The sequence below is a fragment of the Nocardia citri genome (assembly GCF_054065835.1).
The window spans coordinates 230,687-345,501 of sequence record NZ_JBSUQM010000003.1; the positions used below are offsets into that span (position 1 = coordinate 230,687).

Genomic DNA, 114,815 nt, shown 5'->3' on the forward strand with positions numbered 1-114,815 from the left:
GTGGCTCGCGTCGATCAGCACTGCTGTTGGAATGGGAAGCACTGCACCACAGGTGATCGGGTCGAGGCTGGTAGCTGCGGCAGCACAGCGGGATCGGTGCTCGATTCCGGGCTGGGCTCGACGACGGCGGGTTTCGGGTGCATACCTTCGGAAACAAGTAACCAGGTCGTAGCGACTACCACCCCGATCACCACCACCGTCGCGAGCAGTTGCGGTAGACCCGCAATGAGCTTCGACCCCATGGCGACCATCGTGGCGACACAAGTGCGCGATATGGACGCCAGCCGCGGGGTCGAAGCCCTAGGCGTAGGTGGTGCGGCGGGTGCGCCGCCCGGCCGCAACGATCGCAGCGGTCGCGGCTCGATCGTCGTCGGCGGTTCCCACCCGACCGCCGAAGAATGCGGTGGCTCGGGCTCCGATACCGGCTGCGCCTCGATCGTCGCCGAAGGCTGTGTCTCGATCGTCGCTGAAGGCTGGGCCGGTGCTGTCGACAATGGCTGCGGCTCAATGTCTGACAACGACCCCGACCCGGTCGCGGTCCAATGCCGCGGCCCTTCCGCCGGTCGAGGTTCCGGCCCAGCCGGCGTCGAAGGCTGAAGCTTCGCCTTCGACAGATGTGGTGCCGCCGTTGCTACCAGAGTCGGTGGGATCGGCAGCAAGTTCCGGAGGCTCGGGGCCCGGTGCGGACGAATGCGGCGGTCGTGGTCACGGTGGGACGGAGGTACAGCCGACAATCCGTCGGACTCGATCCACGACGACCACCGGTCCGTGAATGCCGACGTCAATTGCGGAGCCGGTATCGCATCCGGATTATCCATCGGCTCCGGCGGAGCGGATACCTGGGTGTGCGGATCGATATCGGTACCGGCTTGGGTTCGGGATAGTGCCGGGCTTTCCGACGGCTCGCCGTCGATGTCGGGCGGGAGCCACAGCGGGTATCCGGCTCCCGGAGGTGGCATCTGCGACGGTGTGCGAGTGTGGTCGGAGAGTTCGGCGGCGCCGCGTGCGGACGACGCTTGGGCCTGTACCAGTATCCTCATTGCGGGACGTTCGGGTTGTCCGGTTTGCGACGGAAATCCTTCGGCCACAAGCTCTTCGATTGTGACCGCCTCCGCAAGGCCGAACTCACCGAGCAGTTCGTAGGCCTGTTGCGCGGTCCAGATCAGTTTTCGGGTCGACGTTCGCAGGAACCAAGCGCGCAACTGCGCCGACGAGCCCAGGACGACGGTACCGCCGGGCTTTCGCGATTCGATGTCCAGTGTGATGGTCGCGTCTCGGGGCGGCACGACCACGATGAGCCGGTCGATGAGGGCGTCCGGATGCTGTTTGCGCACCATCTGGCTCAGGAGATGCGCATCGTTCGTCACCTGACCGAATGGATCACTGTCGCTGCGTGGTACCGGTTCCCCATCGAATCCGGAAAGCTGCCAGTGCCCGTCGGCCCGCACCGAGAGCACTCCGCCGGTCACCTCGGCGGTGATCTCCTGGACTTCGATCACGACCACAGCGCGCGGAGTAATGACCACCACGTCCAGCTGCCGTGTCGTCCCACCTGAGTTGCCGCCGGGTATCGAATACCCCGAAACAGCAAGCCCCACAATGACGTATTGGCCGTTCCAAGTCCGCATCCAATCGAGCACGGACTGTTCGGATCGCTGCGTCTCCCGTTCGTTGACAACCAGCATCGAGGTCACCCTCCCTCTTGCCTGCACAGTCGACCCCACAACGGTATTCATCGCAGACACCGCGCGAGAATGCGAAAGGCACTCGAAGAACAGGGTTTTGGCGACAAAAGGTGACACTACATCGGTACGCCGGCAGCGGAAGTGTCGGGGCGGCGGTTGTAAACGATCATCACCGCCATTGTCGGAAACCTCAGCTCGCCCCAGGCCTCATCGCCCACCGGCGAGATCGATGGTGATACAAAGGTTTGGACTTTTCGGATCGGAGCGGTCAGGATGGCGATCCGAAGCTGTTTCGGAACTGGGGAGAGCAAACATGTCACTATCGTCCAAGGCTGCCATGGGTCTGGTGGCCGCGTCTGCAGGTGCGTTCGTCGCCGCCGGCGCCGCACAGGCGGATGAGGGCCTCTACGGCTCGCTGGCGATTTCGGTCTCGTCGCGTGGCGACGCGACCCTCGGATGGGCATACAACTACTCGAACTGGGCGGATTCGGATAGCGCCGCGGTGCAGCAGTGCGGTCTGTCCAACTGTCACGTCATCGTGCAGTTCGCCAATGCGTGTGCGGCCGTGGCCCGCAATGGCGATGATCATTTGGGCTGGGCCTGGGCGCAGACTCGGGCCGAGGCCGAACAGCGGGCGATCGCCAACGCCGGGCCGACCGCACCGCCGCTGCTGAACCTCGGCAGCTCGGTCCCGCGCGAGCCGCGCATCGTCGATTCACAGTGCACCGCGAACGCGAGCTGACCGCCAAAACCGAGTGTGCTCTCGACGCGATCGGTGTCGAGAGCACACTCGGTTGTCGCCGCGCCGAGGGATCAGCGGCGCAGCACCTTTCGGGCAATGGTATTGCCCAGGAATTGAATCCCCTGCACGCCGACGATAATGATCAACGTGGCGACCAGGCCGGAGGGCCGGGTGGTGCTCAGGAGCACCTTCGACAAGGTCGCCGCCGTCGCGGGCTTCGAACCCGAGGTGCCGAGCAATGTCTACGCCGACACGACTGGAGTCGATCCCGGTGACCAGCTCACGGTCGATCCGGAGGCGGCGGGGCGGCTCATCGCGGACTGGTTCGTGCTCGGGGATTCGACGTTGCGCTGCACCGCGCCCGATGTCATCCCGGTGCTGTGGCCCGAGCATTTCGATCTGTCCAGCACCCTCGATGAGGTCAATTATGGTGTCTCACCAGGAGATTCGGCGCATCCCGGACCTTACGCCTATGTCGGTCCATGGACGCCGCGCACCGGCGAATTCTGGAATGCCCCGTTCGGGGCGCTGCGCCCGCGCGAGCAGGTGAACAGCGCTGCCGCCCTGCTCGACTTCTTCGAAGAAGGCAAAGTGCGGGCCGCCGAGTCCTGAACCACCTGCGTCTCGGTGATCCTCGTGAGCATCATCGCACCGCCAGTCGTCGGTTTGCCAGGAGTGTGCGGGTGATCGGTTATGCGCCCTTGCGGACGGTTGTCTTCTTCGCCGCCTTCTTGGCGGGCTTAGCGGCCGCCGCCTTGGTTGTCTTCTTCGCCGCTGCCGCCTTGGCCTTGGGTTTGGCGGCCGGCTTACCGGAACTCTCCGCGGTCCGCCGCCCACTGGCCTCCAGACTGCGCTGAAGTGCGGCCACCAGATCGACGACCTCGGCATCCATCTCGGCGGGCGCCGCTTCGGGCTGGGCGAGGACCTTCCCGGTGCCGCTGGCGATGGCCTCGTCGAGCACCTTCTTCAGCTCGATCTGGTACTCGTCGGTGAATTGGTCGGGATCGAAATCGTCGGACATCGTCTCGACCAGCGTCTCGGCCATCTTGATTTCCTGCGGCTTCGGCTCGGCGACACCGTCCAGGGATTCGAAGTCGACGGAACGGACCTCATCGGGCCACAGCAGCGTCTGCAGCACCAGTACGCCGTCGCGGACCCGCAGCGCCGAGAGCCTGGTCTTCTGTCGGAGCGTGAAATGTACGAGCGCGGTCCGATCGATGCGCTCCAGCGTGGCCGCCAGCAGGACGTAGGCCTTGGGGGTGTTCGAGTCGGGTTCGAGGTAGTAACTCTTCTCGAACAGGATGGGGTCTATCTGGTCGTTGGGTACGAACTGCAGCACCGGAATCTCGTGCTTCTCGGCGGCGGGCAGCTTCGAGAAGTCCTCGTCGGTCAGGATGACCTTGTCCCCCTCGGGGGATTCGTAGGCCTTATCGATATCGGTGTATTGCACGGACTTGCCGCAGACCGTGCAGACGCGGTCGTATTTGATCCGGCCACCGTCCTTGGCATGCACCTGGTGGAACCGAATGTCGTGGTCCTCGGTGGCGGTGTACACCTTGACAGGGACATTTACCAGCCCGAACGCAATCGAGCCCTTCCAGATAGCTCGTGCCATCACTCCATCATGGACGAACCGATTCGAATCGGCGAGCGAATCGGAATCCCGAGTGTCGCGGTCGCGACGCGCCGACGCAGCGGTGCGGGCAAGGTGGCGAAGAGGGTGCGCATGGCGGCGACGGTGCCGCCGAGATCGGTGCGCCCCGACAGATAAGCCCGTTGCAGCCGCGGCGGCAGGGTGAAGAAGGCATCGAAGAAGACAGGAAGGTCGGTGGGCGGCAGTGCGAGCAGCGCGCGCAGGCCCGCCGACCGCAACGCGTGGACCGCTCGCGCCTGGGTGGGCCACGCCGACGCGCCGAGGGCGACAGTGTCCGCGGCGGCCAGCGCAGCGGTGACGCTGTAACCCGTTGCGGGATGGGTGAATGCGCCCGCCGCGCCGAACCGTCGCGGTCCGGGGCGGCCGCCCTGCACCGGGAACCGAACGCGTTCGACCGGCTCTACTCCGGTGAGTTCGATTCCGCGCGAACGCAACCGATGGTGCAGGCGGTCGCGTAGCACGGTGGTGTCCAGCGCGGGACGTCCGGCGAGGCAGGTTTCCTCCAGCAGCATCGTCTCCGCACTGAGCGGTACCGCGTACAGAAACGACCGTGGCGCACCGGGTTCCGCTCCGTTGTCGGCACGCCAGTCCATGAACATGGGGTCGATATCGGCCTCGCGTCGCACAACTATGCCGTACGCGGTTTGCTCGGCGCGCCTGGGAGAGCGCGCAATTCCTCGTGCGTCGATAACACATTCGGCGCGAAGTACCTTTTCCGAAGCCAAAGTCACTGTGTTGTATCGAATTGCGACGACTCGATCAGCAACTGTTTGTGCGCCATCGAGATTCAGTGAATCCCGCAATGCCGCGGAATCGAATACGACATAGGTTCGGTCCAGTCGATGCCGCCTCGTACCCCAGGCCGTCGGATGCGCCACTGTGGTGGCGATGACCGACGGATCCAGCCACTGCGGCAACTCGTCGTACCACCCCGCATACGTCGCTGACCAGCGTCGATCCGGCGCCGGATCGATGGCGGTGACCGACATTCCATGCGCGAGACCGCGGTGCGCGAGTGCGCGACCGGCAGGTCCGAGTCCGCAGACGATGAGGTCCGCGTTCATCGCATTTCCCATGCGGAACGCGGATGTCGGTGTGGCAGAGCGAGTTCGGTGGTGTGCAGGGCGGCCCCCTTTGCAGTCGGCGCGGGTTCGTCGGTCGTGCGGAGCTTGGTGTCGGGCCGTCGGGGCACTGTTGCGCTGTGATCGTTCACGAATATCGAACGGCGCCGTTCTTCACAATGCGATCATGTCAGATCTCGCTTTTTCAGCGCCGATGTGACTCGCCAGTAGCGCGTGTTGTCGCCGGGCTGGCCACGATGTCCGGCGCCGTATACTCGGCGCTTTCGCGACAAAGCGTTGCCGGTGGGGGCCATGTTGCTGGTCTGTCTCGTTGCGGCACACCGGGATCCGGCGCTCTCCCCGAATCCCGACAAATTCGACCCGGACTGCTGACTGCCCGCGGCAATGGAGTCCCGGCCCCAGGGTGCGTACCTGCCGTTCGGTTGGGCACCCGGCAGCGCCCAGGAAATGTATTCTCGCTCATCGAGGTCGCCCTCCAGGTTGCTACGATCGGCGGGCGCTGGCGCCTGCGCCCCGATGCCCGGTATCGCGGTGCAACAGACGGTGATCGGCGCCCTGGTCCACCCGAAGTATCTGCCGATGCGGGTGGTGGCCGGGCAGGTGCAAGCCGGGCACGTCGCGGTTCGTCAGGGAGCGAACGCGGCGCGGCTCAACGAGTGATGAGGGTGTGGCAGTGTTCGAACTGACCAAGCGGCGCGGCAAATGGATTCTCGGCATCTTTGTCGGCCTGGCGCTGCTCATGGGGATGCTCAGCTCGACGTTATTCGACAAGGTCCAGGGCGGCGGCTACAGCGATCCCGACGGCGAAGCCAGCCGGGCCACCGAGATTTTGCGCGATACCTTCGGCCAGGCGCCACCGAACTTCGTGTTGCTGGTGCACAGCGACACCTCGATCGACGATCCCGAATCGGCAACGGCCGCAGTGAAATTGGCGCTGAAGCTGAAGCAAGAGCCGGGTGTCGCGGGTGTCATGTCGTACTGGATGGATAAGTCGCCCGCACTGCGCAGCGCCGACGGCAAGTCGGGGCTGATCGTCGCGAGCATTCTCGGCGAGGAGGCTGCGGTCGACCAGAAGGTCGGCGCTCTGGCGGATCACTATGGCGGCGTGCACGGCCCGGTGCAGGTGCGTGTCGGGGGTTACGCGATGTTGTTGCACGAGACGGTGCAGCAGAGCGAGAAAGATGCCGTACTCGGCGAATCCATCGCCTTCCCGATCACCCTGATCGCCCTGCTGTTCGTATTCGGTGGTTTGGTGGCGGCCAGCCTGCCACTCGTCGTCGCCGCGGTGTCCGTGATGATCTCCATGGGCGCGCTGTGGCTGATCACCCTGGTCACCGATCTCGCCGCGACCGCGACCAATGTGGCCACGTTGCTCGGCCTGGGCCTCGCGATCGACTACAGCCTGCTGATCATCAGCCGCTACCGCGACGAATTGGCCGCGGGCGCCGCGACCGGGCCGGCCGTCGCCGCGACCATGCGTTCGGCCGGTCGCACCGTGGCCTTCTCGGCGGTCACCGTCGCGGTCGCGCTGTCGGGCCTGCTGTTCTTCCCGCTGCTCGCGGTGCGTTCCATGGGGTATGCGGGTCTGGTCGTCGCGGCGATCGCCGCGACGGTATCGCTGACGGTGCTGCCCGCGACTCTGCTACTGCTCGGCAGTCGCATCGATCGCGGCCAACTCGGCTGGTTCTTCCGTCCGCAACGTCCCGCACCAGGTGAGGGTTTCTGGCATCGGCTCGCGGTATTCGTGATGCGCAAGCCGGTGCCGATCGGGCTGGCGGTCGTGGCCTTGCTGCTGCTGCTCGGGACCCCGTTCCTCGGTGTGAAACTCGGCTTCCCGGACGAGCGGGCATTACCGGAATCGATGAATAACCGACAGGTCACCGAGACCATCCAGCGTGAGTTCGCCGCCACGGACACCAATAGCCTGTTCGTCGTACTGCCCGATGGCAAATCCGGATTGGACGCCTACGCCAGGAAACTTTCCGAAGTCGAGAATGTCCGTCGCATCGACACCGCCACCGGCAGCTACGCTCACGGCGGGCAGCTCGCCCCCGCCATGGCACAGCACGCCCGCTTCGAAACCAAGGATGCCGCATACCTTTCGGTCACACCGGATACCAGCGATCCGGTGGCGCTGGATCGGGTGGCCAAGCAGTTGCGCGCGGTGCCCGCACCCTCGCAGCGGTTGGTCGGCGGTATCGCCGCCGCGAGCGCCGATTCCCTCGACGCGGTGACCTCGGCACTGCCCGTGGCGCTGGCCTATGTCGTGATCATCATGCTGGTCGTGCTGTTCCTGCTGACCGGCAGCGTGGTGCTGCCGCTGGTCGCGATCGTGCTCAGCGCGCTGAGCCTCACGGCGACCTTCGGCGCGCTGGTCTGGATCTTCCAGGACGGGCACCTGTCCGGCCTGCTCGATTTCACCGTGACCGGCGACCTGCCGCCGACCGTGCCGGTGATGCTGTTCGGTGTCGCCTTCGGTCTGGCTATGGACTATCAGGTATTCCTGCTGTCACGGATCCTCGAAGAGTACGAACGCACCGGCAAGAACGAATCCGCCGTTGCCCATGGCCTGGAGAAGATCGGCCGGATCGTCACCGCCGCCGCCGTACTGATCTCGCTGGTGTTCTTGGGATTCCTGGCCTCGGACATCACCTTCATGAAGTCCTTCGGTATCGGCCTGCCGCTGGCGGTACTGGTCGATGCGACCCTGATCCGCGGCTTCTTGCTGCCCGCGGTGATGAAACTGCTCGGTGACTGGAACTGGTGGGCACCTGGCCCGCTCGAAAAGCTGCACGAGCGTTTCGGATTCGACGAAGGACCGTCCGCGCCGTCGGTAGCAGATCCGAACGCTGTGCGGCAGCCGGCGCGGGTGTAGGCCGAAAGCCCGAGTGGGATCGAAAGACGAATGGCCGCACGGTTTTCGCCTGGCGGCCATCGGTCCTGTCGAGATGGTCGGCTTACGCTGGTCGAGAGCGGATTGCCTTGGGATGCCTCAGATTCCGCCGGTCGAGAGCAATCCGCCGTCGACGCGGATCGTCTCACCGGTGATCCACTCGGCCTCATCCGAGACCAGGAATGCGATCAGCTGCGCCACGTCCTCGGGCGCGCCGAGGCGCTTCATCGGATACATGCTGGCGGCCCGCTCCTCATCCGCCGAGTACAGCGCATCGGCGAACTTGGTCTTGATCACGCCCGGCGCTACCGCGTTTACCCGGATATTCGGGCCGAGCTGCCACGCCAGTTCATCGGTGAGCCGGATCAGCGCGGCCTTGGAGGCGCCGTATGCCGCGATCACCCCGGTCGAGCGGAGGCCAGCGACACTGGCCACATTCACCACCGCACCGCCGTGCTCGCGCATCCACGCCTTGTAGGCCTCCTGCACGTAGCCGAGTGCGGCGACGACATTGACGTCGAAGATCTTAAGCACCGCCGCCAGATCGGCATCCATGAGCGAGCCGTAGACCGGATTGATACCGGTGTTGTTGATCAGGATGTCCAGCGAGCCGAATTCCGAGACCACCCGACCCACCGCGGCGGCCCGGCTCTCCGGATCACCCGAATTGCCCGCCAGCGCGCTGACCTCGCCCCGATGGCCGAGCGCCCGCAGCTCGGCGGCGGCCTCCGCGAGCGACTCCGGCTTGCGGGCGGTGATCAGCACATTGGCGCCCCGGCGCAGCAGTTCCGCCGCGACGGCCTTGCCGATACCGCGGCTGGCTCCGGAAACGAGTGCGCTCTTGCCCAACAGATCGGTCGTCATGTGATGGCACGCTACCGCTGTTGGAATCCGCCGAGCGGAGCCGGTCGGGTTTGTGCGAGGCCGACCAGGAGCCATTGTTCCCACAGGCGGGGACCCAATGGTCAGAGAGTGGCGCCTAGCTGCGATTAAGCTGCCGGAGAGGTATCGACGGAAGGTGAGATATGGCTGGCGACGTCGACACATCGCTGCCGCCGCGCCCGGATGCCCCTATCCTCAACGCCTTCGTCAGCCACATAGAGACGGTGCTGGCGAAGTTGGTGAAGGCGGTAGGCGACGGCTCGGCGAAGTCGATTACGGTCGAGGGTCTCAACGGCCTGGGGGAGTCGCAGCTGAAGGACGGCGATCTCGTCGCGAAATACAAGGCCAAACAGAGCGACGACACGAAATATAAAGACGATCTGAACTCGCTGGACAGCAGTATCGCCCAGATCGCGGCGAAATCGGCCGATGTGTCCAACACCGTGACCAAAGAGGTCGAGAAACTGGTGGGCGACATCAAGGACATTATGGCCGGTGTGCCGAATCTGACCGATGTGCCGCTGCCGCGCAGCATCGAGTTGCAGATAGCCGCCATCGACAAGATCGATGAGAAGGTCGGGAAAGCGGCGAAGGCAGTCTCGGAAGCGTACGACGCACTCGATGATCACGCGGGAAAGATCACCGACCCGGAATCGTCCGACAGCGGAAGTGCCCCCAATTCGATCGGTAGCGGTAACAGCTTTCCTACCTATACCGGCAGCGGTGGAAACCGCCGCAGCAGTACAGGACCAGCGGGTCTCGGCAATTACGCAAATGCCGAACCTATCAGCGGGGGTAAGAAAATGAAGGCTAGCGAGATCTATCAATACTTGCTCGAGCAGGGCTTCACGCCGGAGCAAGCGGCGGGCATCTTGGGCAATATGCAGGTCGAATCGGGTTTCGATACCGGCGCCTACAACCCCGGCGAAGGTGCGATCGGTCTCTGTCAGTGGGAAGGCGGGCGACGGGCGGCTCTCGAGGCTTTCGCCGCCAGTGACCGCCAGCACCGGCCTGTCACCGACATGACTCTCCAAGTCGATTTCATGATTCACGAACTGAAGAGCAGCGAGGCGGGCGCGTACAGTCATCTCACCTCGGCGGCCTCGGCCGGTGCCGCCGCGGCGGCGTTCGATCAGTACTACGAACGGAGCTCCGGTGAGGCCCGCGGCCAGCGCGTCGCGAATGCCAACAGCATCCATTCGAGCCTGGCCGGTATGGCCGCCTAGCGCCGATCGGAGTTAGCGCGGTCACACCTGGATCGTGGGGTGTCGGGAGCACTTCTGAAGCCGGGTAAAATCGGTGGTTCTTGTGCGTGTTCGCGTCGCACAATCGAGCAGCAACCGATCAGCACCACGTACCCGTAGGAGAAGCCTGTGATCACCGCGACCGACCTGGAGGTCCGGGCCGGCGTCCGCACCCTGCTGTCGGCCCCCGGGCCAGCGCTGCGAGTGCAGGCCGGCGACCGGATCGGACTGGTCGGACGCAATGGCGCGGGCAAGACCACCACGCTGCGCATTCTGGCGGGGGAAGGTGAGCCCTACGCCGGAAAGATTCTGCGCTCCAGCGACATCGGTTATCTCCCGCAGGACCCGCGGGAGGGCGATCTGGACGTGCTCGCCCGCGACCGCGTGCTCTCCGCCCGTGGCCTGGACACCCTGCTGCGCGATATGGAGAAGCAGCAGGCGCTGATGGCCGAGGTGGTCGATGATGCCGAACGCGAGAAGGCGGTGCGCAAATACGGTCGGCTGGAGGAGCGCTTCTCGGCGCTCGGCGGCTATGTGGCCGAGAGCGAAGCGGCGCGCATCTGCAATAGCCTCGGCCTGCCCGACCGGGTCCTCGGCCAGGCGCTGCGCACGCTGTCCGGTGGTCAACGCCGACGAATCGAGTTGGCCCGCATCCTGTTCGCCGCCTCCGACGGCAGCGGCGGACGCTCGGACACCATCCTGCTGCTCGACGAGCCGACCAACCATCTCGACGCCGACTCCATCACCTGGCTGCGCGGGTTCCTGCAGAACCACGACGGCGGCCTGATCGTGATCAGCCACGATGTCGAACTGCTCGGCGATGTGGTGAACAAGGTGTGGTTCCTGGACGCGGTGCGCGGTGAGGCCGACGTCTACAACATGGGCTGGCAGAAATACCTGGACGCGCGCGCCACCGACGAGCAGCGCCGCCGCCGCGAACGCGCCAATGCCGAGAAGAAGGCCGGCGCACTGCGCGCCCAGGCCGCCAAACTCGGCGCCAAGGCCACGAAAGCCACTGCGGCGCAGAATATGGCCAAGCGCGCGGACCGCTTGATGGCCGAGCTGGACGAGGTGCGGGTGGCCGACAAGGTCGCGCGCATCAAATTCCCCGAACCCGCCGCCTGCGGTAAGACGCCGCTGATGGCGGAGAACCTGACCAAGGTCTACGGCTCGCTGGAGATCTTCACCGGCGTCGATCTGGCCATCGACCGTGGCAGCCGCGTCGTCGTGCTCGGCCTCAACGGCGCCGGTAAGACCACGCTGCTGCGCCTGCTCGCCGGGGTGGAGACACCGACGGCGGGCGGTCTGGTGCCCGGTCACGGGCTCAAGATCGGCTATTTCGCACAGGAGCACGACACCCTCGACGATCAGGCCACGGTGTGGGAGAACATTCGCCACGCGGCACCCGATGCGGGGGAGCAGGAGCTGCGGGGTCTGCTCGGTGCGTTCATGTTCTCCGGACCACAGCTGGAGCAGCCCGCAGGTACCCTCTCCGGCGGCGAGAAGACCCGTCTCGCGCTGGCCGGGCTGGTCTCCTCGGCGGCCAATGTGCTGCTGCTGGACGAGCCGACCAATAACTTGGACCCGATCTCGCGTGAACAGGTCCTCGACGCGCTACGCACCTATGCGGGTGCGGTCGTCCTGGTCACCCACGACCCGGGCGCGGCCGAGGCGCTGTCCCCGGAACGGGTGATCCTGTTGCCGGACGGCCAGGAAGACCACTGGTCGGCGGAGTATTTGGAACTGATTCAGCTGGCCTGATCCGGGCCCATTCGGCCGGAGTTCCGTTGCGGGCGGTGGGTTTTCACTTCGCCGCGATCGGGCCGCCGGTGATATTCATCACAAACACCCGTTGATCACAGCTTCCTGAGTGTCTAGCCTGGAAAGACGCGGCTCGGCGACTCGGAGGAAGCCATGAGCGACAGGCCCACACAAGTCAAGGCCACACTGGGTAAGGGCACACGCGTCACGGGGAAATCACGAGACCGTTTGCAAACCCAGCTGAAGAAGCAGTACGAGGCAGGTGCCAGCATTCGATCGCTGGCCCGGTCCACCGGCCGCTCCTATGGCTTCATCCACAACGTGCTGGTGGAGTCGCACGTGCAACTCCGCAGTCGCGGCGGTGCGAACCGCCGCAAGAGCCAGTAGCGTTCAGCCAAAAGGGTTGGCTCAGCCGAATCCCGGTGTCGGCGAATGGATTGCGCCGACACCGAGCGGGATCGAGCGCGCTAGAAGCCAGGCACCGCGCCGTCGCCGTTGACCAGCAGGTTGGCGAGGCTGCGGAACATCGGCAGGCCGGTCTTGATCTCCAGATACGCGAACTGGCCCTGTGGGTTGACCTCGAGGAAGTAGTACTCGCCGTCGAGGCCGAGGCGCAGATCAAGCACGCCGAAGCTCAGGCCGAGAGCGCCCATCAGCGTGGCGAGCGACTTGCTGACCGAGGCGGGCAGATGCTCGGGTGCGAAGTCGACGGTGGTGTCCAGCCGGGAATCGACCCGGCCGACCCCGGACTGCGAGTCGACGCGCACCGCCCATTCGATACCGTCCATCCACACCACCCGCAGATCGCACTGCGCCTCGACGTAGTCCTGGAAGGTGGTCGGAGCCGAACGGATGCCCGCGAGGCGGCCGAAGTCGGCCTTGGTAATTATTCGGGTCTCGGCGAATTCGGCGCGTCCGGTGCCGGTTCGCTTGTAAACCACCGAGCCCGAACGTGATTCGACAAAGCTGCGCGCCTCGTCCGGATCGTTGGTGATCAGTGTTTCCGGAATCACGAAACCGGCCCGGCGTGCGGTCTCCAACTGCACGATCTTACGGCTCGCGGTGCGATCGGCGCCGGGATCGTTGACCCAGTACGCCGGTATCGACCACAGCAGTCCCTGGATGAAACCGTCGCATTCGGCTTGGCGGTAGGCATCATCCGAGGCGCGCACACCGGCCGGAACCTGCGTGGGATGCGGTCTGCGCCACCAGACCGAGCGGACATCGTCGAGTCCGATCACATGGGACAGCGATCGCGCGGTGCCGCGCCGATCGAGCCGGAAACTTCCGGATTCGCGTGGGAAGTCGCGCAGGTCGAGCTGAATCGGGCTGAGCCCGTGGTGTTCTCGCAACGTCGCCGCCATTGCGGTGCCGTGCAGATCATCGGATTCGGAGACGATGAGGACCGAACCTGTCCGGCGCGCCGCCATGCGCAGTTCCGTTCAGTCGAGACTGTCGCAGTTTATGCCGTCGTCGCTTGTCGCGAGCGATTTGGTCTGGCAGTAGGTGAAGGTCGCTCCGCTGGCGCCCGGGCAATCGGCAAGCTGCAGGCCGTCGGCCCAGGATGCGGTGAGTTGTTGCAGCGCTTCATCTCCCAGTGCCGCCGAGGGTTCCTCGGCCAGTGTCATCGGGCGGTCGACGAGATCGATGCGAAGGCGGCGAGTGAAGTCCGCGGTGGCGCCGGGACGGATATCCATCAGTACCGGACGGCCATCGCGTTCGGCCCTCACACCGTCGGTCCAGTCGAGGACCCGCAGCACATCGTCGCGACGGAAGGTCCACGTTCCTTCGGTCACTCTGACCGTGAAATCGCGTTCCGACTCGGCCACCAGCAATCCCTGCAACGCGGGGACGCGGTCACCCGCCGGTCCGGTGCCGGGGAGGTGGATTGCGTCGGTCATAGTGAGCTCTCCGATCTGCTCGCAATTTGCCAGGACCCCCGAGCGGGAACTGGATCATATCGCGCAAGGGGGCTCGCACGGTTCGGATCGGGAGATTTCACCACCGCTGGCAAACCGGATTTCGGCTCGGGATGCGCTTGCGCCAAAAGATTTTCGGTGCGGCCCTGAACAAATAATCGCAATTATTCAGCTATCTTTATGTGAGTTCGAGTCGGCCGGGACTTCGTCAACGCCGGTTCGCGTTGCGCTCGGCCCACCATTCGGGCGAATCGATTCGATGGTTGATAATTCGGTAACGAACTATATACCGGCGAATAGAATCGTGTCCATGGGTGAGATCGAACGGGATCCGGTGGATGTCATCGTCGAGCAATGGCGCCTGGAGCGACCGGACCTCGAGTTGGAGGCGATGGGGGTGATCGGACGAATGGGTCGACTGCTCATGGTCGCGCAGCGCAATATCGAGGCGGTCTTCAATGCGCACGGACTACAGCGCGGAGAGTTCGATGTGCTTGCCGCACTGCGTCGTTCGGGCACGCCGTTCGAATTGAACCCGTCGGTGCTCGCCGACACGTTGATGCTGTCGCGCGCCGGGATGACCGGACGGCTCGACCGTCTGGAGTCGGCGGGGATGGTTCGCCGCATCGCGGATGCGCAGGATCGCCGCGCCATCCGGGTCGCGCTCACCGAGGCGGGCCGCACGCTGATCGATGAGGTCGTCACGGCGCATACCGAGAACGAAACGCGGATGCTGTCGGTGCTCTCGGCGCAGGACCGCCGCGACCTGGACCGGATTGCCCGGATACTGCTCGGCAGCCTCGAGGGCGGGAGGAAATGAGGTAGCTCGCTACTCGTGTGCCGGTACGGTCGACGGTGCACCCTGAGGTGATGATCGACATCATCACCCTCCGCGGCACGGGTGAACCGCGGAATACCAATGGGACGCCCGCCGGCATGCTGCGCGATGTCACGAAATTGCTCGATACCGACCGCTTCACCGCCTTCGAGCCGGATTGGCCCGCCTCGGTCGGGCCGAGCCCGGATCTGTGGGGCCCTTCGCTGGATACCTCGATCCGGCTCGGTGTCGCTGCGGGGGTAAAGGCGATTCAGGACTCGCCGAATGTCTGCGGGCTGTTGAGTTATTCACTCGGAAGTATCTGCGCGAGTGAGATCCTGGAGGGAGTGTGGTCGGGTAAGTACAAGAACACCGACGGCTCGCCCCTGGAGATCGCCTTTGCCGTCAATATCGCCAACCCGCTGCGCAGACGCGGGGAGTCGGTCGGCAATCTCTGTCCGGCAACGACTTACGGCCTCCACGGCGAACACGGCGCCTGGCCCGCACTCGATGTGAAGGAGTACGCGAATCCGGGCGATATCATCACCGCGTCACCGGGCGACTCGCCGCTGCGGGTCATCGACATCGGCATCTCGCCGTTCTCATTCGTCGAGGGCGCCCGCATCGGCAATGTGGCCCCGCTGATCTTCGCCGAATTGCTGCGTTTCCTGATGAACGATCCGATCACCAATCTCGACCGCTATGCGACCGCGGTCAACGGTGTTATCGGCTATTTGACGCCGTGGCCGGATGGCCAGCACGTCCTCTACTCCGGACACGATATGCCCGGCACGAATGTTCTGTGGACGACCCATGCCGCCAACTATCTGAATGCCAACTATTGATCCGCCGGGGTGGTTTCGTACCTGAAGTCCGGGATTCCGGACGGGTGCGCTTATTTCGGTAGCTACCTGCATCGCCGGGCGGAGTAGCGTGCGTCACAGTCCCTAATTCGCGGGAAATATGCGGCGTACTCGGGTGGTCGCGTCGTAGAGTCTGAATTCGCTGATGCGTCATCGGGTTTCGATCGAGGGGGTCATGGAGGCGTCCGTGACTTCCACCGACGGCGTGAGGCGACAGGTCGTTCCCTTCGTCGGCCTGTACCCGCGCCGTCGGCCAGCGAGGGCGCGGTCTCGGATAGTCGGCGCCGCCGGGGACGGGTCCACCATCATCCCCACTCTCCCCGGCGGCGTCGTACTCGGGCTGAGCGGCTCAATCACCCCGTGCGGCAGCGGAAATGGGCTGTCATTCGAATATTTGGCGACGTGGTCGTCGACTGTGCTCGTAACGCGCGCCGTTCCGGCCACCTGATCGCCGCGCTCCAGTGGTTCACTCCTTGCGGCGGACCGAGGCTTCTACGAGATCCAGTACGGCGGAGAGGTTCTCGTTGGTGTGGCCGGAGGCTATGCGGGCGATGAGGCCGTCGAGGACCAAGTCGAGGTAGCCGAGGATGACGTCGGTGGGGACGTCCTCGCGGAGGGCGCCTGCGGCCTTGCGGCGTTCCAGGCGGGCCAGGGTGGCGGCGGTCAGTTCGGCCGAGCGCTGGGTCCAGCCGGCGCGGAATTCCGGATCGGTCCGCAGGCGACGCGCGATCTCCAAGCGGGTTCCGAGCCAATTGAATTGCTCCGGGTGGGCGAGCATGTCGCGCATGACCTGTACCAGACCCTGGTTGGCCGCGACATCGGCCATGCGGTCGGCATCTTCTTGGGCTAGCGCGAGGAACAGGGCGTCCTTGTCCCGGAAGTGGTGGAAGATCGCGCCGCGAGACAGGCCGATGGCCTCTTCCAGACGGCGCACGGTAGCCCCCTCGTACCCGTATTCGGCGAAACAGGCCCGCGCCCCGTCCAGAATCTGACTACGCCGGGCGGCGAGGTGATCATCACTGACTTTGGGCATTTCGGCGGGCTCCTCCGAGCGAAGCGGGCAATGCGATGTGAAGAGGTCCGCGCACCGCCGGTGATGCGGTGCGCGGACCTACTACAGCATGGTCGTTCAGGCGCGAATCATGTTGCGCAGCACGTACTGCAGGATGCCACCGTTGCGGTAGTAGTCGGCCTCACCGGGGGTGTCGATCCGGACGACCGCGTCGAATCTGACGACATCACCGTTGTCCTTGGTGGCGGTGACCTTCAGAGTCTTCGGAGTCACACCCTCGTTCAGCTTGGTGATGCCCTCGATATCGAAGGTCTCGGTGCCGTCCAGCTTCAGCGACGCGGCCGACTCACCGGCCGGGAACTGCAGCGGAATGACGCCCATACCGATGAGGTTCGAGCGGTGGATGCGCTCGAAGGACTCGGTGATCACGGCCTTCACACCCAGCAGCGAGGTGCCCTTGGCGGCCCAGTCACGCGAGGAGCCCGAACCGTACTCCTTACCACCGAGCACGACCAGCGGGATGCCCGCGGTCTGGTAGTTCTGCGAGGCGTCGTAGATGAACGCTTGCGGGCCACCGTCCTGGGTGAAGTCGCGGGTGTAGCCGCCCGACACATCGTCGAGCAGTTGGTTGCGCAGCCGGATATTGGCGAAGGTGCCACGGATCATCACCTCGTGGTTACCGCGACGCGAGCCGTAGGAGTTGTAATCCTTACGCTCGACACCGTTGGCCTCCAGGTACTGCGCGGCCGGGGTGCCCGGCTTGATATTGCCCGCGGGGGAGATGTGGTCGGTGGTGACCGAATCGCCCAGCAGCGCGAGCACGCGCGCGCCCTTGATATCGGAGACCGGCTCCGGCGTCTGCGGCATGCCCTCGAAGTACGGAGGCTTGCGGACATAGGTCGATTCCTCGGCCCACTCGAAAGTCTTGCCCTCCGGGGTCGGCAGCGAACGCCAGCGCTCATCGCCCTTGAAGACGTCCTTGTAGTCCTCGAGAAACATATCGCGGGAGATGACCCGGTCGATGGTGTCCTGGATTTCCTGCGGCGAGGGCCAGATGTCCTTCAGGAACACCTCGTTGCCGTCGGTGTCCTTGCCGAGCGCATCGTTATCGAAGTCGAAGTCCATCGTGCCAGCGAGCGCGTAGGCGATGACCAGCGGCGGCGAGGCCAGGTAGTTCATCTTCACGTCGGGGGAGATGCGGCCCTCGAAGTTGCGGTTACCGGAAAGCACCGCGGTGACGGTCAGGTCGTTGTCGTTGACCGCCTTGGAGATCTCCTCCGGCAGCGGACCGGTGTTACCGATGCAGGTGGCGCAACCGAACGCCACCAGGTTGAAGCCCAGCTTGTCCAGGTACGGCCAGAGGCCGGCCTTCTCGTAGTAGCCGTTGACTACCTGCGAGCCCGGCGCCATCGAGGTCTTCACCCACGGCTTGCGGGTCAGGCCCTTCTCCACGGCGTTGCGGGCCAGCAAGGCCGCGCCCAGCATGACCGACGGGTTGGAGGTGTTGGTGCAGGAGGTGATCGAGGCGACCACGACCGCGCCGTGATCCAGCACGAAGTCGCCGTACTCTTCGGTGGAGACCTTGACCGGCTTGGACGGGCGGCCCGCCGAGCCGTTCGCGGCGGACGGCAGCACGGCGTCGTCCTCGGCGAAGGAAAGCACCGCCGGATCGCTGGCCGGGAAGGACTCCTCGATGGCCTCGTCCAGGTGGGTGTGCGGGGTCGTGGCGGCCGGACCGGTTTCCGCGTCGTCGGTGTAGTTATGGATGTCCTTGCGGAAGGCGGTCTTGCTCTCCGACAACAAGATTCGGTCCTGCGGACGCTTCGGACCCGCGATGGACGGCACCACGGTGCTCAGGTCCAACTCCAGGTACTCCGAGTAGGCGGGCTCGTTGTCGGCATTGTGCCAGAGGCCCTGTTCCTTCGCGTAGGCCTCGACCAGCGCGACCTGCTCGTCGGTGCGGCCGGTCAGCCTCAGGTAATCGACGGTTACCTCGTCGATCGGGAAGATCGCTGCGGTGGAACCGAATTCGGGGCTCATATTGCCCAGAGTGGCGCGGTTGGCCAGCGGCACCTCGGAGACGCCCTTGCCGTAGAACTCGACGAACTTGCCGACGACACCGTGCTTGCGCAGCATATCGGTGACGGTGAGCACCACGTCGGTGGCCGTCACGCCCGGCTTGATCTCACCGGTCAGCTTGAAGCCGACAACGCGCGGGATGAGCATCGAGACCGGCTGGCCCAGCATGGCCGCCTCGGCCTCGATACCACCGACGCCCCAACCCAGTACGCCGAGGCCGTTGACCATGGTGGTGTGCGAGTCGGTGCCGACGCAGGTGTCCGGGTAGGCCTGGCCGTTGCGGACCATGACCACGCGGGCCAGGTGCTCGATGTTGACCTGGTGCACGATGCCGGTGCTCGGCGGGACGACCTTGAAATCGTCGAAAGCCGTTTGACCCCAACGCAGGAACTGGTAGCGCTCACCGTTGCGCTGGTATTCGATGTCGACGTTGCGCTCGAAGGCGTCCGCACGGCCGAATACGTCGATGATGACGGAGTGGTCGATGACCATCTCGGCGGGGGCGAGCGGGTTGACCTTGTCCGGGTCGCCGCCGAGGGTGGCGACGGCCTCACGCATGGTGGCCAGGTCGACGATGCAGGGCACACCGGTGAAGTCCTGCATGATCACGCGGGCCGGGGTGAACTGGATCTCGGTGTTCGGCTGAGCCGACGGATCCCAGCTCGCGATGGCGCGGACATGATCGGCGGTGATGTTGGCGCCGTCCTCGGTACGGAGCAGATTCTCCGCGAGGACCTTCAGTGCGTAGGGGAGTTTCTCGGTGCCGGGCACGGCCGAGAGGCGGAAGATCTCGTAGGAGTTGCTTCCGACCTCGAGGGTGCCCTTGGCGCCGAAAGTATCGATACTTGTCGTCACGTCAGCTCCACTCGTCTGTGAGGGTGGCCGCGGGCGGGGCTGTGCCTGCGGCTGGTTTTTTCGAGCGATCTGCAAGCAGTCGCTGCGGCTACGTCTTTGGAGGGGCCCAGCACTGCAACATACTGGCTCCTCGCGCCATCGAGCCTAACAGTACGCTTGTCCTGTGAAACGCGCGGGTGCCGTTGGCCGCGCCGTCCGAAGGTGTTCCGACACTCCGTCGCGTACTGTGCATTCGAGTTGTTCGGGGTGATCGGTGGGCCTGTACCGGTTCATCCCGCAGTGTTGGATGCCCGTCGCCTCGCGTACCGATGCGGCTCGACAGACCGGATGGAAGATGACCGTCTCGCACACCTCGGTGTTCACGCCCATGCGCGCCGAACTCCCCCCTGGTATCGACGACAAGACGTTGACCCAGATCAAGGAGGATGTGGTCGACAATCATGTGGCCACGCCGAAGGGTAAGGATCAGGACGCACTCGAGACGATTGTCGCCGATGCTCGAGCCCACGGCATCGAGCTCAGCATCGTGGTGATTCCCGGTAATCCAGGCCACGACTCCAATCTACGTGACCTGGCCACCGAGATCGGTAAGACCGAGCACGGAACCGTAGTGGTGCTCAGCGACGACTGGGTCGGCACCTATAGCGATTCGATCAGCCGGGTGAAGTTGGAGCGGGCCGAGGACCTTTCCAAGAGTACGCAGGGGCAATCGGCGCAGGCGGCGCAGCTTTTCGTCGATCAACTGGAGCGTCCGGAGACGTTCTCTTGGACCGCGATCACCAGTGTGTTGCTGGTCGGCACGGCGGTCGTGGTCGGTGGACTCTATTGGATCAAGTCGCGTCAGGCTGCCGGGGAGCCGGTGTCGATAGGGGTTTCGGATCGCGGCGACGACCGAGATCTCACCTTGTAGCGAGTATCCGCTCACCTACTTTTCCTGGCGGCCGGTTTGTTTTCACCCGCCGAATCCTCGCATATATCCGGCTATTTCCGGGCAACGCGAAAATTACGCGGCTGTAGTTCCGTTGCTGGAGTTTTTTTAGTGAATGATGTGGCGTACGGTTCGAATGATAACTGCTGGGGAAAGAGTGTTCAGAGAGCTATCTGTGCACCAGTGAGCGGGATGGTTCGCACGGGGCTCGTGAGGTTAAGCCTGATCGGGTCCTTTGGGAGGTGCGATGCGCAACAACGGCGTTGCCGGCTCTCGGCGTCCGCTGTGGGTCGCTCTGGGGTTGCTGGTCACTGCCACCGTGCTCATCACGGCCGGACCGGCTGCGGCGGTGCCGCCCGCCCCGCCCAATCCGAGCGATAGCCAGATCGCTGATGCCGGAGCGCAAGTCGACGCCGGAGTGAGCGAGGTCGGGGCACTCATCAACCAGGTCGCCGCGACGGATCAGAAGCTGCAGGAACTCGACGCCGCCGTCGCGCAGAAGCGCGAAGAGGTCAACAAGGCCCTGGTCGATCTACAGGACGCGCGCGATGCCGCCGACGCGGCCGCCGCGGCGGTGGTGCAGACCCAGCACGAACTGAGCGAGGCCGGAAACCAAGTCGGCCAGGCCAGGCGCAACTTCGACCAGTTCGCCGTGCAGGCCTATACCCGGCCCGCCGCGACCTCGATGGTCACCTATCTATCTTCGGCCACCCCCGATGTCGCTCTGAACCGAGCCCAGGTGTTCACGCTGGTATCGAAGAATCAGCAGTCGGTGCTCGACTCGCTGCGTCGCGCGCAGATCGCGCAGGGCAATAAGAATGCCAGTGCGCGCCAAGCGAAATCGGCCGCCGACGCGGCCGCCGCGGTGGCCGAACAGAAGAAGACCGAGGCCGAAAACGCCGTCACCGCGGTGCAGGCCGAACAGAATCAGCAGTCGGCACTGCGAGAGGGCCTACTGCGCGAGCGTTCGGTGGCGCAGGGCCGCCTCGATCAGGCCCGCGCGAATGTGGCCGGACTGCAAGGACAACGCGAGGCCTATTTGGCTTGGGACGAACAACGCAAGGCCGAGGAGGCCGCCATCCGCGCCGCCGCGGCGGCCGCCGCCGCGCGGGCGGCCCAGGACCAGGCCGCCAAGGACCGCGCGGCGCAGGCGGGCGCGGGCAAACGACCGCATGTCCAGCTGGACGATTCGGCGCCGCCGCGCCAGACCAGGCCGCGTGCCACCGGGCCGTCCATCGGCGGCTCCGATGCGATCGAAACCGTGGTCGATCGGGCCATGTCGCAGCTGGGTGTCGTCTACGCCTGGGGCGGTGGTGACGAGGACGGGCCGACCCTCGGCATCCGTGACGGCGGTGTCGCCGACAGCTTCGGCGATTACAACAAGGTCGGCTTCGACTGCTCGGGTCTGATGGTCTATGCCTTCGCCGGTATCGGTGTCTCGCTGCCGCACTACAGCGGCTATCAATACAACGCGGGCACCAGAGTGCCCGTTGCCGAGCGCAGCCGCGGCGACATGCTGTTCTGGGGGCCGAACGGCAGCGAACATGTTGCGCTCTACCTCGGAAACGGCAAGATGGTCGAGGCGCCGCAATCCGGTGAGGTGGTACGGGTGTCTCCGGTGCGCGAGGGCGGCATCATGCCGTACGCGGTGCGGATCGCCTCGTAACCCCTAGGCTGGGCCGCACGCCGCGAACCTGTTGATTTGCCATGATCTCGGGTCCGGTTGCGGCATATGCGGCCATTACCTGGAATAGTTGTGGCAGCACGCACAGGACCAAAGCGAAAGCGGGGATGTTGGTGACTTCGACGGACGGTGTGAGCGGGGCAGGTTCGGCTAAATCGGCCGTGGCTCCCGTACCCAGCACCCTGGAGCGTGACGTCCAGACCCTGGAGAAGGCGATCTACGAGGTCAAGCGCGTTATCGTGGGCCAGGATCGGCTCGTCGAACGGCTGCTCGTCGGGGTGCTCGCACGCGGCCACGTTCTACTCGAAGGCGTGCCGGGTATCGCCAAAACCCTTGCGGTGGAGACCTTCGCGAAGGTGGTCGGCGGTTCGTTCGCTCGCGTCCAGTTCACCCCCGATCTGGTGCCCACCGACCTGATCGGTACCCGTATCTACCGCCAGGGCCGCGAGGAATTCGATACCGAACTCGGCCCGGTCGTGGCGAACTTCGTCCTCGCCGACGAGATCAACCGCGCGCCGGCCAAAGTGCAGTCCGCGCTGCTCGAGGTGATGGCCGAGCGGCATGTGTCGATCGGCGGCAAGACCTACCCGATGCCCGATCCGTTCCTGGTCATGGCGACCCAGAACCCGATCGAGAGCGAGGGGGTGTACCCGCTGCCCGAGGCGCAGCGCGACCGCTTCCTGTTCAAGGTGGTCGTCGACTACCCGTCGGTGGAGGAAGAGCGCGAGATCATCTACCGGATGGGTGTCATGCCGCCGGAGGCGAAACCGATTCTCGAGCCGTCCGAGCTGATCCGCCTGCAGCAGGTGGCGGCGAATACGTTCGTGCACCACGCGCTGGTCGACTACGTGGTCCGGGTGATCGCCGCGACCCGCAAGCCCGGCGAGTTCGGTATGCAGGATGTAGCGAGCTGGATCGCCTACGGTGCCTCACCGCGCGCCAGCCTCGGCATCATCGCCGCGGCCCGCGCCGTCGCGCTGATCCGCGGCCGTGACTATGTGGTGCCACAGGATGTCGTGGAGGTGATTCCGGATGTGCTGCGCCACCGGCTGGTGCTGTCCTACGACGCGCTCGCCGATGAGATCACCCCTGACGATGTGATCAAGCGCGTGCTGCAGACGGTCGGTCTGCCGCAGGTCGCGCCGCAGGCGGTCGCTCCGGGTGGCGCACCCGCTCCGGCCGCGCCCGCCCTGGGACCGCACGGTGCGCAGCAGCCGATCCCGCAGCCGCCCGCTCCCCAGGACGCGGTGCCGCAGCCGCAGGTCGCGCAGATGTCTCCGGCCGTCGGCAATAACCAGCCGAAGTGACTTCGGCATCGGATCCGGTTCAACCAGTGCCGATGTCCCAACACGCACCACCGTCGTTCCGATCGGGCGAACTGTCCGATCCGAAGCTGACGGCGGCGCTCAAAACGCTGGAACTGACCGTCCGTCGTCGGCTCGACGGTGTGCTGCACGGTGATCACCTCGGCTTGATTCCGGGCCCCGGCTCGGAGCCGGGCGAGGCCAGGACCTATCAGCCGGGCGACGATGTGCGGCAGATGGATTGGTCGGTCACCGCCCGCACCACCCATCCGCATGTGCGGCAGATGATCGCGGACCGGGAACTCGAGACCTGGATGGTGGTCGATCTGTCGGGCAGCCTCGACTTCGGTACCGCGCTGTGCCAGAAGCGCGATCTCGCGGTCGCGGCCGCCGCGGCGATCACCCACCTCACCAGCGGCGGTGGCAATCGAATCGGCGCGGTCGTCGCGACCGGTGAACAGCTCACCCGCATTCCCGCACGCAGCGGCCGGGTGCACGCGCAAACGATGCTGCGCGAGATCGCGACGACGCCGCACGCCCGCGACGGTGTGCGCGGCGATCTGCGCGAGGCGATCGAATCGCTGCGCCGCCCACAACGCAAGCGCGGACTCGCGGTGGTCATCAGCGATTTCCTCGGCGAAATCGATTGGCAGCGCTCGCTGCGCGCCATCTCCGCTCGCCACGATCTGCTCGCGGTGGAGGTGCTGGATCCGCGCGATCTGTCGCTGCCCGCTGTGGGTGATGTGGTGCTGCACGATCCGGAGACCGGGCGCACCCGCGAATTCAGCGTGACGCCGTCGCTGCGCGCCGATTTCGCGGCCGCCGCGCAGCGTCATCGCGTTCAGGTCGAACAGGCCTTGCGTAGTTGCGGCGCACCGGTGCTCACCCTGCAGACCGATCGGGACTGGATCTCCGACGTGGTCCGGTTCGTGTCCACCCGGCGCCACGCATTCGGCGCCCCGAGCGGACGGGCGCCGCGCCAGTGAGTATTTCGCATTTCACCGCGCTGGTCTGGCTCGGCTTCCTCGCCGTGGTCGTGCTGATCGCGTTGGGCTACATCCTTGTTCAGCGCAGCCGCCACCGGCACATGCTGCAGTTCACCAATATGGAGCTGCTGGAGAAGGTCGCCCCGTCGCGGCCGAGTCCCATGCGGCATGTGCCGGTCGCGCTGCTGCTGGTCGGTCTGGTGTTCCTGACCATCGCGGCCGCGGGGCCGACGGCGGTCAAGAAGGTGCCGCGCAATCGCGCGACAGTCGTTCTGGTGATGGACGTTTCGCTGTCCATGGAGGCCACCGATGTGCCGCCGTCGCGACTGAAGGTGGCGCAGAAGGCCGGTAAGGAATTCGTCGACGGGCTGCCCTCGGGTATCAATCTCGGCTTCGTCACCTTCGCGGGCACCGCCTCGGTGATGGTGCCGCCGACGACGAACCGCGAGGCCGTCAAGGCGGCCATCGACAACATCAAACTAGCCGAGCGCACGGCCACCGGTGAGGGCATTCTCACCGCGCTGCAGTCGATCGACACCATTGCCACGGTGTTGGGTGGCGCGGACACGCCACCGCCCGCGCGCATCGTGCTGATGTCGGATGGTAAGCAGACGGTGCCCGACGATAAGGATGTCGACAATCCACGGCACGGGTTCACCGCGGCCCGCTTGGCGAAGAACAAAGGTGTTCCGGTGTCGACGATTTCGTTCGGCACGTCGTGGGGCACAGTGGAGATTCCGGACCAGGACGGTAAGGGTGCCCAGCGTGTCAAGGTGCCCGTCGACGACGATGCGTTGCGTGAGATCGCCAAACTCTCCGGCGGCGATTTCTACACCGCCTCCAGCCTCACCGAGCTGACCGCCGTCTACGACACACTCGAAGAACAGATCGGCTACGAGATGACCAGGGGCGATGCCAGCAGACCATGGCTTTTGCTCGGCATGCTCGTCGTCGCTGCCGGTGTAGTTACCGGCTTGCTCTATCGTCAACGCCTGCCGTAGTCGTCAACGCCTGCCGTCGCGACCCGCCCGGATCCAGACATAGACACAATGTGTGGCCCGGGCGTGGCGCGCGAACCCGAACAGATAGGTTGGTCCTCATGTCGAACATCACATCCCGGTCGGTCCTGGTGACCGGAGGCAACCGGGGTATCGGACTCGCCGTCGCGCAGCGTCTGCTCGCGGACGGGCACAAGGTGGCCGTAACGCATCGTGGGTCGGGGGTTCCGGACGGTCTGTTCGGTGTGAAATGCGATGTGACGGACAGTGATTCGGTTGATGCCGCCTTCACCGAGGTGGAGCAGCATCAGGGACCGGTCGAGGTGTTGGTCGCCAATGCGGGCATCACCGACGACACCCTGCTGATGCGGATGACCGAGGAGCAGTTCACCAAGGTCATCGATGCGAACCTGACCGGTGCGTTCCGTTGCGCCAAGCGCGCGAACCGAGCCATGTTGCGGGCCCGTTGGGGTCGGATGATTTTCCTCGGCTCCGTGGTCGGTCTCGCCGGTCAAGCCGGGCAGATCAATTACGCCGCATCCAAGGCCGGTGTCATCGGTCTGGCGCGCTCGGTCACCCGTGAGCTCGGTTCGCGTTCGATCACCGCGAATGTGGTCGCCCCGGGCTTCATCGAGACCGATATGACCGCTGAACTGCCCGACGATCTGCGCGATATGGCGAAGAAGTTCATTCCGCTGCAGCGTCTGGGCCAGCCGGAAGATGTCGCGGCCGTGGTCAGCTTCCTCGCGTCCGAGGATTCGCGCTACGTATCCGGTGCGGTGATTCCGGTTGACGGCGGCATGGGCATGGGTCACTGAGCCAACCGAAAAGCGCCGCGCCGCCTCGGCGGTTGCGCAACTCCACGAACTTCGACTGAGGAGAACCGAAAACCCATGGGCGGATTGCTCGAAGGCAAGACCATCCTGATCACCGGCATCATCACCGATTCGTCGATCGCGTTCCACGCGGCGGCGGTCGCGCAGGAGCAGGGCGCGAAGGTGATCATCACCGGCATTCCGGAGCGGCTGCGGTTGATCGACCGGATCGCCAAGCGGCTGCCGCACGAGGTCGCCCCGGCCATCCCGCTCGATGTCACCAATGAGGACGATCTGGCCGGGCTGGCCGATAGGGTCGGTGAGCTCGCGCCGGACGGCCTCGACGGTGTGCTGCACTCGATCGCCTTCGCGCCGCGCACGTTGATGGGCCCGGAGGCGCGTCCGTTCCTGGACGGTCCCGGACCGGATGCGGCCAAGGCATTCGAGATCTCGGCCTGGAGCTACGCCTCGCTGGCCCGTGCCGTACTGCCGGTGATGAACGAGGGCGGTTCGCTCGTCGGTATGGACTTCGATCCGCGCACCGCGATGCCGTTCTACAACTGGATGGGTGTGGCCAAGGCCGCGCTGGAGTCGGTCAACCGGTATGTGGCGCGCGAGGTCGGCACCGCGAAGCGAATTCGTTCGAATCTGATCGCCGCCGGCCCGATCAAGACCCTCGCGGCCAAGGCCATCGCGGGCACCGCGACCGACGACGCCGCCAAGCTGAACCAGCTCAACACCTACTGGGACGGCGCGTCGCCGATCGGCTGGGATGTCGACGATCCGACCGTGGTGGCGAAGTCGATCGTCACGCTGCTCTCGGACTGGCTGCCCGGCACCACCGGTTCGATCATCTACGTCGACGGCGGGGCCAGCCACAACACCTGGTTCCCAGAGAACATGTCGATCAACTGACGTAATCCGAAGGGAGACACCGTGGTTCGGGCCGCCGACGCCCTGCTGCTGCTGTCGTTCGGCGGTCCCGAGCGGCCCGAGGACGTCATGCCGTTCCTGGAGAACGTCACGCGGGGCCGAGGCGTGCCGCGCGAACGCCTGGAAGAGGTCGCCCAGCACTACCTGCACTTCGGGGGTGTCTCGCCGATCAATGCGCTCAACCGCGACATCATTGCCGCGGTACAGCGCGAATTGGCCGGTGCGGGAATCGAACTACCGGTCTATTTCGGCAACCGCAACTGGAACCCGATGGTCGAGGACACCGTCGCGCGGATGGCCGCCGACGGTGTGCGGTCGGCATTGGTGTTCCCGACCTCGGCGTGGGGCGGGTACTCCGGCTGTCTGCAGTATGACGAGGACATCAGCAGGGCGCGTGCGGCTTTCGGGCCGGATGCACCGGAACTGGTGAAGTTGCGGCAGTACTTCGATCACCCGCTGTTGATCGAGGCATTCGCCGAGGCTATTCGTGCCGCGGTGGATTCACTGCCCGCGCGGCGCCGCGACGGCGCACGACTGGTGTTCACCGCGCACTCGATTCCGGTATCGGCCGATATTTCCGCGGGCCCGCCTGCCGATGGTGGTCGTCTGTACAGCCGCCAGGTCGCCGAGGCCGCTCGATTGTGCGCCGCCGCGACGGGGTTCACCGACTATGACCTGGTGTGGCAGTCCCGTTCCGGTCCACCGCAGATCCCGTGGCTCGATCCGGATATCGTCGATCATCTCCAGGATCTGTCCGGCAAGGGGGTAGATGCGGTCGTGGTCTGCCCGGTCGGGTTCGTATCCGATCACCTCGAGGTCATCTGGGATCTGGACAACGAAGCCAAGGAGAAGGCCGAAGAACTCGGCATGGCGTTCGCCAGGGCCGCTACCCCCGGCACCGATCCGCGCTTCGCCCAGTTGGTCGTCGAACTGATCAACGAGCACCGAACCGGTATATCGCCACGGCGACTCGGCGATATACCGGGCTACGGCTGCACCGTCAACGGTGCCGCCTGCGCGATCGACTGCTGCACCCCGCCGCGCCGCCCCGCCACGGCAACCTAGCTGTCGAGGTGGACGTCCACCGTCAAATTCGCTCGCGGCGAGCACCGGTGCGCCGTGGACGCAGCTGATACAGGCGGTACCAGGCCAGCGTGAGGAAGACGGCCCCTAGCCCGGCGACGACTCCCATATCGAGCAGCCAGGTGCCGACAGTGTGTTTCCACAGCGGATCGGCCGCGCCCGAGTGTGGCGACAGGGTGTCGAGGTCGATGGTGGCTGCTCCCGCGCCGAACCCCCAACGGGCTGGCGCTACGTAGGCTAGTTGCTCCAGGACGGGTGTGCCGGGGAGCCGCACCAACCCGCCGGTCAGCACCAGTTGTGCCATCGACAGCACGATCAGCAGCGGCAGCGTCTTCTCCGAGGTGTTCACCGACACCGACACGAGCAAGCCCAATGCCAGCGATGCGATGCCCAGCAGCGCCATCACCAGGATCAGCTCCAGCTCGACCGACGTGAACAGCCCCTTGGGCGGCATATCCACACCGATGGTGCCGATCAGGACCAACACGGCCGACTGCAGGGCGGTGATCACGCCCAGGACCAGCAGTTTCGACATCAGGTAGACCCCTGCTGACAGGCCTGCCGCGCGTTCTCTTCGATAGATCGTCTGTTCCTTGACGATCTCGCGTATCGAGTTGCCGGTGCCGACGAAGCAGGCGCCGAATGCCAAAATCATCAGCTTGGTCGCGGCATCGATATTGGATCCCGGCGCCCCGGCGAATCCCGCGCCCGACGGCACCGCGGCGATCAAGCCACCGAGCAGCAGGGGCATTATGCCGAGCAGCGCCAAATAGCTGCGGTCCGAGGCGATCACCGCCAGATATCGCCGACACAGTGTGCTGAGCTGGCTGAGCCTGGACTGCTGTGCCGGCGGCGGCGCCGGTGTGTGCACTTCCGCTGGGCCGACGTCGTTGGTCAGCCCGACCGCCACGTAGTTCTCGAATCGTGGCGAAATTCGGAACTCACCGGCCCAATCGCGGTCTTCCTCGCGGTCGAATGCCTGGAACACCTCGGCCCAGCTGGGCTGTGCGAACTGCTGCAACCCCTCCGCGGGCGGCCCGTAGTACGCCAGCCGACCGCCGGGCACCAGGACCAGCAGGCGGTCGCAGGAATCGAGATTCGCCACGCTGTGCGTAACGACGATGACGGTTCGACCGTCGTGCGCCAGTTCCGACAGCATTTCCATAACCGTCTTGTCCAGGCCCGGGTCGAGGCCGGAGGTCGGTTCGTCTAGGAACAATAGGGACGGTTTGGTCAGCAACTCCAGTGCCACGCTCACCCGTTTGCGCTGCCCGCCCGAGAGCTGATCGATGCGGGTATCGGCGTGCCGCGCCAAACCGAGCTCGTCGAGGACCTCGTCGACCCGCTCTTCGCGCTCCTCGCTGCGCGTATCACCGGGGAAGCGCAGTTCGGCCGCGTAGAGCAGCGCGCGCCGGGTCGGAAGCTGATTGTGCAGAATGTCCTCCTGCGGGACCAACCCGATACGGTGCCGGAGTTCGTCGTAATCGGTGTACAGGTCGCGTCCGTCGTATCGGACCGTCCCCTCCGTCGCGGGGCGCAAACCGGTGACCGCGCCGAGCAGTGTGGACTTGCCCGCTCCACTGGGCCCGATGACACCGACAAGTGAGCGCTGCGGGATCGGGAAGCTCACCCCGTCGAGGAGCACCTTGCCCTCGGGGGTCCGCACGGTGAGGCTCTGCACCGAAACCGATACGTCACCGGTATCGATGAACTCGCGCAGCTCGTCGCCGACCAACCGGAACGTGGTGTGCCCCATGCCGATCAAATCGGATTCGGTCAGATCCACCGCATCGATCCGGTGGCCGTTGACGTAGGTGCCGTTGTGGCTGTCGAGGTCGACGATCCGATACCTGCCGTCGCCGATTGTGCGCAGCTCGGCGTGGTGGCGGGAGAGCATGAGGTCGTGCGCGACGATGTCGTTGTCGGCGGCGCGTCCGATCCGAAGCGTGGGCGAGGTTATCCGGACGACCGCGCTGGGGCGCCCTGCCGTGCGGGCCGTTCGCGAAATTCGCCGGGGCCGACCCGTGTGGAACTTCGTGACCGTTGCTTCATCCTCGAGGTTGTAGCCGGGATCGGAGACGATCATCGTGTCGCCCCCGATATCGTCATCGGGCTCCTGGCCGGGTTGTCCGTCTTGGCCCTCTATGGAACAGGCCAGTTGCTCGCCGTCCAAGGCGTGACCGAGCTGGAACGTCTCGTCATGGTCGATCAACATCCGCTCGACGCGGTGACCGTCGAAAAAGGTGCCATTGAGGCTGCCCGCGTCCTCGATTTCCCAACCGTCCGCACCCCGCTCCAGAACGGCGTGCAGCGAGGATACGCGTGGATCGCTCACAACGATATCGGCGGCCGGGTCACGACCGACGTTGTATGCGTCCCCGGCGCGTAGCCGATAGACTCGATCCCTCGTCTGCACCACAAGAACCGGTGCCACGAGGGAATCCGTGGAGGACGGTTCACCCGCCATGACGTGAGTATACGACTCGTCCGCAGTCTCGCCGGAGTGTTCGAGAAACCCCGTCCGGACCGTCAGCCCAGTTCAGGTATGGTCCGTCGAGGTGTTCCCCCGGTCTTGCACCCGGTCGACGAGATCGGTGACCGAGACGTTTCCGTAGTTCCGTGGCTGGTCAGAAGCTCACCGTGGTGACGTAGGCGTAGACACCGGGGAACCCTGGGCGGGCGCTGCCCTTGCCCCAGGAGGTGAGGCCGAGTAGGCGGCCCGAGGCGAGAACTGGGGCGCCACTGTCGTATTCGGCGGTATCGGCGGCGGTGGATCCGGCGCAGAACATTTCGGCCGGGTCGAAGGCGGAGCCATAGGCGGCGGCACACGTGGAGTTGGGGACGATGGGGACGGCGGCTGATCGCAGGTGCGTATTCGAGATGTCACTCTCACTGGTCGCGCCCCAGCCGACGATGGTGCCCGTGTTGCCGTATAGACGCGGATCACTCTGCGGCGCAGCTACTTCCAGGAAAGGCCCCGGTCTCGGCTCGTCGAGGATGAGGATCGCGAGATCATTGTGGTGCACGGTCTCGCCCTCGAAATCACTTTCCCAGAAATTCGGGTGAATGCGAATCTCCTTGACCCCCACGATGACTCCGTCGTGCGAGCGCATATCGGTGCGCCCGAAGGTGACCGTGATCGCCTGCGGCAGCGGGCGGGCCAAATCGACGCAGTGCGCCGCCGTAACCACCCGATCAGGCGCGATGAGCGCACCGCCGCAGAACTGTCCGGACGGTCGAGGGAAGAACACCGGGGAGCCGACGGCGGCGAGCCAAGGGTAGGCGCTCGCCTCGGTGGTATCACCGCCCACGATCGCCGTGGCGGGACCGGCTGGCACGCCGAGACCGATGAGGACTGCCGTGGTCAGAGCCGCGGCAATGCGACGTATGCGGACCATGCCGCCTCCCGGATGATTCAGTCGATCTGTCGGCCTATTCAACCAGAGGACGCCGGTGTTCTCGCGGCTTGCAGGACCGGTGGCTGGCTCATGCGCCGAATGCCGGTGCTTACGAATTGCCTCGGGCCGCGGCGTGCACCGCAACCAACCGCGCCGCGCGGATCGCGTCCCACAGTGGGCGTAGGAGGTCCTCCTGGGCGCCGATGGCGGTGGCGGAGGTCGGGGAGGAGGCCGGTTCGCGTTGGGCGACAGTGAGTATGGCGGCGACATGGTCGGCGCTGTCGAGGATTCGCCTGGCGCGCAACGGAATCGAATCCGGATAATCGTGACGGGAGTAGTCGGCGAGTTCGGCCTCGATGAGTTCACGGGGATCGGAGTCGACGGCCGCGCCCGCGGCCGTGGTGTGCACGCGCATCAGGGCGTCGGCAGCATCGCGCACGGCCTCGCGCATCGTGTATTCCGCCTCGCCGAGCGACATATCCGGGCCGGGCGCGGCCGGGATCGCGGTGCTGTAGACGCTCCACTGCAGGGTATCGTCATCGGCCCACTGCGGGATCAGCCCGGTGCCGTCCGCGCCGGGCACGCCGAACAGCAGTCCCTCGCCCGCTTCGATCGCGTCGGCGGCGAAGGCCGTTCCGGTGGGCAGTCCGCGCACATCGCCGGGCACCGGCAGCACCAATCGCAGTTGCGCACCGGGCTGGGCCATTGCTTCGCGAATCACCTTGAGCAGTGCCATGACTCCGGTGCCGGACAGATTGCCGCGGGAGGACCAGGGTAGGTCGTCGCGACCGCCGGTGATCGGGTCACCCGCGGCGATGGTGTGCCGCGGCGCCCAGGCGTACAACGCCTCCAGGATGTCGTCGGGCGCGCTGCGACCGGCCAGCCAGGAGCCGGCCCACACCGTCAGCGTGGCACTAGGAGAGCACATAATTATCGAGCATAAAGGAGGGTTGCGGCTCGGGGGCGGCCATGTCGGATACCCCGGTGAGCTGCGCGCATCGATCAGACGTCCGGTACCGCGAGTACCGGAACGGGGGCGTGCCGGTGCCGTGGACGTGCGGGCCGAATTCCGTGGAGTGAGACGTGATTTCAGCGATTGGACCGAGAAGTGATGATCACTCCGGTTCGGTGACGAAGTCGATGAGCCGCTCCACCGCGCCGATCAGGGGGGATTCCAGATCGCGGAAGGATTCGACCGCGTTGTACACCCGCCGCCACCCCTCCTGCGGTGTGCCCCAGCCGAGTCGACGGCAGATGCCGGTCTTCCAGTCTTCGCCGCGCGGAACCTGCGGCCACGCCGCGATACCGACCGCAGCCGGTCGCACGGCCTGCCACACGTCGATATAGGGGTGCCCGGTGACCAGCACATACTTACCGAGACCGGTGGTCAGCTGAGTCTCCTTGGAGCCGGCGACCAGATGGTCGACCAGCACACCGACCCGCCGCCCCGGTCCGGGCGCGAATTCGGTCAGCCGTTCGGCCAGATTGTCCAAACCGTCGAGATGCTCCACGACCACGCCCTCGACCCGCAGATCGTGTCCCCAGACCCGCTCCACCAGGGCGGCATCGTGGACGCCCTCCACCCAGATCCGGCTGGTTTTGGCGACCTGCGCCCGCAACCCTTCCACTCGCGTCGAGCCCGACGCCGACCGGGTTTGCTTCTCGGGTGCCGTGGCTTTGGGGCGGACCAGCGTCACCGGCGCACCGTCGATGAGAAACGCGGCTTCGCGCATTGCGAACAACCGCACCGCGCCGCGCGCGTCCTCGAGTTCGACGAATTCGCCATCGTAGCTGCGATCGAATCCGACAACGGCGCCGCAGAATCCGCTCGCCGCATCCTCCACCACGAGATCGCGGTCGGCGACGACCGTCGGCACCGTTCGTTTCTTCGATCGCGAATGTCCGGAGAAGATATCGCCGCCATATATGTCACGCCCGCTCACCCGCCCGAACCTAGCACCCGCTTTTTCGGGTTGCGGCGCAACCGAGTTGGCGTGCCGGTGACAGTCTCGGCGACAGGGCTGATCGGATTGGGCATCGGCAGGACTGATGTTGGGTTTGTCGCGCCACAGAAGTGCCACGGACAACTACAGTGAGCATGTGACCGCAATCGTTTGGCTGGTCGCGGGCCTGCTGCTCGCGGCGGCGGAGATGCTCACCGGGGACCTCACGCTGTTGATGTTGGGTGTCGCCGCACTCGGGACCGCGGGAGTCAGTGCCGTCGGTGACACTGGGCTGGTCGCCGACGCCGTGGTCTTCGCGGTGCTGGCGCTCGTGCTGCTGCTCGGGGTGCGCCCGGCTCTGCGGCGTCGCTTCGGAACCCCGCCGCCGATTCCGACGAATGTGGACGCGCTGATGGGTAAGCAGGCGTTGGTGCTCGAGCCGGTGGCCGAGCACAGCGGCCTGGTCAAAATCGGCGGTGAGGAATGGACCGCACGGCCGTTCGATACGACGGCCGAGTATCCGAAGGGAACCACGGTGTATGTCATGAAGATCGATGGTGCGACCGCGGTCGTCTGGAAGGGGCCCTGATGGGTGTACTGATCGTTGCCGCCGTTTTGGTGCTGCTGGTCGTGGTGGTGGTCTTCAAGTCGATCGCCCTTGTTCCGCAGGCGGAGGCGGCCGTCATCGAGCGACTAGGCCGATATTCGCGGACCGTCTCCGGTCAGCTGACATTTCTGGTGCCCTTCGCCGACCGGATCCGGGCCAAGGTAGATCTGCGCGAGCGGGTGGTGTCCTTCCCACCGCAGCCGGTGATCACCGAGGACAATCTGACCCTGCATATCGACACCGTCGTGTACTTCCAGGTGACGAGCCCGCAGGCGGCGGTATACGAGATCAGCAACTACATCGCGGCCGTCGAGCAACTCACCGTGACCACCCTGCGCAATGTGGTCGGTGGCATGACCCTGGAGCAGACGCTGACCTCGCGCGATCAGATCAACGGTCAGCTGCGCGGGGTGCTCGACGAGGCCACCGGCCGCTGGGGGTTGCGCGTCGCGCGAGTCGAACTCAAGAGCATCGATCCGCCGCCATCGATCCAGGAGTCGATGGAGAAGCAGATGAAGGCCGACCGCGAGAAGCGCGCCATGATCCTCACCGCGGAGGGCACCCGCGAATCGCAGATCAAGACGGCCGAGGGCGCCAAGCAGGCGCAGATCCTCTCCGCCGAGGGCGCCAAGCAGTCCTCGATCCTGGCGGCCGAAGGTGAACGGCAGAGCCGGATTCTGCGCGCCCAGGGTGAACGGGCCGCGGCCTACCTGCAGGCGCAGGGCCAGGCGAAGGCCATCGAAAAGGTTTTCGCCGCAATCAAATCCGGTAAGCCGACGCCGGAGCTACTTGCCTACCAGTACATGCAGACCCTGCCCATGGTCGCCCGTGGTGACGCGAACAAGGTGTGGCTGGTGCCGAGCGATTTCGGTAAGGCGCTCGAGGGCTTCGCCCAGAACTTCGCGACCAAGGGTGAGGACGGCGTATTCCGCTACGAGCCCGCCCCGGTCGATGATGTGGAGAGCAAACCGGAGGACGATTCCGATGTCGCGGGGTGGTTCGATACGGCCCGCGACCCGGCCATCGAACAGGCGGTGCGCGCCGCCGAGGCCGATGCCCGCGCACCGGTGGAGGGCGTGGTGACTCCGGTGACCCGAACCCAACCCTCCCCACACCAGCCGGTCGTGCCGGCACAGCAGCAGATACCACCGCACCAGCAGCCCTACCGCCCGAACTCGCCCCAGGGACAGTCCTGGCAGCCGCCGTCACAGTAGTCGGCGAAACCGCGAACACCCCGGATCTCGTCGAGGTCCGGGGTGCCTTGTTCGATGGCTAGGGCGCGAGATCGATAGTCAGCGTTGCCAATTGGAGTGCGATGGCGCAGGGGTCGGGTGTTGTCGTGTGGGAATGGTTTTGGACGCGCCAGACGATGGTGCCATTGTCCGCGGCGGCCACCGCGCAGTCACCCGGGTCGTGTGGATTACGGATGTAGAAGCCGGTCGCGGTGACGGTCGCGCCGAAGATCTGTTCGGTGATCGTCAGATGTTCGGTCTGGAAGCCGTCGTTCTCGGCCCGCTGCCACGTCTGCTGGAGGGATTCGCGTTCGGTGTAGGTGAAGGTCACATCGGATTCGCCGGCGCCGCGTTGGGCCTGCCAGACACAGACCGGGGGACGGTGGTGGATGGTGAGAGTGTCGGCTTGCGTGGCGCGGCTGATCTGCTCTTCGGTCAGCGGTGTGCAGTTCGTCAGTGAGTTGGCTGCCGGGGCGGAGGTGGGTTTGGCGTCCGGCGCGGCCTTGTCGGAGCAGCCGGTCAGTAAACCGGCGGCCGCGAACACGACCAGTCCGCTACGCATACGGAATGCGGTCATATCCGCTCTCCCTTCGTCGAAACCGAGTTCCTCGGCCACACCCGTCGAGGCTACCGGCCGGCGTGCCGGCGCGCGGTGCCCGCTAACGGCGTCCGCCGATGCATCGTGGCGAGCGCGGCCTCGTGCCCCCTCATCGCCACCGTTACGGCATGAACTTCACCTGGATGTCCGAATTGGAATGAGAGCACGGCTTTCTCGCCACCATACTGATGACCTTGCTGGCTGCGGTGATTCCGCTGGTCTACATCGAACCCGAGGGCCGGCTGCGCCGAGACCGTGATCGCGGTCTCGGTGATGGGTGTCGTGGCCGCGGTGTGAACAGCCACCGGCAACTGGCCGGTTCGGTACCGAAACATCACCGCTACCGATACGGTGCGCCCATGACGACTGTCGGAACCGCCGCCCGCCATCTGCGGCTGCGGGCCTGGATCGCCCCGATCGCCGTGGTCACCCTGCTCATGTCGCTACTGGGCACGATGTATCTGGCGTACGTGGTCAATCCGACCAAGAACCTGCACGACTTCCCGGTCGCACTGGTGGATCAGGACGATGGGGATACCCTGGGTGGCAAGCCGACCAATATCGGCAATCAGATCACCGACGCACTCGTCGCGAGTCTGCCCGCCGATAAGATCGACCTGCGGGTCGTCGGATTCGCAGAGGCGCAACGACAACTGCGCCAGGGCAAGGTCTACGGTGCGATCGTCATCCCCAGTGACTTCACCAAGCGGCTGGCCATTCTCGGCGCAGCCGGTGTCGTTCCGGGCAACGTCGAGCAGCCGATCATCACCGTGCACACGAATCCCCGGGCTGGCAGCTTCGCCACCGGAGTCATGCAGCGCATTGCCGATCAGGCGCTGACGCGCGTCGACGAGACCGTCGGCGAACAACTCACCGATACCGTGCAGAACCAATTGCGACCGGCGGGGGGCGGCCAGGCGCCGCCACTTGCCGGTGCCAGCCAATTGATGCTCGCTCATCCGATCCAGGTCGTGGTCGATCCGTATCGGCCGCTGCCCGATGGCACTGGACAGGGTTTATCCGCGTTCTTCTATACGGTCATGGTGCTGCTAGCCGGATTCACCGGTGCGATGATCATCCACTCGATGACCGATTCCGCGCTCGGTTTCGCGCCGACCGAGTACGGCCCGTGGTACGTGCACTATCCGGCCGCGGCGATCTCCCGCTTCCGCACCCTGCTGTTGAAGTGGGCGATCATGACCGTCACCGCGCCGATCGTCTCCGCGGTATTCCTCGGTATCGCAGCGGCATTGGATGTGCCGCTCGATCATCCGCTCGCCTTGTTCCTGTATTGCGCGCTCGCGATCATCGCGGTTGGGGTGACCGCGCTGTCGGTGCTGGCCGCGCTCGGCACCGCGGGGCTGCTGGTCAATCTGATCCTGTTCATCGTGCTCGGGCTGCCCTCCTCGGGCGGTAGCGTGCCCATCGAAGCGACGCCGAGGTATTTCGAGTGGCTGGCCACTTTCGAGCCCATGCACCAGGTCTTTCTCGGGGTGCGCGCCATCCTCTACTTCAATGCCGACGGTGCTGCCGGGCTCGCGCGCGGTAGTTGGATGGCGGTGCTCGGTCTGGCGATCGGCCTGGTCGTCGGTGCGGTGGTGACCCTGTATTACGACCGAAAGGGCTTGCACCGCAAACCCGTCGAGCAGGCGGTCACGACGGAATGAGCGTTGTGGGCATGCAATTGAGTGATCGAGCCATTGGAACGCTCATGATTCGTTCCTAATGTGGTGTTCATGACCTTCTATATCGGCGTGATCCTCCCGACCTCCACCCCGATCCGGTACGCCCGATCCTCGGCGATGTGCGGGCCGCCGCCCGCCTCGCCGAGCAACTCGGGCTCGAATCGGTCTGGTCCACAGACCATCTCGTGGCCAGCGCGCCCATGCTGGACAGCACCGTCACGCTCGCGACCGCAGCCGCGGTGACCGACCGGATTCGGATCGGCTACAACGTTATGCTGCTCGCACTGCGCCCGGTGGCGTGGGCGGCCAAGCAGATCAGTACCCTGCAGTACGTATCGGAGAACCGGTTGCTGCTCGGTATCGGTACGGGCAACCCAGCGCACGGCACTGTGACTATGGCGGCATCCTCCGCAATTTCAGCGCATTGTTGATCATTGCGCGGGCGGCTTCGCCGAACCTGGCCTGCCGGTGCAGTGCCGCCCAGGTCTTCTCGTAGTACGCGAGTTCCCGCGGCTGGGTGATGGTGAGACCCGCCGAGATGGTCTCGACCTCGGCGACGCGTTTGTCGAGCAATACGAAACACGTTGTGGTGTAGAGGAAATCCGCCGTCCGCGGGATGATGCCGAGTGCGAGCCGGGGCAGCGGCATCACATCGATGAGGCGTTCGAGCTGACCGGTCATCACCTTGTCGTCGCCGACCGTGGTATAGAGCGCCTGCTCCGCCAACAGAATGCAGATGCGATGGGTACCGTGATGCAGAATGCGCTGGCGCGCAATACGTGCCGCCACCGCGCGGTCGATATCGTCGATACCGCCGACGAAGTCGATGCAGGTCTCGAGTATGGCTCTGGCGTAGGGTTCGGTCTGCAACAGGCCGGGAACGACCGCGTTCTCGAAATTGCGGATGGTGGTGGCGCGCGCCTCCGATTCGATCCGGCGGCGCTGCTGCCGGGCATGTCCGGTCGCGGCGATGCGCCGCCACTCCTGCCAGAGCGCCTCGATATTCGCCAGTGCCGCACGCAGGTCCGGCATTAGCAGTTCGGCGCCGCACAGGCGACACCATTGGGCGAGATCGCCATCGGTCGGTGTTTGTCTACCGTGCTCGATGCGCGACACCTTGGCCGAATGCCAGCCCGCCGCAGCGGCGAGCTGCACGCCGGTCAGATGTGCGGTTTTGCGCAGTTCACGTAAACGTGCCCCGAAGGCTTGCCGGGACTGCTCGACACCGGTCATCCACTCCGCCCGCCGGTCATGTAGTCGTGGTGCGGAATTGCTTTGCTCCACAGTGTGTCTCGTACTGTCCGACAGCGTGCGACCAGTACCGGGTCGGTGGTTACCGCGGCTCCCGCCAGATCGCCGGTCTTGGTGAAGATCGTAAAGGCGACCGTCTCGTCGAGCAGCCACCATTCGTCGTCGGTGTAGTCCGAGGGATCGGCGAGATGCCTTGGCAGCCAGCGAATGTCCTCGCCGTAGCGCTGATTGCGATCGGTGAGTGCGTGCAGGAATCGGACGTAGTCGGTGAGCGGCTCCGAGACCACCCGCACCCGCCGGATCGGCACGCCGCGTCTGGCGACCTCGCTGGTGAGCTCCTCCCAGGCCCGCCACGATGGCGGATAGCAATCCTGCTCGAACGGCGGTAGGCCCGCGAGCACGCGACGCATCGGTTCGGTCTCGTCGGAGACCTGGGAGTGATCATCGGACACTTCGAGATGGAAAGCGTCGCCGCGCGTTTCGCGAATGAGATCGTTGGTTTCCTCGATGGTGAAGAAGAGCATTGCATTACCATTCCCACCGGCTCTGCCCGACCGGGACCGCGATCGCGATTTCGTGATCGGGAATCCGCATATGCGCCAGGGCATCCGGATCGGTGATCGGCTGCCCAGCGAGGGTGAAGGAACCGTACCCGGAATCGAGTAGTGGAACGCCGATGTAGGTGCCGGGTTGCAGCCAGCCGAGCAGCATATGCGGAATTTCGACACGGTTCGCGTCATGGGCCACCCGGTAGCCTTGCACGAGATATAGATGTCGATCCTCATCGATCCACAGCCGGGGCGAGCCGGTGTTGTTGGTGGGTCCGCCGAGCAGTTGGATACGCATCAGAGTGGCCTCGTCTCGCGTGGGCATTGCGCTGGCTACGCACAATCGTCGCCGGTCAGCGCCATAAGGGTCAACAACTTCCGCAAATCCCCGCAAAACCATGGTGCCGCGCCGTGCTGTGTTCGTACCGTACTCGTGGGTGCTGGCAGACAGGTGGGTGATATGAGCGGGTCGGAACCATGGGAGGTTGTCGGGCGGTTGCGAAGCGAAACGGGGTTACTTGGCAACGGGGTGGTGGCCAAACCGTGGGCAATCGGGTTTGTGCGCTGGGATATTTCGGGATCGATGGTGGATCACGATGTGCGGGCGACCCGCACCTGCGCGGCTCGAATGGGCTACGAACTGGTCCAGATGACGGTGGGTCCGCACGGTGATCCGGTGGCGCGGCTGCTCTCGGCCATCGCACGCTCCGGTGCGCATGCGGTGATAGTGCCGAGCCGAGAGCATATCTGGGCGGCGCGGCGCGCGGTCACCGAGATCTGCGACCTGGTCGTGGTCGTCGGCGACACGGTGTGGGAGCGCGGCCATCAATGGCCGCGCTGGTTCGCGCGCTGATACTTACCTCGCGCGTAATCGACTTCGTGATCGGCAGCGGGCAAGGTTGAGGTATCCGCCGGAACTTCCTCCGGTGGTGACCGAAATACCTTCCAGCAGAGGATGATTCGTTATGTCTCGATACGACGACGCGGTGGCCCGCTACTTCACGGCATGGAATGCCACCGATGCCGATGTGCGGGCGAAGGCGGTGGCCGCGGCCTGGCGCGAGGACGGTTTCTACACCGATCCGCTGACCGATGTCGCCGGGCATGAGCAACTGACCGCCGCCATCGGGGGTGTGCACGAGCAGTTTCCCGGCTTCGAATTCCGGCAGCTCGGTGCGGTCGACGGACACCGCGACATCGCCAGGTTCTCCTGGGAGCTGGTTGCGGCCGACGGGAGTGCGCCGGTCGCCGGGACTGATGTGATCACCCTTGCCGAGGACGGCCGGATCATCGGTGTGTACGGCTTCTTGGACCGCGTGCCCGGAGCGTAATCGAATCCGTGACCGGACCGGGACAGGTGAAGGCCGGATGAGTCCGGTTGCGCCTGTGGCGAACATCCTGCACCGGGTAGTGCGGCGGAGCATGCTGGAGAGGGCGGGCTCGATATCGGGTGCGCGCTCGATAAGCAGGATGGTGGTCAGCGTGGACGACGAGTCGATCCCGTTGTCGGGTCCGGAAGACGCCACACGGCAACACGATCTCGATGAATCGGCGATGGACGCGTATTCTCGCTCGGTCATCGCCGTCGCGGCATCGGTCACCCCGCATGTGGCGAGCGTGCGAACCCGGCGCGGGAGCGGGTCCGCGGTGGTCTTCACCGATGACGGATTTCTGCTGACCAACGCGCATGTAGTCGGCTCGGTCGGTAGCGGTGAGGTGGTGTTCGCGGACGGTGTGGAGTCACGTGTCGATGTCGTCGGCATAGATCCGCTCTCCGATCTCGCGGTATTGCGGGCCCGCGCCGGTGCGCCGGGCGCGGTGCGGCTCGGCGATGCCGACAAGCTGGTGGTCGGCCAATTGGTGGTGGCGGTCGGGAGCCCGTTGGGGTTGGCGGGCTCGGTGACCGCGGGTGTGGTGAGCGCACTCGGGCGAGCTGTCCCGGTCGCCTCCCGCCGTGCCGGTCGCGTGATCGAGGACGTGATCCAAACCGATGCCGCCCTGAATCCGGGCAATTCCGGTGGCGCGCTCGCGGATTCATCGGGCCGGGTGGTCGGTGTCAATACCGCGGTCGCGGGCGTCGGACTCGGCCTGGCCATCCCGATCAATGCCACCACTCGCCGCATCATCCGCACCCTGCTCAAAGACGGCCGCGTGCGCCGCGCCTACCTCGGCCTGGTGGGCGTTCCGGCCCCGCTGCCCGCATCCGTGGCCGCCCGCACCGGGCAACCCGCCGGTGTCCGCATTGTCGAAGTCGTCCGCGGCGGTCCCGCCGATCACGCGGGGCTGCGCCGCGGCGACCTCGTACTCAGCGTCGCCCGCTCGCAAGTGGCCGACGCCCAAGGCATCCAACGCCAACTCTTCGCCGACGCCGTCGGGGCATCGATGCCGGTGACGGTGCTGCGCAACGGCGCAATGGTGGATGTCTTCGCCATCCCGATCGAGTTGACCGTGGATTAGGTCAGGTTGTCATCGGCCCCACGGCCGGATGACATCGTCGGCTCGATCTTCGCGGGGGTCCTGATTCCAATTGTCGTGGTTATTGCCGTTCGGCCCTGGTTCGACTGCGCGTACCGCCATCGTTGGTCACCTCCTTCGAGCGGTCGTGGCTGTTCTGGGTTAGCCACCCGCCGGCAACCGCAAACCGGAATCGGCGCAAGGCGGGCATACCCGGTCTCGGCGACGCTGCGCACGCCTCGGGGTCAGTCCGTCACGGTGACCGGTGCGGTGGTCTCGTGCTCCGGTTCGTGGGTCCGCGACCAGCGCGCGTCGATGATCAAACCGATGATGCCGACGGCGATGAGCACCCCGGAAACCACGAGCATGCCGGGGTGGGTACGTCCGGTCAGGGCATCGCCAAGGATAACGGTGCCGATGGTGCCCGGAAGGATGCCGATGACGGTCGCGATCAGGTAGGGCCAGAAGCGGATCGAGGACAGGGCGCAGCAGTAATTGATCACCGAGAACGGGGCGAAGGCGATCAGACGCAGCGATCCGACCGCGAGCCAGCCGCGGCGCTCCAGGCGTTCATCGATCGAGCGGACCGCCGGATGGTTGAGGTGGACGGCCACTCGATCGCGGTCCAGCGCGCGGACGAGCAGAATGGCCAGAGCGGCGCTGACCGTGGTCGCGGAGGCGGCGAGGACTATGCCGAGCACCGGTCCGAAGAGGACGCCGGCGCTGACGGTCAGTACGGTCCGGGGGACCGGAGCCACCGTGACCAGCGCGTGGACCACGAAGAACACCAGCGGGAAGATCGGGCCGACCGAGGCAGCCCAGTCCTGCATCTGCTGCGGTGTCGGTAGTGGGACCAGCATGGCCGCCATGAACAGCGCGGCGCATCCGACGAGCAGGGCGACGACGCGTGGGTCACGGATCAGCCTGAGCACCGCGCCAGGTTACCGGTTGGTAGTGGCGGCCACGGTCAACCGGCCGCGGAGCGGCCGCTAGCATCGAAGGAAACGGGACGAATGCTCGTTAACCGATGTGCTCGCTGAGCTGGGCGAATGCAACGGTTTCGGGCGCACATGAGGTGTGCGTCGAGAGAAGAGGAACAGCAGCTATGCCGATTGCTTCAGAGCCGGTGCCCGATTACGTCGCATGGCGTCAGGGCGTGGCGGGGGTACTGGCGAAGGCCCGCAGGGTCGACGTCGCCGAACTTCCGGAGGAACCAGAAAAGCTGCTCGAGGAGCGCACCTACGACGGTCTGACCATCGCCCCGCTGTACACCCGCGGGGATGAGCGGCCCGAGCTGCCGCTGCCGGGCGAATATCCGTTTGTCCGTGGCCGGGACGCCACCCGAGATGTACATCGCGGCTGGTATGTCAGCGCATTCATCGGCGCGGCCGATGGCGCCGCGGCGAATCGCGAGATTATGGCCGCGCTGGAGAACGGGATCAGCGCGCTGTGGCTCGGTGCCGGTGCGCACGGTGTGCCAGTGGCCGAACTGCCCGCGGCGCTGTCGGGCCTGCTGTTCGAACTGGCGCCGCTGACACTCGCCGCCGGCGATGCGGTTTCCGCCGCGGCACAGCAGGTCTTCGCGTTGCTCGACGGTTACCAGGTCGCCGACCGGACCGAGATTCGAGTCGCATTGGGCGCGGCCCCGCTCACCAGTCGCTTCGCCGGAACCGCGGATATCGAACTGGCGGAGGCGATCACCCTGGCCGGTCAGGCGCTGCAGCGACCGGAGTCCGTGCGCGCAATCGCGGTGGACGGCACCGTCTTTCACAATGCGGGCGCCTCGGACGCCCAGGAACTCGGTGCGGCGGTGGCCGTCGGCCTGGCCTACCTGCGCGCGCTCGCCGCCGAGGGCCAGGACATCGCGGATGCCTTCGAGCAGTTGGAGTTCCGTTTCGCCGCGACCGACGACCAGTTCGCCACCATCGCGAAATTCCGTGCGGCCCGCCAACTCTGGGCCCGAGTCGCGCACGTGTGCGGCGCACCCGCATTCGGTGACGCGCCGCAGCATGCCGTGACCTCCGCGGCAATGATGACCCAGCGCGATCCGTGGGTGAATATGCTGCGCACCACGCTCGCGGCGTTCGGCGCGGGAGTCGGTGGTGCGGACACGGTTACCGTGCTGCCCTTCGATTCGGCTTTGCCGCCCGGTGAACTCGGCGTCTCGAAGTCGTTCGCAGATCGCATGGCTCGCAATACCCAGTTGCTGCTGCTCGAGGAGTCGCATCTGGGTCATGTGCGGGATCCGGGTGCCGGTTCCTGGTACGTCGAGGATCTCACCGCCGCACTCGCCGCCAAGGCATGGGAGTTCATGCAGGAACTCGAGGCCGCGGGGGGCTATCTCGCCGCGCTGGACTCCGGCCTGCTCGCCGAGCGGATCGCCACGACCCGATCGGCCCGGGATGCCGATGTGGCGTACCGCAAGACGGCTGTCACCGGCGTCAACGAATTCCCGAACCTGGCCGAACAGCCGCTGTCCGAGGCCGCGCGGCAGCCCGGTCAGGTGGTTCGCTACGGCGCCGCGTTCGAGGCACTGCGCGATCGCTCGGATGCCTACCTCGCGGCCAAGGGTGTGCGACCGCGGGCGCTGCTGGTGCCGCTCGGTACCGTGGCCGAACACAATGTGCGGGTCACCTTTATCGCGAACCTGCTCGCCTCGGGCGGTATCGAGTCGATCAATCCCGGTCCCCTGAATGTGACCGGAATCGGCACGGCGGCAACGGAATCCGATGCCACCATCGCCGTATTATGTGGTTCGGACAAGCGTTACGCCGAGCAGGCGGGTCCGGCGGTCGAGCAATTGCGTGCCGTCGGCGTCCAGACGGTGCTGCTGGCCGGTGCGGAAAAAGCCGTCGCCGACCTGAGCGCAGCGCAGCGCCCCGACGGTTATCTCGCGGCCCGCATCGATGCGGTGGCCGCACTGTCCGACCTGCTGGAGAAGGTGGGAGCCTGATGACATTGAGTCATATCGACCAGCCGGGCGAAATCGACGAGCCCGGCGGCATCGAGCACCGGATCGGCAGTTTCGCCGAGGTGCCGCTATCCGAACGTCCGGCCGAACCCGCCGACGTCGACTCCACACAGGTCGACGCCTTCGTCCGTGCTGCCGCCGAGGCGAATAACTATGCCGCCGAACAGCTGGTGTGGTCGACACCGGAAGGTATCGACGTGCCACCGGTTTTCACCAAGGCCGATCGCGATGCCATTGCGGCCGAAGGGTATCCGCTCGACAGCGTGCCGGGCATCGCGCCGTTCCTGCGCGGTCCATACCCGACGATGTACGTCAACCAGCCGTGGACCATCCGTCAGTACGCGGGCTTCTCCACCGCCGCGGATTCGAATGCCTTCTACCGGCGCAATCTGCAAGCGGGCCAGAAGGGGCTGTCGGTCGCCTTCGACCTGGCCACGCACCGCGGCTACGACTCCGATCACCCGCGTGTGCAGGGTGATGTCGGGATGGCCGGTGTCGCCATCGATTCCATCCTCGACATGCGTCAACTCTTCGATCACATTCCGTTGGACCAGGTCTCGGTATCGATGACCATGAACGGCGCGGTGCTGCCGATCCTCGCGCTGTACGTGGTCGCGGCCGAGGAGCAGGGCGTCGCACCAGAACAGCTGGCCGGAACCATTCAGAACGACATTCTGAAGGAGTTCATGGTCCGCAATACCTACATCTACCCGCCCAAGCCCTCGATGCGGATCATCTCCGATATCTTCGCCTACACAAGCGCGAAGATGCCGAAGTTCAACTCGATCTCCATCTCCGGCTACCACATCCAGGAAGCCGGAGCCACCGCCGATCTGGAATTGGCCTACACCCTCGCCGACGGTGTCGAGTACATTCGCGCGGGTATCGCCGCGGGTATGGAGGTCGACAAGTTCGCGCCGCGCCTGTCGTTCTTCTGGGCGATCGGCATGAACTTCTTCATGGAGGTCGCCAAACTCCGTGCGGGACGGCTGCTCTGGAGCGAGCTGGTGGCGAAGTTCGAGCCCAAGAGCGCGAAATCGCTTTCGCTGCGGACGCATTCGCAGACCTCGGGTTGGTCGCTGACCGCGCAGGACGCCTACAACAATGTGGCGCGCACCTGCATCGAGGCGATGGCCGCGACCCAGGGCCACACCCAGTCGCTGCACACCAACGCCCTCGACGAGGCGCTGGCCCTCCCGACGGACTTCTCGGCGCGCATCGCCCGCAATACCCAGCTGCTGATCCAGCAGGAGTCCAACACCACGCGGCCGATCGACCCCTGGGGGGGTTCGTATTACGTGGAATGGCTTACCCATCAGCTGGCCAACCGCGCCCGCGCGCATATCGCCGAGGTGCAGGCGCACGGCGGTATGGCGCAAGCGATCGGCGAGGGCATCCCGAAGCTGCGCATCGAGGAGGCCGCGGCCCGCACGCAGGCCCGCATCGATACCGGTCAGCAGCCGGTGATCGGCGTGAACAAGTACCGGGTCGAACAAGATCAGCAGGTCGAGGTCCTCAAGGTCGAGAACTCCCGGGTGCGGGCCGAGCAGATCGAGAAGCTGAACCGGCTTCGGGCCGACCGCGATTCGGCCGAGGTGCAGCGGGTACTGGCCGAATTGACCCGTGCCGCAGCCTCGTCGGAGGGCGGCATGGAGAACAACCTGCTCGCGCTGGCCATCAACGCGGCGCGCGCCAAGGCTACAGTCGGTGAGATCTCCGACGCCCTGGAAAAGGTGTACGGCCGGCACCAGGCCGAGATTCGTACGCTCTCCGGTGTGTACCGCGACGAGGCCGGAAAGGTGACCAATATCAGCAAGGCGATCGAACTCGTCGACGAATTCGCCGAGGCGGAGGGTCGGCGTCCGCGCATCCTGGTCGCAAAGATGGGCCAGGACGGGCACGACCGAGGTCAGAAGGTGATCGCCACGGCCTTCGCCGACCTCGGCTTCGACGTCGATGTGGGCCCGCTGTTCCAGACGCCGGAAGAGGTGGCGCAGCAGGCCGCCGATAACGATGTGCACATCGTCGGTGTGTCCTCGCTGGCGGCTGGTCACCTCACACTGGTGCCCGCCCTGCGGCAGGCACTGGCCGATGTCGGGCGTCCCGACATCATGGTCATCGTCGGCGGCGTTATTCCGCCCGGCGACTTCGAGGAGCTGTATGCGGCGGGCGCGGCGGCGATCTTCCCGCCCGGCACCGTGATCGCCGATGCGGCGATCGATCTGCTGAAGAAGTTGGCGGGTGAACTCGGTCACGAGATCGGCGGCGGCAGCGGCGAATGATTCCAGCATCGCGCGGCGATTCGAGCAGCGGTGGTGGTCGGGCGACGGCTGCGAAGCGCGTCATCGATGTCGACGCGCTCGCGCAGGCGGTCCGCTCGCAGGAGCGGGCCGCCCTTGCTCGGGCCATCACCCTGGTCGAGTCGACCAGGGCCGACCATCGGGAGCTCGCGCAGCAACTGCTGCTGCGACTGACCCCGCCGACCGATACGGTCACCTCGAATCGTGTCGGCATCACCGGTGTTCCCGGCGTCGGCAAGTCGACGTTCATCGATGCGCTCGGCATGGATCTGATCGCCAAGGGGCATCGGGTGGCGGTGCTGGCCGTCGACCCGTCCTCCACCCGCACCGGCGGCTCCATCCTCGGCGACAAGACCCGCATGGCGCGACTGTCGCTGGAGCGCAACGCCTATATCCGTCCCTCGCCGACCGCGGGCACTCTCGGTGGTGTCGCCAAGGCGACCCGCGAGACCATCGTGCTGCTCGAGGCCGCCGGCTTTGACGTGATCCTGGTGGAGACCGTCGGGGTCGGCCAGTCCGAGGTGACGGTTGCGAATATGGTCGATGTGTTCTGTTTTCTGACCTTGGCGCGCACCGGAGATCAGTTGCAGGGCATCAAGAAGGGTGTTCTGGAACTCGCCGACCTGGTCGCGGTGAACAAGGCCGACGGTAGATACGAGGTCGAAGCCAAGTCCGCGGCCCGCGAATTGGCCGGGGCACTGCGCCTCATCCATCCGCACGACGCGCTCTGGCGTCCACCCGTGCTCACCATGAGCGGCCTGCAAGGCCATGGGCTGGACAAGTTCTGGGACACCGTCCTCGAACACCGCCGGGTGCTCACCGAGGCGGGTGAATTCGCCGAGAAGCGGCGCCGCCAACAGGTCGATTGGACCTGGACCATGGTGCACGACCAACTGCTGCGCCGCCTGGCGGAGAACCCGAACGTCAAAGCCATTCGCGCACAGGTGGAGAAGCAGGTGCGCGACGGTACGTTGACCGCGGCCCTAGCCGCTGAGCAGATTCTCGACGCCTTCGACAGTTGAGGTGATGGCCATCCCGCCGATGGAATCGCCCATCCACTCCCTGAAGACGACGCATCGGCGCGCCTGACCACCCTCCCGTGCATGACAGCACGATGGTGCGCCTTGGACGCCAACTTCTCGAGCATCCGTATCGATCTGACCGACTGTAGCCGTCGCGTAGACCCGAGCCCTACGCGATCTCGAAGAGCCGTGCGGCGTTTCGATAGCAGACCTGCCGGAGCCAGGCATCGCCCAGGTCCAGCCGTTCCAGCGCGTGGATCGAATGTCCGTAGGAGTATGGGATATTCGGAAAGTCGCTACCGAACAAAATGCGGTCGCTCATGGCGCGCAGCCTGCCGTGCTCGGCGGTCGGAAAGGGGGCCGAGGCTTCGGTGAAATCGGTCCACACCATTGTCGTGTCCAGGTGCACACCCGGGTATTCCTGTGCCAAATCGAGGAATTCGGAGTACTCGGGTGTGCCCATATGCGCGATGATCAGCTGTAGCCGCGGATAGCGTTGCAGCAGACCGGCGATGGGCTCGGGGCCGGTGTATTCGCCCGGCGTGGGTCCGGAACCGCAGTGGATCAGCACCGGTATCGCGGCGTCCTCGAGCATGCCCCACACCGGATTCAGCAGCGGATCACCGGGATGGAAGTCGCCGACCTGTACATGTACCTTGAACACCCGGGCACCGCGCTCAATGGCCGCCTCCACATAACTGTCGGCGTGATGTTCGGGATAGAACGTCGCGGTGTGCAGACAATCCGGGGTGCGCGCGGCGAAGTCGGCGGCCCATTCGTTGAGCCAAGCCGCCATATCCGGCTTGTGCGGATACACCAGCGAGGTGAACGCGCGAACACCGAAGTCGCGCAATGTCTTCAGCCGGACCTGCTCATCGTCGTGATAGACGATGGGCCACTCCCGGCCGGTCAGCGGACCGGCTGAATCGAAGTACGCCCATACCTTGGCCATGACGTGATCCGGCATGAAATGGGTATGGACGTCGATGATTCCGGGCAGTTCGAGGCGGGTGCGGAACTCGGCGAGATAGGTGTTGTCGTCGCTGTCGCCGATCATCGAGCAGCCTGCGGCGGGTAGACCGACCGCGCGAAGTCACCGACCCTGGTGATCAATCGCTCGAAGAACATCTCCGGATCGGTGCCGATCACGATGTCGGCATTGGGTTCGCGGCCCCACATGCCCGCCCAGTCGGCCACCGTGGTGGCGCGGGTGATGCTGCCGACGAGTTCGACATCGACCGTGGCCGGTCGAGTGATCGCGAGCGCCGGATCCAGCGCGACGGCCGCCGCGAACGGATCGTGCATATGCGCGAGATAGCCCTGGTCGTAGAGCTTATGGAAATCGAAGTAGAACCGGACCGCATCGGTGAAATACCGCACGATCGGATTGCTCGTCGCCGACCTGGCCTCCGGTAAGTCGGTTTCTGAAACCAGCTCGATAGGCAGACTGCCCGCGCGTTCGGCGAGCTGCGCCACATGCTTAGGCCGCATCTCGATGGTCTCGGTGATATCGAGCGCGCATACGATCGGCCGCCGATCGGCTGGGGCGGCGGAGAAGGCATCGAAGACCTCCTTGGCTGCCTCCGGATCCACGTGCACATTCCATTCATTGGTCGGGGTGGTATTGCCGGGGTGATTGAAGGCTCCACCCATGATCACCAGCCGATGCAGCAGCAGGGGCAGCCGCGGTTCGAGCCGAAGTGCGAGAGCCAGATTCGTCAGAGGTCCCGTGCAGAGTCCGATGATCTCGCCCGGAGCCCCGCGCACCAGATCGACCCACATCTCGGCCGCCGACCGGTCCGAGAGCGACCGCGCGGATGGCGGCAGTTCCGCATAACCGACACCCTGCGGCCCATGCGTGTCCTCGGTCGTGCGCAGCGGGATCGCGAGCGGTTGCGCGGCCCCTAGCGCAACCTCGATGTCGGGTGCCCGGCACACATCCAGCCATGCGAGGTTGTTCGCCGCCACCTGTGGTGCGGGCACATTGCCCGCGGTGGCGGCGATCCCCACGATCTCGGCCTCCGGGGAGGCGAGCAGGTAGAGCAGCGCGAGTGAATCATCGATCCCGGTATCGACGTCCATGACGATCTTCTGCCGCACCAGTCGAGCCTAGCGAGCGGGTCAGGGTGGCTCAGTAGGTGGGCGGCGAAGGTGATGACCTCGCGGGTGATGCGCCCGGTCGTGCTGCGGATGACGGCATGCTGGCCAGTCTGGAGAATTTGGTGCGCATCGCGCGAACGCCGGAATCGCGGACATTCATGTCTGAAAGCCTCAACGGTGCCTACGAGGACATCGGTCGAGCGCTACGGGAATCCCGTCCGGATCTGGACACAGACACCGCCCAGGCGATCGCCGAGCTGTATTTCGTGCTGACCCAGGGCCTCGGCATTCTGTGGACGATCACCCGGGGCGACAATCTGCCTGACGGCGCGCGACTGGCCAAGGCCATCGCGGCCTTGGCCGACGAGTCCTGATCAGTCGATTGCCGCTGAACAGCGCGAGTGCTATCGGGTGTGCAGCGGCCACGCCGGCCGGTCCGCGCCGTACGGTGGTGCGGGCCAGGCGTAATCCGGATATTCGGCGAGCACCGGCGCGGCGGTGGTGACATTGCCATGGGTGACCGCCGCCAGCGGACTCGGCGGGGCGGCCTGCGGATGACGCGGGGTTCGGCCGGGTGCGGTGAGGAGCCACGATGCCGTGCGCGCCAATGCGACTCGGACATCGCGACCGATACCGTCCTGGGCGCGGGCGACGAGTGCGTCGATCACCCCAGCGGCGAGCAGATAGCCGGAGGCGTGGTCGAGTGCCTGCGCGGGCAGTGTCCCCGGCACCGCAGGCGCGCCCTCGACAATCGAAATACCCGCTGCGGCCTGAACGATGCTGTCGAAACCACGCCGCCGACCCCACGGGCCGGATTCGCCCCATGCCGATATCCGGCCGTGTACGAGGCCGGGACGACGGGCGGCGGTGAGTCCGGCGTTTTCCAGTGCGCCCGGTCGATACCCGGTGATCAGCACATCGGCGGCGGCGAGCAGCTCGTTGACCAGCGGCAACTGCCGGTACAGATCGAGCAGTGCGGAACGCTTGCCCTGGCAGGTGTCGTGGTACTGCCAGGGGATCTCGGACAGCTGCGGCGGATCGATCCGCAGCACCTCGGCGCCGAGCAGTGCCAGGGTTCTGGTCGCGACGGGTCCGGCGATCACGCGGGTCAGATCGAGTACCCGGACCCCGCGCAATGGCTGCAAGGGCGATGCGCCGATCGGCAGGCCCAGCTCCCCTCGGTCGATCCGGGTGTCGATCGCCACCAGCGGACCCGAGGCGGCGGCTTGGCCCTGCGGGCTCGCCGCCCACTCTTGCTCGGTACGCACCTGGACCGCGATGGCGCCGTGCGCGGCCGCGTTTTCCTCGATATCGGTGGCGCGGCTCATCGCCATTTGGGCGACCGCCAGATCGACGGGGGCGTCGTCGGGCAGTCCGAGCGAGGCGAGCAGCCGCGCGCGGTGGTGCGGGTAGTTGGCATGGGTGCGGACCCAGCCGTCGAAGGTGGGAAAGAATCCGGACAGATCGGCGAATATCTTGGCGGGCGTACCGCCGATACGCAGCAGGCGTTCACTGGCGAAGGCGGCCTCGATCCGGTCCGGATCCAGCCGGTGCAGCACCGGATTCAGGTGGTGTGCGTCGCGGATTCGGTTCGCCGCCGCGGTCACCGCGGCCACGGATCCGGCGGCCAGTGCCCAAACCGGTAGCGTCGCAGCTAAACAGCTGCCCGGATCGGCGGCGGGGATGATGCCGGAGGCCGGCACACCGATTCCGGTCTCGTAGTCGCGGACCAGCTGTTCATGCCCAATCACGAGATCGAGAGTAGTTGTTGTGCCGCAGTAGTAGGGTCGGGGCCATGACGCCGCTACAGCGTTATATCGCCGAAGAGATAGCCACCGACCATGCCGACGGATTGATCGGCCGCCGGGAAGCACTGCGCCGCCTAGGAATGCTCGGGGTCGGGGCCACCGCCGCGGTCGCCTTGCTCGCCGCCTGCTCCAGCAGCGGCGACCAGGCGAATTCCGCGTCGACGGGCGCGAAACCCGCGGCGTCGTCGGCCCCGCCGGGTACCAGCGGCGCCGTCCCGGCCACCGCGATCACTTTCGCCGGGCCGGGCGGTCGCCAGCTACAAGCCGCCTGGGCGGCCGCGCCACAGCCTCGTGGCAGCGTGCTCGTCATCCATGAGAACAAGGGGCTCACCGATCACATCCGTTCGGTGACAGGACGTTTCGCGGGTGCCGGATACTCCGCACTCGCCGTCGACTTGCTGTCCGAACTCGGCGGTACCGCCGCCTTCACGGATCCGGCGGCGGCCACCGCCGAGCTGGGCAAGATCGCGCCGGATCAGTTCATCGCCGATCTGCAGGCGGGGATTGCCGAGTTGGAGCGCCGGGTGCCGGAAAAGAAGATCGGCGCCACCGGATTCTGCTTCGGCGGCGGTCTGGTGTGGATGTTGTTGGCCGCGGGGACGCCGAAACTCGCTGCGGCGACGCCGTTTTACGGTCCCTTCCCGGAGAACGGGGATCTGTCCGGTTCGAAGGCCGCGGTACTCGGCATCTACGCCGCCAAGGACGAACGGGTGATCGCGTCGCGCCCCACCGCGGAGGCGGCGCTGGACCGGGCGGGTCTCGTCCACGAGATCTACGTCGCACCCAATGCGGACCACGCGTTCTTCAACGACACCGGACCGCGTTACAACCCGACCGCCGCCACCGAGGCGTGGCGGCGGGTCCTGAATTGGTACGGAACCCACCTCGGGTGAGACGTAGCCGTTCGCATCGCGATATCGGTGCCGGTGAAACTCTGCGACGGTGAAGGAGATCGACGTGGGTAAGGCCATCGACGCGACCGACTGGCTACGTGTGTTGCGGGCGCATCCCGCGCCGAGCCATCAACTGCTGTGTTTCCCGCCGGGTGGGGGAGCGGTCACCGCATATCGGGCATTGGCCGAACGGTTCGACGACGGCATAGCCGTCGCGGCCGTCCAGTACCCGGGTCGGCAGGACCGGCTCGGTGAGCCCACCATCGCCGATATGGACACCCTCGTCGATCGGATCGTGGCGGAGGTACTGGATCAGGGCCTGGTGCAACGACTTTCCCTGTTCGGTCACAGTAGGGGCGCTACCGTGGCCTTCGAAACCGCACGTCGTCTGGAGCGCAAGGGGCAGCCGCTCACCGCGCTGTTCGTGTCCGGCCGTCCCGCACCGACCTTCGTCGAGCAGGGCCGCCTGCATCTCGGCTCCGATGACGATCTGATCGGTGATCTGGAGCGTCTGGCAACCGATCCCATGTCCATCCGGATTCTGCGCGACGAACCGAGTCTCGCCGAACTCGTGCTGCCCGCCGTGCGTAGCGACTACCAGGCCGTCGAGACCTACCGCTATCGCGCGGGCGCCCCACTGTCCTGCGCGGTGTCGGCCCTGGTCAGCGCGGAAGATCCGACGATGACACCGGAGCAGGCCGAGCAATGGCGCGAGCACACCACCGGCTCCTTCGACCGCACGGTCTTTCCCGGCGGTCACTTCTACCTGGATGACAAGGTCTCCGAGGTCGCCGACCTCATCGCCCGAACCCTCCAGACATAGCCCACCCACGACACCACCACACATACCGCGACCAGCCCGCGCACCAACCCCAGCGCACTCTCCGGGTAGATCACCCCGGTCAAATAGTGGGCGATGAAACCGTTCGGCGGTAGTCCCGCCATCCCGGCGCGATGCCGCGCCCAATTCTCCACATACGTGAGCGGACAATCGAATCCGAAGAGTACCGTGCTGAACCCCCAGCCGAACGCGATCAGATGCAGCCAGATGGTACGCGGCCATCGCCACGCCACGAATCCGCCGACCACCACATACGCCACGAATGCGAAATGCACCAGGGCGGTGGCATCGGCCAGCAGCCGATACGCCATATGCCCAGCGTAGCCCGGTGGTCACGGGACTGGGCTGTGGGATCACCAGGGTGAGGGTTGATAGTCCTTGAGGAAACAGCCGTAGAGGTCGGTGCCGGTTTCGCCTTGGACGATGGGGTCGTAGACCCGGGCGGCGCCGTCCACCAGATCCAGGGGCGCGTGGAAACCCTCCTCGGCGAGACGGATCTTGGTGTAATGCGGCCGTTCGTCGGTGATCCAGCCGGTATCGACGGCGGTCATGAGGATGGCGTCCTGTTCGAACATTTCCCGGGCGCTGGTGCGGGTCAACATATTCAGCGCGGCCTTGGCCATATTCGTATGGGGGTGGCCCGCGCCCTTGTATGCGCGGGAGAACTGGCCCTCCATCGCGGAGACATTCACGACGTACTTGCGGCGAGCCGCGGCGGCGGCCATGGCCGGGCGCAGCCGGGAAACCAGAATGAACGGCGCCACCGAATTGCACAGCTGGACCTCGAGCAGTTCGGTCGGGTCCACCTCCGCGACGGTCTGCACCCAGCTGTTGGTATGCGCCAGATCCGGCACCAGACCACCGGCATCAATAGCGATCCCGCGCGAAATGCGTTCCGGTGTGGCCGATCCCGCGACCAAGGCCAGTTCCGCCACATCGGCCGAGGACAGCGTCGGGGTCAGGGATGCGGTGAGTGCGGTGGGATGCGCCTGCATGGTCTTGCCGAAGGTCACCACATCCGGCAGTGCACCCGCGGGTAGCGGACCGGCTTCGGCGTCGACCAGTGCGCTGTAGGCGCCGGGGGAGCGGCGCACGGTCTGGGCGGCATTGTTGATCAGGATGTCCAGTGGTCCCTGCGCCGCGACATCATCGGCGAGCGCGACGACCTGGGCCGGATCCCGCAGATCGATACCGACGATGCGCAGCCGGTGCAGCCAGCCGGCGCTGTCGTCCATGGCGGCGAAGCGGCGGATCGCATCGTTCGGGAAGCGAGTGGTGATAGTGGTGTGCGCACCGTCGCGCAGTAGCCGCAGCGCGATATACATGCCGATCTTGGCGCGACCGCCGGTCAGCAGGGCGCGCCGCCCGGTGAGATCGGTACGGGCGTCGCGCTTCGCGTGGCTACTGGCCGCGCAGTCCGGGCACAACTGGTGGTAGAACGCGTCGACCTGGGTGTAGCGCTGTTTGCAGATATAGCAGGGTCGCGGGCGGATCAGTGTGCCCGCGCTAGCCCCGGCCGCATTCGAGGTCAACGCAATGCCCGCGGTTTCGTCATCGATCCGATTCGGCGATCCGGTCGCCGTCGCCGCGACCACCGCCCGGTCCGCCTCGGCGACCGCATCTCGGGCCTCGGTTCGCCTGCGCTGCTTCAACTTCTTGAACATATGGCCGACGGCGCGCTGCACCGCGACAGAAGCCGGATCGTCCTTGTCCAGTCGCCCGGCCTGCTCCAGCACCCGCAGACAGATCGCCAGCTCATCGGGGTCGATGGCGGTGCCGCTCGGCGCTGGTGCGGTAGACGTCGACGCGGTGTTCTCGACCATCGGAATGCGGGTTAATCCTTCGTGAACTGGGAGGTTGACCCAGTCATTGTCGCATTCGCGGGTGCACCGGTCGGCGCGGGCGGTCCCGCGCCGACCGGTGGGCCACTATTTGCGCAGCTTGCTCATCGTCGAGGTGGCCGTCTTCTTCAGCAGGTCGGTGACCTCGGACGCACTGAGGATCTTGCCCGAGGACTTCGACGAACTGGAGGAATACTGCGACCAGCTGATGTGGTAGGTGGTCCAGCCGTCGCGTACGGCCACCGAGACATCGGCCGTCGGATCGTCCGACTTGTGCTTGCCGGTGATCACAAATGCCTCGTCACCGAGTCCGGAGATCTTGTCGACCTTCGCGTCCTTGCCGAACTCGCTCTGGGTCCAGGTCTCGTACGACGCGGTGAATTCCGGCCCCGGGTTGGTCTGCTTGTGCACCTGCGCGCTGGTGTAGATCGCGGCGTAGTCGTACTTCTCACTCGACCCGAACGGGGTGAAGCGGACATCGCACCCCATCGAATCCACCGCGGCGTGCTTGGAGCCTTCGTGCTTCGGGTAGGTATGGCCCGAGGAGTCGGTCTTCGACAGCGTGAAGCCAGCGCTGGTGTAGGGCGAGGTGTCGGTGATATCGCAGAGATTGTCGATGTACTGGTAGCCGCGCAGATCGGCATCCTTGCTGATATCGGCCTTGCCCACATCGAAGGCGCCGATCGCGAACATCGCGCCCGCCCATACCGCGGAGGTGACGACGACCGCGCCGAGCGCCCAAAGCCAGCCTCTACCACCGGATTTGGGTGGCTGCGGATACCCGGGTGCCGGTTGCTGGTATCCGGGCATGTGCTGGAATCCGGCGGGCTGCTGGATTCCGGGCTGTTGGAATCCGGGAGCACTTTGTTGGAATCCGGGTGCGGGCTGCTCGAATCCGGGTTGTTGAAGCCCGGGCTGCTGGTGTCCCGGCGCGGCTTGCGGTACTCCGGGCTGCGGGTATCCCGGTGCGGCTTGCGGAGCACCACCCTGCGGGAATCTCGGCTGCGGGTACCCGGGCGTGGACTGCTGATATCCCGGTTGCTGATATCCGGTCCCCGACTGATATCCGGTCCCCGACTGGTAGCCGGCGGGCGCGGCTCCCGGCTGATCGAACGACTGTCGCACCATCGTCGCATCAGCGGGTTGTTGCTCAGCGGCACCGGGTTGCGGTCCCACAGCCGCAACCGGGGGTTGCGACGGCAGCTGATGACCCGGCTGCCCGACCATCGTCGGATCCGATTGTGGATACTGCGGTCCGTGCTGCTGCGGCTGCTCCCGCGCCCACCATGCGTCGTTGGGCTGGTGCTGTTGTTCCCCCGGTCCGGTCATGCGCGCAAAGTACCACCTCGTCGAATTTTCCGGCCACCCAGCGCCTGGTGGGACCCGCGCGGTCACTGCGGGATGTTGGCGTTCGCCGCGCGCAGATCCTCAACGAAGTTCGCGATGGCCTCGCCGACGAGCACCGGTTCCGTCACCGACAGTCAGTGATCGACGGGAATCGGGCAGCGCCACAACCGATCTAGCGGGCGAGGGCTGCCGTAGTAGCGCAACGGCGACACGAGGACGTCGGTGATGTCCACGACGAGCTGCACCGCAACCGCGGCGGTGCGCTCGTGCGGGCGTGGCAGATGATGCGCAAGGTTGGTCACGGCGATCTGTACGCCCGCGGCCGGATCCGCGCGGCCTCGCTGTATCCGCCTTTCTCGGAACGGATTTCGGCCGACCGGCAGCGGTCGTCGGCAACGGTGATGATCGGCCACCTCGTCGCAACGCGGTTCAAACGAGTTCGGCCTGGTAATCGATGTTCGGGCGCGCGGCGCCCCAACAGAATCCGAGCGCTGCGCACAGTGGGATGAGCAGCAGCAGCCAGCGCGCGACTCCGCCTTGCCCGCCGAGCAGCACGTCGTAGTTGTCGACAGCCAGGAAGGCGACCACAGCGAACCCCAGGAAGGCAACCGAAGGGGCAACTTTCGTCTTCCAGATGCTGGTCTCCAGATGAGTTCGACTGAAGAAGGCGGCGATCGAGACTGTAGTAAGCGCGAGGATCGCGATCAGTGAGACCGTGCCGAGGGATAGCAACCAGCTGAAGGTGACAGTGAGCGGATCTGCCCCAGCGATCGAAAACGCGGCAAGGATAATCGTCAGCGCGATACCGACACTCAGTCCCGCCGCCGCGGGTGTGCCCGTGCCGGCGCTGGCGACGCCGAGACGGTGGGGCAAGACGTTCGCTCGTCCGAGTGCATAGATATAACGAGCGAACATGTTCTGGAAACCGATGAGCATCGCAATGAAGCTCGTGACCACGAGCACCTCCATTACCGTGGTCAGCCACGGGCCGACCTCTTTTGTGGCTATGGCGAACACGAACCCTGACGGGTCGGTCGCTGCCGCGGACTGGACAGTGTCGGAACCCACGGAGTTGCCGAGCGCCCACGTGGTGAGGGCGTAGAAGACGCCGATGAAAGTGATCGACACATATGCTGCCCGGGGAATGGTACGGCGCCGGTCCTTCGCTTCTTCGGAGAAGACGACTGTGGCTTCGAACCCGGTAAAACAGGTGCTGCAGAACAGGAATGCGATGCCGAGTCCGGGACCGGCCAGTCCGGTGGGATCGAAGGCCGCTAGCGAGTTGGCATCCTGTCCACCACCGCCGAAGATGATCGCGGCGTCCAGGACCACGAAGACGGCTATTTCGCAGATAACCAGCAGTCCGAGAACTTTCAGGCTGACGTCCACGCCGCGAACGGTGAGCGCGGTGACTACCGCCAACGTCCCGAACATCAGTATCCACGGTGGGATATCAAGGTTCACGTGTTGCACCAGCAGTTGGTTCGCGAATACCGAGAACTGGGCCCACAACGCCGCCTGTAGTGCGAGGTAGGCCAGCACAGCCATTCCGGCAGTGGCGGTGGCTGCTCGTGGTCCGATCCCCCGCGCGACGTAGGCAACGAAGCCTCCCGCGTTGGTGATGTGACGGCTCATGGCGACATAACCGACCGAGAACACGGCGAACAGTAGCGCCGCCAGCAAATATGTTGCCGGAGCCGCAACACCGTTGGCGGCGAACACGACTGGAGAGGCACCGACGACGGCGGCCATCGGCGCGACGGCCGCGATCACGAAGAACACGATCGCGGCGGTACCCAGTCGGCCTGGTCGTAGTCCGGCGCGTCCCGGCCTATCGGGTTCGTTGTCGCTTGCGGTCGGGGGAACTGGTTCCGCCGGTTGGGAAGAGGTGGTGGACATTGGTAACTCCGTGTTGATCGCGAAGACGCAAAAGGGGTGTCGGGCGTGGTCGGCGCGTCCGATGATGATTAGTTCGACGAGCCGGAGCCGACTTGTTTCGAGGTACTGGCGGGTCCGGGGCGGGCTTGGTCGACCGAAGGTGTTCGTGCGAACTCTTGGGCGTAGGCGCCCATGGTGATGTTGACGAGATTTCCGGTCTGCTGGTCGATGCCGAACTGGATTCCAACGGTGCGATGCGCGTTCAGGTCGATCAGTACCATCCCCTCGACACCGACGTTCTTCTCCAACCAGGAGAACAAGTAGGTCTTTTCGCGGAGCTTCCAATAGGTGCAACGGTCGGTGTCACCGATGCCGATCTCCGCGCCACCAAGGCACAGCCACGTGAAAAGGTTTTCGTTGAGATAGATATGGTCGTAGATGTCGTCGCTGCTGTATGCGTACCGCACGCGGCGTCCGATCAATTCGTTTGTCGGTGGGTGCGCTTCTTCTGGAACGGCGCCGCTGCCCGCGATTTGCCCCTGGAACCACCGTTGGTCGGCGAGGTGGGGCTGCGGTCCGAGGCCGAGCCACGCGATGGCGCCGGTGACCTGTCCGGAAACGATATCGATGGCGGCGCTGATCACGACCGGATGATCGTTGTTGCCGCGGCGATAGTGCAGATAGAACAAACCGTGCTGCATTTCGAACAGCTCGTAGGTTTCGGTTCCGCTGAATTCGCCGGCCGCCCCGCAAGCGGTCCAACGTACATGAGTGTCTGAGAATGATTGGGTGAGGGTAAATGTCTCGCCGGTGTCGATGAAACGAGCCTCGATGGTGATATCCTGCCCGTCCAGGGCGAGGCTATAGTCCGGCCGATACTCGTCGAAGCCGTCGGCCATCTCACTCAGCGATGCCCAGTTGTCCTTGTTCCAGCTGAATGCGGCGGGCGCGAATGCGTTCATAATGTCAGATGTCCTGTCAGCGTTTGGAAACGTCGTCGTTGTCCAGGGCGTGGCGTGGATGGGTCAGCCCAGATTGACCCAGACGCCCTTTGTTTCGGTGAATTCGTCGATCGCGTTGTCGCTCATTTCCCGACCCCATCCACTCGAGCCGAAGCCGCCCCATGGGGCAGCAGGATCCAGGAGGGGAAGCATGTTCACGAAGACGCTGCCCGCCCGGATCGAGGCGGCGAGGTTGTGCGCGAGCTCGAGATCCTTGGTCCAGATGCAGGCGGCCAGTCCGTAATCGGTGTCATTGGCGCGAGTGGCGAGTTCGTCGGGGTCATCGTAAGAGAGGATGGACAGGACCGGTCCGAAAATCTCCTCGCGAGCGATTCGCATGTCATCGCGAACCCCGGAAAACACTGTGGGGGCAAAGAAATTGCCGTCCGCCAAGTCGCCTCCGACGCGGCTGCCGCCTGTCACCAATTGCGCTCCTTCCGCGACACCGATATCGACCATTCGTTCGACATGTGCGACATGCTCCGGTGACACCAACGGACCGATTACCGTTTCCGGTGAAATGCCGGGGCCGATCGGCAGAGCGCTTGCTGCTGCGGCGATTTTTTCGGTGAATTCTTCGACTCTCTTGGAATCGACGAAGAAGCGGGTGTAGGCCGCGCAGACCTGTCCGCTGTTGAGTAGGGCGCCTTGTAGATTGCCCTGCACGGCGGCATCGATATCGGCGTCTCGCGCGATGATGCTGGGTGCCTTACCCCCGAGTTCGAGCGTGACGCGCTTGAGATTGCCCGACGCTGCGACCAGGATTTTCTTGCCGACTTCGGTGGATCCGGTGAACGACACTTTGTCCACGTCGTTGTGCTCGGTGAGGGCTTTTCCTGTCCCGGGGCCACCGGTAAGACAGTTGACGACCCCGGGCGGGAAACCGGCTTCTACACATAGCTTGGCCAGGTAGACGGTGCTGAGCGGCGTTTGCTCGGCGGGCTTGAGGATCACCGTGTTGCCGCACGCCAATGCGGGAGCCAGCTTCCATGCGGCGATCATCAGCGGGAAGTTCCACGGCGTGATCAGAGCGCACACTCCGATCGGCTCACGCCGGGTGTAATGCATCGTGTTGGGAATCGATACTGCGGAAGTCTTGCCTTCGATCTTGGTGCACCAGCCGGCGTAGTAGCGGAAAACCTCGGCGGCCATGGTCAGGCTCACGGTCGTCGCAACTTGGAGCGGTTGCCCTTGATCACGGGTTTCCAGGCGCGCGAGCTCTTCGACGTTCTGATCGATGAGGTCGGCGACCTTCCAGAGCAACCGAGCACGCGCTGCGGGCACCAGCGACCGCCACGCGGGGTCGGTCAAAGCTCGGCGTGCCGCGGCGACTGCGGCGTCTACGTCGGCTTCGCCGGCATCGGCGACCGTGCCGAGCGACTCACCTGTCGCGGGATCGTGTGTTTCGAATTCGGCATCGGACCGTGCAGACACCCAGCGGCCATCAATCAGCAACTTCTCGCGCACATCCATGTGAACTCCTCAGAAACCCGTAACCACTGTCACGTGACGTGGGTCTCACTCTGTACTCGGATCGGCAAATTCGAATTGACCAGGCCGGTACAAGGGTTGTCTATTCGTGCACGGATTCGGCGAGGGTCAGCTGTGGTTACCGGCCGCCGAGCGGTATTGACCAGGTGTAACGCCGAAATGGCTCTTGAACACCCGCGAGAAGTGGGCGGAATCGGGAAATCCCCATCGCGCGCCGATCGCGGCCACCGGGAGGTGCCGGTGTCGTCCAGCCAACAGGTCGCGACGACACTGTTCGAGGCGACGTTCCCGAATCCATCCGCCAGCTGTGGACCCGCTCGCTTCGAAGATCTTTTGCAGATGCCGAACCGAAACGTGATGCGCTCTGGCGACCATCGCCACGTCCAGGTCCGGGTCCGGCAAGTGTTCTTCGATGAATGCGCCGATGCGGAAACGAAGGGCCGAGTGGCGGGTCTCGAGCGATAGGCTGTCGGTCAGCTCGAGCTGCTCGGCGAATGCTGCGGCCAGCACGTCGAGGACCGCATCGTTGAGGTGGATCGCGGCCGTGGGGGAGGTGTCGAAGACTCGGCTGCCCAACCCGTGCACAAATGGTGAAACCAATGCACCGAGGCCTTGGCGGCCGGAAATTCGCCGACCGGTCAGCTCAGCTATACCGGTGGCGGGAACCCTGAGCAACTCACGTGGAAACATCATGACGAGCATGTGGAATCGATCGTCGAACGAGAGTTGGTAGGGCTTGGTGGTGTCGTATATGGCGAAATCGCCCGGGGTCAATGCCGCCTCGCGATCGGCCTGGGTCAGCACACAGTAGCCACGAACCTGCAGCCCTACCTTATAGAACCCAGGATCGCTGATGCGGATCGTCTTCGGCGTACGACGGACGGCGTGTGCCGAAGCCACCACTTCGGCTAGCCGCACCGAGCCGAGCGAGGTGGTGCGGATGAATCCGCGGAAGTCCGTCGCCGATCCGCCGGTGATCGTCTCCAACGGAACGAAGGTGTCGGTCACGGTTGCCCGAAACGAGTCGAGGTCCGTCGGTTGGTCCGCGCCGTCGATAATCTGACCCATCGATTTGCCTTTTTATGTTCTCCGCGTCGACTCACACATGAGACCGAAAGGCGCCTGCCGAGTCAAGGCTTGCGCGCGTGCGGTGTGCGCGGGTCTGGACGCTACATAATACAAGTCTTTACTGAGGTTGACTCGCGTCGACGACACATCGAGATATCCCGGCAAGGGTCAGGTTCATCGGTATCGCCGACACCGGTGCGTCAGAGAGTACGGCGTCGTGGGCGCGACATCCGGGAGCGGCATTATGCGAAGGGCCGGTGCGAGATCGTTGGTGATCCTGGGGATGCGCCCGGAATCCCTTGGCGGCGAAGATGAGTCCACGTGCGCAATGACCCATACAACGCCGGACGACGCCGCCCCGCTCAATTGGCTCGAAGTAACCAGCCAGGATCTCGGTCACCGCCGCGTCGCACAGGGCGCGTGTGGACGGCGCTCGTTCGATCCAGGCATGGAAGGTTCTCGGGGCCATCTTTCACCCGTGCGCGGACGGCGCACGGCAGATCGGCGCGACCTCGAACCGGGCCCCATGCTCGGCAATGAACCGGCAGATTATTTCTGTTTCGGGTCGCACTCCCGAACGACGTAAGACGTTGCCGCTGCGAGGATTTCGATTGTCTTCTCCGTCTCGGCGTTCTTACGCTTCAACTCGCGTATCTGCTCGCGGGCGGTGTAGTCACTCGTACGCAGTCGAACCTACCTTCGGTGAGAGTGATGTATTCATAGTGGCGCCAAAGTGTTCCGATCGCGAACACTCTTCGCGACGTGCGGCCAGCTAGATTTGCGACGTTCGCCGGTGTGGGGGATAGGACAGCTGGTTCGAACGAAACCCACTTCTCGATTCGGAGAGGAACAGATATGGCCGATTATGAAGAGATCATCCGCTCGTGGGCGCACGCATGGGGAAATGCCAGCCCCGAAGAATTCGCAGACCAGTACACCGAAGATGCCGTTTACATCGATCATGCCTTCCGCATCGCCAGGTCGGGGCGTGACGCGATCGCCGAGCATTGCGCCATCTGGCACAACTCGATCAAGGACTTCGAAATGACGCCCCGGCAGATTCGAGCGACCGGCGATGGCGCACTGATGACCTGGGTCGCCACCGGAAACTTCGCCCGAGACCTCGACATTATTCCGGCCACGGGGGAGAACTTCGCTATGCACGGCGCTGTGCGGCTCGAGATCAATGCCGAGGGCAAGATCACGGTGACCGAGGAGTACTACAGCGTCACGTTCGCGCAGGACACCCAGGAACGCTACCCGCTGATCGGCGCTGGGCAGCGATAGCCCACGGTCAACGACGACGGGTGCCTTCCCTGTGCATGTGATCAGAGACCTCGGCGGTCTGAATTCGCGTGAACGGAAGGCACCCTTTCCGGGCTACTGGAAGGCTCCATGCCAAGAGCGGTGTTTCGGCTTTTATTCGACGAGCAGCTTGGCGATGTCTTGAAACACTACCTGGTCGGCGCCGAGACGGATCCAGTGCAATTCGCGGCAATAAAGGGAACTTCTCTATGAACAGAGTTGTGCTCCGGCCCGGTCGACCAGCGATATTCCGAGGGCGCGCAATGAGTGGTGAGCAGTGATAGCCTTCGGTCGTGGCCTTGGATGTGCTCGAATCGGTGTAGTCGATGACCGATCTCGATCCGTTCGCGACGCAACGTGACGCGTCCGGGTCGGTTGTGGCGGAATTGGCGGCAGCCGGGTTCGATGACGCCGCGGAGATCGGTCGTGGGGGTTTCGGAGCCGTCTACCGGTGCACGCAGGCATCGCTCGACCGGATTGTCGCGGTCAAGGTTCTCACCGCCGATCTCGATGAGGAGAATCAGGCACGGTTCTTCCGAGAGCAGCGCGCGGCCGGCAGGCTGACCGGGCATCCCAACATTGTCAATGTTCTCCAGGTCGGAGCCACCGACAACGGTCGGCCCTTCATTGTCATGCCTTACTATCCACAGGGCTCTCTTGACCAACGGATCCGCCATGACGGACCGCTGACGCTGGAGGAAGTGCTCCGGCTCGGGGTGAAAATGGCCGGCGCACTGGATACCGCGCACCACTCCGGAGTGCTTCATCGTGATGTCAAGCCCGGGAATATCCTGTTCACCGACTACGGTGAGCCGGCGTTGACCGACTTCGGCATCGCCCGCATAGCGGGTGGCTTCGTCACCGCTACCGGCAGCGTGACCGGTACGCCGGCGTTTACTGCCCCTGAGGTTGTGTCTGGCAAGTCCCCGAGTCGCGCGGCAGATGTCTACAGCCTGGGCGCGACGTTATTCGCCGCCTTGACCGGTCACGCCGCCTTCGAGCGCCGCGGCGGTGAGCAGTTGGTCGCCCAGTTCGTCAGAATTACTGAGGAGCCGGTACCGGACCCGCGTGAGCACGGAATCTCCGACGATGTCAGTACCATCATCGAACAGGCCATGTCCGACGACCCGGACAGCCGTCCTTCCGCCATGCAACTGGGTGAACAGCTCCAGGCATCTCAGCTTCGCCGTGGTTTCCTGGTCGATGAGATGGCCGTGCACACGACATATGGGGCAGAGCACGCAGGCATGCCGCCCGGAGGTGGGAAGTCTTCCTGGAAAGAGCGCATGCTGCATGAGGGGTACCGATCATCGCCGATGCCATCGGGTCGAACAGGTAGGCTTCCGCTGGAGCTGACCAGTTTCGTCGACCGTCGCACAGAGCAGACCGAAGCGAAGAATAAGTTGTCGACTTCGCGGCTGGTCACGTTGACCGGGATCGGCGGGGTGGGAAAGACCCGCCTTGCCGTGCGGGTCGCCAACAACGTCCAGCGCGACTTCCCCGACGGCGTAACGTTTGTAGAACTGGGCGAACTACAAGACGAGTCGCTGTTGGCGAGCGTGGTGGCGAGCGCACTGGACCTGCAGGACCGGTCGGCAAGACTGTTGCACGAGGCGCTCGTGGAGTTTCTCGCACCTCGGAAGCAGCTACTTGTGTTGGACAACTGCGAGCACATGGTGATTGCGGTGGCACAGCTCGCTGAATCGCTGCTTCGCGTATGTCCAGAGTTGCGGATACTGGCGACAAGTCGCGAGCCGATCGGCCTCAGCGGGGAATCCGTGCTGACCATCCTTCCGCTCGCGGTCCCCGATCCGGATCGCTGGCCGCGGGGACTGGCCAGCAACGACGCAATCGTGTTATTTGCCGACCGAGCTGCCGCGGCGGTTGCGGGGTTCGAGATAACTGAGGACAACAAGGTCACCATCGCCCGTATCTGTCAGCGGCTTGACGGCTTGCCGTTACTGATCGAGCTGGCGACGGCCCGGCTACCGGTGATGTCGCCCGAGCAGATACTGCAGCGATTGAGCGATCGATACGGATTGCTGACCCGCGGCAGCAGGAACGCGCCGTCTCGTCAGCAGACATTGCGCATGTGTATCGACTGGAGCTACGACCTCTGCACATCCGTCGAGCAGCGGGTATGGGCCGGGCTGTCGGTGTTCGCCGGCAGCTTCGAGCTCGAAGCAGCGCAATACGTTTGTGGCGAGCGCCTATCGGCCGAAGACATCCTCGAGGCTACGGCGTCCTTAGTCGACAAGTCGATCCTGACACGGGAGGAGTTACAGACCACCGTACGTTTCAGGATGCTCGAGACCGTGCGCGACTACGGCCTCGAGAAGGCTGAGGAGGCAGGCGAATACCTTGAACTCCGCCGTCGCCATCGTGACTGGTATGAACGCTTGGTCCTCAGCGCGGATGCCGACTGGATCAGTCCTCGGGAGCTCGCGTGGATCACCGAGTTCAGTCAGGAACTACCGAATTTGCGCCAAGCGCTGGAACATTGCATCGCCGACAGCCCCGAGATCGGAATCCGGATCGCGACGGCCCTGTTCCCCTTCTGGCATTCTCACGGTTCGTTCAGTGAGGGCCGACGTTGGCTCGACCGATTCCTGGCATGCCAGATGGGGCAGGAAGCCGTCGCCGACCGGGCCGCGGCGCTCGGCCTCGGCGTCTATATGGCCGGAATACAGGGCGACGTCGACGCGATGGCCGGTCCGATGTGCGAGGGGCGAGCGCTGGTCCGGCAGACGACCGCTCCCATTCCCCACGCACACATCGATCTCGGCGAAGGCCTTCTCGCACTGTTCCGCGGGAATCCTTCCGCCGCACGCCCGTATCTCGAGAGAGCCGAACAAGTTTTCGCTGAATGGCGCCACATCAATCTGCTCTTGACCCTAACTTTCCTCGGGTTGACATATGCGCTGCTCGACAATGCAGAGATGTCGATCAAATGCTATGAGCGCGGGCTGGCGATCACCGAGGAGCGGGGAGAATCGTATTTTCGGTCGTACTTGCTGTGGGTGCTGGCGATCGTGGTGTGGCGGCGAGGTGAATACGCTCGAGCGACTCGACTACTCCAGCAAGCGCTACAGGTGAGCCGCAGTATTGCCGACCGCCTGAACGCGATCCTCAGTCTGCAAACACTGGCGTGGATAGCGGCCGATCAACAAGATGTCGAGCGCGCGACCGTGTTGACAGGGGCCGCAAGTCAGCTCGGCAAGTCTGTGGGCAGTCCGTTCGTGCTGTTCCCTGACCTGCTCGCTTACCAGGACGAGTGCGAACGCAAATCGAGACAGAAGATGAGCGAGAAGAGCTTCGCAGCGGCTCGTCGGAAGGGTGCCGCACTCAGCTTTGAGGCAGCCGTTGCGTACGCACTAGGCGAACGCGCCGCGCCGACGCCGATATCCGATGCTGGTTGCAATCTGACCAAACGCGAGCGTGAGGTAGCCGAGCTCATAGCCGATGGGCTGACCAACAGGGAGATCGCCGCTCGTTTGGTGATCTCGCCACGAACCGCCGAGCGCCACGTCGAACACCTTCTGACCAAGTTGCAGTTCACCTCGCGGGCCCAAATTGCGGTATGGGTCAGAGAAGCGCAAAACAAGCTTCCCGAGACATCAGCGGAAGATACCGACGGTTGATTACCGGCACCGGCTCGGATCTGCAGAACATCAAGACCCGCGCGGTCCGCGAGGGCGACGAGTACGTCATCACAGGTTCGAAGATCTTCGTTACCAACGGCTGGCTCTGCGACGGCATGCTTATCGCCGCCAAGACCGATCCGACCAAGGGCGCGGCGGGCGTCTCGCTGATCTTCGCCGAGGTCGGCGACGACACCCCGGGCTTCAGGCGCGGTCGTATGCTGAACAAGATCGGCGGCAAGGCGCAGGACACCGCGGAGCTGTTCTTCGACGGACTACGCGTGCCCGCCTCGAATCTGCTCGGTGCCCCCGAGGGGCAGGGCTGCTATCAGATGATGCAGTTGCTGGCCCAGGAGCGCCTGGTCACCGGCATTATCGCGGTCGCCATGATGGAGCAGGCGGTGCAGCTGACCATCGATTACACCAAGGGGCGGGAGGCCTTCGGCAAACCGCTGTTCGCGATGCAGAACACCACATTCGAAATGGCCGAATGCGCGACCGGCGAACATCTGCTCGGCGAACTCGATATCCCCACGGCTGCGATGTCGAAGTACTGGCTCACCGATCAACTCGGTATTGTGGTCGATCGCTGCCTGCAACTGTTCGGCGGCTACGGCTACATGACGGAGTATCCGATTTCCCAGCTCTACACCGGCGCCCGCGCGCTGCGCATCCTCGCGGGCAGCAACGAGGTTATGAAGGATCTCATTGCCAGGTCACTCTGAGGTCACCGAGGCGCAGCCGCGCAGGCGCAGGCTGGAACCGGACGAGCGACGCGCACAGATTCTGGAGTGCGCGATCGACATGTTCGGTGAGCGCCCCTATGCGGCGGTCTCTACCGCGGAACTCGCGCAGCGCGCCGGAGTAGCGCGCGGGCTGATCAACCACTACTTCGGCAATAAGCGCGACCTGTATCTGGCGGTCGTGCGCCGGATGGTCACCCTGCCGCGCCTGGACGACATGGTCGTGCCGACCGGCACCGATCGGGAACGTGTCGGCGCCAGTGTGCACTGGCTGCTGGATGTGATCTCCGAACACGGCAGCACCTGGGTCACGGTGACCAGTCATGAGGGGGTAGGCGATGATCCCGAGGTGCAGCAGATCCTGGATCAGGCCGATGACGCGGCCGCCGAGCGGATGTTGCTGATGGTCGGGCGCGCGGATTCGGCACACAGCGCGCAATTGCGTGCCATGGTCCGGGCGTTCGGAGGGTTGGTGAAAGTCGCGGGCCGGGAATGGATCACCCGTGGCACCCTCACCCGCGACCAGGTCCATGTGCTGCTGTCCGACATGTTGATGACATTGATGACCGAGACCATGCCCAAGGTGGATCCCGGGCGCTGACCTTGTGGCGCGGGCTATTTCGGCAATTCCGAGGGTCTTTCACCGGGCGCGAGCCTACGGTCGGTGGCGCTGTAGCGGACAGGGCGTACATGGCCGGGTGCGTGTCCGTTGCGGCCGTACTTCAGCTCGATCACGTGCTCGCGGCGATGCTCGACCAGCAGCGCGCCGATTCCGCTGATCCACAACGCGGCCGTCACGATCGCACCGATCTGGGTCCAGCCGATGAAGCCGTAACCGGCCGCGGTCAGCGTGCACGCCATGGCGACGATGCCGAGCGCACACAGAATGATGCCCGGCACGTTGTAGTCGTCACCGAGTAGATCGCCCGCGTGGGAATGCCACGGGCGGTCTGGTTGTCCTTTCGAACCGGATTCACCGCGCATGGATCCCTCCTGTGCCGCAATCTCCGCGTGGTCGGTCCCGAAACCAGCATGTACCTCGACAACGTGACGCGCGAGTGGTGTTTGCCGGTTCGTTACTCCGGTGCACGGACCGCACCGCGTAGTATCCGATCGCACCGATGGCGGGTAGATGCCGAGTTGACATGGCGGCTTTCGCGGTTACGGTTTGATGACGATCGATCGGGCCGTTTCGGATGATCTTGCGGCCGTCGGCCCGATCCTTTGACGGTATCGGGGCCGGTCCGGGCAGTTCGAGGTTCCTGCGCGGTTGGTGGTGTGGAAGAGGGACCTGGATGACACGGACGGATAACCGCGAGCGCGAGCGCTGGCCGGAGGAGTACGAGGCGGAGATGGGGACGATCGGCCGGTGGCCGGATCCGGATCCCAACGACCGCTGGCCCGAGGTGGAGCCGCCGACCCGGCGGGCGCCCCGGGCGGGTCGACTTCGGGTCGAGGTTCCGCCCATCGTCAACCCGTATGCGGTCGTCGCACTGGTAGCGGCCTTGCTCGGCCTGTTTCCGGTTGCGATCGTCTTCGGGTTCATCGCGTTCAGCCATCCGCGCGGTAACACCATGGCGGTGTGCGCATTGCTGCTCGGTGTGCTCGAGGTGGTCGCCATCGCCGGATATGTCGTGCTGTCCGGCAGCAATTTCTCCGACGTGCTGTCCGGGGTGAGCCGGACCCCGGTCGTCTCGAGTGCCGCGCTGCCCTCGACCGACGCCCAGACCGCCGTCGCGCAGCCGTCGGTGGCGCCGACCGTCGTCGCACCCCCGGCCACCTCGGCCGCCCCGCCGACGAGCCAGGTGCCTCCGAAAAAAGGAACGGTGTGCACCGAGCCGGGCCGCATCGGCACGGGAGCCGATGGCACCGCACTGCTGTGCCTGGCCAGCGGCGGTGTCTACCAGTGGAACGGTCCGTACACCATCGGTGGCACCGTCGCGGAGCCCGGAAGCAAATGCGACGGTTCGACCAAGAGCGCTCGCACCGCGGACGGGCGCGCGGTGACGTGTGAGAACAAGGTATGGGTGCTGTGGACCGAATAGGCCTGGGGACCGAATAGGCCTGGGGACCGAATAGGCCTGGGGACCGAATCGCATTCGGAGAACCAATAGCCTTCGGGTAGCTAGCCTTCCATTTCCGGCTTCTTGGCCCGGCTCGGTTGCACCCGAGGCGGCTCGTTCGGCATCTTGGGATATTGCGGCGGCCACGGCGCATCCATGAGCCCGGCTGCCATATCCCGCTCCGACATCTTCAGCAGCGGCTCGATGGATTGGGCCGGTCGGTCCGCCCACGGGTCGCCGGATTCGGCCAGTCGCGCGGGGACGGTGGCAATGGTCAACTCCTCGGGGACAACGGTATCCAGATCGGACCAGGCGATCGGCGTGGAGACCTGCGCGCCGACCTTCGGGCGCACACACCACGCGCCGAAAACCGTCTTGTGCGGGGCGTTCTGGTTGAAGTCGATGAATACGCGGTTGCCGCGCTCCTCCTTCCACCACTGCGCGGTGATCTCGTCCGGATGCCGCCGTTCCAGCTCCCGAGCCAGCGCGACCGCAGCCGCGCGCACCTGATAGCCGTCCCATTTCGGTTCCAGCGCAACGTAAATGTGCAATCCGCGCGAACCGGAGGTTTTGATCCGGCAGTCGACGCCGAGTTCGGTGAACAGCTCACGGGTGAGCACGGCGGCGTATTTGAGATCGTCGAAAGTGATGCCGGGCGAGGGATCCAGGTCGATGCGCAGCTCATCGGCGATATTCAGATCGTCTACATGGTTGGGCCAGACATGAAACCCGAGGCAGCCCTGGTTCACCGCCCACAGAATGTGCGCGAGATCGTGGGCGACGAGTGCGTCGCTGGTGGTGCCGTTGGGCGTGGCGACCTCGACAGTGTGCAGCCAATCCGGCGCGGATTTCGGCACCCGCTTCTGGAACCACGATTTGCCGGACGCTCCATCGGGATACCGCTCGAGCAGCACCGGCCGATTGCGTACCACCTTCAGCAACGGTTCGGCCACGGCCTGGTAGTACCGCACCAGATCGAGTTTCGTCTCACCGCGCTTGGTGAAGTAGACCTTGTTCGGATTGCTGATGGCGACGGTTCTGCCGTCCACCTCGATATCGACCAATTCGCCTGTATCGACGGTTCGCTCCCTGCGCTCGCTCATCATTTGCCCCGGGCTTCGCTGAAGATGGCACTCAATTCGGCCGGTGCGACCTCGTCGAGCTGCGCGTAGGTACACGAATGCGGGGTGCGATCGGAACGGAAGCGAACCAGTCTGCCGCCGTGCCGTAGTCGGCCGGATTGCACATGTTCGTAGCGGACCTCGGCAACCAACTCCGGACGCAGCGCCTCCCAGGACAGATCTTTACCGCCGGTCCACCGGCTCACCCCGCCCGGCATCTTGCCCTCGGCCTTCGCCTGCGCCGCCGCATCGGCCCACTCCCGCCACGGATGGTTCGCCAATGCGTTCTCCCGCAACGGTTTCAGCTCATCCACCAGCGACTTACGTTTGGCCGCGGTGAAACTGCTCGCTACCCCGACATGATGCATATTGCCCTCGTCGTCGAAGAGTCCGAGCAGCAGGGAACCGACGCCCTCGCCATCTTTGTGCCAGCGGAAACCGGCCACCACACAGTCGGCGGTGCGCTCGTGTTTGACCTTGAGCATCACCCGCTTGTCCTGCAGATACGCCAGGTCATTGGACTTGACCATGACGCCGTCGAAACCAGCACCCTCGAAGCGGGTGAACCAGTCCTCGGCCACGGCGGGATCCTGGGTGATCGGGGTCAGGTGCACCCGGGCGAGTTCGGTATCGAGAATGGTCTCCAGCAGCCGGCGGCGTTCGGCGAACGGCTCACCGGTCAGATCCTTGTCGCCGAGCGCGAGCAGATCGAAGGCGACGAAGCTGGCGGGCGTTTCCTTGGCGAGTTTGTTGACCCGCGAGGCCGCCGGATGCAATCGGTTCTGCAGCGTGTCGAAATCGAGTCCCTCATCGGTGACCACCACGATTTCACCGTCGACCACACATTTATCCGGCAGCGCCGCCATCAGCAGTTCCGCGACTTCCGGAAAATAGCGGGTGAGGGGGCGGTCGTTGCGGGAACCGAGTTCCACCTCGTCGCCGTCGCGGAATACCACGCAGCGAAAACCGTCCCATTTCGGTTCGTAACTCAGGCCCGGCTCGTGCGGCACCGACGGTGCCGTTTTCGCCAGCATCGGCCGCACGGGTGGCATGACCGGTAGGTCCACGCGATCTCCTCCTCGGATTCGGGCTGGCCCGCCTCCCCGAGCCGCTGGGCCAGACTCAGGTGCCGTGAGAGTAGCGCTGGCGTCCGACAGAGAACTCGTGGGTCCAGTCAGCCCATCCCGACGAGTTACCCATGTTCGTACGAGGTCGGTTGTCGAGTTGGCAATCCTGATGATGCCACGCTATTCCAACCAACCGTGCTGATCGGCGAAGGCGGTGAGGCGATCACGGATGGTGAGAATCTCGCCGGCGGTGAGAGCGGGGCTCGCGTCCAGTAGTAGCTCGGTGATCAGGCGTTTGTGTTCGGAGGCAGTCAGCTGGCCGGAGCCGGCTCTGTCCTTCTTGTGCCGAGGAGCGGGTGGTAGCGGTTGACCGCCGACCACGGCGAGGTTGACCGCCTTCGGACCACGATCCCCCTCGGTCACATCGAATTCGAACACCCGCCCCTGGCGCAGTTCGTCCTCGTCCAGTCCGATGTCGTTCACATGAACAAACACATCCGGGCCACCATCATCGGGCCGAATGAACCCGAATCCCCGCGAACTGTCGAACGACACCAATTTCCCGATGGACACCAACACCCGCTCCTCGCGCCGTCGCTACTCGGTCACCTTAGCCCTTATCCCCGTCGTTGGATGAAAGTGCTTTATGTAACGAGTTGAATACGGTCAGGCCCTGACCGACCATTCCATTGACCAATTCGCCGACGCCATCGGGTCCGTTGAGCACCGTCAGGTTGGCGTTCGCCAGGCCGTTGGATGCCTGCCTGACGATTTCCGGCAGCTGCTCGATCAGCAGCTGGTCCAATGCGATCCGATTGTTCGAGGCCGCCGCCTCGGCCTGGATCCGGGTCCGATCGGCCTCGGCCTCGGCGAGGATACGCACCCGTTCCGCTTCGGCCTGAGCGGGTTTCACGACTTCGGCCTGCAGCTGCTGCTCGCGCAGCTCGGCCTCTTTGCGTGCCTGTTCGGCCTGCGCGGTGAGTACCTCCTGCATGGCCCTGGCCTCGGCCAGCGGACCGGCCTGCGCCGCTTCGGCATTGGCCTTATCGATATCCTGCTGATACTGCGCCTGGAGAATGGCGGTCTCGCGCTGATATTCGGCTCGGCGGCGCAGCGATTCCTGCTCGGCCTCGGCGGCGTGCTGCGCGGCCTGGGATTGCGCGATCTGCGCATCGCGCTGCACAGCCGCGTTGTGCGGTGCGGCCAGTGCGGTGATGTACCCGAGATTGCCGTCATCGATGGATTGGATTTGGAATGAATCCACCCATAGGCCGATGTTGCTCATCTCCACCTTGGATGCCACCAGCACCTCGTCGGCGAGCCGCTGGCGTTCGCGGATGATCTCCTCTACCGTCATCGAGCCGACGATCGAGCGTAGGTGCCCGGAGAAGATTCGGCCGGTCAGCACCGACATCTCCCGCTCCTGTTCGGATAGAAAGCGTTGGGCCGCATTGACGATCGACTGGGTGTCGTTTGCGACCTTGAATGCGATCACCGCGCGCACCTCGAGCTGGATGGCCTGCTTGGTGACGCAGCGCTCCTTGATCTCGGCCTCGAACATGGCAAGCGACAGATAACTCACCTTGCGGAAGAACGGCATCACCCATTTGCCGCGCCCGATGACTACGCCGAAGGGCGCGTTGTCCTTGCTCTTACCACCACTGACCAGCATCGCCTCGTCAGGATCCGGAACGTGATAACCCAGCACAGTGCCTCCCTAGCAGTTCACAAACTTCGATCGCGGGTCAGATGTCGTCGATGGGGACGGGTTCCAGCGGAATCCACGGCACCACATCGACGATGCGGCCCGGCTGTACCGCGATGATCAGGACGGTTGCACCGGCCGAGATCGGCTCGGCCGCCCGCGCGATATATATCTCCGTGCCCCCGCGAATCGCAACCAATACTTCGCCGAGCATTCCGGCGCCCCGGATCGGCGAGATGAGCGTACCCGTCAAACCTTGCACGGGGTCGGTCATCTCGGTGAACTCCTCGCACTCGGTGCCAGAGTTGTCAGCGTACGCGCGATTTGGAACGGCTACGGTTACGACAGTGACTCGGCGATGATGCGCCCGACGGATTTCTTGGTGAGATAGTTCGCTACGTCGTGCGGACTGGAACCATTGTCGAGTTCGGGATGGTCGTCGGCACCACATCGCGTCCCGGTGCGGGCGGGAAATACGGTGCCAGACCCAGATGCGCCGCACCTACGGCGAGCTCGCCGCGCATTACGGCAGACTGGTGGACCCGGCAGCGAGTTCGTCTTCGGCGACCCGGCCGGCCACCTGGCACGATGCCGACGTTGAAACTTCCTGTGACACGAGGCTTTACGGAACGGCGACCGCGCAGGCGTGGGATCGGTTGCATCCGATCTCGACCCGCCGAGCAGCATGGGCCGGATACGAAGCCGAGTTGCCGATCATCTCCGGAACCGTCATCCGGTTGCGGGTCGAGCATCTTCCCAGTGGTGGGGTGAACAAACCGGTGTGGCTGTGACGCGCCGAAACCTACCCGACCCGGGCGCGGTCGCCTGTCCGGCTCCAAGAACCGCAGCCGCGCCGCCCGCCACGACGTGGGACGCAGGCGTCGGCGGCCGTCAGCGAGCAGGACGTTGATCTGGGTGGTCTCCGCGGAGTGTGCTCGAGCCGGACTACATAGATGGAGACGCCGGCATCGGTGAATCGGTGGTACGCCCACGCCGGCCCCCAACCGCTGTGTACCCGCGCTGGCGGGGGTGATGAACCGGCCGTTGTCACGGCGAAACGCGCAGGGCACCGTCGAGACGGATGGTTCCTCCGTTGAGCATCGGGTTCGCGATGATGTGTCCGACGAGTGCGGCGAACTCGTCCGGGTACCCCAGTCGCTTCGGATGCGGGATACTGCTGATCAGCTGTTTCGCCGTCGAATCCTGTGCTCCGGTCAGCATTGGGGTGTCGAACAGCCCGGGCGCGATGCTGACGACGCGGATGCCGGCCGTCGCGAGTTGCCGGGCTGCGGGGAGAGTCAGCGCGGCGACACCGCCCTTGGATGCCGAGTAGGCGACATTGACTCCGTCGAATGCGGCAATGGAGGCCGTGGTCACCACCACGCCGCGGTCGCCGTCGAGGAGTTCGGAAGCCGACATCACGCGCGCGGCGTGCTGGACGACGTTGAAGCACCCGGTGAGGTTGACCTCGACGATGCGCCGGAACTGGTCGAGAGCCTCCTGCGGTTTCTCACCCCATGGCGACACCGGTGTGCTGATTCCTGCCGCGTGCACGACCGCACGGAGCGGGCCGGTGTCGACGGCCAGCCTGAACGCCGATCGCAGTGCTTCGACCTCGGTGACATCGGCGGGTGCGAATCGCACGTGGCCGTTCGAGGTTGCTGCTATCGCCTCTCCGGCCGAATGAGGGAGATCGACCAGAACAACGTGGGCGCCGGCCGCTGCGAGATGGCGCACCGTGGCGAGGCCAAGGCCTGATGCTCCACCGGTAACCAGGGCAACCTGGCCTTCGATGTTCATCGGGCGCTTCTGTGGGTGGATCGGTGCGGGTTTCTGGGCATGACGGTCACCGCCACCCGTCGACGGCCGGATCCGGTGAGAGCTCGAGCCCGTCGAATGCCTTTTCTTCCCACCAGTTTTCGATCATGTCCCAGTATTCGACCTCGGTTCCGTTGTAGATGTCGGAGAAGAAGCTGTGCGCGAGATCTCCTTGCCCGTTGTAGAACCCCGGAGTGCAGGTGGTGTAGTAGGGAAGCCTGGTTTCGAGCTTTCTCTTGGTCTCTGCCACCCAGGCTTCCTGTGCCGTCGTTCGGGGCTCGAGGCATGCGATGCCGTGTTCCTTCGCGTATGCGATTATGCGTGCGGCATGCCGCGCTTTCCGGTCGAGCATGTAGACGAAACTGATCGTGAAGGCGTTCTGGCTCAGGCCGAGTTCGAGATAGTTGGGGAAGTCGCGGGAGAAGAATCCGTGCAGCGTCTGGTGCCCGCCCGCGAAGCGTTCTCGCATCGAGGTGCCGCCGCGTCCGACGATGTCGTAACCATATCGGCTCGCCGTGGAACTACCGGTTTCGAATCCGGTCGCGAAGACGATGCAGTCGGTCTCGTAGTGCACGCCGTCTACGACGAATCCGGTCTCGGTGATCTGCTCCAGTCCTGCGGGAGAGTGGACGAGCTCGACAGTGTCGAGGTTGAAGGACCTGTGGTAGTTGTCGTTGAAACACGGCCGCTTGCACATGACGCCGTACCACGGCTTCAATGCGGCTGCGGTATCCGGATTCTCGACAATGGTGTCGATCAGGTCGTGGGTCCGCAGCACGCGCTGCATGTCGGAGATCTCGGCGAGAGCGGCCTGGTCCTCGGGCGGCAGCGTGGATACCGGCACGTCGACCAGGTGCTGGCCGGAGGCAGTCGTGGTGATCGAGGTCCAGGCGTCGTCGACGAGATCGACGTCCTCCGGGAATCCGTTGGTGATCCGAACGAAGTTGTGGATGCGGGCGTCCTGCCAGCCGGCTATCAGCGTCGCAGCCCAGTCCGGGGCGGTGGGGCGGTTGTGCCGTGGCATGACATTGGTCGGTGTGCGCTGCACGACGTAGAGCTTCTTCGCTGCGCCGGCGAGGTGTGGCATGGCCTGAACGCCTGTCGCGCCGGTGCCGACAAGGGCGACGGTCTTGTCTGCGAGCTGGTCGAGCCCGCCGTCCGGGCCGCCGCCCGTGTAGTCGTAGTCCCAGCGGGTGGTGTGCATGATCTTTCCGCGGAAGCTACCGATGCCCGTCACCCGCGGAATCTGCGGCTTATTCAGTGGACCGTTGGCACGCAAGAGGAATCGTGCTCGGATAGTGTCCCCGCGATTGGTGCTCACCTGCCAGCGCGACTCGTCATCGAGCCACCGCACACCGGTCACCGTCGTCTGGAACAGTGCGGTGCGATACAGGTCGAAGTGGCGCCCGATGCGCTGCGCGTGTTCGCGTACCTCGGTACCGGTCACGAACCGCTGGGTCGGCAGGTAGCCGGTGTCCTCGAGCAGAGGCAGGTACATGTAGGACTCGACGTCGCATTCGAGGCCGGGATAGCGGTTCCAGTACCAGGTTCCACCGAAGTCCCCGCCCTCCTCGACGATCCGGAAGTCGCCGAGGCCGTTCTTGCGTAGGTGCGCCCCGGCCAACAGCCCGCCGAACCCACCGCCGAGTACGGCCACCTCGACGGTCTCGTGCACCGGGTCGCGCTCGACCGGCACGGTCCAGGGATCGGCCGAATCGATGTCGGCGGTGTCGGTGAGCCCCTGGAACTGCCGCATCGGATCGGTCCGGAGCCGTTTGGCGCGTTCTTCCGCGAACTTCAGGCGAACTTTCTCGGTGTCGAAATCGACCTCTATACGGGTGCCGGATACCGGCAGTTCGACGATCATGTCTCTCTCCGCTCTTTCCGGTCAGACGGCTCGAACAGCGGCCAGTCCGGCCAGGAAGGTCTCGATGTGCTGGGCCACGAGCTCGGGTCGTTCCTGGGGGAGGGCATGCCCCTCGCCGGGAAGCTCGACGATGGTGCCGTTCGTGAAGAGTTCGGCGCCGGCCCGCTGCAGAGAGCTGGGAACGGCATCGTCGGCACCCGGGACCAGGAACAGCCATGGCTGGGTGACCGCGCCGACGAGAAGGTCGGAGTCGTCACGCATCGGCTCGTTCGCGGCCAGCGCGAGGCCGGCGGCGGACATCTCGGCGGCAGTGCGCGCAGCCGAACCAATCAACTCGTCGTGGCCGGGGTGCCGGAACAAGGCGGTGAAGGTCGTCCGGAACGCGTCTACGTCGCCCGCGGTGTCCTGGATGGCGGCGAGTCCCGCCCGGGCCGCTGCTGGCATCCCGATGGCCGGAACGCCTGCGATCGCCACCCCGGCTGCCACCATATCCGGGTGGGTGGCGGCGACGCGCATACCGACGGCGTTACCGATGGAATGGCCGACCATGATGAAGCGGTCGATGCAGAGCCCGGAGACGATCGCGTGCACATCGCTGACGATGCGATCGAAGGTCATATCGGTGTCGGCCCCGGCCGACTTGCCGTGTCCGCGCATGTCGATGGCGATGTGCCGGTGGCCGCGAAGTTGCTCGATCACCGGCTCGTACAGTGCGGCGTTGAAGGAGAAGCCGTGCAGCCACACCATCGGGAGCCGATGCGTGGGCCCAGGCTCCGGGGCGTGGTCGACGAAGTGCAGTTGATCGCCGCGGACGTCGATCGTGGTCATACGGTGCTCGCTTTCGGACAGAAATCGTGAGAACGGGTGATCGGCCGTCAAAGGCGATCGGGAACCAGCAGCAACTTCCCCATAGCGGTGCCGTCCCGCATGGTGCGGAAGGCAGCACTCGCCTCGCTGAGCGCGAAGGTGCCGTGGATGGGCGGACGAATTCCGTGCCGGACGCAGAAGCCGATCAATTCGCCGAGCTCGGCGGCTGTCCCCAGCGACGCCCCGAGAATCGACAGCTGCTTGGCGAAGATCCACAGGATGTCGACCGTGGCCTCGAATCCGCTGGTGGCTCCGGATACCACCATGGTGCCCCCCGGTGCGAGGCAGTTGATGGAGTGCTGCCATGTCGAGGCGCCGACCGAGTCCATCACGTACCCGACGGACTCCGGGAGCCTCGCACCCGGGTCGAAGACTCGCTCCGCCCCTATGGAGCTGGCGTATGCCTTCTTGGCTTCGGTGGTTCCGGTCACCCAGACCCGTGCTCCCGCGGCCGCGGCGAGCATGATCAAGGCGCTGGACAGCCCGCCACCCGAGCCTTGCACGAGTACGGTGTCGCCCGGTCCGACCCGAGCCCGGGAGAACAGCATCGAGTACGCGGTCAGCCATGCGGTCGGCAGGCACGCCGCTTCCTCGAAGGTCATTCCCGGGGGGATGGGAACGAGATTGGCGCGGGGAACATTGACATAATCGGCAAAGGTGCCATGATGGCGCTCGGACAACAGGGACGGACCGGTCCGGTCCTGGATCACCGGATAAACGAGGACGGCGCGGCCGTCCTCATCCACTCCGGCTGCGTCGCTGCCCAGGACGATCGGCAGGTGATTCACCGCGGGCCCGACTCCACTGAGCGCGAACAGATCGTGCCGATTCAGTGACGCCGCTTCGACCCGTACCGTGGTCCATCCCGCGGGGGCCTCGGCCAGCGGCCGGTCGCCGTACTGCACGGCACGTATCGGATTATCGGCGTCTGGTTCATTCAGGTAGACCGATCGCATCGGCGTTTCTTTCTTGGTTTCGTCGCCGCGGTGGCTCGGATGACGGGTTCGCGGGTCAGGCGTTCGCGGTAACGAAACGCACGGTGAGTTCCTCGGCGCGCGCCGCATACATCGATCCGCCGAACTTCGCCGTCACGATCTCGCATCCGTCCCAGCGATCCACCAGTGCCCGCAGTACCTCCTCCTGTTCCATCAGCGTGATCATCCGGCCCAGGCAGCTGTGTGTGCCGGTCGCGAAGTTGAGCAGCTGGCCACTGTTCGCCCGGGTGATGTCCAGCCGTCCCGGGTCGGTGAAAACCGAGGGATCACGGTTCGCGGCAAAGACATTCGGCCACAGGATGTCCGTCTGGACGAGCGGGATGCCGTGATAGTCCAGAGGCTCCTTGGGGGAGCGCATCACCGCCCACACATTCGGGTTGAAACGGGACAGTTCGAGCACGGCGTTCGGGATCAGGCTCGGATCGGCCTGCATCTGCTGCCAGGCTTCGGGATGCTTGGCCAGGGTCAGCAGGTGCAGGTTGAGCTGGCCGTTGGTGGTGTCCGTGCTGCCGAACAGTGCGAGCCACACCACGGCCATGACATCGTCGTCGTTGATCTCGCCGCGGTCTCGCGCCTGCACGAGGAATGAGAAGAGATCATCACCAGGGGTGATGCGGCACGCTGCCAGCCGCTCTTCGATGAGCACTTTGGCCTGCTGCGCTGACCGCTCGACGATCTCGCGGTACTCGAGGTTGGCTGCCTGCGCCATCAGCAGGACGTCCTCGGACCACTGTGCGATCTCGGTCCAGCGATCGAGCGGCACCCCCGCCATCTGGCAGAACAACGTGGACGGGAGCCGGCGACCGACCGCATTGTGGAAGTCCACGATGTCGGAATCCATTTGCTCGTCCAGCCATTCACCGACCCAGCGGCGCACGTGGGCCCGGAGATTATTCGCGTTCGTCGCGTTGAACCACGGGTTGGCGGCCTTCCTGGCGACCGTGTGTGCGGCACCCTCCCGGTTCTGCAACGCGTTGACGAAGGTCTCGTAGACGACACCGCTGGTGATGCCGACACCACCGAGCCGGGACGCCACCGAGGCGTTGAACCGCGGATCGCGCATCACCCGCGCGGATTCGGCGTACGACAACGGCTCCAGTCCGCGCTGGCTCCGCACGTAGCCGATACCGTCCCGATATCCGGCATAGGCTGCTTCGGCGGCGCGCACACCTCCTTGGAACTGTTCGGCAGTCAGGTCGATTTCCGGAATCATGTCGAACGTCAGCGTCATCGTGTCTCCTGGTCGGTCGCGATGTGATGTCCGACACGATGTGGGTCGCGACCACGTCCTGGCGACCGGCTGGACGCATCGGGCTGGTGACTTCTCCAACGATCGGGACCCTCGGTCCGCGGGCTCGCGCAGGGGGGTCCGAAGGTGTGGGGTCTCCGCAGTCGCCAGCGGGCACGTCGTCGTCGCTGGAGATTCCTTTTGTTCGGTATTTCGTGGTCGGCGCTGTGTCGGCCCGGAACCCGGATGTGCCGCGATTTTCCGGGCGGTTCGAGTGCCGCAGGATTCTTGGAGAGATCGACAACCGGACGTTTCAGCGGCGCGGAGCCGATGCCACCGCGATCGAGAGGGGCGTTGCCGGGCGGACCGCCTGGCGTCGGTGGCCGACCGAGTGCCTGTACTGGAACTGCTTCCGGTTGAACAGATTGCGCCCGGAACGGATGCCGGATCGGCCCGTGCCCCGTGCTGCTGCCCGCGCGCGATGCGGAGATGTCTTGTAGATCGGGACAGGTGCGGTCGCGGCGCGGATCGACAGGCCGCGCACCGGGGGACACCGTGTGATCCATGAGAACTACTAGTGAGCGAGCCGTGGCCGCGCCGGCGTGGACGCCCAGTGCCGATCTCGTAGAAAATGCTGCGATGACGCGGTACCTCAACTGGGCGGCCGCGAGGACGGGCGTGCAGTTCGACGGATACCACGACCTATGGGAATGGTCCGTGCGCGACATCGAGGGATTCTGGGAGAGCATCTGGGACTACTTCGATGTCGAGGCGTCTGTGGCGTATCGCAGCGTGCTCGGGAGCCGGGCGATGCCGGGTACCGAATGGTTCCCCGGCGCGTCCCTGAACTACGCCCGGCACGTGTTCCGAGGCCGCCGACCCGATCAGCTCGCGCTCCAGTACGCCTCGGAGATCCGCGGGCTGGCTGCACTGACCTGGGGCGAACTCGAGCGCGCGAGCGCCGGAATCGCTTGGACGCTGCGCGCTGCCGGAGTGGTGCCGGGTGATGTTGTCGCGGCGTACCTGCCCAATCTGCCGGAAACCGTCGCGGCCTTCCTTGCCTGCGCGTCGATCGGCGCGGTGTGGTCGAGTGCCGCACCGGAGTTCGGAGTCCGTGCCGTGCTCGACCGGTTTTCGCAGATCGAGCCGAAGGTGCTGCTCTGTGTCGACGGATACCGTTATGGCGGCAAGGATTTCGATCGCCGCTCGGTGGTGCATGAGCTGATCGCCGGACTACCCAGCGTGGAGGTGACGTTCGGACTTTCGTATCTGAACGAGGAGCCGATACCAGGCACCCGGCCGTGGGCGGAACTCGTGGGTGCGGGGGAGGCGGGTGAGCTCGAGTTCGTGGACGTGCCGTTCGGAGATCCGCTCTGGGTGCTCTACAGCAGCGGCACCACCGGACTGCCCAAGGCGATCGTGCACAGCCAGGGCGGAATCCTGCTGGAGCACCTCAAGATGATGTCGCTGCATGTGGACGCGCGGGAGGGCGACCGGATCTTCTGGTTCACCACCACCGGCTGGACAATGTGGAACTTCCTGGTCGGGTGTCTGCTCACGCCCGCCTCGATCGTGTTGTTCGACGGCAACCCCATGTACCCCGGGCCGGAGGTGCTGTGGCAGCTGGCCGAAAAGGCTGGGATCACCTGTTTGGGGACCAGCGCCAGTTTCCTGGGGGCGTGCGCCAAGACCGATATCGCACCCGCCGAGCAGTTCGATCTCAGCGCGTTGCGCGCGGTGGGCTCGACCGGTTCCCCGCTTGCGCCCGAGGCATTCGACTGGGTGTACGAGCGGATCGGACGGGATATTTGGCTCTTCTCGACCAGCGGTGGTACGGACGTCTGCTCGTCTTTCCTGGCAGGAGTCCCGACGTTGCCGGTGCGCCGGGGTGAGCTCCAGGCCCCCGCCCTCGGCGCCGCGGTCGCTGCGTGGGATCCGCAGGGCCGGCCGCTGCGGGGTGCGGTCGGTGAGCTCGTGGTGACCCAGCCGATGCCGTCCATGCCGATCTGGTTGTGGGGCGACGAGTCCGGTGAACGGCTGCGTTCGTCCTACTTCGACATGTATCCCGGCATCTGGCGGCACGGCGACTGGGTCGAGATGACCGAGAACGGCGGCGCCGTGATCCATGGCCGGTCCGATTCGACAATCAACCGCGGGGGTGTCCGGATCGGAACCAGCGAGATCTACCGGGCGCTGACGAATCTGGAAGAGGTGGCGGACGCGCTCGTGGTCGATGTCCCCCGGCCGGGGACGCACGGCTGGATCGTGTTGTTCGTGGTGCCATGTGCCGGCGCGGTCCTGGACGAGGAGATGACCCGCACTATCCGCGGCCGGATCCGGCAAGAGTGCTCACCTCGGCATGTCCCGGATCGGGTGGTCGCGATTCCCGAGGTGCCCAGGACCCTATCGGGCAAGCCGCTGGAGGTGCCGGTCAAACGCATCCTGATGGGCGATGAGGTGCCCACCGTGGTGAGCGTGGACGCGCTTGCCAATCCGCGGTCGCTCGGATTCTTCATCGAGCTGGCCACGTCCGCCGAGTGGAGCCGGGCGCGATGAGTGCCGGGCCGTCGAATCGAGGAGTACCGATGACCGAAACTGGCCATCCCGGCACCGCGACCGGTGCGGGCCCGCTCGAAGGACTCCGGGTTATCGAACTCGGATCGATTCTGGCAGCCTCGACTGCGACCCGGATCATGGCCGACCTCGGCGCCGAGGTGATCAAGGTCGAGGCGCCGGACCGGCCCGACCCGATGCGGCACTGGGGCCGTGGCACTACCCGCGCGGGTCGTGCGCTGTGGTGGCCGGTGACCGCCCGCAACAAGAAACTGGTGACCGCGAATCTGCGCACCGACGCGGGCCGGGAGCTGTTCCTGCGTCTGAGCGATAGCGCGGACGTGATCGTGGAGAACTTCCGCCCGGGCACGCTGGAGAAGTGGGGACTCGGCTACGACCGGCTCGCCCGGGACAACGCGGGCTTGATACTCGCGCGGATCTCCGGATTCGGGCAGACCGGCCCCTACGCGAACCGCGCCGGATACGCCGCGGTAGGCGAGGCAATGGGCGGTCTGCGCTACATCAACGGTCACCCCGATATGCCGCCACCGCGCAGCGGGATCTCGCTGGGGGACTCGCTCGCCGGGATGTTCGCCGCGCACGGTGTGCTGGCCGCGCTGCACGAGCGCGTCCGCAGCGGCCGTGGCCAGGTCGTGGACGCGTCGCTGGCGGAATCATGCATGGCCCTGTTGGAGAGCTCGTTCGCCGAGTACGACGTTCTCGGGCAGATCCGCGAACCCTCGGGCACCGGACTGCCCGGGGTATCGCCGTCGAACCTCTTCCGTTCACGCGACGGGAAATGGGTGGCGATCGCCGCGAACCAGGATCAGATCTTCCGCCGGCTGTGCGCCGCGATGGGACAGCCCGAACTCGCCGACGATTCCCGTTACGAGAACCATATCGGGCGCGCCGAGAACCAGGACGAACTGGAACGACTCGTCGCCGACTGGGCGGTCCAGCACGACGCGGCCGAACTGGACACGATACTCGCGGCCGCCGAAGTAGCCGCAGGCCCGGTCTACACCGTCGCGGATATCGTCGCCGACCCGCATTTCCGGGCTCGGGAGTCGCTGGTGCCCCACTATGACGACGAGATCGGCGAGTTCCTGTCGCCGGGCGTGGTGCCGCGGCTGGACCGGACCCCGGGCCGGGTCCGGTGGACCGGTCCGTGGGAACTGGGAGCGCACAACGCGGAGATCTACGGCGCACTCGGTGTGAACGAGGCGCGATTGAGCGTGTTGTGCGAAGCGGGGGACATCTGATCCCGGTGCGCGTTGGAGACCGGTACAACGGCAGCGGATCGCTCGGTGCCGGGCGCTTGCGGCGGTGATTAGCGTCGCTGCCGATCCGAAACGAAGGGGCAGGAAATGCTGAGTTATGGCCGAGGAAGCCCGGATACACGCGGGCCCCGGGTGGCGATCATCGGCGCGGGATTCGGTGGAATCGCCGCCGCCGTCAAGCTCGTCACGGCGGGAATAGGGTCGTTCACGGTATTCGAGAAGGCCGACCGGGCCGGTGGGGTCTGGCGGGACAACACCTATCCCGGCGCCGAAGTCGACACACCGTCACATTGGTACTCGTATTCCTTCCGTTATTTCGACTGGCCGCGAACCCACGGCAGGCAGCCCGACCTGCTCGAATACCTCGAGAGCGTGGTGGACGATTTCGGGATCGGCCCGCACATACGTTTCGGGACCACGGTTCGGTCGCTGGTCTGGGACGACGACCGACATGGATACGATGTGCAGCTCGCGGATGGAACGGTCGAAGAATTCGATGCCGTGATCTCTGCGGTCGGGCTTTTCAACGTACCCCGCTACCCGGACTGGCCCGGCCTCGACTCCTTCGAGGGGCCCCTGTTCCACACCGCGCGCTGGGAACACGAGCATGATCTGACGTACGCGAGCGTCGCGATCGTCGGGACTGGTTCGACCGGCGCGCAGCTCGCCACCGCGCTGGCACCTCAGGTCAAGCACCTGACCATCTTCCAGCGGGATCCGGGATGGGTGACCCCGAAGGGGGAGCGGGATCTCGCCCCGGCCGAGCGGGCCCGGCTGCGAAATTCACGCCACTATCGGGCGGAGCGGTACCGCAGCTTCCTGCGTGAGCAAATAAGGTTCTGGGGCGGGAAACAGATGCAGCCCGGTACCGAGCAGAATGCCGCCGCGCAGGCACAGGGCGAGGAATACATCGCCTCAACCTTTCACAATCGGCCGGAGCTGCGCGAGGCGGTCACCCCGAATCACCCCTTCTTCGGAAAGCGGCCGGTTCGCGCCACCGGCTTCTACGAGACCCTGCTGCGGGAAAACGTGACGTTCTTACCGCGTGCGGTCCAACGGGTCACCTCACGGGGCCTGATCGATGTGACCGGACACGAACACGCGTTCGATGCGATCGTGCTGGCCACCGGATTCCGCGCCGCGGAGTATCTCGGGGAGATCGAGCTGCGCGGCAGGGGCGGTCGCTCGATCCACGAGCGGTGGAACGGGGAGCCGGATGCCTTCCTCGGAATCACGGTGCCGGAGTTCCCGAACTTCTACATGCTGTTCGGTCCCAACACCAACATGGGGACGATCGTCTACAACCTGGAGACCCAGGCGGACTACGCGGTACGTGACATCAAGCGGATGCGCCGTACCGGCGTCACGGCGATCGAGACCAAGGAGATCTTCCACACGCTGTACAACCGGTGGCTGCAGCACGCGCTGAGCAAGACGGTATGGAAGACGACTTCCAGCTACTACAAGACACCGTCGGGGAAGCTTGTGGTTCCGTTCCCCACCGCCATGGTCGTCTACTGGGCACTGACCCGGCTCGGCCGGCGGATCTCCGCACGGGAACGCCGGATCCGACGCCCGGCGCATCGCCGGAGCGACCAGCGGCTGCGGGACGCGGTCGAATCCACGGCCTGAATAACGACACACGAGGAACCGGAGACCGGCATGACATCAGGCAGCCCAGAGGACCGCCTCCACATCACGGAATTGTTCAGCAATTATGCCTGGGGGATGGACAGGGTCGATCGAGCCGCGTTCGAAAGCATCTGGACCACGGACGCGGTATGGAGCGCGGAAGGCGTGAACATCCACTGCGAGGGCCTGCCCGCGATCATGGCCTATTTCGATGCGACATCGGCGACCCGAGTACCCGCGCCCGGCACGGGGAGCTGTGTTCGTTTCTGTTCAACGCCGATCATCGACTTCCAGGACGCCGACCACGCCGCGTGTCGATCGGAGCTGGTGGCCTTCCGCAATACCGGCACGGCAGTGGTCCCATACTCGATCGGGTACTACGAGGACGAACTTGTCCGGGTGGACGGCCGCTGGCGGATCCGGCACCGCAGAATGGTGGTCAATCCGCCCGCAAGCTGAGCGGTGGGGCGTTGGCAGATCTGGAGCGGTAACACACGCGTGTGCCACCGACCCAGATCTCATTTCAGCGCAATCGGATTCAGGGGCGAGCCGACCGCGCCGGTGATTGTGAGTGGGACCGCGTTCAGGAAGAACTCGTAGCCGCCGTCCGCTGCGCAATCCCCTGCCAACTCCTCGAGATCCCACATCTCCCCGATGTGGATCCCGGCATTGACGAGCAGGATCACGTGGAGCGGCGCGAACACTTCGGCCGACTCGTATGGCCGGACATCGAGCCCCCAGGTGTCACAGGCGACGGCGGCGACGTCGTGACCGCACAGGAAGTGCGCCGCGTCCGCGGACAACCCCGGGGCGTCGCCGCCGGCGTAGTCGCCCCACTCGCCGCGAGCCTTGACCTGGGCGAGCTGGCCGGTGCGCACCAGCACGAAGTCGCCGGGACCGACCTCTACACCCTGAGACTCGGAACACCGCTGCAGATCGGCGGTGTCGATCGCGTCGCCCGCCTCCAGCCAGTCGACCCCGCGGAACCGCGCCATATCGAGTAGCACGCCGCGCCCGATCGCCCGGTCTTTGATACTTGTGATCGAGTTGCGAAGCGCGCCCGCGCTCGTCACGTCCGCTGTGCTACGCCCGTTGTACATCTGCTTGCCATAGAAGGCGTGGGCCAGGGCGTCCCATTGGGTGCCCGCCTGCAGGTACAGGTGGACGAGATCGTCCGTGCCGTCGAACTGGGGCAGCTCGCCCGCGTCGGCGGCGATGTCGCCGCCGTCGCGCGCCATGTAGTGCTGCGTATTGGTTCGGCCGGTGCGCCCGCGCCCGGTCTGCGGCCCGGTCCGGTCCAGCGGCAGCGCGAGCGAATATGCGCGTCCGGTCCGCACCAGCCGCGCCGCGCGAGCGATTCGTGCCCCATCGACCAGGTTCATGGTTCCTGCCTCGTCGTCGCTACCCCAACGGCCCCAGTTACGGTAGAGCTCACCGAGTTCCTCGATCTGCGCACGGGAGTACGTGTGCCTCATGCGATCGCTCCGCTGGCCGCATCCAGGCTTCGCGCCGCGCGTTCGGTCGGCGCGAAGTCGGCCACTACCGCCGCAGTGGACAGCGACCGTTTGAGGAAGCGCGGCACATCGTGCTCCCAGGTGAATCCGATCGCGCCGTGCACCTGCACGGAACTGCGCACAACACGGCCGAACGAACGGGAGGCCGTCTGAGCGGCCAGGAAGGCGTCGACCGGATCGCCGTGTCCTGCCGCATGGTCGGCGGTGGCGGCCAGCACCGCGGCCCGCGCACGCTCCACGTCCACGAACATGTCCGCACATCGGTGCTTGACTGCCTGAAACGCCCCGATAGGGCGACCGAATTGGTGCCGGGCCAGTGCGTAGTCCACGGTCATCTGGAGCACCTCTTCGGATGACCCGACCTGCTCGGCGGCCAGGCACAGCGCTGCTGCGGCCATCGCGCGGTCCAGCGCCGCCGGGTCGGCGGGTACCGCGACCGCCGCGGCATCGGCGAAGGTGAACTCGGCGAATACGCGCGAGGGATCGACCCCGCGGGTGCTTCGGCGGCGCACCCCAGGGCCGGTGAGATCCGCGACGACCAGCGGATGTTCACGATCGCCAGGGCATGCAAGCACCAGCAGGTCCGCGACGTCGCCACTCAGCACCGGGCCGGTGTCGCCGGTGAGCCGCACCCGATCGTCGGCGCCGTGAACCGCAAGCCTCGCTGAGCGGACGGCCGCTGCTCCGATCGACTCGCCGGAGGCGAGCCGCGCCACCGGGCCCGCTGCGTGTTCCGGGTCGCCGGCCTGGAGCAAGCAGGCGGCCAGCCCCGCAGATGCGAGCAGCGGGCCGGGCAGCAGAATCCGCCCGGCCTCGAGCAGAACCACACCGAGTTCGAGCAGCGTGGCGTCGGCGCCACCCGCCGTGCCGGGCAGCAGCAGGCCGGGCAGCCCCATCTTGTTCATCCGTGCCCAGAGGTCCCGCTGGGCATGATCGTCGAACCCGTCACGGGTGCCGTCGAGCGGCGCGTGGCGCTCGAACAGCCCCCGGACCGCGTCCCGCAGCGCCAACTGTTCGTTGTCGAATCCGAATCTCATTGCACTCTCTTTCATTGCGACGCCGGTGCGGGGTCAATCGCGCTTGTCCCGCGGCAGCCCGAGGATCTGCTCCGCGATGGTGTTGCGCTGCATCTCACTCGACCCGCCGTATATCGAGATGGCCCGCCCGTTGAGGAAATCGCTCAGCCAGGCCACCGAGGAGTCTGAGTCGAAGCCGAGGGACTGCGGCTGCAACATTTCCTGCGGCTCCGCGCCCTGCAGGTCGTTCAGGCCGTTCCCGACCAGGTCGATCGCCAGTTCGGTGACGCTCTGCCGGTAGGTGGAGGCGACCAGCTTGACCACCGAGGTAAGCGCCCCAGGGTCTTCGTTGCTCGCGGCCATGGACAGCACTTTCATGGCGAGGCTGCGCTGAGCGTGTACGTCGGCGAGGCATTGGGCCAGGCGTTCGCGGATGCCCGGATCCTCGGCGCGGCCGCACGCCCCGGCCAGGCTCCGGATCCGGTCCAGCTCCAGCCGGTTGCGTAGCGCGGCTGCGATACCGCTGGCGCCGCGTTCGAAACCGAGCAGGGTCAGTGCGACCTGGGCCCCGCCGTGCACCGGGCCGACCAGGTTGTCGCGGGCGGTGTAAGCGCTGTCGAAGAACACTTCGGAGAACTCCACCTGGCCGGCCATGTTCGTGATGCCGCGGACGTCGACGCCGTTCTGCTCCAGTGGGATCAGCAGGAACGAGATTCCACGCCCGCGCTGCTCTGACGGATCGGTGCGGACCAACGTGAAGATCCAATTGGCGGTCACCCCAGCGGTCTGCCAGATCTTCTGCCCGCTGACCCGCCAGCCCTGTTTGGCGGGCTCGGCCCTGGTGCGTAGCGCGAACAGGTCCGAACCCGCCTCCGGCTCGGAATAGCCCTGCGCCCAGCGGATCTCGCCACTGAGGGTGCGAGGCAGGAAATAGTCCCGCTGCTCGGGAGTTCCCCAGCGCAGCAGCGTCGGACCGAGCAAGTTGATGCCGAAGGGGTCGTTCGGCGCGGGCAGATGTGGCACTCCGCGGCGCACGAACTCCTCTATGAGAACCGACTGCTCGAATACGGAAAGCCCACGGCCACCGTATTTCTCAGGCCAGTGCGGAGCGAGCAAACCGTCCTTGGCAAGGATTGCCCGCCATTGCTCGGTGAAGGTCGCCAGCTCGTCCGGGGGCAGCGCCCCGGCCCCGGCCCAGGTGGCTGGGAGGTGTTCGCCGAGGAAGGCCTGAACCTCCTTGCGGAAGTCTTCCGCTGCGGGGGGGAAACTCAGATCCATCGTGTCATCTCGTCCGCGTCGTCGGGTTTGGCAGGGAATGCTCGTCACGATCCGGGCTGCGGATCGTCGGCGCGGGCGCGGGTCTTCGCCGTCGGCACGACCGGGCGCTGTTCGGATCGGGCTCGCCCGCTGGGATCGGCGACCTGCACGGTGGCAGCGCCGTCACTGAGCATCAGCCAATGCGCGTGGTTCAGCTGATGGAGGGTAAATGCGGAGGAAAGGGCTTGCTCGAATCCCTGGGCTTCCTGCGCCTGGTTGACCTGGTTCTTGATGAGTGTCGATGCGACAGATGGCAGCTCGGCGATGCGGCGCGCGTATTCGATCGTCGAGTCGACCAGTGCCGCAGGCTCGAACACTCTCGACACCATGCCGATGCGGTAGGCATCCTCCGCAGTGAGGCAGTCGCCGGTGAGCAGCAGATCCTTCGCCCGCCGCGAGCCCAATTCCCAGGGGTGCGCGAAGTATTCGACGCCACACATGCCGAGCCGAGTCCCGACCACATCGGCGAAGGTTGCGGTGGTGTCGGCGACGATGAGGTCGCAGGCCCACATCAGCATGAGCCCTGCCGAGTACACCGGACCCTGCACCGATGCGATCGTGATCTTCTGGATCTCGCGCCACTGCTTGGTCTTCTCCAGGTAGAAATGCCGTTCCTGCCCCCACATCCGCTCGATGCCGGACCTGGTGCCGCCGAACTGCCTGTATGTCCGATGCTGGCCGGGGCCTGGTTGCCGCTCCGCGAGATGATCGCGGGATCCCAGATCGTGCCCGGCGGAGAACGATGTGCCCGCGCCCCGGAGGATGACCACCCGTACACCGTCGTCGGCGTTCGCCGCGTCGAACGCCTCATCCAGTTCGACAAGCAGCCCCCGATTCTGTGCGTTGCGCTGGCGGGGCCGGTTCAGCGTAATAATCGCGATCGCACCGTCGTCGATCGTCTCGTACTCGATCCATTGGAAGGTCACTGCGCGTGCTCCGTTCAGGCTGTTGGGGAATCGGACTGGACCCGGCGGCTGCCGGAAGAAGCGGTGGTACGCACGAATCGGCCTACCCGCGCGTGCGCGTCACGGCTGCGTCCGACCGATCCAGCCCAGTCGAGGAAACCGTGCGGAAGCCCGGGGTAAGTGTGGGTCTCCACCTCGACGCCGGCCGCCCGCATCGCGGCCGCGTAGGCTGCTCCGTCGTCGTGCAGGATGTCGATGCCGGCGAGCACGATCAGGGTGGGCGGGAGCCCGCCGAGTTCCGCGTCGATCGGGGAGATGTCGGGGCCGGTGGAGTCCGCTGCTGTACCGAGATACAGCTTCCAGCAGGTTTCCAGCGCGGCCGCGGACAGCGTCGGCGAAGCCCCCGCGTAGGACGGCCGTTCCATCCGCCGGTCGGTTACCGGGTAGACCAGGACCTGCCCGGCGAGCGGATGCTCGCCAGGGCCTCGTGCGGCGATAGTGATCAGATTTCCGCCCGCGCTGTCACCACCGGCGACTACGCGCCGGGGATCATGGCCGAGCACCTCGGCGCCGGCCCGGCTGCGCACCCACGCGAGCACCGCGCGCGCCTCATGCAACGCGACAGGAAACGGGCTCTCCGGCGCCAGCGAATAATCGATGGACAGCACCGGTGTGCGGCTGTGCGCCGCCAGCGATGCCGCGGTCCTGTCGAAACCCGCCGCCGAGCCGGCGATCCAGCCGCCCCCGTGCGCCCAGACCAGAAGACCGCCGGTGGGCGCGCACCCAGCGGGTACGTAATGGCGGACGCTGGTGTTCGTCCTGGATTCGACGACGGCCTTGGTGACTACGGTGCCCGCCGGTATCCGCGGTCCGAACCGCTCGGCGCACACGAGGTACTTGGCTCGGATATCGACCAGGTCGACTGCGGGAATCTCGGCTCTGGCATCGACCACCGCTCGAGCTTCGGGATCGAGCCTGGCTGTTCTCGTTGTTGGATGGTTGTCCACACGTCCGCTCCTCGCCGGTCTGCGGCCGGGAAACACTCGGACACCCGGCGTGAGTCGTTCCTGGTAACGCCGCGGTGACCGCGCGTGGCGTCGAGGGCCGAATCTACGCAGCCGGGTACCCGAGACGTGGTGCGCTTGCGGTGCGGATTGTCGGACTCTCCAAACCCGCGCTCGAAGCACTCGACCGGATCAGTCCGTCGTGGTCGAGCGGTACTGGTCGAGGCGCTCGGTGGAGATCGTCAGCGGGCGCTGGTAGCTGGGATCGAGACGATCTCGGCGGGGCAGCTCGCGTGATTCGGCCACAGCGCGCTCCCGCGCCGGGAAATGGTCGAGCGAGGCGGTCACGTGCTCGGAGTACTCCGCCGGCGTAGAAACAGGGAGCTGCCAATCGGTGAGCACCAGCCGCTTCCGGATGGTCCAGTGATCATCCTCCTTGACCAGCTGATCGACGTAGCGGCCGCCGACCATCGAGAACTGGCTGCCGGTCTTGGTCAGGCTGCTGGCGATGAAGTAGGTCTCCGCATGCGCCACCGCATTATCGATCTCTACCGAGTGGTTCCCGATGAAGTGGTGGGTACTGTGACGCTGCTCGCGCAGCGTGGTCTCCATCCACTCGTAGAATTCGTCGCGACCACCGACGAACACGGCGTGATCGTCCTCGGCGTCGCGGTGATAGGTGCTGAGAAAGAGTTCGCGGTCGAGCCGATCCGCGGCGCGCGCGAATCGGGTGACGACCTCGAGGATCTCCTGCTTGTCGAGCAGGCGCTGCAGCCGACCGAGCAATTCGTCTCGGACCATGATGTGATCTCCCTTCCCACGAACCGGTTCCGATCGGAAGGTTAACGAGCCGCCAGCTGTCCGCCCGGGTCGCCGGCGAAGGGGATTGTGTGACTCCACAACCGGAGCCGCACGGTCGTTCCCGAGCTTGCCGATCTTCGGGTCGTCAATCTGCGTTGTCGGGTGGGAGATCCCACGGCATGTCGCCGACCAGGCGCAGCGCCGCTATGGAGAGTTCGGCCTTGAGCTGATCGGTCGTTTCGTTGAGCAGGTCGAGCCCGGTGAGTTTCTCGATCCGGGCGAGCCGGTAACGGATGGTGTTCTCGTGCACTCCGAGCGTCCGCGCGGCGCGCCGGACGTTGGTGGACTCCAGGAAAACCCGTGCGGTGACGAACAGGTCGTCTTCGCCGACCGAACCGTCCAGGCCCCGGAGATGGCGGCGCGCGTAGGCACGGGCCTCGTCCACATCGACCGAAGCGACGAAGGGCAGCGCCGGGCCGAAGTCACACACCAGGACCGCGCGGGGCAGCCGGGGGTGGCGGAATCGCTGCGCGCATCGCAGCGCCTGCTGGCATTCGGTGTAGATGTCGTGAGTGTCGGTCACGTTGGTGAACCGCTCGGAGATCACCGCCGAGATCTCGATGGGGCAGTGCCGCTCGGTGAGCAGGTGGGCGAGATCGTCCCGCAGCGTCCGGAGGTCGGATTGCGGTGCCTCTGCGAGGACGACGACATATCGGTGGCTCACTGAGGTGAGAATGTTCCCGCTGCCCAGTGCGCGAGCCGCGACCGCCACCAGATTCCTGGCGTCCTGCGCGGGCAGTCCGGCCGGGGATGGCGTGCCGAACAGCAACAGCAGATGCTCCGCGCCTGCGGCGAGTCCCGCCACGTCGGCGCGGTCGGCCAGTGCGTCGGCGTCACCGCCACCCTCGAGCAGATCTCGCAGGACGCTGCTGCGCAGTTCGGCGACGGTCGTTGCCCTGTCGTTCGTGGCCGCGACAGCAGTGCCGAAGCGTGCGCCGACCCGATAGGCGACATCGTTCTCGAACGTCTGGAACGGCCGCCCGGTTTCGTGCACCACGATGTGTCCCCAGCATTCGGCGCCGAGTTCGATCGGCGCGACGATGCATCGATGATGGATGCCCAGGGCAGGCAGCGCGGCGATGGTGCGGGGCTCACTCCGGTCCCGGAGGTATTCCAGGTCGCGCCGGATTCGTGGGTGCGCTTGGATCCGGGCGTCTCCGAGATCGATCAGGCGGCAGTGATCGCTCCCGTCCGGGTATCCGTCTGAGACCTTGCGCCAGTTCCGGTCGTGCACGCTGACCGGCCTGCCGAGCAGCCGTGCGGCGTTGCCGGCGAACGCGGCGGGAGAGACCCCGCCCGCGACGAGATCCTCGAGCAGGCGATCGAGCCGGACCAGCCGCCGGAGAGTGGCGTTCTCGCTTTGCGTACGTCGCAGCGATTCCATTTGCTCGCCGAGTGTCGTGGTCATCGCGAGCGGGGCACCGCACAACGCTCCGAGCTGGCAGGCCGCCTCGATCTGCCACGAGGAGAACTTCGCCTGCTCGTTCTCGCTGTCCAGGAACACCAGCCCCACGACATCCTCGTCGAACGTGAGGGGGATGCCGAGCATGGAGTAGACGCCCAGCGCCCGGGAGGCCGCTTCCCATCTCTTCACCAGCGGGTCGCTGAGGCTGTCGTTGACGACCACCGGTGCCCGCCGGGTCAGGATCTCGTTCGAGAGGGGGTCCGTCCCGTCGACCATCGCGCGTGCCCGGGCGGTGTAATCTGCCCGGCCCAGCGACAAATTGATCTGGAAGTGGCCCGATTCCTGGTCTGGTAGGGAGATCGAACATCGGCTCACCCCGGTGGAGGTCGCGAACGCAGTCGCGACGGAGCGCAGCACCGCGCTGAGATTCGGATTGGTGTGCGCAGTGCGGGCGACGGAATTCGCTGCACCGATCACCGTGGGCAAGAGCGCAGCGCGGCTCGCGTAGGTCACGGTGGAGGATCTGGCGGCGGTCATAGTGACGGACCTCCGGGACGAGATGGAACTGTGAAATGGAGCACAGTATGGTGCCCGGATCGAGTTTACGTCAAGGTATTGACGGAAGTATCGAAAATGCTTCAGAACAGCGATGATTCGATTAATGGCAATAAGAAATAGCCCTTGGCCCCGGATGGTGTTCGGGGCCAAGGGCCATTCGGCGCTGGTGTCCGGGGACCGTGGTTTATGGCGACGACGGTACCACCAGCTCTTTCACCAGGGACTTGACGAGTTTGCCGCTGGCGTTCCGGGGCAGCGGCATCGTGATCAGCAAGATCGTCGCAGGCACTTTGAAGGCTGCCAGCCGCTCCGCGGTGAAGGTCCGGAGTTCATCCGGTCCGATGTCATGCCCCGGGTTCAGCCGGATCACGGCACACACTTCCTCTCCGAGCCGTGGGTGGGGCAGCCCGATCACCGCGGACTCGGCGACGGCGGGATGCATGGAGAGAATCGACTCGACTTCACCGCAGCTGATGTTCTCGCCACCGCGGATGACCACGTCCTTCAACCGGCCCACAATGTAGAGAAACCCCTCGTGGTCGGCGCGGACCAGATCACCGGTGTGGAACCAGCCGTCGGTGAACGCAGCCCGGGTGTCCTGCGGGCGATCGAGATACCCTCGAGCGACCTGGGCGCCCCGGATGAGGAGTTCCCCGGGCTCGCCGACAGGCACGTCCTGCCCGTCGGGTCCGGCGACCCGCACCTCGATGGTCGGCAGGGGCCGGCCGATGCTGGTCGGCCGCTGCACGAATTCCGGCCCGGAGATGGTCGTCACTGTCGAGGTGGTCTCGGTCAGGCCGTAGCCGGTCACCGGTCGCACGGAACCGCCGTGCAGACTGCTGATCTCCAAGACCTGGCTCACCGGTGCCAGTGATCCGCCGAATCCCAGTGCGCGCAGCGGTGTCGGTGCCGGGTCGTCTCGAACCAGTTCCAGCAGTTCACGGACAGTCAGCGGCGGCCCCGAGAAGGAGGTGATCCCGTGCAGCCGGATGAGCCGATCGGCCTCTTTCGCATTCCACTTGCGCAACAGGGTCAGGCACGAGCCGCTGAACGCGGCGCTGTAGACGAGGCTCAGACCTGCGATGTGGAACATCGGATAGGCGTTCAACGTGGCGGCCGGCCCTGCGGCGTTCGCTGGTCTCCCGCCGCGCAGTTGCAGGTGCAGCAGGTTCGTGACGTGATTGCGGTGAGTGGAGATCACACCCTTCGGGCGTCCGGTCGTGCCGGAAGTGTAGAGAATTGTGGCCGGTGCGTCCGGATCGGCGGACGCCGCGGCGAAGCGCTCAGGGTTGTTGCGGGCCTGCAGATCCTCGGCCAGCAGATCCTCCATGGAAACGCCGCCGGGGACGGCGCCGCAGCGCACGCCGATCAACACGGTGGTGTCGTCGACGATCGTGGCCAGCGATTCCGCCCGCTCACGATCGGCGAACACCACGGCGGGTCGGCTGTCCTGGTAGAGGAACCGCAGTTCGTCCGTCCTGAGCCAGGCGTTGAAACCGACAACGACGGCTCCGGCGAGCTGGGCGCCCCAGAACGCGAGTGCCCACTCCGGATAGTTGCGCATGGCGATAGCGACTCGGTCGCCGGGGCGCACCCCGAACTCGTCCCGTAGTGCTCCGGCCAGCGCGTTGACAGCGCGCCACTGCTCCGTGAACGTCCATTCCGCGTCCTCGAAGCGCAGGGCAGGCCGCTCACCATGCCTGCGCGACTCGTGCAGGACATCGAGCAGGGTGTGCGGTGCGCGGTCGAATACCGTATACCGGTGTCCCCGGATCATCGCTGTGGTCAACGGGAACGGCGTACCGTCGCCGACGAGCCAGGCTGTGCTTGCCGGGACTTCCGGGTTCGGCGTGGTCACGGTGTCTCCTTGAATTCGATCGTCGTGGATCAGGCGGTGATGAACTGGCGCAGCCCGTCCACGGCGGCCAGCGCGCGGGTGCGGTACTGCGCGAATCCGCCGCCGTAGGCGAGTGCCTGGCGTGGCTTGCCCGGAATATTCGCCCCGACCCACCAGCTGTCTGTCTTCCAGATCAGCGTGGCCTCGTACACCGAGTTGGCGTGCTCGGCCCACTCGCGCTCGGCCTCGGCGACTGGCTCGATCGTGGACCGTCCAGCCCCCGCCAGGTGCTCGATCAGATCAGCGACGTAGGTGGCCTGGAAGTCGCACAACAACGGGGGTGAGAAGTGGAACGCGGGGGATTGCGGGCCGTTGACGAAGTACAGATTGGGGAATCCGGACGTCATCAGCCCCAGCAGCGTCCGAGCTCCTTCGCGCCAGTGTTCGGACAGCCGCTTTCCGCCGCGCCCGCAAATGTCGATTCGCAGCGCGGCGCCGGTCGCGGCGTCGAATCCGGTCGCGAAGATCAGCAGATCGAGCTCGTGCACCGTTCCGCTGGCTTGCTGGACGCCCCCGGGAACAATTCCCACGATCGGGTCGGTGCTGACGTCGACCAGCTCGACGGTGTCGCGATTGAATGCTGCGTAATATCCGGATTCGCCGGGCGGGCGCCGGGACAGTGGCGGATGGTTGGGGACCAGTTTCGCGGCGGTTCCGGGGTCGTGGACGATCGCGCGGATCTTCTGCTCCAGGAAGCGCCGCAGTTCGTCGTTGGCGGCTTCGCTGCGGAGCAGATCCACGAAACTGCGCCCCATGTGCACACCACCCGACCGCCACCGCCACTCGAAGTCGGAGACTCGTTCGGCCGGGCCGACATCGAGCGCGTTGCGCGACTCGGCCAGCACGATCCGTCCGTCCATCAACACCATGCCCGGGCCCCGGGATTCGTGTTCCAGTCGGCGGATCTCGGTGTAGTGCTCCTTGACGAACTGCTCGTACGCCGGGTCCATCGGTGTGTTCCGCAATGGGAAGCACCAGTTCGCGGTGCGCTGGAAGACCGCGAGGTGAGCGACATCCGCGCAGATCGACTGGACGACCTGGACGCCGCTCGCGGCGGTACCGACGACCCCCGCACGCCTGCCCTCGATCGCCGGGCCGGGATCGGGCCACGCGCCTGTGTGCACGAGTTCGCCACGGAACGTGTGCAGGCCCGGGATATCCGGATAGCTCGGCGTCGACAGGAATCCGGTCGCCAGCACGACATGGGGTGACCGGAAGCGCTCCTCGCCGGCGCCCGTGGTCACCGTTGCGGTGCTGTTCCAGATCGCGGAGTCCTCGTCGAAGATCAACCGGGTGACCCGCCTGCCGAACCGGATGTCGCGCCGCAGGTCGAGCCGGTCGGTGACCCAGTTCAGGTAGCGCTCGACCTCGGGTTGCCCGGCGTACTTCTCGGACCAGTGCCAATCCTGCTGGATGTCATCACGGAAGCCGTAGGAGTACTCCAGCGATTCGATATCCACCCGGGCGCCGGGGTACTTGTTCCAGTACCAAGTACCGCCGACACCGTCGCCCGCCTCCAGCAGAACGGTGGTGAAACCCCGGCGCCGCATAGTGTAGAGCGCGTTGAGGCCGGCGAACCCGGCTCCGATGATGACGACATCCACGGCTGTGGCCGTGTGTTGTTCATCCGTTGGCATCGATCTTCTGCCTTTCCTCTGACGTGGGGTGATGGCTGCGACCACCGTGGTGGCGAAATCAGTCGGCCAGTTCGAACGAGGACACTCCGAAGCCGTCCACCACCGTGGGCCGGAACCGTACCGGGGCATCGATCGCCGGCACACCACCCGGGATCAGGGAACTGATGAGCCGTGGGCCTTCGTCGAGTTCCACGACGGCGACGGAGTAGGGAACCTTGTCCGCAAACCACTCGTGTACGGCGCGGTGATACACGACCCAGCTGATCAGCCGGCCCCCGCCGGTTGCCTCGCGCCAGGTGGGCGAAGTGGCGAGGCAGCGCGGGCACTCCTCGCGTGCGGGCAGCCACGAGTGTTCACACGAGCTGCAACGCTGGTATGTCAGCCGCCCTTCGGCCAGCGCGGCCCAGTAGGGTTCGGTCAGCGGGGTGATCTCTGGAAGCGGCGCGCCGGTCATCGGTCGCCCAGGATCAGAGTGGAATGGGTTGTCATGATGCCTCCCTGGTTACTGACGATGCATGTGCTTGCACCGGCTACCTGCGCGGTCGACGTACCCCGGATCTGCCGCACGCCCTCGATGACGAGTTGCATGCCCGGCATACCGGTCTCAGCCAGCAGCCCGCCGCTGGTGTTCAGAGGCAGTGTTCCGCCCAGCTGGACGGCGCCATCCCGGACGAACTTCCCGCCCTCTCCCTTCGCGCAGAACCCGTAGTCCTCCAGCGTCATGATCGGTGCGATGGTGAAGCAGTCGTACAGCTGCGCGACAGCGATGTCCGCGGGCACCATGGCGGCCATGTCGAAAGCGGTTCGGGCGGATACGGTGGCCGCCGTCGTGGTCAGAACCGGGCGTTGCGCCACATCCCAGGAGGTTTGGCCCTGTCCGAACCCGAGAATCGGCACTGCGGCGGTGATTCCGGACCGGGCGGCGCGCTCGGCACTCATCACGATGACCGCGGCGCCGCCGTCGGATATCAAGCAGCAGTCGTCGCGGTGCAGCGGGTCGACCACTGCGGGCGAGGCCGCGTGATCGTCAAGGGAGAGCGGCCGTCGCAACTGAGCGTGCGGATTGCGTAACGCGTGGGCCCGGGCGGCGACCGCGACTTCGCCAAGATCACCCACTGTGGTGCCGAACTCCTCCATGTGCCTGCGTGCGATCATGGCGTAGCCCGCCGCGGTACCGAACCAGCCGTACACCGCGTCGTCGCCCCAGCCGCGTTCATAGGCCTGGCGTGTACCCGTCCGCGGATTATCGGCGATCGTCACGAGTGCCACTTCACACTGACCGTGCTCGATCGCCATCGCGGCATACGAGATCATCGAGATGTTGGTCGCACCGCCCTGGTCCCAGACACCGCCGATACGAGGCTGCAGACCGAGAGCTTCCGCGACTGTCTGGCCGTACATCATTCGGTACGTCGACGTCGGGTACTTGACGAACACAGCGTCGATGTCGTTTTTGTCGATTCCGGCGTCCGCCACCGCTTTTCGCGATGCCTCCACATTGAGTGAGGTGGTCGAACGTCCGACCAACTTGCCATACTCGGTATGGCCGATTCCGGCAATGACAGTCTTGCCTCGCATGGATCTCCTCAATTCGGTGTGCGTCACTCGCCGGTGAATTCGGCTTGGCGCTTTTCCGTAAAGGCGCGGGGCCCTTCGAGTGCGTCCTTGGTGTATCGCAGAAGCTGCAGCAGCGATTCTTCGAGCCGGAGCCCGGTCGACAGGTCGACATCACGCGACCGGAGCGCCAATTCCTTGGTGGCCTGCACTGCCAGTGGTGCGTTGTCCCGAATACGACGGGCAGCGGCGAGTGCGGCTTCCAGTAGGTCGTCTTGCTCCACGACCTGGTTGACCAAACCCCAACGAAGCGCGGTTGCGGCATCGAACCTGTCGCCGGTCAGCAGCGCCTCCATTGCGATGGCATGTGGCAACTGTGAGATCAACCGCTGTGTCCCGCCGTTTCCTGGCAAGACCCCACGCTGTACCTCGCTGAGGCCGAATTGCGCACTTGGGGTGGCGAATCTGATATCCGTCGCGAGCAGCAGTGTCAGCCCGCCGCCGAGGCAGTATCCGTTGACTGCGGCGATCACAGGTTTCCACATCTCGATGCCGCGATTGAGTAATCGCCCTTGCTGGGTCAGCCAGAAGTCGCCCAGGTCGGTCGGATTGCCCAGGAAGGATTTCAGGTCTGCGCCGGTGCTGAATGCTTTGTCGCCTGCCCCGGTGATGATCGAGACCCGGATGTCCCGGTTGTCGCGAATTTCTTCCCAGATCTCGGAAAGCCGGCGATACGCATCCGCGTCCATAGCGTTCATGCGCTCCGGGCGATTGATGGTGACCAGTGCTATGTGGTCGTCGATCTCTAAATCAATAGCCATTCGCTAGCTCCTCTGGTTCGGTTGGCGGCGACGATACGGCCGGTCGAACCCGGACCGGGGGCGTGCGAGCAGAGAACTTGTGCGTATCTCCAGTACCAGATCCGGCTAAGACGACGCGGAAGCAGCACGGGTCTCCGGCGAGCGGTTGCGCGGCGCGGGTTGCTGTCGCGGGTCGAGAGTGTCGTCGCGCCCGGATCCTCCGCAAGGCAACTTGTAGCCGTCTACAACTCCGCGGAATCTCGATGCGGCGAGCCGATGTGACACTCCTTACATTCGTGCCGTGGATGGCAGGGACAACTGCGGAGACGGAGGACGTATGGGTACTCGGATCAGTGCCGAGAAAGACAAGTGCATCGGTGCAGGCCTCTGCACCATCGCTGCACAGCACTTCGATCTGGATCAGTCGGGAAAAGTCGTGGTGCTGCAGGACGGCGATGTCGCGGATGCAGATCTCGATCTCGTCGCCGACGCCGTTTCCATGTGTCCTGCCGAGGCGTTGCACCTCCGGAAAAACGGCTGACCGGAACGACATTCGGTAGAACAGGACGAGGAGCATTATGAGCATCGACACCCTGCCCAGCATTGACTGGATGTCGGAGGACTTCCAGACCGATGTGGCGCGTGCGTGCGCGGCAATTGCCCCGCACCAGAAAGGGCCCGGCCTGGTCCGGAGCAGCCGGGGCATCGAGATCGTAAACTACGATCTCGCCCTGCGCGTTGTTCGTGATCCCCGGTTCAGCCTGGCAATGCCGTCGCGGCTTCGCACGATCGGAATCGCAGACGGGGCGGCCGCGAGTTCTTTTATGAACTTCCTGTTCAGCCGCGAGGGCGTCGATCATGTCCGGGCCCGGAAGGCATGCGCGCCGTGGTTCACCGCTTCGGGTGCGGAAAAACTGCGGCAGCAGACCCGGGAGTGGGTGAACAGCTGGCTCGACGAGAATTCCTCGGAGGGTAAGGATTTCGATTTCCTCGGTTCGGTGTCGAACCGCCTTCCCTCGACATTGTTCTGTCTCATGATCGGCGCACCGACCACGGATGCCGAATTCATCCAGCACATGTCAGAGGAAATTATGCTGCTGACGTCGCCTCCGATGCCGGGGAACGCGGAGCGGATCGAGGACGCAGCGGCGAAGACTCAGACCTACTTGCTGGAGCAGGCGGAGCAGCGGCGGCGCGCTCCTGGAGAGGACCTGCTATCGCATATGGTCCAGGTGCAGGAGTCCGGCGAAATCGACACCGACGACGTCCTCGCCGTGGTCTTCAACGCCCTGGTCGGCAGCACGGACACCACGAGCAGTCAGATCTGCCTGAACCTGCAGGCGCTGGCCGCCAATCCCGCACAATGGCGCCTGCTCAAGGACAATCCCGGACTGGTCTCGAACGCGGTGATGGAGTTGCTCCGCTTCAACCCGGGTGCGTGGTCGGTGCAGCGCTCCCCATTCGAAGCGATGGAATTCGAAGGGTTGCAGATCACGCCGGAGGACACGCTCTTCCCCGCGGTATTCGCGGGCAACAACGACCCGGCCGTATTCCCGGATCCGCGCAAGCTGGACATTCAGCGCGAGCACGCGGTGACACCGCTCAACTTCGGTACCGGCCGGCACGGCTGTCTCGGCCGGATGATCACACTGATGGAGCAGGAGGAGGTTCTGCTGGCGGTGACGAAGAATTGGAAGTCCTTCTCGGTTCTCGACGCGGAATTCAGCGGGAAGATGTTCGCGCTGGCGCCGAAGAGCTTCCGGGTGGCGTTCGTCCCGGAACACTGACCGATCTTCGCCCGGCCGCCGCACCCGGCGGCCGGGCGTTCCCGCAGCCGCGTATCGGCCCGGTGCGGCGGCGATGCGACCGGCGTTCTTGACGCAAGCACGACCGAACTCGCTGCGGTCACTCGAGAAACGGAACCCAACTGTGGACACCGCAGATCTTTCTCTTCCGAAGCTGGGAATCTGGACGGACGTCTTTGATTTCCAGCCGATCGACCAGGTCCGTGATCTGGCGGCGGAACTCGAGTCGCTCGGTTTCGGATCGATCTGGCTACCGGAAATGGTGGGCAGGGACCCGTTCGTCCAGCTATCGATGCTGTTGTCTGCCACCGAACGGATGAGGGCGGCGACCGGTATCGCGAGCATCTGGGCCCGCGATCCGATCACGACGGCTTGCGCGGCGAACGCGCTGACCGAAGCCTTCCCTGGACGGGTGCTCGTCGGGCTCGGCGTGAGTCACCGATCGGTGGTTTCGGGCATACGAGGACATGATTACCGCAAGCCGCTCACGGCGATGCGGGCGTACCTCGATGCGATCGCGGCCGCGCCATACTCCGCGGTGCCGCCGGCTACATCGGCCCGATACGTCCTGGCGGCGCTCCGGCCGAAAATGCTCGAGCTGGCGGGAACACGGACGTCGGGCGCGCATCCGTATCTGGTGACTCCCGCGCACACCGCCAGTGCTCGCCTGGTGCTGGGTGCCGGGCCCGCGCTCTGTCCGGAACAGACGGTCGTGGTGGAGGCGGATCGGGCGAAGGCCAGGGCGATCGCCCGGCGCTTCCTGTCGGTGTATCTGTCTCAACCCAACTACGTGAACAATCTGCGTGCGCTCGGATTCGAAGCGGCCGATTTCGCCGATGGTGGTTCGGACCGGCTCGTCGACGCGCTGGTCGTGCGAGGCGACATCGACAACGTGGTCGCCCGGGTGAACGAACATTTGGACGCCGGTGCAGATCATGTTGCCGTGCAGGTGTTGTCCGAGGTCCCGGGCGAACCGCCGGTCGCGGCGTGGCGGGAGTTGGCGGCGGCGCTACCGGAGATCCGAAGCTGAACACGTAGCCGATCCGCGCGAAATCATCGAAGCTGTCGTGCGTTCCGCCGGTTCGGTGTTGAGCACCGAACCAGCGAAACCCGCGATCATGCGGGAATCAGCGCGGCATCGATCGGGCGATCCGGATCTGCGATCAGATCAGCTGCCACCACGGCGCGGTCCGGATTTGCCAGTACCCGCCGGGCAGCGATGTGATCGCGCGGCGAGTCGAGTGACTCGACCGCAACGAGCGCGCCCGCGGCGTCGATCCGACACACCGAGAAGCCGTCCGTCCCTGGCGTGCCACGCAGCACCGTGCGGTCCTCCGGCCGGGCGCATCCCGCGATCATCAGTTTGTGCTTGTACTGCTCGGTCCAGAACCACGGCACTGAACGGTACGACTGCGCGAAGTGGCCTGCCACGATGCCCTTGGCGAGGTATTTCGACTGGTCGGTGCCGTTCTGTACGGATTCGAGGCGGACCGCGCGCCCGGAGACCGAACACGGGAACAGAGCGCAATCACCGATCGCGTACACCCCTGGCGCCGAGGTGTGCAGGAACTCGTCGACGACGATGCCGTCGCCGACCGCGAGTCCCGCTCCAGCCGCGAGGTCGACATTCGGCGTAACACCGACACCCACCACGACCGCATCGGCCGGAATCGATTCTCCGGAGTCGAGTAGGACCCGGCCCGGGAGGATGGAGCGCACTGCTGTTCCGAGGGCCAACCGGACGCCGTGCAGTTCCTGCTGGGCCGCCAGATAATCCGACATCGTTGCTGAGATGGCACGGGTCAGCAACTGCGGCGCCGACTCGATCAGGGTCACCTCGACGCCGTGCGCCCGTGCCGCACATGCCAGTTCGAGACCGATGAAGCCACCGCCGACAAGGCACAGCCGTCGTCCCGGGACCAGTTGCCGGCGGATCGATTCCGCGTCGCTCAGCGAACGGAACACGTTATAGGGCACCGACGCGGGAATCGACCGGGCGGTAGCGCCGGTCGCGAGCACTAGGCTGGAGTACGGCTGGACCTCCCCGCCGGAAAGCCGGACGGTGCGGCTGCGGGTATCGAGTTCCACGACCGTTTCGCCGAGTCGAAGCTGGATGGAATTCTCGCGCCAGAAGCCGTGCTCCCGGATGGCGATGTCGTCGCCGCCTTTGAGGTAACTCTTGGACAGAGGCGGCCTGTTGTAGGGCGGATGCGCCTCCGCTCCGATGACGATGACGTCACCCGGAAACCCTTCGGTGCGCAAGGCAATTGCCATCGAAACACCGGAATGTCCGGCGCCGACGATGACAACAGGGGCAGTGTTCATTCAAAATCTCCGCTGCGGGGCGGGGACGGTCTCGTCCCCGGAAGGCTGGAACAGTTTGCCGATGGCGCGGGGACGGTCCTTCCCGCCGCGCGGGCCGCGCTGGGAGCAGGAAGAGACCTGCTCCCAGTGCAGGCGGTCACGGAGTCTGCACGAGTGCTCCGGTTTCCACGCCTAGGATCTGCAGTGCGACGTGCTTCGAGTGGCCCCGCACCATGCCGGTCGATCCGGCGATGAACCACAGTTTGGGGTGACCCGACTGACGGAAGGTGTTGCGGAGTTCGCCGTACTCGTCCAGGCCCCACACCGGTGTGACGCGCTCGATGACTTCGTCGCCCAGGATGGGGCGCGCGATATCACGCATGTTGGACCAACCGGTGGCGAATACGACGACATCAGCCTCTTCGGTGGTGCCGTCCGAGTAGACCACGCCGGTCTCGGTGAATTCGGCGATCTCGCCGCGCTGCAGTCGTACCGTGCCGTCGATGATCAGCTGAGCGCAGCCCTTATCGATGTAGTAGCCACCGCCCCGGCGCAGGGCGGCGCCGAGCATTCCTTCCGCGCCCCTGCCCAAGTCGACTTCGAAGCCCGCCTTGGTGAGGCCGTCGATCATGTCGGCGTCCAGTTCTGCGATGACGCGAGTCGCGGCGGGGCCCAGCTCCTCCAGCGCGAGCAGGTACGGTATCGACGCGTTGAGCAGATCCGCGTCCGCCAGTTCAGGGCCGTTCTCGGTCCAGTACGCGCCGTGAAAAATGGGGATGCCGTTGACGCCGGACATCACATAGGTGCCACCGCGCTGGACGATGGTCGTCGCGGCGGCGCCGCCCTCATGGAAACTTTGCGCGACGTCCTGGCCGCTCGAGCCGGTGCCGACGACGATTGCCTTCCGGCCGGGGTAGTCGCGGCCACCGCTGAATGCGCTGGAGTGAACGATCTCGCCGTGAAACCTTTCGGCGCCGGGGATCTCCGGAGTGTACGGCAGACCAGCCTGCCCGGTTGCGAACACGAGATGGGTGGGGTGCACGACGCGCTCGGCACCCTCCCGGTCGACGACAACAGTCCAACGACCTTCGGTCGCATCGTAATCGGCTTGTTTCACTTCGGTCCGCACCCACGCATTGAGCTGAAGCAGAGTGACGTACGACTCGATCCAGTCGCCCATGAACTCGGCCGGGGTGTACAAGGGCCAGTTGCTCGGGTACTCGAGATAGGGGAAGCGAGAGAACCAGTACGTGTCGTGCAAAGACAGCCCAGCGTACCGGCGGCGCCAATTGTCGCCCAGACGTTCCTCCCTGTCGACCACGAGATGCGATACACCGAGGTGCTGGAGGCGCGCCGCGAGCATCAGGCCGGAATGGCCTGCGCCAACGATCAGGACCGTTGGTTCGACATCGGCGAATTCGCGCTCCTCCGAACGGGTTTCGTAGAAGGTCTTCCGGCCGCGGATCGCGGTGTTGTATTCGGGGAGTGTGACGTCGTGGATGGAGGTGTGGCGCTCTTCGTGCCCGATGAGATCCTCCATGCTCGTCGCGATGGTCCAGGCCTTCCAGCCGCCGGCCACCGCGCGGAGCCGAACTACCCCGCGGCCGTGGGCACGGTCGGTGCGGAAGGTCAGCAGGGCCTCGATTGTGGTGGTGCCGTCGCTGTGGGTGATCGTGGGCTCCTTGCCCACCTCCACCGCGAAGTTCCTGGGGTTCGTGGCCGCGGCGAATTCGTCGATCAGCCGAGTGATTCCCGCAATGCCGCGGTAGGTGCGGATATCCCAGGTGAGCGCCAGAAGGTCGCGCCACCAGCTGTCATCGGCGAAGAGGTCGGCGATGTTTGCCGCGCTGTCGTTTCGGAGGCAGCACTCCAGCTGTTGTAGCCACCGCGACGCTTCGGCTGTCGCGTCGAATGATGAGTCAATGTCGTCCTGGGTTGTCGTCTCTGCGGTCATGATCGTGTCGCCTCTTCGTGCTGCGTGGATCGGGGGAGCGACGACGGGACCCGCCGCCGCGGGGTGTACGGGCATCGCTTCCGTGCGGACGCTAGCCGAGTCGGCGGCGGCATCGTTTACGCTCGGAAAGGGCGTTTGTCCATATCGACAGCCGAGGGGTCTCCATCGTGCAGACAAAGACGCGTGGCCTACGTACCGAGCAAGGGCCGACGAACGGTGAATCCCGTGCGTCGACGGTCGGGGTACACGAGATGGATGAGTTGATCGACCGGGTTCTGGCAGCGCGATACCCTGGCATTGATCGTGCTGCCCTGCGGATGTCCACCAATCTCAAGCGGACGCTCACCCACCTGGCGCATCGTGAAGCGGACGCGGTGTACGACCGCTTCGGGTGCCCGGAGGCAGCCTCCCGGGTGCTGGCAATGCTCTGGATCTTCGGCGAGATGGCCACCCGCGACATCTGCAAGCTGACCGGTGTCTCCCGGCAGGCCGTCGCGGGTGTGATCAACACTTTGGAGAAGCGCGGGCTGGTCGGGCGTGACCGGGCGAAGGGACAGGATCGCCGCCAGCACACCGTGTGGATCACGCCGGCAGGTTCGGAACTGATCGGCCCCAGTCTGGTCGCGCAGAACGAGGTGCACGCCGAGTTCTTCTCGGTGCTCAGCGCCGACGAGGCCGAACAGTTCGCCGCTATCCTGTCCAAATTGCTGCGCGCGGACGCGACCGAACCGTCCGGCCGGGGCGAGGCGGTCTGATCGCCCGGGTGCCCGGCCCCGTCAGCGCGCGGTCCAGCCGCCGTCGACCGGAATCGCGGTGCCGGTGACGAAGGTGGCCGTACGACCGCACAGCCATGCCACCGCTGCGGCGACCTCGTCGGGGTCACCCATGCGTTGCAGGGCCTGCTTGTCCCGCAGCTGTCGCCGGTCCTCCTCGCCGGTACGCGCCAGACGGCGCTGCAGTCCGGGGGTTTCGATGACTCCTGGGCACACCGCGTTGACTCTGATTCCCCGAGTGGCGTACTGCAGCGCCGCGGATTTGGTGAGTCCGACAACGCCGTGTTTCGCGGCGACGTACGCGGGCGAATTGTCGGCGGCCCCGGCTAGGCCGACGGCGGACGCGATGTTCACGATCGAGCCGATCCCCTCCAGGGTCTCCAGCATGAGCGGCAACTCGTATTTCATCGACAGATAGACCCCGCGCAGGTCGACGTCGAGGACAAGATCCCAGTCCGCCTCGGTGAGGTCGGCGAGATCGACCGCTTTGGTCCCGAGTCCGGCGTTGTTCACGGCGGCGTCGAGCCGGCCGAAGGCCGACCGAACCGCCGCGATCGCGGACTGCACCGACTCGGCCGCGCGCACGTCGCAGTGGAGCCCGACCGCGCCCGCGCCCGAGCTGGACAGCTCCTCGGCGGTCGCCTTCGCGCCGTCTTCGTCGAGGTCGAGTACCCCGACGGAAAAGCCGGATCGGCCGAGGGTCAACGCGATCGCGCGACCGATTCCATGTGCGGCTCCGGTAACGACTGCGACAGGACGGCTGGATGGCATGAGCGACCTCATCTCCTCCGGGTACGCGGGCGACCGGACACTAACCGCCGTGGCCGCCGATGGGGATGTACGGACCCCGAGCTGTTGGAGAAGTTTCCGATCCTGCCGGGCAAGGGTGTTCCCGGTCACATCGGTGCCGGATAACGTCCCGACGTCGCGGATGGTCCGTGGAGACATCGACTCGGACCGCGACGGCACTACTAGCTCGAGGAGGAGCACATGCCACTCGATGGTTTGCAGGGAAAGGCCGCACTTGTCACGGCCGGTGCACAGGGTATCGGCGCCGCTGTCGCGCAGCGGCTCGTCAAGGAAGGGGCACAGGTCGCTATCGTCGACATCGATGAGGCGCGGTTGAAGTCGTTCGCCGACTCCCTCGGGGATTCGGCGATCGCCATCGTGGGCGACGCCTCTACACCGGAGGGCGTCGAGGCCTATCTGGCTCGGACGGTAGAGGCGTTCGGCCGGATCGATCTCGCCCATCTCAACGTCGGCATCGGCAACAAGCCAAACTTCCTCGCCGACAGCGAGATTGACGATTTCGACAAGGTCATGGGTATCAATCTGCGCGGCGCCTACCTCGGGTTGCGCGGGGTGTTGAAGTGCTTCCTCGATCAGGGGGGCGGCGGGTCGATAGTAATGACGTCGTCGATCAACGGCATCGGGGGCACTCCCGGCTCGACCATCTACACCGCCTCCAAGCACGGCATCATCGGTCTCGTTCGCAGTGCTGCCCGGGAGTACGGCCCACAGGGCATCCGGATCAACGCGATCGTTCCCGGTTTCGTGGAGACCACGGCGTTGCTGGACCTGCTCGATGCGGACGGCCGGGGCGCCGAACGGCGTGCCGAGATGGAAAGCACTGTGCCACTGGGCCGTTGGGCACAACCCGCCGAGATCGCCGCGGCGATCTCCTGGCTGCTCAGCAACGAGGCCAGCTTCGTCTCGGGCTCGGCGATGGTGGTGGACGGCGCGGCCACCGCCGGCGCGACTGCCTGGGAGCGGTTCACCTCCGCGTGATCGCGTCCGGGTACGCGGGCAGTGCGCCGGCCCGGACCCGGCTGGCCCGCGTTCGCTCAGCTCAGTTCTGTGGAGATCCCCAATCGGCCCGACCAGCGACTGTTGTGTGCGTCACTACCGGTTCCTACCGTCGCACTCACCCAACAGCCGGGACCGGGAATCCGGACAGGTGACGTGAGGAATCGGCAATACGATGGTGGAACCCAATCTTCAGGTAGACGGTTGTGACTACGACGTGGTCGTCGTAGGCGCGGGAATGGGAGGAATTTACGGCGCGCACCGGCTCGCGAGCCAGGGACTGCGCGTCCTCGGCTTGGAGGCGGCTTCCGGGTTCGGCGGGGTGTGGTACCACAACCGGTACCCAGGAGCCCGAGTCGATGTCGAAAGCCAGGTATACAACTTTCTGTTCGACCGGGACCTCGTCAAATCATGGGTGTGGAGCGAGCGCTACGCGACCCAGTCCGAGATTCTCGCCTACCTCGATCACGTGGCCGACTATCTCGACGTACGGAAACTCTTCCGATTCGATTCCCGGGTGACGGCTGCGCGCTGGGACGACGAGCGGCACCGGTACACCGTCGAGGTGAACGGTTCACGCCGGGTGACCGCGAGGTTCCTGGTCATGGCGACGGGACAGTTGTCGAAGCCACACGATCCGCCGTTCGCGGGACTGGAAAGCTTCCGCGGCAGATGGGTGCGGACCGGGGACTGGCCACACGATCGGGTCGACTTCGACGGCAAACGGGTTGCTGTCATCGGGACCGGTTCCTCCGGGGTGCAGGTGATCACCGAGATCGCGCCGCGGGTAGGGAGTCTGCACGTGTTCCAGCGCACCCCCGCCTACACCGTGCCGTCCCGGAATCGCCCATCCGGCCCCGAACAAGCGGCGCAGGTCTTCGAGAACTTCGACGCGTTTCGCGACGCGCTGTACCGGCAGGCGGCCGGGATCCGGGCGCGGCCGCCGGCCGGGCCCGCCGCGGAATACTCACCGCAGGAACAGCAGCGCCTCGTCCAAGAGCGATGGGACGAGGGCGGCGCGACCATCAATTTCGCCTTCTCCGACCAGTCGGTCGACCTCGAATCCAGCACCGTAGTGGGGGATTTCGTACGAGGCAAGATCAGGGAGATCGTCGCGAACCCGGACACGGCCGCGACGCTGACCCCGACCAGCTATCCGATCGGGACCCGCCGGGTCTGCGTGAGCTCCGGGTACTACGAGACCTATAACCGCGACAACGTCGTGCTGGTGGACGTGTCCCGGGAGCCGATCACCCGGATCACGCCGCGCGGCATCGAGACCACCGCTGTCGAGTACGAGTTCGACCTGATCATTTTCGCACTGGGGTTCGACGCGTTCACCGGTGCGCTCGACGCAGCGAACATCGTGAATCACGAAGGGCGCGGGCCGACCGATCACTGGGTGAACGGGCCCGCCACTTATCTCGGTCTGATGACCACGGGCTTTCCGAACTTGTTCATGGTCACCGGTCCGGGTAGTCCGTCGGTACTGGCCAATATGTTCCTCGCCAACACCCAGCACCTGGATCTGGTGGGCGATCTGATCGCGCACATGACCGATCGCGGACACACGCGGGCGGAGCCGAGCGAAGCGGCGCAAGCCGAGTGGACCCGGCATGCCAACGAGATCGCCGAGCCGCTGTTGCGACGCCAGGCGGCGAGCTACATGGTGCAGGTCGGCCAGGACGGCGAGCGCTACCTGATTCCCTACGCGGGCGGATTCAACTCCTTCGTCGAGCATTGTTCGGCAGTGGTCGCGGGTGGCTTCCCCGGAATGGAGTTCCAGTGAGCAGCAACATGATTCGACCGCTCGCCGGTGTGGGCGCGATCGATCTGACCGGTGCGGTCGTCGTGGTGACCGGCGCCGCGCAAGGGATCGGTGCCACGATCGCCGAGCGGGTGGTCCGCTCCGGCGGGTCGGCGATCCTCACCGATATCGATCCGAACGGGAGCGTGGTCGCCGCGGAACTCGGACCGGCCGCCCGGTTCGTGCAGCACGACGTCGCCGAAGAGGACGGCTGGGACACCGTGATGAAAGCGGCGCTGGACAGCTTCGGCACGGTCACCGGCCTGGTCAACAACGCGGCCGTCTACATCCCCGAAACCCTGACCGAGACCACACAGCAGATGTTCGACCTGCACTACCGGGTCGATCAGCTCGGGCCGTTCTTGGGCATGCGGGCCTTCGCCGATACGGTCCGGGGCGGCGCCCAAGGCTCGGTGGTCAACATCTCTTCGGGGGCGGGCCTGCGGGGCGCGCGCGGACGGCTGGCCTACACCGCGGTCAAATGGGCGTTGCGCGGCATGAGCCGAGCGGCGGCCTGCGACTTGGCGGATCGGGGTATCCGGGTCAACTGCGTATTCCCCGGCATTATCGAGACCCCCATCCTCGCGAACAACCCGCCGGAGACGAATGCGTTGCTCACCGCGCAGACACCGCTCGGCAGGATGGGCACGCCGGATGAGGTCGCCGCTGCCGTGGCGTTCCTGCTCTCGGACGCGGCGAGTTTTGTGACCGCGGCCGAACTCACGGTGGACGGGGGAATCCTTGCGTAACACTGCCGTTCCCGGCTCCCCGTACGTCGACCCGGAGCTGGCGCCGGTGCTCGCGCTCATCCCCGAGTTCGACCTGGACGACGAGTCGCTCGCCGATTCGCGGCTCGCGCTGTCGCGTAGCCGGGTCCGGCGGCCCGATCAGCTCGCGGTGACGACGAGCGCCCGCGTCGCGCGGGCCGCAAACGCCGCGGCGGAGGTCCCGGTGGTGGTGCACACCCCGGCCGGCATCGGTACCGCGCGGGCGGCCGTCATCCAAATCCACGGCGGCGGGCTGGTCATGGGTAGCGCAGCCATCGTCGACCCAGATAACCGGAGGATCGCGGCCGATCTCGACTGCGTGGTGATTGCTGTGGATTACCGGCTGGCGCCGGAAAATCGCTTCCCTGCGGCACTCGATGACTGCTACACCGTGCTCGCCTGGGTCAGCCAGAACGCCACCGCTCTCGGCGTCGATCCGGCCCGGATCGTGGTCAAAGGCGAAAGCGCGGGTGGCGGCCTGGCCGCCTGCCTGTGTCAACTGGCGCGCGATCGGGGCGAGTATCCGATCGTGTTCCAGCACCTGACCTATCCGATGCTGGACGACCGAACCTGTGTGCGCTCGGATCTCCCGTCCTGGGCTGGTGCGCTGGTCTGGACCCGGAAGTCGAACAGCTACAGCTGGCGCAGCTACCTGGGCGGGCAGCCGGGCGCCGCTCAGGCGGCTGAGTACGCGGTCGCTGCCCGGTGCGCCGACCTGAGTGGACTCCCGCCTGCCTACCTCGTAGTGGGTGAGCTGGACCTGTTCCTGGAGGAGACCGCCCAATACGCGCTGCGCCTGTCCAGCGCCGGGGTGCCCGTGGAGTTGCAGGCGGTACCGGGCGCATTCCATTCGTTCCTCAGCTTCGGCGCGGACACCGAGGTAGGTGTCCGGGTTGGGCTGCGCAGCACTGATGCGCTGCGCCGCGCCTGCCGCGCCGAGCGACCGTAGCACGGCCGGTGCCGGTCGCAGAACATTCCGAAGTATCGATCGAGGAGATCACAATGACCGCGAATTCGGGTCTTTCCGAGCTTGGCACAAGGGTCGATTCGTGCCTGGACCCGGACGACGCCACGACAGAACAGCTTGCGGCGGTGGTCTCGGGCTGGCTGGGCACCGTACAGTACGCACTCGGTTCCGGTGCTACCGCCGACGTGACCGCGCTGTTCACCGGCAATGGGTGGTGGCGCGATCTGCTGTCGTTCACCTGGGATCTGCGCACCTTCAACGGGCGCGACGCCATTGCGAGTGGGATCTCCGAGTGGCCGGCGGCGCGCCATCTGACCGGTTTCCGACTGCCTGCGGGCGCCACACCGAAGACGGGCCGCAGCGACAACGGCAACCCGACCATCGAGTCGATCTTCGAGTTCGATTCGCCGGTCGCCGTGGGTCGCGGGGTGGTCCGGCTGGTGCGTGACGACGGGGCATGGAGGGCCTGGACTCTGCTCACCGCAGTGCGGGAACTGAAAGGGCACGAGGAGTCGCTGACGAACTGGCGGTCGCTGCACGAGGCGCACTACACGAACGCCGAGCCGGGCCGCGTTCCGTGGGCACATGGCCGCACCATCTCGGCGGAGTTCGCTGATACGGAGCCGCCGATTGTGATCGTCGGCGCAGGCCAGGCGGGACTGACCCTCTCGGCGCGTTTGCAGCGGCTCGGAATCCGTTCCCTCGTTGTCGACCGGACCGACCAGCTCGGCAACAGTTGGCGCAATCGCTACAGCAACCTGCAGTTGCATGACACCTACTGGAACAACCAACTGCCGTACCTGCCGTTCCCCGATACCTGGCCGATCCTTTCCCCGAAGGACAAGATCGCCGACTGGCTCGAGTCGTATGCGAACCACCTCGACATCCCGGTGTGGCTCAGCACCCAGATCACCGCCGCGGCCTACGATACGGAGCGGAAACACTGGACGGTCGAGCTCGTCCGCGGCGACGGACAGACTCGTACGCTGCATCCCCGGCATCTGGTGATGGCGACCGGCATGCAGAACGCGCCGTTCATCCCCGAACTTCGCGGCCGGGATCGCTTCGCGGGTGAGATCTATCATTCGGCCGAGTTCCCGGGCGGGGCGAGGTTCGCGGGCCGGAAGGCAATCGTCGTCGGTGCCGGGAACAGCGGCCACGACATCGTCCAGGACCTCTACGAACAGGGTGCCGACACGACAATGGTGCAGCGCAGCAGCACCTGGGTAATGAGCACGTCCGAGGGGCTACCGCTGCTCAACGACGGCTATGGGCCCGGTGAGAATGTCGAGGACGCCGACCTGTGGGGCGCATCGATTCCGTTCCCGCTGTCGGTCCGGATGAGCCCCGGCCTGGCCGCGCACATCGCGACCCTGGACAAGGAGTTGCTCGACGGGCTGCGCTCGGTGGGATTCAAGCTCAACAATGAGGGGCCGGGGCGTGGTATTACCAAGGCTGGCGGCTTCTACTTCGATCAGGGCGCCTCGCGACTGCTCATCGAGAAGAAGGTAGCCCTGGTCTCGGGAGATGTCGTCGGATTCGAGCCCGGTGCGGTGGTTATGGGCGATGGCACCGAAATCGAAGCCGACCTCGTCGTATTGGCGACCGGGTACCGCAACATGCGGGACGGCATCCGGGAACTGCTCGGCGACGAAGTGGCCGACCGGTGCAAGCCGATCTGGGGGATCGACCAGGAGCGGGGCGAAATCGGTTCGCTCTGGAGTGACTCCGGATACCCCGGCCTGTGGACTCACGGCGGAAACATGGCCATGTCGCGTACCTA

General features: G+C 65.4%; 103 protein-coding genes and 2 pseudogenes (1 of these 105 cut by a window edge). 50 read left to right on the forward strand and 55 right to left on the reverse strand.

Going from position 1 to position 114,815, the window contains the following annotated elements; genetic code table 11:
• Positions 1–14 precede the first annotated feature (14 nt).
• The gene (locus tag ACW2Q0_RS06975; RefSeq protein WP_457187340.1) at positions 15–1,685 is read right to left on the reverse strand and encodes an NERD domain-containing protein; all 1,671 of its coding nucleotides are present in this window, start codon (positions 1,683–1,685) and stop codon (positions 15–17) included.
• A 313-nt stretch (positions 1,686–1,998) separates the two neighbouring features.
• Here ACW2Q0_RS06975 and ACW2Q0_RS06980 point away from each other — a divergent pair, with 313 nt between their 5' ends.
• A complete protein-coding gene (locus tag ACW2Q0_RS06980) occupies positions 1,999–2,427 on the forward strand; it encodes a DUF4189 domain-containing protein (protein WP_457187342.1) in 429 nt (142 codons plus the stop codon).
• A gap of 147 nt (positions 2,428–2,574) precedes the next feature.
• Positions 2,575–3,039: a hypothetical protein gene (locus tag ACW2Q0_RS06985; RefSeq protein WP_457187344.1), complete on the forward strand. Its 465-nt coding sequence runs from the start codon at positions 2,575–2,577 to the stop codon at positions 3,037–3,039.
• 79 nt (positions 3,040–3,118) lie between these two features.
• Here the strand turns inward: ACW2Q0_RS06985 and ku are convergent, their stop codons facing one another.
• Both ku and ACW2Q0_RS06995 read right to left on the reverse strand, forming a co-directional pair.
• Complete coding sequence (ku, locus tag ACW2Q0_RS06990) at positions 3,119–4,042, reverse strand: non-homologous end joining protein Ku (RefSeq protein ID WP_457187346.1); 924 nt, start codon at positions 4,040–4,042, stop codon at positions 3,119–3,121.
• Complete coding sequence (locus ACW2Q0_RS06995) at positions 4,042–5,145, reverse strand: lycopene cyclase family protein (RefSeq protein ID WP_457187348.1); 1,104 nt, start codon at positions 5,143–5,145, stop codon at positions 4,042–4,044. Before ACW2Q0_RS06995 ends, ku begins: the two co-directional genes overlap by 1 nt.
• A gap of 231 nt (positions 5,146–5,376) precedes the next feature.
• On the opposite strand from ACW2Q0_RS06995, the gene ACW2Q0_RS07000 reads away from it, so the two are divergent.
• The 3 genes from ACW2Q0_RS07000 to ACW2Q0_RS07010 all read left to right on the forward strand — a co-directional run bounded on the left by ACW2Q0_RS07000 (position 5,377) and on the right by ACW2Q0_RS07010 (position 8,038).
• Positions 5,377–5,535, forward strand: coding sequence for a cytochrome P450 (locus tag ACW2Q0_RS07000; protein ID WP_457187350.1), 159 nt, complete (start codon positions 5,377–5,379; stop codon positions 5,533–5,535).
• 144 nt (positions 5,536–5,679) lie between these two features.
• Positions 5,680–5,823: a hypothetical protein gene (locus ACW2Q0_RS07005; RefSeq protein ID WP_457187352.1), complete on the forward strand. Its 144-nt coding sequence runs from the start codon at positions 5,680–5,682 to the stop codon at positions 5,821–5,823.
• A gap of 13 nt (positions 5,824–5,836) precedes the next feature.
• A complete protein-coding gene (locus tag ACW2Q0_RS07010; RefSeq protein ID WP_457187354.1) occupies positions 5,837–8,038 on the forward strand; it encodes an MMPL family transporter in 2,202 nt (733 codons plus the stop codon).
• Positions 8,039–8,155: 117 nt separating this feature from the next.
• Here the strand turns inward: ACW2Q0_RS07010 and ACW2Q0_RS07015 are convergent, their stop codons facing one another.
• Complete coding sequence (locus tag ACW2Q0_RS07015) at positions 8,156–8,920, reverse strand: SDR family oxidoreductase (protein WP_457187356.1); 765 nt, start codon at positions 8,918–8,920, stop codon at positions 8,156–8,158.
• A gap of 161 nt (positions 8,921–9,081) precedes the next feature.
• Between ACW2Q0_RS07015 and ACW2Q0_RS07020 the strand changes: the two genes are divergently transcribed.
• From ACW2Q0_RS07020 to ACW2Q0_RS07030, 3 genes are all read left to right on the forward strand, one after another.
• The gene (locus ACW2Q0_RS07020) at positions 9,082–10,164 is read left to right on the forward strand and encodes a phage tail tip lysozyme (protein ID WP_457187358.1); all 1,083 of its coding nucleotides are present in this window, start codon (positions 9,082–9,084) and stop codon (positions 10,162–10,164) included.
• Between the two features lie 147 nt (positions 10,165–10,311).
• Entirely contained in the window at positions 10,312–11,943 is a 1,632-nt protein-coding gene (locus tag ACW2Q0_RS07025) for an ABC-F family ATP-binding cassette domain-containing protein (RefSeq protein ID WP_457187360.1), read from the forward strand.
• A 153-nt stretch (positions 11,944–12,096) separates the two neighbouring features.
• Entirely contained in the window at positions 12,097–12,330 is a 234-nt protein-coding gene (locus tag ACW2Q0_RS07030) for a helix-turn-helix domain-containing protein (protein ID WP_063043281.1), read from the forward strand.
• 80 nt (positions 12,331–12,410) lie between these two features.
• On the opposite strand, the gene ACW2Q0_RS07035 is transcribed toward ACW2Q0_RS07030, so the two are convergent.
• Positions 12,411–13,373 (reverse strand): hypothetical protein, encoded by a 963-nt coding sequence (locus ACW2Q0_RS07035; protein ID WP_457187362.1) that lies wholly within the window; start codon positions 13,371–13,373, stop codon positions 12,411–12,413.
• A 12-nt stretch (positions 13,374–13,385) separates the two neighbouring features.
• Positions 13,386–13,844, reverse strand: coding sequence for a hypothetical protein (locus ACW2Q0_RS07040; RefSeq protein ID WP_457187364.1), 459 nt, complete (start codon positions 13,842–13,844; stop codon positions 13,386–13,388).
• Between the two features lie 328 nt (positions 13,845–14,172).
• Between ACW2Q0_RS07040 and ACW2Q0_RS07045 the strand changes: the two genes are divergently transcribed.
• Complete coding sequence (locus ACW2Q0_RS07045; protein WP_457187366.1) at positions 14,173–14,682, forward strand: MarR family winged helix-turn-helix transcriptional regulator; 510 nt, start codon at positions 14,173–14,175, stop codon at positions 14,680–14,682.
• 35 nt (positions 14,683–14,717) lie between these two features.
• Positions 14,718–15,524, forward strand: coding sequence for a hypothetical protein (locus tag ACW2Q0_RS07050; protein WP_457187368.1), 807 nt, complete (start codon positions 14,718–14,720; stop codon positions 15,522–15,524).
• A 484-nt stretch (positions 15,525–16,008) separates the two neighbouring features.
• Here the strand turns inward: ACW2Q0_RS07050 and ACW2Q0_RS07055 are convergent, their stop codons facing one another.
• Both ACW2Q0_RS07055 and ACW2Q0_RS07060 read right to left on the reverse strand, forming a co-directional pair.
• On the reverse strand, positions 16,009–16,575 hold the full coding sequence (locus ACW2Q0_RS07055) for a TetR/AcrR family transcriptional regulator (RefSeq protein WP_457187370.1): 567 nt from the start codon (positions 16,573–16,575) through the stop codon (positions 16,009–16,011).
• Between the two features lie 96 nt (positions 16,576–16,671).
• Positions 16,672–19,488 carry an aconitate hydratase gene (locus ACW2Q0_RS07060; RefSeq protein WP_457187372.1) on the reverse strand — a complete coding sequence of 939 codons (2,817 nt, stop codon included), beginning with the start codon at positions 19,486–19,488 and terminating at the stop codon, positions 16,672–16,674.
• Positions 19,489–19,822: 334 nt separating this feature from the next.
• Between ACW2Q0_RS07060 and ACW2Q0_RS07065 the strand changes: the two genes are divergently transcribed.
• The 8 genes from ACW2Q0_RS07065 to ACW2Q0_RS07100 all read left to right on the forward strand — a co-directional run bounded on the left by ACW2Q0_RS07065 (position 19,823) and on the right by ACW2Q0_RS07100 (position 28,201).
• Positions 19,823–20,398: an Rv1476 family membrane protein gene (locus tag ACW2Q0_RS07065; RefSeq protein WP_457187374.1), complete on the forward strand. Its 576-nt coding sequence runs from the start codon at positions 19,823–19,825 to the stop codon at positions 20,396–20,398.
• 265 nt (positions 20,399–20,663) lie between these two features.
• The gene (locus ACW2Q0_RS07070; RefSeq protein WP_457187376.1) at positions 20,664–22,082 is read left to right on the forward strand and encodes an NlpC/P60 family protein; all 1,419 of its coding nucleotides are present in this window, start codon (positions 20,664–20,666) and stop codon (positions 22,080–22,082) included.
• A 125-nt stretch (positions 22,083–22,207) separates the two neighbouring features.
• Positions 22,208–23,407, forward strand: a complete 1,200-nt coding sequence (locus ACW2Q0_RS07075) for an AAA family ATPase (RefSeq protein ID WP_457187378.1) — start codon at positions 22,208–22,210, stop codon at positions 23,405–23,407.
• A 32-nt stretch (positions 23,408–23,439) separates the two neighbouring features.
• Entirely contained in the window at positions 23,440–24,390 is a 951-nt protein-coding gene (locus ACW2Q0_RS07080; RefSeq protein ID WP_457187380.1) for a DUF58 domain-containing protein, read from the forward strand.
• Complete coding sequence (locus tag ACW2Q0_RS07085) at positions 24,387–25,391, forward strand: VWA domain-containing protein (protein ID WP_457187382.1); 1,005 nt, start codon at positions 24,387–24,389, stop codon at positions 25,389–25,391. The genes ACW2Q0_RS07080 and ACW2Q0_RS07085 overlap by 4 nt, the downstream gene beginning before the upstream one ends.
• A gap of 98 nt (positions 25,392–25,489) precedes the next feature.
• Positions 25,490–26,206 (forward strand): 3-oxoacyl-ACP reductase FabG1, encoded by a 717-nt coding sequence (gene fabG1, locus ACW2Q0_RS07090; RefSeq protein ID WP_457187384.1) that lies wholly within the window; start codon positions 25,490–25,492, stop codon positions 26,204–26,206.
• 75 nt (positions 26,207–26,281) lie between these two features.
• Positions 26,282–27,118 (forward strand): NADH-dependent enoyl-ACP reductase InhA, encoded by an 837-nt coding sequence (gene inhA / locus ACW2Q0_RS07095; RefSeq protein WP_457187387.1) that lies wholly within the window; start codon positions 26,282–26,284, stop codon positions 27,116–27,118.
• A gap of 21 nt (positions 27,119–27,139) precedes the next feature.
• Complete coding sequence (locus tag ACW2Q0_RS07100; protein ID WP_457187389.1) at positions 27,140–28,201, forward strand: ferrochelatase; 1,062 nt, start codon at positions 27,140–27,142, stop codon at positions 28,199–28,201.
• 22 nt (positions 28,202–28,223) lie between these two features.
• On the opposite strand, the gene ACW2Q0_RS07105 is transcribed toward ACW2Q0_RS07100, so the two are convergent.
• The 4 genes from ACW2Q0_RS07105 to ACW2Q0_RS07120 form a co-directional block, all read right to left on the reverse strand.
• Positions 28,224–30,653 (reverse strand): FHA domain-containing protein, encoded by a 2,430-nt coding sequence (locus ACW2Q0_RS07105; protein WP_457187391.1) that lies wholly within the window; start codon positions 30,651–30,653, stop codon positions 28,224–28,226.
• Positions 30,654–30,846: 193 nt separating this feature from the next.
• Positions 30,847–31,617, reverse strand: a complete 771-nt coding sequence (locus ACW2Q0_RS07110) for a S1 family peptidase (protein WP_457187393.1) — start codon at positions 31,615–31,617, stop codon at positions 30,847–30,849.
• 109 nt (positions 31,618–31,726) lie between these two features.
• Entirely contained in the window at positions 31,727–32,545 is an 819-nt protein-coding gene (locus ACW2Q0_RS07115) for a hypothetical protein (RefSeq protein ID WP_457187395.1), read from the reverse strand.
• Positions 32,546–32,732: 187 nt separating this feature from the next.
• Positions 32,733–33,560 (reverse strand): DUF3097 domain-containing protein, encoded by an 828-nt coding sequence (locus ACW2Q0_RS07120; RefSeq protein ID WP_457187397.1) that lies wholly within the window; start codon positions 33,558–33,560, stop codon positions 32,733–32,735.
• A 157-nt stretch (positions 33,561–33,717) separates the two neighbouring features.
• Here ACW2Q0_RS07120 and ACW2Q0_RS07125 point away from each other — a divergent pair, with 157 nt between their 5' ends.
• Positions 33,718–34,149, forward strand: coding sequence for an NfeD family protein (locus tag ACW2Q0_RS07125; RefSeq protein WP_457187399.1), 432 nt, complete (start codon positions 33,718–33,720; stop codon positions 34,147–34,149).
• Positions 34,149–35,381 (forward strand): SPFH domain-containing protein, encoded by a 1,233-nt coding sequence (locus tag ACW2Q0_RS07130; protein WP_457187401.1) that lies wholly within the window; start codon positions 34,149–34,151, stop codon positions 35,379–35,381. The genes ACW2Q0_RS07125 and ACW2Q0_RS07130 overlap by 1 nt, the downstream gene beginning before the upstream one ends.
• Positions 35,382–35,439: 58 nt before the next feature.
• On the opposite strand, the gene ACW2Q0_RS07135 is transcribed toward ACW2Q0_RS07130, so the two are convergent.
• Positions 35,440–35,976, reverse strand: coding sequence for a DUF3558 family protein (locus ACW2Q0_RS07135; RefSeq protein ID WP_457187403.1), 537 nt, complete (start codon positions 35,974–35,976; stop codon positions 35,440–35,442).
• A 209-nt stretch (positions 35,977–36,185) separates the two neighbouring features.
• On the opposite strand from ACW2Q0_RS07135, the gene ACW2Q0_RS07140 reads away from it, so the two are divergent.
• Positions 36,186–37,664 carry a YhgE/Pip domain-containing protein gene (locus ACW2Q0_RS07140; RefSeq protein WP_457187405.1) on the forward strand — a complete coding sequence of 493 codons (1,479 nt, stop codon included), beginning with the start codon at positions 36,186–36,188 and terminating at the stop codon, positions 37,662–37,664.
• Between the two features lie 137 nt (positions 37,665–37,801).
• Positions 37,802–38,113: an LLM class flavin-dependent oxidoreductase gene (locus tag ACW2Q0_RS07145; RefSeq protein WP_457187407.1), complete on the forward strand. Its 312-nt coding sequence runs from the start codon at positions 37,802–37,804 to the stop codon at positions 38,111–38,113.
• Here the strand turns inward: ACW2Q0_RS07145 and ACW2Q0_RS07150 are convergent.
• The 3 genes from ACW2Q0_RS07150 to ACW2Q0_RS07160 are packed head-to-tail and all read right to left on the reverse strand — an operon-like array spanning position 38,076 to position 39,779.
• Positions 38,076–38,966, reverse strand: a complete 891-nt coding sequence (locus tag ACW2Q0_RS07150) for a helix-turn-helix domain-containing protein (protein WP_457187409.1) — start codon at positions 38,964–38,966, stop codon at positions 38,076–38,078. The two genes, ACW2Q0_RS07145 and ACW2Q0_RS07150, sit on opposite strands and share 38 nt — an antisense overlap.
• Positions 38,912–39,457 (reverse strand): DUF6879 family protein, encoded by a 546-nt coding sequence (locus tag ACW2Q0_RS07155; RefSeq protein WP_457187411.1) that lies wholly within the window; start codon positions 39,455–39,457, stop codon positions 38,912–38,914. The genes ACW2Q0_RS07150 and ACW2Q0_RS07155 overlap by 55 nt, the downstream gene beginning before the upstream one ends.
• A gap of 4 nt (positions 39,458–39,461) precedes the next feature.
• Entirely contained in the window at positions 39,462–39,779 is a 318-nt protein-coding gene (locus ACW2Q0_RS07160; protein ID WP_457187413.1) for a hypothetical protein, read from the reverse strand.
• Between the two features lie 162 nt (positions 39,780–39,941).
• Here ACW2Q0_RS07160 and ACW2Q0_RS07165 point away from each other — a divergent pair, with 162 nt between their 5' ends.
• From ACW2Q0_RS07165 to ACW2Q0_RS07175, 3 genes are all read left to right on the forward strand, one after another.
• Positions 39,942–40,334 (forward strand): hypothetical protein, encoded by a 393-nt coding sequence (locus ACW2Q0_RS07165; protein ID WP_457187415.1) that lies wholly within the window; start codon positions 39,942–39,944, stop codon positions 40,332–40,334.
• A 112-nt stretch (positions 40,335–40,446) separates the two neighbouring features.
• Complete coding sequence (locus tag ACW2Q0_RS07170; RefSeq protein ID WP_457187417.1) at positions 40,447–40,812, forward strand: nuclear transport factor 2 family protein; 366 nt, start codon at positions 40,447–40,449, stop codon at positions 40,810–40,812.
• A gap of 223 nt (positions 40,813–41,035) precedes the next feature.
• On the forward strand, positions 41,036–41,938 hold the full coding sequence (locus tag ACW2Q0_RS07175) for a S1C family serine protease (protein WP_457187747.1): 903 nt from the start codon (positions 41,036–41,038) through the stop codon (positions 41,936–41,938).
• Positions 41,939–42,180: 242 nt separating this feature from the next.
• Here the strand turns inward: ACW2Q0_RS07175 and ACW2Q0_RS07180 are convergent, their stop codons facing one another.
• Positions 42,181–42,867, reverse strand: coding sequence for a TVP38/TMEM64 family protein (locus ACW2Q0_RS07180; protein ID WP_457187419.1), 687 nt, complete (start codon positions 42,865–42,867; stop codon positions 42,181–42,183).
• Between the two features lie 173 nt (positions 42,868–43,040).
• Here ACW2Q0_RS07180 and ACW2Q0_RS07185 point away from each other — a divergent pair, with 173 nt between their 5' ends.
• From ACW2Q0_RS07185 to meaB, 3 genes are read left to right on the forward strand one after another with little or no spacing between them, the layout of a single operon-like run.
• Positions 43,041–44,888, forward strand: coding sequence for a methylmalonyl-CoA mutase family protein (locus ACW2Q0_RS07185; RefSeq protein WP_457187421.1), 1,848 nt, complete (start codon positions 43,041–43,043; stop codon positions 44,886–44,888).
• Positions 44,888–47,188 carry a methylmalonyl-CoA mutase gene (scpA, locus tag ACW2Q0_RS07190; RefSeq protein WP_457187422.1) on the forward strand — a complete coding sequence of 767 codons (2,301 nt, stop codon included), beginning with the start codon at positions 44,888–44,890 and terminating at the stop codon, positions 47,186–47,188. Before ACW2Q0_RS07185 ends, scpA begins: the two co-directional genes overlap by 1 nt.
• Positions 47,185–48,228, forward strand: a complete 1,044-nt coding sequence (gene meaB, locus ACW2Q0_RS07195) for a methylmalonyl Co-A mutase-associated GTPase MeaB (RefSeq protein ID WP_457187424.1) — start codon at positions 47,185–47,187, stop codon at positions 48,226–48,228. Before scpA ends, meaB begins: the two co-directional genes overlap by 4 nt.
• A gap of 169 nt (positions 48,229–48,397) precedes the next feature.
• Here the strand turns inward: meaB and ACW2Q0_RS07200 are convergent, their stop codons facing one another.
• Positions 48,398–49,285, reverse strand: a complete 888-nt coding sequence (locus tag ACW2Q0_RS07200; RefSeq protein WP_457187426.1) for an amidohydrolase family protein — start codon at positions 49,283–49,285, stop codon at positions 48,398–48,400.
• The gene (locus ACW2Q0_RS07205) at positions 49,282–50,310 is read right to left on the reverse strand and encodes a nucleoside hydrolase (protein ID WP_457187749.1); all 1,029 of its coding nucleotides are present in this window, start codon (positions 50,308–50,310) and stop codon (positions 49,282–49,284) included. Before ACW2Q0_RS07205 ends, ACW2Q0_RS07200 begins: the two co-directional genes overlap by 4 nt.
• Before the next feature lie 56 nt (positions 50,311–50,366).
• On the opposite strand from ACW2Q0_RS07205, the gene ACW2Q0_RS07210 reads away from it, so the two are divergent.
• Positions 50,367–50,702: a hypothetical protein gene (locus ACW2Q0_RS07210; RefSeq protein ID WP_457187428.1), complete on the forward strand. Its 336-nt coding sequence runs from the start codon at positions 50,367–50,369 to the stop codon at positions 50,700–50,702.
• A 30-nt stretch (positions 50,703–50,732) separates the two neighbouring features.
• Here the strand turns inward: ACW2Q0_RS07210 and ACW2Q0_RS07215 are convergent, their stop codons facing one another.
• Positions 50,733–52,079: a CoA transferase gene (locus tag ACW2Q0_RS07215; RefSeq protein WP_457187430.1), complete on the reverse strand. Its 1,347-nt coding sequence runs from the start codon at positions 52,077–52,079 to the stop codon at positions 50,733–50,735.
• Between the two features lie 44 nt (positions 52,080–52,123).
• Between ACW2Q0_RS07215 and ACW2Q0_RS07220 the strand changes: the two genes are divergently transcribed.
• Complete coding sequence (locus tag ACW2Q0_RS07220; protein WP_457187432.1) at positions 52,124–53,029, forward strand: dienelactone hydrolase family protein; 906 nt, start codon at positions 52,124–52,126, stop codon at positions 53,027–53,029.
• A 49-nt stretch (positions 53,030–53,078) separates the two neighbouring features.
• Complete coding sequence (locus ACW2Q0_RS07225; protein WP_457187434.1) at positions 53,079–53,852, forward strand: thioesterase II family protein; 774 nt, start codon at positions 53,079–53,081, stop codon at positions 53,850–53,852.
• Here the strand turns inward: ACW2Q0_RS07225 and ACW2Q0_RS07230 are convergent.
• From ACW2Q0_RS07230 to ACW2Q0_RS07270, 9 genes and pseudogenes are all read right to left on the reverse strand, one after another.
• Positions 53,792–54,181, reverse strand: a complete 390-nt coding sequence (locus ACW2Q0_RS07230; protein WP_457187436.1) for a DUF2784 domain-containing protein — start codon at positions 54,179–54,181, stop codon at positions 53,792–53,794. The genes ACW2Q0_RS07225 and ACW2Q0_RS07230 overlap by 61 nt on opposite strands.
• A gap of 42 nt (positions 54,182–54,223) precedes the next feature.
• Complete coding sequence (locus ACW2Q0_RS07235; RefSeq protein WP_457187438.1) at positions 54,224–55,693, reverse strand: SDR family NAD(P)-dependent oxidoreductase; 1,470 nt, start codon at positions 55,691–55,693, stop codon at positions 54,224–54,226.
• Positions 55,694–55,798: 105 nt separating this feature from the next.
• Positions 55,799–57,040: a hypothetical protein gene (locus ACW2Q0_RS07240; RefSeq protein WP_457187440.1), complete on the reverse strand. Its 1,242-nt coding sequence runs from the start codon at positions 57,038–57,040 to the stop codon at positions 55,799–55,801.
• 152 nt (positions 57,041–57,192) lie between these two features.
• Positions 57,193–57,360: a hypothetical protein gene (locus ACW2Q0_RS07245; protein WP_457187442.1), complete on the reverse strand. Its 168-nt coding sequence runs from the start codon at positions 57,358–57,360 to the stop codon at positions 57,193–57,195.
• A 127-nt stretch (positions 57,361–57,487) separates the two neighbouring features.
• Positions 57,488–58,957 carry an APC family permease gene (locus ACW2Q0_RS07250; protein WP_457187444.1) on the reverse strand — a complete coding sequence of 490 codons (1,470 nt, stop codon included), beginning with the start codon at positions 58,955–58,957 and terminating at the stop codon, positions 57,488–57,490.
• 68 nt (positions 58,958–59,025) lie between these two features.
• The gene (locus ACW2Q0_RS07255; protein ID WP_457187446.1) at positions 59,026–59,898 is read right to left on the reverse strand and encodes a MoaF C-terminal domain-containing protein; all 873 of its coding nucleotides are present in this window, start codon (positions 59,896–59,898) and stop codon (positions 59,026–59,028) included.
• 63 nt (positions 59,899–59,961) lie between these two features.
• On the reverse strand, positions 59,962–61,410 hold the full coding sequence (locus ACW2Q0_RS07260) for an aldehyde dehydrogenase family protein (RefSeq protein WP_457187448.1): 1,449 nt from the start codon (positions 61,408–61,410) through the stop codon (positions 59,962–59,964).
• Between the two features lie 126 nt (positions 61,411–61,536).
• The gene (locus ACW2Q0_RS07265; protein ID WP_457187449.1) at positions 61,537–62,496 is read right to left on the reverse strand and encodes an AraC-like ligand-binding domain-containing protein; all 960 of its coding nucleotides are present in this window, start codon (positions 62,494–62,496) and stop codon (positions 61,537–61,539) included.
• Positions 62,497–62,780: 284 nt separating this feature from the next.
• A pseudogene (locus tag ACW2Q0_RS07270) lies at positions 62,781–63,162 on the reverse strand (IS3-like element ISMysp3 family transposase); the annotation flags it as partial.
• A gap of 189 nt (positions 63,163–63,351) precedes the next feature.
• Here ACW2Q0_RS07270 and ACW2Q0_RS07275 point away from each other — a divergent pair.
• The 4 genes and pseudogenes from ACW2Q0_RS07275 to ACW2Q0_RS07290 all read left to right on the forward strand — a co-directional run bounded on the left by ACW2Q0_RS07275 (position 63,352) and on the right by ACW2Q0_RS07290 (position 68,786).
• A complete protein-coding gene (locus ACW2Q0_RS07275; protein WP_457187451.1) occupies positions 63,352–63,783 on the forward strand; it encodes a nuclear transport factor 2 family protein in 432 nt (143 codons plus the stop codon).
• A 344-nt stretch (positions 63,784–64,127) separates the two neighbouring features.
• Positions 64,128–67,442, forward strand: coding sequence for a protein kinase domain-containing protein (locus ACW2Q0_RS07280; protein WP_457187453.1), 3,315 nt, complete (start codon positions 64,128–64,130; stop codon positions 67,440–67,442).
• 5 nt (positions 67,443–67,447) lie between these two features.
• Positions 67,448–68,167: pseudogene (locus tag ACW2Q0_RS07285) on the forward strand (acyl-CoA dehydrogenase family protein); the annotation flags it as partial.
• Positions 68,151–68,786, forward strand: a complete 636-nt coding sequence (locus tag ACW2Q0_RS07290) for a TetR/AcrR family transcriptional regulator (protein ID WP_457187456.1) — start codon at positions 68,151–68,153, stop codon at positions 68,784–68,786. The pseudogene ACW2Q0_RS07285 and the gene ACW2Q0_RS07290, both read left to right, overlap by 17 nt.
• A gap of 14 nt (positions 68,787–68,800) precedes the next feature.
• On the opposite strand, the gene ACW2Q0_RS07295 is transcribed toward ACW2Q0_RS07290, so the two are convergent.
• Positions 68,801–69,169, reverse strand: coding sequence for a hypothetical protein (locus ACW2Q0_RS07295; protein WP_457187458.1), 369 nt, complete (start codon positions 69,167–69,169; stop codon positions 68,801–68,803).
• Between the two features lie 311 nt (positions 69,170–69,480).
• Here ACW2Q0_RS07295 and ACW2Q0_RS07300 point away from each other — a divergent pair, with 311 nt between their 5' ends.
• Positions 69,481–70,230: a hypothetical protein gene (locus tag ACW2Q0_RS07300; protein ID WP_457187460.1), complete on the forward strand. Its 750-nt coding sequence runs from the start codon at positions 69,481–69,483 to the stop codon at positions 70,228–70,230.
• A gap of 80 nt (positions 70,231–70,310) precedes the next feature.
• On the opposite strand, the gene ligD is transcribed toward ACW2Q0_RS07300, so the two are convergent.
• The 5 genes from ligD to ACW2Q0_RS07325 form a co-directional block, all read right to left on the reverse strand.
• Positions 70,311–71,351 carry a non-homologous end-joining DNA ligase gene (gene ligD, locus ACW2Q0_RS07305; protein ID WP_457187462.1) on the reverse strand — a complete coding sequence of 347 codons (1,041 nt, stop codon included), beginning with the start codon at positions 71,349–71,351 and terminating at the stop codon, positions 70,311–70,313.
• Entirely contained in the window at positions 71,351–72,436 is a 1,086-nt protein-coding gene (locus ACW2Q0_RS07310; RefSeq protein WP_457187464.1) for an ATP-dependent DNA ligase, read from the reverse strand. The genes ligD and ACW2Q0_RS07310 overlap by 1 nt, the downstream gene beginning before the upstream one ends.
• A 180-nt stretch (positions 72,437–72,616) precedes the next feature.
• The gene (locus tag ACW2Q0_RS07315; RefSeq protein WP_457187466.1) at positions 72,617–73,015 is read right to left on the reverse strand and encodes a cold-shock protein; all 399 of its coding nucleotides are present in this window, start codon (positions 73,013–73,015) and stop codon (positions 72,617–72,619) included.
• 31 nt (positions 73,016–73,046) lie between these two features.
• On the reverse strand, positions 73,047–74,144 hold the full coding sequence (locus ACW2Q0_RS07320) for an SPFH domain-containing protein (RefSeq protein ID WP_457187468.1): 1,098 nt from the start codon (positions 74,142–74,144) through the stop codon (positions 73,047–73,049).
• Positions 74,145–74,181: 37 nt separating this feature from the next.
• Positions 74,182–74,415: a hypothetical protein gene (locus tag ACW2Q0_RS07325; protein ID WP_457187470.1), complete on the reverse strand. Its 234-nt coding sequence runs from the start codon at positions 74,413–74,415 to the stop codon at positions 74,182–74,184.
• Positions 74,416–74,632: 217 nt separating this feature from the next.
• Between ACW2Q0_RS07325 and ACW2Q0_RS07330 the strand changes: the two genes are divergently transcribed.
• Positions 74,633–74,932, forward strand: a complete 300-nt coding sequence (locus ACW2Q0_RS07330; protein WP_457187472.1) for a hypothetical protein — start codon at positions 74,633–74,635, stop codon at positions 74,930–74,932.
• Positions 74,933–75,188: 256 nt separating this feature from the next.
• On the opposite strand, the gene ACW2Q0_RS07335 is transcribed toward ACW2Q0_RS07330, so the two are convergent.
• From ACW2Q0_RS07335 to ACW2Q0_RS07355, 5 genes are read right to left on the reverse strand one after another with little or no spacing between them, the layout of a single operon-like run.
• Complete coding sequence (locus ACW2Q0_RS07335) at positions 75,189–75,941, reverse strand: SDR family NAD(P)-dependent oxidoreductase (RefSeq protein ID WP_457187474.1); 753 nt, start codon at positions 75,939–75,941, stop codon at positions 75,189–75,191.
• A 46-nt stretch (positions 75,942–75,987) separates the two neighbouring features.
• Entirely contained in the window at positions 75,988–77,826 is a 1,839-nt protein-coding gene (locus tag ACW2Q0_RS07340) for a flavin-containing monooxygenase (RefSeq protein WP_457187476.1), read from the reverse strand.
• Between the two features lie 21 nt (positions 77,827–77,847).
• Complete coding sequence (locus ACW2Q0_RS07345) at positions 77,848–78,654, reverse strand: alpha/beta fold hydrolase (protein WP_457187478.1); 807 nt, start codon at positions 78,652–78,654, stop codon at positions 77,848–77,850.
• 47 nt (positions 78,655–78,701) lie between these two features.
• Positions 78,702–79,649 carry a zinc-binding dehydrogenase gene (locus ACW2Q0_RS07350; RefSeq protein WP_457187480.1) on the reverse strand — a complete coding sequence of 316 codons (948 nt, stop codon included), beginning with the start codon at positions 79,647–79,649 and terminating at the stop codon, positions 78,702–78,704.
• Positions 79,650–79,704: 55 nt separating this feature from the next.
• Positions 79,705–80,919, reverse strand: coding sequence for a cytochrome P450 (locus ACW2Q0_RS07355; RefSeq protein ID WP_457187483.1), 1,215 nt, complete (start codon positions 80,917–80,919; stop codon positions 79,705–79,707).
• 561 nt (positions 80,920–81,480) lie between these two features.
• Between ACW2Q0_RS07355 and ACW2Q0_RS07360 the strand changes: the two genes are divergently transcribed.
• The 4 genes from ACW2Q0_RS07360 to ACW2Q0_RS07375 all read left to right on the forward strand — a co-directional run bounded on the left by ACW2Q0_RS07360 (position 81,481) and on the right by ACW2Q0_RS07375 (position 86,840).
• Positions 81,481–83,472: an acetoacetate--CoA ligase gene (locus ACW2Q0_RS07360; RefSeq protein ID WP_457187485.1), complete on the forward strand. Its 1,992-nt coding sequence runs from the start codon at positions 81,481–81,483 to the stop codon at positions 83,470–83,472.
• Between the two features lie 29 nt (positions 83,473–83,501).
• Entirely contained in the window at positions 83,502–84,731 is a 1,230-nt protein-coding gene (locus ACW2Q0_RS07365) for a CaiB/BaiF CoA transferase family protein (RefSeq protein WP_457187487.1), read from the forward strand.
• A 105-nt stretch (positions 84,732–84,836) separates the two neighbouring features.
• Positions 84,837–86,381, forward strand: coding sequence for a flavin-containing monooxygenase (locus ACW2Q0_RS07370; protein WP_457187489.1), 1,545 nt, complete (start codon positions 84,837–84,839; stop codon positions 86,379–86,381).
• Positions 86,382–86,411: 30 nt separating this feature from the next.
• Positions 86,412–86,840 (forward strand): nuclear transport factor 2 family protein, encoded by a 429-nt coding sequence (locus tag ACW2Q0_RS07375; RefSeq protein ID WP_457187491.1) that lies wholly within the window; start codon positions 86,412–86,414, stop codon positions 86,838–86,840.
• A 59-nt stretch (positions 86,841–86,899) separates the two neighbouring features.
• Here the strand turns inward: ACW2Q0_RS07375 and ACW2Q0_RS07380 are convergent, their stop codons facing one another.
• The 12 genes from ACW2Q0_RS07380 to ACW2Q0_RS07435 all read right to left on the reverse strand — a co-directional run bounded on the left by ACW2Q0_RS07380 (position 86,900) and on the right by ACW2Q0_RS07435 (position 100,870).
• Positions 86,900–87,856: a cyclase family protein gene (locus ACW2Q0_RS07380; RefSeq protein ID WP_457187493.1), complete on the reverse strand. Its 957-nt coding sequence runs from the start codon at positions 87,854–87,856 to the stop codon at positions 86,900–86,902.
• Positions 87,853–88,932, reverse strand: a complete 1,080-nt coding sequence (locus tag ACW2Q0_RS07385) for an acyl-CoA dehydrogenase family protein (protein WP_457187495.1) — start codon at positions 88,930–88,932, stop codon at positions 87,853–87,855. The genes ACW2Q0_RS07380 and ACW2Q0_RS07385 overlap by 4 nt, the downstream gene beginning before the upstream one ends.
• A gap of 33 nt (positions 88,933–88,965) precedes the next feature.
• Positions 88,966–90,189, reverse strand: coding sequence for an acyl-CoA dehydrogenase family protein (locus ACW2Q0_RS07390; RefSeq protein ID WP_457187497.1), 1,224 nt, complete (start codon positions 90,187–90,189; stop codon positions 88,966–88,968).
• Between the two features lie 44 nt (positions 90,190–90,233).
• Positions 90,234–91,154 (reverse strand): enoyl-CoA hydratase, encoded by a 921-nt coding sequence (locus ACW2Q0_RS07395; protein WP_457187499.1) that lies wholly within the window; start codon positions 91,152–91,154, stop codon positions 90,234–90,236.
• A 14-nt stretch (positions 91,155–91,168) separates the two neighbouring features.
• Positions 91,169–92,086, reverse strand: coding sequence for an alpha/beta hydrolase (locus ACW2Q0_RS07400; RefSeq protein WP_457187501.1), 918 nt, complete (start codon positions 92,084–92,086; stop codon positions 91,169–91,171).
• Positions 92,087–92,329: 243 nt separating this feature from the next.
• Positions 92,330–92,938: a nuclear transport factor 2 family protein gene (locus tag ACW2Q0_RS07405; protein WP_457187503.1), complete on the reverse strand. Its 609-nt coding sequence runs from the start codon at positions 92,936–92,938 to the stop codon at positions 92,330–92,332.
• Between the two features lie 145 nt (positions 92,939–93,083).
• Positions 93,084–94,940: a GAF domain-containing protein gene (locus tag ACW2Q0_RS07410; protein WP_457187505.1), complete on the reverse strand. Its 1,857-nt coding sequence runs from the start codon at positions 94,938–94,940 to the stop codon at positions 93,084–93,086.
• A 205-nt stretch (positions 94,941–95,145) separates the two neighbouring features.
• On the reverse strand, positions 95,146–96,819 hold the full coding sequence (locus tag ACW2Q0_RS07415) for a class I adenylate-forming enzyme family protein (RefSeq protein WP_457187507.1): 1,674 nt from the start codon (positions 96,817–96,819) through the stop codon (positions 95,146–95,148).
• A gap of 29 nt (positions 96,820–96,848) precedes the next feature.
• Complete coding sequence (locus tag ACW2Q0_RS07420) at positions 96,849–98,495, reverse strand: flavin-containing monooxygenase (RefSeq protein ID WP_457187509.1); 1,647 nt, start codon at positions 98,493–98,495, stop codon at positions 96,849–96,851.
• 58 nt (positions 98,496–98,553) lie between these two features.
• A complete protein-coding gene (locus ACW2Q0_RS07425) occupies positions 98,554–98,949 on the reverse strand; it encodes a Zn-ribbon domain-containing OB-fold protein (protein ID WP_457187511.1) in 396 nt (131 codons plus the stop codon).
• Positions 98,946–100,073 (reverse strand): thiolase C-terminal domain-containing protein, encoded by a 1,128-nt coding sequence (locus tag ACW2Q0_RS07430; RefSeq protein ID WP_457187513.1) that lies wholly within the window; start codon positions 100,071–100,073, stop codon positions 98,946–98,948. Before ACW2Q0_RS07430 ends, ACW2Q0_RS07425 begins: the two co-directional genes overlap by 4 nt.
• 23 nt (positions 100,074–100,096) lie before the next feature.
• Positions 100,097–100,870: an enoyl-CoA hydratase/isomerase family protein gene (locus tag ACW2Q0_RS07435; RefSeq protein ID WP_457187516.1), complete on the reverse strand. Its 774-nt coding sequence runs from the start codon at positions 100,868–100,870 to the stop codon at positions 100,097–100,099.
• A 316-nt stretch (positions 100,871–101,186) separates the two neighbouring features.
• Here ACW2Q0_RS07435 and ACW2Q0_RS07440 point away from each other — a divergent pair, with 316 nt between their 5' ends.
• From ACW2Q0_RS07440 to ACW2Q0_RS07450, 3 genes are all read left to right on the forward strand, one after another.
• Positions 101,187–101,390: a ferredoxin gene (locus ACW2Q0_RS07440; RefSeq protein WP_457187518.1), complete on the forward strand. Its 204-nt coding sequence runs from the start codon at positions 101,187–101,189 to the stop codon at positions 101,388–101,390.
• 37 nt (positions 101,391–101,427) lie between these two features.
• Positions 101,428–102,636, forward strand: coding sequence for a cytochrome P450 (locus ACW2Q0_RS07445; protein WP_457187520.1), 1,209 nt, complete (start codon positions 101,428–101,430; stop codon positions 102,634–102,636).
• 142 nt (positions 102,637–102,778) lie between these two features.
• Complete coding sequence (locus ACW2Q0_RS07450; protein WP_457187522.1) at positions 102,779–103,684, forward strand: TIGR03620 family F420-dependent LLM class oxidoreductase; 906 nt, start codon at positions 102,779–102,781, stop codon at positions 103,682–103,684.
• Between the two features lie 86 nt (positions 103,685–103,770).
• Here ACW2Q0_RS07450 and ACW2Q0_RS07455 read toward each other — a convergent pair whose 3' ends face one another.
• Together ACW2Q0_RS07455 and ACW2Q0_RS07460 are read right to left on the reverse strand one after the other, a co-directional pair.
• On the reverse strand, positions 103,771–104,979 hold the full coding sequence (locus ACW2Q0_RS07455) for an NAD(P)/FAD-dependent oxidoreductase (protein ID WP_457187524.1): 1,209 nt from the start codon (positions 104,977–104,979) through the stop codon (positions 103,771–103,773).
• A 136-nt stretch (positions 104,980–105,115) separates the two neighbouring features.
• Positions 105,116–106,912 (reverse strand): flavin-containing monooxygenase, encoded by a 1,797-nt coding sequence (locus tag ACW2Q0_RS07460; protein ID WP_457187526.1) that lies wholly within the window; start codon positions 106,910–106,912, stop codon positions 105,116–105,118.
• Between the two features lie 167 nt (positions 106,913–107,079).
• On the opposite strand from ACW2Q0_RS07460, the gene ACW2Q0_RS07465 reads away from it, so the two are divergent.
• On the forward strand, positions 107,080–107,667 hold the full coding sequence (locus ACW2Q0_RS07465) for a MarR family winged helix-turn-helix transcriptional regulator (RefSeq protein WP_457187528.1): 588 nt from the start codon (positions 107,080–107,082) through the stop codon (positions 107,665–107,667).
• 21 nt (positions 107,668–107,688) lie between these two features.
• Here the strand turns inward: ACW2Q0_RS07465 and ACW2Q0_RS07470 are convergent, their stop codons facing one another.
• Positions 107,689–108,456, reverse strand: a complete 768-nt coding sequence (locus ACW2Q0_RS07470; protein ID WP_457187530.1) for an SDR family NAD(P)-dependent oxidoreductase — start codon at positions 108,454–108,456, stop codon at positions 107,689–107,691.
• Positions 108,457–108,675: 219 nt separating this feature from the next.
• Between ACW2Q0_RS07470 and ACW2Q0_RS07475 the strand changes: the two genes are divergently transcribed.
• From ACW2Q0_RS07475 to ACW2Q0_RS07495, 5 genes are all read left to right on the forward strand, one after another.
• Positions 108,676–109,473, forward strand: a complete 798-nt coding sequence (locus ACW2Q0_RS07475) for an SDR family NAD(P)-dependent oxidoreductase (RefSeq protein WP_457187532.1) — start codon at positions 108,676–108,678, stop codon at positions 109,471–109,473.
• 193 nt (positions 109,474–109,666) lie between these two features.
• Positions 109,667–111,280, forward strand: a complete 1,614-nt coding sequence (locus tag ACW2Q0_RS07480) for a flavin-containing monooxygenase (protein ID WP_457187534.1) — start codon at positions 109,667–109,669, stop codon at positions 111,278–111,280.
• On the forward strand, positions 111,277–112,047 hold the full coding sequence (locus ACW2Q0_RS07485) for an SDR family NAD(P)-dependent oxidoreductase (RefSeq protein WP_457187536.1): 771 nt from the start codon (positions 111,277–111,279) through the stop codon (positions 112,045–112,047). The genes ACW2Q0_RS07480 and ACW2Q0_RS07485 overlap by 4 nt, the downstream gene beginning before the upstream one ends.
• Positions 112,040–113,014 (forward strand): alpha/beta hydrolase, encoded by a 975-nt coding sequence (locus ACW2Q0_RS07490; RefSeq protein ID WP_457187538.1) that lies wholly within the window; start codon positions 112,040–112,042, stop codon positions 113,012–113,014. Before ACW2Q0_RS07485 ends, ACW2Q0_RS07490 begins: the two co-directional genes overlap by 8 nt.
• Before the next feature lie 53 nt (positions 113,015–113,067).
• Positions 113,068–114,815, forward strand: the 5' portion of a protein-coding gene (locus ACW2Q0_RS07495; protein ID WP_457187540.1) for a flavin-containing monooxygenase. 55 nt of this gene lie beyond the right edge of the window; the window shows 1,748 of its 1,803 coding nt (coding positions 1–1,748); its start codon is at positions 113,068–113,070; its stop codon lies beyond the right edge, outside the window.

What these genes read in the sequence shown, in the direction of transcription:
- ACW2Q0_RS06975 (WP_457187340.1), bottom strand. Translation starts at nt 1,685, where the DNA reads ATGCTGGTTGTCAACGAACGGGAGACGCAGCGATCCGAACAGTCCGTG.
- ACW2Q0_RS06980 (WP_457187342.1), top strand. Translation starts at nt 1,999, where the DNA reads ATGTCACTATCGTCCAAGGCTGCCATGGGTCTGGTGGCCGCGTCTGCA.
- ku (WP_457187346.1), bottom strand. Translation starts at nt 4,042, where the DNA reads ATGGCACGAGCTATCTGGAAGGGCTCGATTGCGTTCGGGCTGGTAAAT.
- ACW2Q0_RS06995 (WP_457187348.1), bottom strand. Translation starts at nt 5,145, where the DNA reads ATGAACGCGGACCTCATCGTCTGCGGACTCGGACCTGCCGGTCGCGCA.
- ACW2Q0_RS07005 (WP_457187352.1), top strand. Translation starts at nt 5,680, where the DNA reads ATGCCCGGTATCGCGGTGCAACAGACGGTGATCGGCGCCCTGGTCCAC.
- ACW2Q0_RS07015 (WP_457187356.1), bottom strand. Translation starts at nt 8,920, where the DNA reads ATGACGACCGATCTGTTGGGCAAGAGCGCACTCGTTTCCGGAGCCAGC.
- ACW2Q0_RS07020 (WP_457187358.1), top strand. Translation starts at nt 9,082, where the DNA reads ATGGCTGGCGACGTCGACACATCGCTGCCGCCGCGCCCGGATGCCCCT.
- ACW2Q0_RS07030 (WP_063043281.1), top strand. Translation starts at nt 12,097, where the DNA reads ATGAGCGACAGGCCCACACAAGTCAAGGCCACACTGGGTAAGGGCACA.
- ACW2Q0_RS07035 (WP_457187362.1), bottom strand. Translation starts at nt 13,373, where the DNA reads ATGGCGGCGCGCCGGACAGGTTCGGTCCTCATCGTCTCCGAATCCGAT.
- ACW2Q0_RS07040 (WP_457187364.1), bottom strand. Translation starts at nt 13,844, where the DNA reads ATGACCGACGCAATCCACCTCCCCGGCACCGGACCGGCGGGTGACCGC.
- ACW2Q0_RS07045 (WP_457187366.1), top strand. Translation starts at nt 14,173, where the DNA reads ATGGGTGAGATCGAACGGGATCCGGTGGATGTCATCGTCGAGCAATGG.
- ACW2Q0_RS07055 (WP_457187370.1), bottom strand. Translation starts at nt 16,575, where the DNA reads ATGCCCAAAGTCAGTGATGATCACCTCGCCGCCCGGCGTAGTCAGATT.
- ACW2Q0_RS07065 (WP_457187374.1), top strand. Translation starts at nt 19,823, where the DNA reads ATGACCGTCTCGCACACCTCGGTGTTCACGCCCATGCGCGCCGAACTC.
- ACW2Q0_RS07070 (WP_457187376.1), top strand. Translation starts at nt 20,664, where the DNA reads ATGCGCAACAACGGCGTTGCCGGCTCTCGGCGTCCGCTGTGGGTCGCT.
- ACW2Q0_RS07075 (WP_457187378.1), top strand. Translation starts at nt 22,208, where the DNA reads ATGTTGGTGACTTCGACGGACGGTGTGAGCGGGGCAGGTTCGGCTAAA.
- ACW2Q0_RS07080 (WP_457187380.1), top strand. Translation starts at nt 23,440, where the DNA reads ATGTCCCAACACGCACCACCGTCGTTCCGATCGGGCGAACTGTCCGAT.
- fabG1 (WP_457187384.1), top strand. Translation starts at nt 25,490, where the DNA reads ATGTCGAACATCACATCCCGGTCGGTCCTGGTGACCGGAGGCAACCGG.
- inhA (WP_457187387.1), top strand. Translation starts at nt 26,282, where the DNA reads ATGGGCGGATTGCTCGAAGGCAAGACCATCCTGATCACCGGCATCATC.
- ACW2Q0_RS07110 (WP_457187393.1), bottom strand. Translation starts at nt 31,617, where the DNA reads ATGGTCCGCATACGTCGCATTGCCGCGGCTCTGACCACGGCAGTCCTC.
- ACW2Q0_RS07115 (WP_457187395.1), bottom strand. Translation starts at nt 32,545, where the DNA reads ATGTGCTCTCCTAGTGCCACGCTGACGGTGTGGGCCGGCTCCTGGCTG.
- ACW2Q0_RS07130 (WP_457187401.1), top strand. Translation starts at nt 34,149, where the DNA reads ATGGGTGTACTGATCGTTGCCGCCGTTTTGGTGCTGCTGGTCGTGGTG.
- ACW2Q0_RS07135 (WP_457187403.1), bottom strand. Translation starts at nt 35,976, where the DNA reads ATGACCGCATTCCGTATGCGTAGCGGACTGGTCGTGTTCGCGGCCGCC.
- ACW2Q0_RS07140 (WP_457187405.1), top strand. Translation starts at nt 36,186, where the DNA reads ATGACCTTGCTGGCTGCGGTGATTCCGCTGGTCTACATCGAACCCGAG.
- ACW2Q0_RS07155 (WP_457187411.1), bottom strand. Translation starts at nt 39,457, where the DNA reads ATGCTCTTCTTCACCATCGAGGAAACCAACGATCTCATTCGCGAAACG.
- ACW2Q0_RS07160 (WP_457187413.1), bottom strand. Translation starts at nt 39,779, where the DNA reads ATGCGTATCCAACTGCTCGGCGGACCCACCAACAACACCGGCTCGCCC.
- ACW2Q0_RS07165 (WP_457187415.1), top strand. Translation starts at nt 39,942, where the DNA reads ATGAGCGGGTCGGAACCATGGGAGGTTGTCGGGCGGTTGCGAAGCGAA.
- ACW2Q0_RS07170 (WP_457187417.1), top strand. Translation starts at nt 40,447, where the DNA reads ATGTCTCGATACGACGACGCGGTGGCCCGCTACTTCACGGCATGGAAT.
- ACW2Q0_RS07175 (WP_457187747.1), top strand. Translation starts at nt 41,036, where the DNA reads ATGGACGCGTATTCTCGCTCGGTCATCGCCGTCGCGGCATCGGTCACC.
- ACW2Q0_RS07185 (WP_457187421.1), top strand. Translation starts at nt 43,041, where the DNA reads ATGCCGATTGCTTCAGAGCCGGTGCCCGATTACGTCGCATGGCGTCAG.
- scpA (WP_457187422.1), top strand. Translation starts at nt 44,888, where the DNA reads ATGACATTGAGTCATATCGACCAGCCGGGCGAAATCGACGAGCCCGGC.
- meaB (WP_457187424.1), top strand. Translation starts at nt 47,185, where the DNA reads ATGATTCCAGCATCGCGCGGCGATTCGAGCAGCGGTGGTGGTCGGGCG.
- ACW2Q0_RS07200 (WP_457187426.1), bottom strand. Translation starts at nt 49,285, where the DNA reads ATGATCGGCGACAGCGACGACAACACCTATCTCGCCGAGTTCCGCACC.
- ACW2Q0_RS07205 (WP_457187749.1), bottom strand. Translation starts at nt 50,310, where the DNA reads ATGGACGTCGATACCGGGATCGATGATTCACTCGCGCTGCTCTACCTG.
- ACW2Q0_RS07220 (WP_457187432.1), top strand. Translation starts at nt 52,124, where the DNA reads ATGACGCCGCTACAGCGTTATATCGCCGAAGAGATAGCCACCGACCAT.
- ACW2Q0_RS07230 (WP_457187436.1), bottom strand. Translation starts at nt 54,181, where the DNA reads ATGGCGTATCGGCTGCTGGCCGATGCCACCGCCCTGGTGCATTTCGCA.
- ACW2Q0_RS07235 (WP_457187438.1), bottom strand. Translation starts at nt 55,693, where the DNA reads ATGGTCGAGAACACCGCGTCGACGTCTACCGCACCAGCGCCGAGCGGC.
- ACW2Q0_RS07240 (WP_457187440.1), bottom strand. Translation starts at nt 57,040, where the DNA reads ATGACCGGACCGGGGGAACAACAGCACCAGCCCAACGACGCATGGTGG.
- ACW2Q0_RS07250 (WP_457187444.1), bottom strand. Translation starts at nt 58,957, where the DNA reads ATGTCCACCACCTCTTCCCAACCGGCGGAACCAGTTCCCCCGACCGCA.
- ACW2Q0_RS07255 (WP_457187446.1), bottom strand. Translation starts at nt 59,898, where the DNA reads ATGAACGCATTCGCGCCCGCCGCATTCAGCTGGAACAAGGACAACTGG.
- ACW2Q0_RS07260 (WP_457187448.1), bottom strand. Translation starts at nt 61,410, where the DNA reads ATGGATGTGCGCGAGAAGTTGCTGATTGATGGCCGCTGGGTGTCTGCA.
- ACW2Q0_RS07265 (WP_457187449.1), bottom strand. Translation starts at nt 62,496, where the DNA reads ATGGGTCAGATTATCGACGGCGCGGACCAACCGACGGACCTCGACTCG.
- ACW2Q0_RS07275 (WP_457187451.1), top strand. Translation starts at nt 63,352, where the DNA reads ATGGCCGATTATGAAGAGATCATCCGCTCGTGGGCGCACGCATGGGGA.
- ACW2Q0_RS07280 (WP_457187453.1), top strand. Translation starts at nt 64,128, where the DNA reads ATGACCGATCTCGATCCGTTCGCGACGCAACGTGACGCGTCCGGGTCG.
- ACW2Q0_RS07295 (WP_457187458.1), bottom strand. Translation starts at nt 69,169, where the DNA reads ATGCGCGGTGAATCCGGTTCGAAAGGACAACCAGACCGCCCGTGGCAT.
- ACW2Q0_RS07300 (WP_457187460.1), top strand. Translation starts at nt 69,481, where the DNA reads ATGACACGGACGGATAACCGCGAGCGCGAGCGCTGGCCGGAGGAGTAC.
- ligD (WP_457187462.1), bottom strand. Translation starts at nt 71,351, where the DNA reads ATGAGCGAGCGCAGGGAGCGAACCGTCGATACAGGCGAATTGGTCGAT.
- ACW2Q0_RS07325 (WP_457187470.1), bottom strand. Translation starts at nt 74,415, where the DNA reads ATGACCGACCCCGTGCAAGGTTTGACGGGTACGCTCATCTCGCCGATC.
- ACW2Q0_RS07330 (WP_457187472.1), top strand. Translation starts at nt 74,633, where the DNA reads ATGCGCCGCACCTACGGCGAGCTCGCCGCGCATTACGGCAGACTGGTG.
- ACW2Q0_RS07335 (WP_457187474.1), bottom strand. Translation starts at nt 75,941, where the DNA reads ATGAACATCGAAGGCCAGGTTGCCCTGGTTACCGGTGGAGCATCAGGC.
- ACW2Q0_RS07340 (WP_457187476.1), bottom strand. Translation starts at nt 77,826, where the DNA reads ATGATCGTCGAACTGCCGGTATCCGGCACCCGTATAGAGGTCGATTTC.
- ACW2Q0_RS07345 (WP_457187478.1), bottom strand. Translation starts at nt 78,654, where the DNA reads ATGACCACGATCGACGTCCGCGGCGATCAACTGCACTTCGTCGACCAC.
- ACW2Q0_RS07350 (WP_457187480.1), bottom strand. Translation starts at nt 79,649, where the DNA reads ATGCGATCGGTCTACCTGAATGAACCAGACGCCGATAATCCGATACGT.
- ACW2Q0_RS07355 (WP_457187483.1), bottom strand. Translation starts at nt 80,919, where the DNA reads ATGACGCTGACGTTCGACATGATTCCGGAAATCGACCTGACTGCCGAA.
- ACW2Q0_RS07360 (WP_457187485.1), top strand. Translation starts at nt 81,481, where the DNA reads ATGAGAACTACTAGTGAGCGAGCCGTGGCCGCGCCGGCGTGGACGCCC.
- ACW2Q0_RS07365 (WP_457187487.1), top strand. Translation starts at nt 83,502, where the DNA reads ATGACCGAAACTGGCCATCCCGGCACCGCGACCGGTGCGGGCCCGCTC.
- ACW2Q0_RS07370 (WP_457187489.1), top strand. Translation starts at nt 84,837, where the DNA reads ATGCTGAGTTATGGCCGAGGAAGCCCGGATACACGCGGGCCCCGGGTG.
- ACW2Q0_RS07375 (WP_457187491.1), top strand. Translation starts at nt 86,412, where the DNA reads ATGACATCAGGCAGCCCAGAGGACCGCCTCCACATCACGGAATTGTTC.
- ACW2Q0_RS07380 (WP_457187493.1), bottom strand. Translation starts at nt 87,856, where the DNA reads ATGAGGCACACGTACTCCCGTGCGCAGATCGAGGAACTCGGTGAGCTC.
- ACW2Q0_RS07385 (WP_457187495.1), bottom strand. Translation starts at nt 88,932, where the DNA reads ATGAGATTCGGATTCGACAACGAACAGTTGGCGCTGCGGGACGCGGTC.
- ACW2Q0_RS07390 (WP_457187497.1), bottom strand. Translation starts at nt 90,189, where the DNA reads ATGGATCTGAGTTTCCCCCCCGCAGCGGAAGACTTCCGCAAGGAGGTT.
- ACW2Q0_RS07405 (WP_457187503.1), bottom strand. Translation starts at nt 92,938, where the DNA reads ATGGTCCGAGACGAATTGCTCGGTCGGCTGCAGCGCCTGCTCGACAAG.
- ACW2Q0_RS07410 (WP_457187505.1), bottom strand. Translation starts at nt 94,940, where the DNA reads ATGACCGCCGCCAGATCCTCCACCGTGACCTACGCGAGCCGCGCTGCG.
- ACW2Q0_RS07420 (WP_457187509.1), bottom strand. Translation starts at nt 98,495, where the DNA reads ATGCCAACGGATGAACAACACACGGCCACAGCCGTGGATGTCGTCATC.
- ACW2Q0_RS07425 (WP_457187511.1), bottom strand. Translation starts at nt 98,949, where the DNA reads ATGACCGGCGCGCCGCTTCCAGAGATCACCCCGCTGACCGAACCCTAC.
- ACW2Q0_RS07430 (WP_457187513.1), bottom strand. Translation starts at nt 100,073, where the DNA reads ATGCGAGGCAAGACTGTCATTGCCGGAATCGGCCATACCGAGTATGGC.
- ACW2Q0_RS07435 (WP_457187516.1), bottom strand. Translation starts at nt 100,870, where the DNA reads ATGGCTATTGATTTAGAGATCGACGACCACATAGCACTGGTCACCATC.
- ACW2Q0_RS07440 (WP_457187518.1), top strand. Translation starts at nt 101,187, where the DNA reads ATGGGTACTCGGATCAGTGCCGAGAAAGACAAGTGCATCGGTGCAGGC.
- ACW2Q0_RS07445 (WP_457187520.1), top strand. Translation starts at nt 101,428, where the DNA reads ATGAGCATCGACACCCTGCCCAGCATTGACTGGATGTCGGAGGACTTC.
- ACW2Q0_RS07455 (WP_457187524.1), bottom strand. Translation starts at nt 104,979, where the DNA reads ATGAACACTGCCCCTGTTGTCATCGTCGGCGCCGGACATTCCGGTGTT.
- ACW2Q0_RS07460 (WP_457187526.1), bottom strand. Translation starts at nt 106,912, where the DNA reads ATGACCGCAGAGACGACAACCCAGGACGACATTGACTCATCATTCGAC.
- ACW2Q0_RS07470 (WP_457187530.1), bottom strand. Translation starts at nt 108,456, where the DNA reads ATGCCATCCAGCCGTCCTGTCGCAGTCGTTACCGGAGCCGCACATGGA.
- ACW2Q0_RS07475 (WP_457187532.1), top strand. Translation starts at nt 108,676, where the DNA reads ATGCCACTCGATGGTTTGCAGGGAAAGGCCGCACTTGTCACGGCCGGT.
- ACW2Q0_RS07480 (WP_457187534.1), top strand. Translation starts at nt 109,667, where the DNA reads ATGGTGGAACCCAATCTTCAGGTAGACGGTTGTGACTACGACGTGGTC.